Origin of the sequence: Bacillus velezensis (assembly GCF_001461825.1) — a bacterium.
Classification (GTDB): Bacteria; Bacillota; Bacilli; order Bacillales; family Bacillaceae; genus Bacillus; species Bacillus velezensis.
On sequence record NZ_LLZC01000001.1, the window covers coordinates 1 to 115343 of the forward strand.

Sequence of the window (115343 nt, forward strand, 5' to 3'; positions counted from 1 at the left end):
TAGGACGCCGCCAAGCTATCTTAACCCAGTTTATGATGAACTGGGTTTTTTATATGGAAGATCACATAGATATATAAAGCTAATGCCTTTGAAAGGCATTAGCTTTTTTGTTTACATTGATTTTGCTTTGCTGTTATGATTTTGAAGATTGTTTGATTTTATTGTCTCGAGCATTCTTAAACTGAACACAATCAGCAGCATAAGGAGCATCAGTGCAGTAAACAGCCAGAATGCAGTTTGTGCGGGATATTCATCTAAGCTCCAGCCGACGGCGATCGGAAGGAGTGAACCTCCTAATCCGTTTGAAGCGAGCAGAATACTGGTAGTTGTTTCTGTCTTTCCGGGATAAAAATGATTCGTGATGATTAGGGCTATTGCAAACATGCCTGCCATGAACAGTCCTAAAAAGAAGCAAAGGGCAAAACCGAACCATACGTTTTTACTTAATGCTAATACGGTAAGTGCTGCCAGACCGCCAATGCTTATGAGACGGAGATAACGGTGATATGTCAGCTTTTCTGATACCGGGCCTGTTAATAACCTTCCGATGATCATACCCGTCCAATACACTGTAACTGTTATTGTTGCCAAAGAGTTGGGGATATCCCATTTCTCAGCGAAGATGGAGGGGATAAAATGTACAATGGAAACTTCACTGCCGCCGTAAAAGAAGAAGTAAGCACCCGCCAAGGCAATAAACAGCAATCCTTGTGACCGATAACCGGTACTTTCTTTTTGAGTGTCAGCAGAAGAGACCTCTTTGCGGATGAGAAGCTGATCAATACTGCCGAAACTCATCTGCTTCCATGCGATTAAAAGTGCAAAACTGGATAACCCTAATACTAAAAAAGCAATTGTCCACATGTGGTTGTTGATAAGAAAGCCTGAGAGCAGAGGCATGAACAGCGCACCTAATCCGTAGGCCACTTCCATCTTGCTCATGGCCACAGCCTGTCTTTCTTTAATAGCGGTGAGGATGATCGTGCCTACGCAGGATTCCACCAGTCCGGCGCCAAGCCCTGCGATGCTGACGAGAAGAAAGAGCAGCGGCCAGGGCGGCAGGAAGGTGATGAACATTTCACAGCTGATGAGCGCCAGGCCAAAGATAACGACGTTTTTGCGCCCAAGCTTTTTCACCATGTATGGCATTCCGATGACACCGATGAGAAAGCCCATGAACTGAGAGAATACCAATACTCCGCCATTACTGTAGCTTTGTGAATAATGTGTGAGTAACTCAGGCAGTACGGCTCCCAGAATAACAAGTGTAAAAGCAATCGATCCATAAGAAAAACAGCTTATCCACAGCAGACGAGTTTTCATCATTTTATCTCCTTATTGGTAAAATAATATTTCTCTCTACTCGTATGACCATGATGTTTTTACAAAAAATCCAAGTATTGTTACTATATCACATAACTTTTTGTCGTACATCCCTTATGGTAACGTTAACAAATTGTTAACATTTTTTACAAGAAAGATCGTTGACATTATTTTCAATAATTTATACGATAAAAAGCGAAATTCTAATAATTTCATAGGGGTGGTATTTGTGGGAACGAAGGAAATCACGAATCCAGACAGCTTGTATTACAGTGTTGACGATGTAGTAATGGAGCGCGGAGAAGGGATTTACCTGTACGATCAAGAGGGAAATGAGTACATTGATTGCGCTTCTGCCACATTTAACTTGAATTTAGGATACGGTAACAAAGAAGTCATTGATACGGTTAAAGAACAAGCCGATAAGCTGATCCATGTGACATCATCCTTTCAAACAGACGCCGTAAATAAACTGGCAGAAAAACTAGTAGAAATCGCCCCCGATAATCTCACAAAAGTACACCCTAAAGTCAGCAGCGGTTCCGGTGCAAATGAAGGAGCTATTAAAATGGCTCAGTATTACTCCGGAAAAACCGATGTCATCTCCTTATTTCGAAGCCACCTCGGACAAACGTATATGACTTCCGCTTTGTCCGGCAACTCATTCAGAAAAGAACCTTTCCCGCCGCAAATTTCTTTTGGCCTGCAAGTCCCCGATCCGTATTGCAGCCGCTGTTTTTATAATCAGAAACCTGATTCATGCGGTATGCTGTGCGTAGAAAGAATTAATGATTTTATTGAGTATGCGAGCAATGGAAAAATTGCCGCCATGATTATTGAACCGATATCCGGAAACGGTGGAAACGTCGTTCCGCCTAAAGAGTATTTTAAACAGCTGAGAAAGCTTTGTGATGAACATGATATCGCCCTGATTTTTGATGAAATTCAGACCGGGTTCGGACGGACGGGCAAAATGTTTGCCGCGGACCACTTCGATGTGAAACCTAATATGATGACGGTAGCAAAAGGGCTCGGGGGCACAGGCTTCCAAGTCGCCGCCACTCTGACGGAGGACAAGTATACCGGGCTTCCGGGGTATACGCACTCCTTCACGTACGGCTCAAATGTGATGGCCGCCGCTGCCGCGTGTAAAACCATAGATATTATGCAGCGCCCGGGATTTTTGGAAAATGTAACGACGGTCGGTCATTATATTATGGATCGCTTAGAAACGATGAAAGAGGATTTCGCTTTTATTTCTGAGGTAAGAGGCGTCGGTCTTATGATCGGTGTGGAGATTGTTAAAGAGAACAATGAACCGGATGTGGAGCTGACCAATTATATTGCTAAACGGGCAATGGATTACGGGCTGATTCTCCGGACATCCCGTTACGGATTCGGAAATGTATTTAAAATCCGTCCGCCTTTAACCATTACACTTAGTGAAGCCGAAGTGCTCTGCTACAGACTTCGCAAGCTATTGGAGGAAATCAAGTGAGAGATTATATCATTGGGCTTGGACAATTTGTTTATCAAAAGGTGAAAAATCAAAAAGGCACGCTGAAAAACCGGCTCGTAAACGGCTATTCTCCGGGAGGCGACGCCCAATTTAACATAGACGCCGCTGCTGAGGAGGCGGTGCTGGATTATATTCAAGAAAAGGGCCATCCGGTTGCTTTTTACACGGAGGATGGCGGCCTGAAGCTGATTGGAGAAGATCCGCAATATATTTTAATTGTAGATCCGATAGACGGAACGCGCCCGGCCGCCGCGGGACTTGAAATGTCGTGTATTTCGATTGCGCTTGCTTCGTATAAGCCAAACGCAAAGATTAAGGATATCGAATTTGCTTTTTTACTTGAATTGAAATCAGGCGCTTATATGTACGGTGATATATACAGCGATGCGATTCATTTTGAAGGGTATCATGGAGAATTGCCGAATTTGAGCGGAGTGCGGGATATTAAAAATATGTTTTGGAGCCTTGAATTTAACGGGCATCCGGCGCAGCTGATGACGGACGCATACGGACATCTGATTGACCAGTCGGCCAATAATGGCGGGGTTTTTGTTTTCAACAGCGCTTCTTATTCGATTTCGCGAATTATCACGGGGCAGATGGATGCTTATGTGGATATCGGTAATCGTCTGCTGAAAGATGATCCGAAGCTGCTTTCAGATTTTCAGCAGGTCGGGAACGGGCAGGTGCTGCATTTGTTTCCTTATGATATTGCCGCAAGCGTCTTTTTGGCGAAGAAGGCGGGAGTGGTCATTACGGATGCATACGGCCGGTCTTTGGACGAAACGCTTCTGACAGATTTAAGTTATCAGAATCAGCAATCATGTATTGCGGCATCAACGAAGGAGCTTCATCAAACATTGTTAGACCAAATCCGCTGGGGCAGAAAGGAAGAGAAATATGAAGGCGTTGGTCTGGACTCCTAATGATAAGCTTGAATATCAAGAGGTGGACGAGCCTCAAATTCGGAAATCCAATGATGTGAAAGTGAAAATTTTCGGAACCGGTATCTGCGGAACGGACTTAAATGTGCTGAAAGGAAAAATGAATGCAACCCATCATATGATTATGGGGCATGAATCGGTGGGAGCGGTCGTGGAAATCGGACCGGACGTGACAAATGTAAAAGTCGGAGACCGCGTCGTGATAGATCCTACGCAGTTTTGCGGGAAATGTCATTATTGCCGGAGAGGGCTGACGTGTTATTGCGAAACCTTCGAGGATTGGCAGCTCGGAATCGGGGCGCACGGAACGTTTGCGGAATATTACGTGGGGGAAGACAGGTTCATGTACAGAATTCCGGATTCAATGGAATGGGAGCGGGCCACATTGGTTGAGCCTCTCTCTTGTGTGCTGAATGTTGTGGACAAGGCTTCGATTCAGCCGGAGGACTCGGTCTTGGTTTTGGGGTCGGGACCAATCGGATTGCTTGTGCAAATGATGGTGAAAAAACTGGCGCGATTGACGGTTGCGACTGAAATAGGCAGTTTCCGAAGCGAGGCGGCGAGCCGGATATCGGATTATGTCTACCACCCTGAAGCATTAACCGTGGATGAAGTGAAACGGATTAATCAAGGAAGAAAATTTGATGTGATTTTTGACGCGATCGGCAACCAGCTTGATTGGGCTTATCCTTTTATTGAAAAGGGAGGCAGAATCGTGCCGATGGGCTTTGATGATACGTATGAGATGACGGTCAGGCCGTACCAGCTGCTGTCAAACGGCGTGACGATTGTGGGCACAGGTGAAGCCCGCCAGATCATGGAGGCCGCGTTAGCATGCGCGTCCGACCTTCCGCAGCTCTATGATTTTATTACGGAAAAGACGGAACTGAAGAATTATGAAGAAGCCATTGATCATCTCATGGGCATCGACCCGGTGACAAAAGAAAGAAAGGATATCAGCGCAATAAAAACGATTCTTGTGTCTGATCCGGAACTTTTATAAAAGCGGAAACGGCTCCAGTGAGAGTCGTTTTCTTTTCTTATTTATACGGTCTTGCACATTTCTTTAAAGTTTAATATGATACTCTTTGTTAACAATTCCTTTCCTCAATGACATTATACTCTGAGCGTGTCCTCTTTTTCCCCGTAAGCTTGCCTCATATTCCCCAGATGAAAATCAATGTTTCCAACTGATAGGGTGCGGATATTTACAGTGAAAAGGAGTCGTTATCATTTGAAAGATTATACGTTACAGCAGCAATGGTTCGGGAATGTACGTAAAGACATTCTGGCCGGTATTCTGGTTGCTCTCGCTCTGATCCCTGAGGCGATCGGATTTTCAATTATTGCAGGTGTCGATCCGATGGTCGGCCTTTATGCATCATTTTGTATCGCGATTATTATTTCTATCTTCGGCGGCAGACCGGGAATGATTTCAGCCGCTACGGGTTCAATGGCGGTTGTCATGGTGACATTGGTGGCTGATTACGGGCTGCAGTATTTGTTTGCGGCAACCATTTTGACAGGTATTATTCAATTTATTCTTGGTGTCAGTAAGATAGCGAAATTGATGAAATTTATTCCGCGTTCGGTCATGATCGGATTTGTGAATGCTTTGGCGATCTTGATTTTTTCTGCGCAGCTGCCGCAGTTCAAAGGAGCTTCATGGGTCATGTACGCCATGCTTGCCGGATCACTGGCTATCATATATCTATTGCCGAAGGTTACGACGGCTGTGCCGTCTCCGCTGGTGGCGATTATTGTCATGACGATCATTGCGGTGGTCTTCCATGCGGATGTCCGCACGGTCGGTGATATGGGCGGGATTACAAGTTCACTTCCGCATTTCTTGATACCGGATGTTCCGTGGACGTTTGAGACATTGCGGATTATTTTCCCGTATTCACTGGCGCTTGCATTCGTCGGATTGCTCGAGTCATTGCTGACAGCCCAGATCATTGATGAAATGACGGATACGGATAGTGATAAGAACAAAGAAAGCCGCGGACAAGGCATCGCCAATATTGTGAACGGATTTTTCGGAGGCATGGCCGGATGCGCCATGATCGGCCAGTCTGTCATTAATACGAAAGCCGGCGGACGCGGCCGGTTATCGGCTTTTACGGCCGGCGCGTTTTTAATGTTTTTAATTGCCGTATTAAGCGGTATCGTCGTGAAAATTCCGATGGCTGCACTGGTGGCCGTGATGGTTATGGTGTCCATCGGCACGTTCGACTGGTCATCGATTAAAGGTTTACGGAAAGCGCCCCTTACTGATTCGATCGTTATGGTTATTACCGTCGTGACGGTCGTCCTGACAAATGATTTATCAAAGGGTGTCTTCGCGGGTGTGCTGCTAAGCGCGATCTTTTTTACGGCTAAAATTTCTAAGCTGAAGATTGTGTCACATTCCGAACAGAAAGATGTCAGAACATATAAGGTAACGGGACAAATCTTTTTTGCTTCCGTGTCTGAACTGATGAATGCCATCGTTTATGATGAAGACGTGAAACGAATTGTCATTGATTTGACCGATGCCCACGTGTGGGATGATTCGGGAGCGGCGGCTCTTGAGAAAATTGTCGCCAAATGTAAAGAATACGGAATTGAGGCTGAATTAAAGGGATTAAATCAGAAAAGCCGAGATTTAATGAAACAAATGGCATAGAATTTGTGAAGTCCGGATGAATATATCCGGGCTTTTTTTCGGTTAAATTTGTGGGTTTGCATTGTTATAATGAATGAGATTTGAAAACCGTATATAGGAGACTTGCATATGATGTGGCTACAGAAGTTGAACCAAGTGTTGGGGAGAATCATGCCGCTTTTGACTCCGTCAAGTGTGGCGGCGGGTGTGCTGTTATCTCAGCATATCAGCTGGATGGCCGGCGCTGTGCCGTGGATATTTGCATTTATTACATTTACGGGCAGTCTGAGTGCCAATTTTCAATCGCTGAAGCGCAGTATCGAGAAGCCGCTCCCGATGATCATGGCATTGTTTGTTCTGCATATTTTCATGCCTGTTTTTGCATGGGGAAGCGGCCATCTGATTTTCAGCGGTGACCCTTTAACTGTGACGGGGCTGATTATGGGTGTGGTGATTCCGACCGGAATTACGAGTTTGATTTGGGCTGCGATGTATAAGGGAAATGTCGGATTGACGCTGTCTATTATCCTGGTTGATACCGTGCTTTCTCCTTTTATCGTACCGTTAAGCCTGTCTGTCCTGGCCGGGGCGAATGTTCAGATGGATGTGTGGGGAATGATGAAAGGGCTGGCGGAGATGGTGGTGATTCCATCCATCGCAGGGATGATGGTCAACCAGTTTTCCCCGCCGGTAAGGACTCAGGCAATAAGCCGGTCGCTGTCTCCTTTTTCAAAAATCTGTCTGATGATTGTCATTGCCATTAACAGTTCGGAAATCGCGCCGTATGTCACGCACGTGGATATCAAATTTGCGGGCATTGCAGGCATGGTATTTTTTATTGCCATGACGGGTTATGCCGTGGCTTGGCTGATCGGAAGACTGATGAAGCGGAGCCAGGATGAAATCGTGTCCCTGATTTATACAGGGGGCATGCGCAATATCAGCGCCGGAGCCGTTCTCGCCGTGTCTTTCTTTCCGTCTCAAGTGGCGGTTCCGGTCGTCATCGGGATGCTCTTTCAGCAAATCCTTGCCGCTTTGTTCGGCTATTTGCTGAGACGCTTTGAACTTAAGCCGGTCGTGATGAAGTATGAAAAAAACCGCTCAGCTACGTGAGCGGTTTTTTCCGTACAGCCAGCTTAGTGCTGCATTGAATTGTCGTTTGAATGCTTCTTGATGGTGCACGGCGCCTTCTTCAACAGTGAAAGAGAGCTGAGATTGAGAAAAGCCTTTTTGCCTCAGGCTTTCATGCACGTCTTTATTTTGTCGGATCATGGTGTTTTGGATGTTGTTTTTATGCTCAGCTTCGCGGCTGCCGACAGACATATAGATACGCCGCCGTGCCGGACGCAAAGATGCGGAGCGGACATAATCTGCTGATTTTTCATACCAGAAGGAACCGGAAATACAGCCGATTCTGCCGAATATTTCAGGCTTTTGTAGCATCGCGTATATCGAAAACAGTCCGCCTAATGACGCGCCGATCAGTCCTCTTGTTTCCGGATGTGCAGAAATGTGATACATATCTTCTACAGTTGGAATGATGGCATCTGTCAGCTCCTCGAGAAAGAGCCTCCCTTTGCCGCCGAAATCATGAAACGCAGGGCTCAGGGAAGGCGCGGGCCACGGCGTGTACTCATCGAGCCTGTCAGCCGGTTTGATGCCGGCAAAAATCAATTCGGGAAGTGTTCCGTTCGCAAATTGGGATTCAAGCTTATCCATCTGTTCTAAAAACAAAGACCCCCCGTCAAGTACGTACACACAGGGTAAAGCCCCTGTTTGAACCGAATAGGAGGGAGGAAGATACACAGTGCATTCCTTTCCGTTTATCCGGTGTTCTGTAAGGGTGCCCCTCATGCATCCAGCCCCTTCTTCTGCTTAAACAGAAGAAAAAAGAAATAAGGAACGCCGAGAATCGCAAGAATAATTCCCGCCGGCACTTCTGAAGGCTGAAAGAACAATTTGCCCGCAAAGTCGGCGGATATGACGAGGAGCATACCGACCAATCCGCTGACCGGTAATGAGTATCTGTGCTCAATCCCGGCGAGCCTGCGGGAAATATGGGGCGCGATCAGCCCGACAAATGCCATGCTGCCCGCTGCGGTTACACATGCGCTGATCAAAGCGATGCAGGCAATGAGTAAAATCGTTTTTTCTTTATTGGTTGAAACACCGAGACTTTTCACCGTGTCCTCATCGAAACGAATGGTATCCAGCAATGACGTTTTCGCCATAAGAAGAGGAATGAACAAGATCAGCCACGGAAGGATCGCCGTAATGGTCATCCAGTTTGCCGACCAGATGCTGCCGTTTTTCCAAACCATCGCCATCTCATAATCCTGCGGGTCCATTTTTAATGAAAGAAATAAAGACAGCGCGCTGAATCCTGAATTCATGGCGATCCCGACGAGAATAATTCTGCCCGATTCCAGATGCCCCCGGTGCCAGGCGAAAATATAGATCAGCACGGCCGCCATCAATCCTCCGATGAGGCCGAAGACAGGCATACCCATCGCAGAGGCAAGTGCCGTCGCTTCAGATTGTCCCTGAAACAGAAGCATAAACGCGACGATTCCGGCTCCGGCTCCGGCATTAATGCCCAAAATACCGGGATCGGCAAGCCCGTTTTTGGTAATGGCCTGAATAACGGCTCCGGCTATCCCCAATCCGAGCCCGATGGCAGCAGCCATGACAATGCGAGGCAGCCTCAGCTGAAACAGCAAAATGTCATATTGCGGATTCGGATGGATGCGGAAAAGCGTACTGAGCAGTTCACCCGGCTTTGCGGAAAAAGAACCGCTTGTCATGCTGAAATAGCTTACGAACAATATGAGAGCAATCAGAATGATATAAATTCCGGCCATTTTACGCACCACGCTGATCCCCTCCTTTTCTTTTAATCAAATAAAGAAAGAAAGGAACACCGATGATAGAAGTGACAACTTCAATAGGCGTCTCAAACGGATAATTGATGAATCGGCTGGCAAGGTCGCAAAGGGTCAGGAAGACGCCGCCGATGATGCACGCGCATGGGATCAGCCTGCTGTAGTCCGATCCGACGAGAAAACGTGTGATGTGCGGAACGACCAAACCGACAAAGGCAATTTTTCCGGCGAGTGCCACCGAGCTTCCGGTCAATATGACAACGGCCGCCATCGCCATGAGTTTGATGGTTCTTTTCTGCTGTCCCAGACTTTTTGAAATGTCGTCTCCTAATGATACGGCAGTGACCTTTTTGCTGAGAATCATGGCCGTGATGATTCCGATCGCAAAAAACGGGACGGCCAGTTTCAAAAAATCAGGGTTCATTTGATGCAGTCTCGCACTGTACCAAAAACTGAGATCCTGCGAAATTTGAAAATAAATCGAAAGCGCAGCCGACAGACTGCTGAGAAGCATACTGGTCACCGTTCCGATAATGGCAAGCTGCACCGGGGTAAAACCGCCGGGAAGAATGGAGGCCAGCCCGAAAACAAGAGCGGCGCCGAATGCGGAACCGATAAACGAGTATATGATCATTTCAATGGATGTCGATTGAGGGAGCAATACCATGCAAAGGGTGATGATAAAAGCGGAGCCGTCCGACACACCCATGATCGAAGGCGAGGCCAGATAGTTCCGTGTGATTCCCTGCATGAGCGCTCCGGAAACAGCAAGGGCGGCGCCGATAAACATAGCGCCGGCAGCCCTCGGGATTCTTGAATGCCATATGATCTGATGGTCGGTATTCTCCGGATTAAAGTGCAGCAATGCGGAGAACACGGTATGGAAGTCAAGCTGCTTTGCGCCGTATAAAACGGAAAGCAGCAGTGACAGAACAATGGCAATCGGTGAAGCAATGATAATAATGTGTGTCCGCCGTTTTGCATACATGTGAAAAACCTACTCTTTATTAGTCTTGAGTCAATTTGTCAGCCGCAACCTGTAAGAAGCTGATTTTACTCCATGCGGTTCCGCCTTGGGCTAATGGATCAATCGTATTGACGTATACATGGTCTTTTTTGACTGCCTTCAGGCTCTTCCAGATCGGATTTTTCTCTAAGTCTTTCAAAGCGTCCGGCTTATCTGCGTTTTCGTCATCAGAGAATTGTACGAAGATATGGTCAGGGTTCATTTCGCTTAATTTTTCAAGAGAAATCAGTTCCTGCGCTTTCGCCGCTTTGACTTCGTCCGGCGCCTTCAGGCCTAAATCACCGTAAAGCGTGGAGTTGAAATATACTTGTTCAGGATAAATATAAATATTGCCTTGTCTGATTCTGATGACCAGCGCGTTTGACTGTTTCGCTTTGCTGTTGATCTTTGTTTTTGTCTTTTTCAGGTCCTGTTCGTAATCTGCGATGATTTTTTTCGCTTTTTTCTCTTTATCTGTAAGCTGGGCGAGCAGCATCATGTTTTCTTTCCAGTTTGATGAGATATGAGAGACAGGGATCGTTTCAGCGGTGCCGCTCAATTTTTTCAACGTTTTTTCCGGGAATTTGGTTGATGCCAGAATGACGTCCGGCTGCAGCTCAAGAATTTTTTCCATGTTCGGCTGCATTTTTTCTCCCGTTGATACGGATTTATCTGTAATATCTTTAAACAGTTCCGGGAATTTGCCGGAGAAAGAAATTGCTCCTGCCGGATGAACGTCAAGCAATTTGGCGTCTTCCATTGATTCTACGCTGCCTGTAATGGCGATTTTGTCAGTCGGCGCTTTTACTTCATATGTTTTTCCTAGATATTCGATTTTCTTTTTATCTGAAGAAGCGTCCTTTCCTTTACTTGCTGTATCGGATGTTTCTGAGCTTCCGCAAGCCGCGGCCGTGAAAGCCAAAAGCAAAATCATGAAAGCGAATGCCAATTTCTTCATCTATTGTTCCTCCTGTTCAATTGATAACTATTATCAATTGGAATTATAGAGAAGGAACAGGGATAAGACCATGGATAATTTCCGGTATTATCATGGACGATCTTCGGAAAAAATGGAAACGCTTTGTTCGATCATCCGCTGATGTCCGCTTGGAGAATATTCAATCCACGGGTCAGATGAAATGGGAAACACGCGTTTATTGCTGACGGCTCTAAGGTTCTGCCATATCCCGTTCTGCTGAATCCGCTGAAAATAACGAAGCGTTTCCGGTTCTTTACAAGTGAAAAGCATGATGCAGTCAGCTTGGCAATCCGCCAGCATTTCCAAGGAAATCTTTTCGTCAGGAGCAAAAGATTCCGGTTTTGCGGAGGCAAAGCCTAAATCACCGAAGAAGACATCCTCAATACTGTTGTTATGGGCGATGTACATATTTTCTTTATATACACGAACAAATAAGAACCGCTGATGCCGCACGTGTTTAAGAGCATCTTTCGCTGAATGGGCGAGACTTTGATAAGCTTTAAGCCAGTGCCGCGCTTCCTGCTCTTCATTCAAATATGCGGCTGTGCGAAGAAACTGGTCTCTCCAATTCTCTTGAGCCGGAAGGTAAAAAACGTCAGTGATGTCATTCAGGCGCTGTTTTTCTTCTTCACTGACAGAATCAAGACTGAAAATGATGTCCGGGGCAGCTTGGGACAGCGTTTGCAGGTTCTCTTCCCAATTTGCATTATAACGGTAAGCACTCAGGTGAACCGGAATATCGGAAGAGAATTGTTTGTAATAATAGGCCGTCCATTTCGGGTGCAGCGCCGCAGCGTAAGGCACGTGATGCAGAGGAATCAGATGTCCCATCGTTTCTTTTCCGTACGCGGCCATTTTTATGCGCCTTTTTTTCATATAGCTTGTAGGTGAGCTGCCGGTATGTTTTTTAAAGATGCGGCTGAAATAAAATTCGTCCTGGTAGCCGATTTGATGAGCGATATCCCGCAGTTTGCAGTTTGCCTTGGCCATCAGTTTTTTCGCATTGGTTATGCGGATGTCTGTGATATATTCAGTTACGCTCTGCCCGTATAGTTTTTTAAAGGTTTCACTGTAGTGCTTGGGACTGATTCCCGCCATATGAGCGAGCTGGGTGAGCGTGATTTTTGTGTCGGACTGAGCATGTATGAATTGTTTTGTCTGTTCGATCGCCGCTTTCGTATTATTTTGATGGCATACTTTTGCGGCATAAAGGTCGTACATCAGCTGCTGAAAGTCGGCTGTATATTTCATTTTCTGCAATGCATCCGCCGATCGCACGTTTTCAGAAAGTGACTGAAGCCGGCTTGTCAAATGATCAATCGTTTGTAAATTCATTTGCTGAAGTCCGTGGAAGATGTCTTCCCCGTTATCCGGAAGCATCGCTTCATCATCTGATGAGTAGGAGAAAACACGGAGTCTGACGATATACAAATGGATGCCGCCTGACGATATAGGGGCAATATTGAATGTCTCATCACAAGGACAGATGTAGAGCGTTTCCTTCTGCAGCGGAAAGCTGTCTGTTCCGATATCAATTTGTCCCTCGCCTTTCACATGAAAGATCAATACGGGAGAATCAGTGAGCTGATGCTCTGACAGAAGGTCGGCTGTTTTTTTTACGGAGATGATATCAATGGGCTGAAAGAATAATGTGTTTTTCATGAGAAACCACCTTTTAGGAAACATTCATTTAAATGATAACTGTTATCAATGAAATTGTACCAAATAAATGAATGTTTTCCTATAAAAAGCGGAAATGTGAAATGCGTCAAAATGTTACACGTGTAACACGAATTTTGTCAGTATATGAGGTATTGTTTTCTTAGAGTTTTGAATTGGTCCAGCCGGCGTTGATATGTGCCGGTGATGTCTTCAATGGAAGCGCCTTTTTCTATTTTTTTGCGTACCCAGCCGTTACCGATCAGCTTGTCAAAAGAGCCTGTCGGCAAGAACGAAAAGTCATTCGGATATAAGTCATGCATGGTTTTCAGAATGGAGAGCCCTGTTTTTGCCGCTTCAAATGTGTTTCTGTTTGTTACGTAGACTTGTACGCCGTGGCACAGCTTGCCCTGGTGCTTGGAGAAGCTGGGGATAAATGATGCGGCTCTGAAGGTGACGCCCGGAAGCTTGAGACTGTTCAGGCGTTCTTCGAGCTCGGTGCTTTTCATATAAGGCGCGCCGATCAGTTCAAACGGCTTTGTCGTGCCCCTTCCTTCGGATACGTTTGTGCCTTCGATTAGTCCTGTCGCCGAATATGCGAATATGCTGTCCGGGGTCGGGATATTAGGCGAAGGGAGGACGAACGGCAGGCCGGTATCTTCAATCGTCATCGTCCGCTTCCAGCGCTTCATTTTTACGACGGTGAGGTCGGCGCCAATATGAAACTCTTTATTGAATAAAAGAGCAAGCTCACCGATCGTCATGCCGTGCTTCAGCGGGATCGGATACAGTCCGACAAATGAAGCGTAATCCGGTTCAAGAACCGGGCCGTCCGGATTTCGTCCGCCTTGCGGATTCGGCCGGTCCAAGACATAAAAAGGAATGCCTTTTTCTTTGGCCGCTTCCATGGCATAGGCCATTGTATAAATGTAGGTGTAGTATCGCGTTCCGACATCCTGAATATCGAAAATCAGCACATCTGTATCTTTCAGCATGTCAGGCGTCGGTTTCCTCGTTTCCCCGTACAGGCTGTAGACGGGAAGCCCTGTTTTTTCGTCTATATAGGATGTGACTTTGTCTCCGGCCTGAGCATCGCCGCGGACACCGTGCTCCGGTCCGAATAATGCCGTCAATTGGATGTCTGGTGCCTCATACAGCACGTCAACGCTGCTTTTCAATGAATTGTTCACACCGGTCGGGTTGGTGATCAGCCCGACCCTTTTTCCCTTCAGTTCCTGTTTATAATCTATCAGCAGGCGGTCGATGCCTGTTTGGATGCTTGGTTTCTTGGCGGTATGAAGGTTTCTGTCAGAAGCCGCCGAGACTGCCGTCATGGCACTGATGACGACTAATCCGGCAAGAAGCGCAGCCGTTTGTTTTTTCATGATCAGTCCTCCTGTTTAAAGCGGTTTTCCGGTCTTCAGATTGATACCGAAACCATAAGGATAGAGTGTCGTTCCCGGATGAGTGACGGAAGGAATGTCAGCGGGCAGCCTGCCTTGCGGTTTTGTCTGTCCGAATATCGCTTCAATGCCTGCCGGAATGTTTGGCTGGAGAAATTGTCCATCTGTATATCCTTTAAAGCCGTAGACTGCGATAAGGGCTTCAGCTTCTTCAAAGTTCGCAGCGTCATATGGATTACGCAGGCTCATCAGCACAAAGGGTTTTTGGTTTGATTGTGCGGCTTTCATGACGGCCCGCGGAAATGCAGTCGTCCACTTGCCGGGATCTGTGACGGAATCATCAATCACGCCGTCGTTTACGACAGGGTCATTTTTCACGACATAGGAGCCTGTAATCACGTAATCCGCGTCGGATACCAGCTTTTTGTGCTCATCATGAAATGTGCGCTCGGCGAAGTTCATTTTACTGATGGTTACCGGCCGGATTTTTTTCTTCTTGATGAGCTGCCGAATGGTTTGTTCCATTGACGCTGTTTGATCTTCATAAGGAGCGGTAATGAGAACGCGGCTGTTCTTTTTCGGTTTGAATGGGAGCGTGCGGTTTTTGTTTTGTAAGACGGTGACGGACCTTGCCGCGATTTGTTTTTCAGCTTTCAGGTGATTTTTGCTGCCGACGGTTTTCTTTGCTTTTGCAATCTTCTTTTTCAGATTTGTCTCTTTCGGTGCGGGATATATCCCTCTTTTTATTTTCAGGGAAATGATGCGTTTCACCGATTTGTTAATTTGCTGAAGCGGAATTTCCCCTTTTTGTACCGCCTTTTTTAAAGCGGAATGAACCCGGGCAAAGCGGTTTTCCGTTTGCAACGATGTCACTTGGGCCGGCATCAGGGCAATATCGACTCCTGCTTTTACTGCCATGACGACCGCCTCTTCCTGGCCGAAATGATCGGCAATGGCTTTCATATTTAATGCATCCGTAACGATGACGCCGTTAAATCCCATTTCCTCACGGAGAAGATGAGTCATCACTTTTTTCGAGAGTGTGGCGGGTACGAGGATGTCTGAACCGTCCAGCTTGCTTTTATAGGTTGTATCGTCAAAAGCGGGAAATTGCACATGGGCTGTCATGATCATATCAGCTCCGGCCTGAATGGCCTTCCGGAACGGATAAAGTTCAATTTGACGCAGCCTTTCTTGATTGTGGGTGACAAGCGGAAGGCCGTAGTGGCTGTCGACATCCGTGTCGCCGTGTCCCGGGAAATGTTTGACGGCGGCAGCGACATCCTGCTTTTGCTGAGCCTTCATTGAGGCAAGGCCGAGTGAAGCTGTCAGATCTCGGTCTGAACTGAACGACCTGACGCCGATGACAGGGTTTCCGGGATTATTATTGATATCGAGAACGGGAGCGAAATTCGTATTAATGCCCAGTGCTTTCAGTTCTTTCCCGATAATGGCGCCGGTCTGGGACGCGTAGGCTGTTTTTCTAGCGGCTCCGAGCGCCATATTGCCTGGGAAATGAGTGCCTTCACCAAGTCTAGTTACGATGCCGCCCTCCTGATCAATGCTTAATAATAGCGGAATGTCAGGGCTCGCCTTTTGAAAGGCATCTGTCAGGCGTACCGTTTGCTCAGTGTTTTTTACATTTTCTGCAAATAAGATAACGCCGCCGAAACGGTACTTTTGAATAAGCCCTGCGACTTCGTCATTCATTTGGGTAAGAGCCTCAGGTGATGGCTGCCCCTTTTTTTGCCAATTGCGAAAATCAGGCATGAGCATCTGCCCTAATTTTTCATCTAATGTCATACGGGATACCGCTTGTTCCGCCTGTGACGGAATGTCCGGTTTTGTCGATGCATGATGCGTGCCGAAAACAATGAACAACAGTAATACAGCTGAGATGACAAGTTTCATGATGGTGCCCTCCTGCCGTCATAGTTTGGACAAAAGACATGGGTTATCATTCAATGGCTTCATAAATCGTTTTTATGACGCTGCCGTAGCTTCCGGTCGGGAAATGATCCCCTTCAAAAACATTCGGGTTTTCACCGGGACTGACGACGGGGGAATGCTTTTTATTGGTCAAAAGTGCGATCCCCAGCTTATAAGCGGGATCAATAATCGTGACGGTGCCGGTCCATCCCGTATGGCCGTATGCCTGCCTGCTTGCATAAGGGCCGAACATCCACTCCATATCCGGGCTGCCGTTTTTCCGCCAGCCGAGAGCAAAAGTCGGATCAGAGGATGCCGCCGTTGTGAACAAATCGGCCGTTCTTTTATTGAAGAGAGAAACGTGTTTATAACTGCCGCCGTTCAGCATGACTTGAAGAAGGACGGCCATATCATCAGCTCTGGAAAACAGCCCGGCGTGACCGGACACCCCTCCCATGGAGTAAAATGCTTTTTCATCGTGAACTTCCCCCTGCAGCGTATATGTCCTGATGTGAGGGAAATGGATGACTCCGTCACGTGTGTTGCCTAAACGTTCAGTAGCTGCGAATGCTTTTTCTTTAAAGCCTTTTTGCAGCGGATTGAACAGTGTGTGCGTCAGTTTCAGCGGTTTGTACAGTTCTTGTTCCGCATAGGCATCAAGGGTTTTTCCGGTTATGTTTTCAATGATGCAGCCGAGAAGCATGTAACCGATATCGCTGTATACGTGTTTTGTTCCAGGTTTGTATTCAAGCGGGATTTGGGTGAGAAAACGGATCGTTTTATCCCGTTCTTGTGAATACAAAGGGCCTGCGGTGTCCGGCTGATAGAAATAAAAGCTTGCCGGCAGACCGGATTGGTGCTGGAGCACATCGATGACGCGAATGCGGTCTTTTTCTTGAATCGGATCGCCTTTTCTGTCTTTGAAATCAGGAAGGTAAGCCGAGACTTTTTGATACACATCAAGCTTTCCCTGGCTGACGAGTCGCTGTAATGCAAAATTGGCCGCGTACATTTTTGTATTGGAAGCTAGATCAAACATGGTTGATGTTTTCATTTTTTTCGGACGGGATAAAAGGGTGTTCCCGTCATATTTTTTGCTGTAGCCGTATGCTTTCTTTTTGATCACCCGTCCGTCCTTTACGACGACAAGGACGGCTCCGGGGAATCCTGCTGCGATGTCTTTTTCAATCATTTGATCAACCTTTCTGAGCTTTGCTGCGTCGTATAATTTGGCTTGGGCTTCGGCTTTGTGCTGCGGCAGAAAAGAGAGGCTGATGACCATTGTGAGTATGGCGGCTGTCAGTGTTTTCATATTCTGATCCCTCCCGGTTTAGTCAAATTCAGCAGCCATGTCATCCTTAAATCCAAACGCATAAGTAAAAACAAAGCCCGCCGCGTAAGAGATGAAGAGACCGATGATATACAAAACGATTTGAGCCGGCTGTACGAGAAACGAGAGCGGAAGGCCGGAGACACCGATTGAAAAAGTAGCCACCTGAAAATGGGCTTGAAAGGCGCCGCCGATTCCCGCCCCTAAACCCGCCGTCAAAAACGGCCGGCCGAGCGGGAGCGTGACGCCGAAGATGAGCGGCTCTCCGATTCCGAGCAGACCGGATGGAAGTCCGCCGCCGATCGCTCTTTTCAATGAGGCTTTTTTTGTTTTCATAAAGATGGCGAAGGCTGCCCCTACTTGACCCGCGCCTCCCATCGCGAGAATCGGAAGAAGCGGGTCATCTCCGATTGATCGGATTAATTCCAAATGTACGGGAGTCAAGCCCTGATGCAGGCCGGTGACGACAAGCGGCAGGAAGGCGGCTCCCAGTACAAACCCTGAGAGCACTCCCCCGACATTCAGCAGCGACAATAAACCAGATGTAATGAGATCAGAAATAAAACCGCCTGCAGGGATAAACACGACATATGTCACCAGCCCGGTGATAAGTAAAGACAATGTAGGCGTGACGATAATGTCGATGGATTGATGGACGTACTTTCTGATAAACCGTTCGGTATAAGCGATAAAAACCGCAGCGAAAAGAACGCCGATTAATCCTCCCCTGCCAGGGAGCAGATTCTCTCCGAACAAACTGATATTGGCGATCTCAGGGTTAAGGATCAATATGCCCGCAAGGCCGCCCATCGCGGGTGTCCCGCCGAATTCCTTCGCCGCATTGATGCCGACAAGGACGCCGAGGTAAGTGAACAAGCCTGAACCGATAACCGTTAAAATAAGTGCGATTTGGGATTCTTTCGGGAGCCAGCCGGCCTGAATGACGGCTTTCGTAATACCGGTGATTAAACCTGATGCAATGAGTGCGGGAATAAGGGGGATGAAGATGCTTGATATTTTTCTCAGAAACCGTGTGATGGGTGTGGTGTTTTTTCTGTTGAGATCGGCTTTTTTCCGTGAGGCGGCTTCTTTTAAATCAATGTTTTTTCCGGATGACATAAGTTTTGCGAAAGCGTCGGCGACATGATTGACGACACCCGTGCCAAGGATGATCTGCAGTGTTTCGGCTTCGACGACGCCTATTACCCCGTCAAGCTGTTTCAGCGCTTCAATATCCGTTTTGTCCTGATCTAAAGGTGTAATCCTCAGGCGTGTCATACAGTGGGTAAAGCCTGAAATATTCGATGAACCGCCGCAATTGTCCAGGATATCTTTGGCCAGTGACTGATAAAATGCCTCTTTGCTCATGGAGATCCTCCTTTGTCCGTGCGATTTTTCCCGGGGAGCTGTGCCTGAAACGCGTCCTAAAAGCGCCTGCGCCGATTATGAAAACGGCGCGGGCTCGTAAAAACACATTATTTCTCACCAAAGAACGATCAGCGTTCTTTTTCTTTTGAAACGTGCTGTTCAATGGCTTTGTCAATGAAGCCGTCTGATTCTTTGAGAAGTGCCTTCGCGTGTGTTTCGTCCGAATTCGTCTTCAGCATGACGATTGCCGTTTTGACATGGCTGCCTGCGGCCTCAAGCGTTTCTTTTGCCTTGTCGTACGGAACGCCCGTGATGCTTTGGATAATGCCGATTGCGCGTTCTTTCAATTTTTCGTTGCTGACATGAACGTCCACCATTAAATTTTCGTACACTTTGCCGCTTTTGATCATCACGGCCGTGGAAATCATGTTCAGAATCATTTTATGTGCCGTCGCCGCTTTCATTCGTGTTGACCCTGTAATCACTTCGGGGCCGACGACGACTTCGATGCTGTGATCGGCATAAGTGCTGATCAATGAGTGTTTATTGCATGTGAGCGTGACGGTTTTGGCGCCGATTGTTTTTGCGTATTTCAGCGCACCGGCCGCATACGGCGTGCGCCCGCTTGCCGCGATGGCGATCACGGTGTCTTCTGAGGTAAGCCCGATCGTTTTGAGATCGAGAGCGCCGGTTTCCTCGCTGTCTTCTATACCTTCAGCCGCTTGCAAAAAGGCGTCTGCCCCTCCGGCCATCAGACCGATGACGGTGTCGGGACTTACGCTGTATGTAGGCGGGCATTCAACCGCATCCAGTACACCGAGCCTGCCGCTTGTGCCCGCTCCCGCATAAATCAGCCTGCCGTTTCGCCGTAAGGACTGATGGGCGAATTGAACGGCAATCTGAATATCGGGCAGCACCTGCTGAACGGCTTCAGCCACTTTGAAATCCTCTTCGTTAATGATGCGGAGAATTTCCATCGTGTCTGCTTGATGGATTGAAGCGGTCTGCGGATTTCTGGTTTCTGTGGTCAATCTGTGAATGTTAAGCCGGTCTGTCATGATTGTACCCTCCCAAGTCGTTAATACTTGAAGTATATGGGCTTCTGAATAGATGTTTCAAGAAAAATCGGCAGGGATGAGATGAATAATCAAGCGCTTTCACAAAAAATGATGCAGAATATGCTGTTCACCGATCGGGCCGATCCTGCGCCGCCCTTTATCAATAAAACCGGAAGACCGGTACAGGTTCTTTGCGCGATGATTGCGATGGTTTACAGCAAGCACGATTTCATCACACCAAGGAAAGTAATTTGCGACAAAAGCGGGGAGCTGCAGCATTGCTTGTTTGGCATAACCTTTTCCCTGATGCGGCGCATGTAAGGACAGCGCACTCAACAAAATGGCAGATACATTGTTCGAATACGGGGCAATGGTTTCTTTTGAGGTATGTAAAATAAAAAAACCGACGGGGCGGTCTTCTTTTAAAATGACTGTCGGGTAGCGATCCCGGATGACAAGAGCCTGCGGCAGTACATCTATCGGCAGAGCTGTGAACTTTTTATCTTCTTCACTCAGCACAAACCCGTTAAGCCCGTCTGCATGCTCCGGTTTATAAAAGGACAGGGCTACATCCATGATATCTACTCTCCTTTTTTATAATTGATCCAATTCATCTTCTGATAGAACACGGCAGCCTGCCCGTTTTAAAAGAGCGGAAGTGATGCCGTCTCCGAGTATTTTTTTTCCTGAGAAAGTGCCGTCATAGATAAAGCTGCTGCCGCAGGACGGGCTGTTTTCTTTAAGGATGACCGTGGCGGCGCCTATTTCTTTTGCGTATGCTAATGTTTTTTCCGCGCCGTCCATATATAAAGCCGTAACGTCTTCGCCTGATGCTGTTACGATTTTTGCCGTTCCGTTCAGCACGTCTTCGCCCGTGCCGCCGATGATTTCCGCCGGTTCGCGGGGAGTGGTGAAGCCGCCCAAAAGTTCGGGGCAGACCATAACAGCTTTCTTTTCTTCTACGAGTCTGCGGATTTTTTCCGAAGCGGCGTGAGAGCCGTTATACCTGCATTCGATACCGCCGAGACAAGAGCTGACTAAGATCATCTGTGTCCATTCCCTTCAATATTTTGATACTTTCATCATAAATGAAATAAGAGAGGAGGGATGAGTTTTTCAGTTAAAAAACGGGTAAAAAAGTTTGAAAATAAAAAAAATAATTTTTCTCTTTACAAATGGGGTACAACCTGTATATAATAACTTTTGTCAGCTCGACGCGGACACAACGGCCCGTTGGTCAAGCGGTTAAGACACCGCCCTTTCACGGCGGTAACACGGGTTCGAATCCCGTACGGGTCATATGGAGGATTAGCTCAGCTGGGAGAGCATCTGCCTTACAAGCAGAGGGTCGGCGGTTCGAGCCCGTCATCCTCCACCATATTTGCCGGCCTAGCTCAATTGGTAGAGCAACTGACTTGTAATCAGTAGGTTGGGGGTTCAAGTCCTCTGGCCGGCACTGTTTTTCAAAAAAATACGGAGGGGTAGCGAAGTGGCTAAACGCGGCGGACTGTAAATCCGCTCCCTCAGGGTTCGGCAGTTCGAATCTGCCCCCCTCCACCATTTTTGGGCTATAGCCAAGCGGTAAGGCAACGGACTTTGACTCCGTCATGCGTTGGTTCGAATCCAGCTAGCCCAGTATCAGACACCTTTTGCATAAAGGTGTCTTTTTTTATCAGCATTTTGTTTCGATTTCTGATTGTTCATCAGATATACTATTTTTAAGCTGCTGTTAAGGCAGTATATTCTGTATTTTCCATCTACACCCTGCCTGAAATTTGGTAAAATAAATGTAATAAAAAAATGAAACCTTTTAAAACAATCAACGTATAGATACAGACCGGTGAAGGGCAGAGGTAAGATAAAACATGGAAAACCTGATTAAAAAAAGAATCAAGCAAGTCAAAAAAGGCGATCAAAATGCGTTTGCAGAAATCGTTGACCTTTATAAAGATAAGATTTACCAGCTTTGCTACCGCATGCTCGGCAATGTTCACGAAGCGGAAGATATTGCGCAGGAAGCTTTTATCAGAGCGTATGTCAATATCGACAGTTTCGATATCAACAGAAAGTTTTCAACGTGGCTTTACAGAATTGCGACCAACCTGACCATTGACCGCATCCGCAAGAAAAAGCCTGATTACTATCTGGACGCAGAAGTAGCGGGAGCAGAAGGGCTGACGATGTATTCGCAGATCGCCGCGGACGGGGTTCTCCCTGAAGACGCCGTATTGTCATTGGAGCTGTCGGACACAATTCAGAAAAAGATTTTAAAGCTGCCTGACAAGTACAGAACGGTTATTGTATTAAAGTATATTGACGAACTCTCTTTAATTGAAATCGGGGAGATTCTGAATATCCCTGTCGGCACCGTCAAGACAAGGATACACAGAGGCAGAGAGGCTCTTAGAAAACAATTGAGGGATCTTTAAGTGGGGTGATGAAATGAGCTGTCCTGAACAGATCGTGCAGCTTATGCATAAGCATCTTGATGGAGATATCCTTCCTGAAGATGAAAACGTATTAAAACAACATTTGCAGTCATGCGGGAATTGCAAACGGCATTTTCATGAAATGGAGAAATCCGTAGCACTCGTCCGAAGCACATCGCATGTCACGGCCCCTGCTGATTTTACTGCCAAAGTTATGGCGAATCTTCCAAAAGAGAAAAAACGCGCTTCTGTAAAACGATGGATCAAAACTCATCCGATGATTGCAGCCGCAGCGGTTTTTGTGATTTTAATGGGCGGCGGTTTTTTCAACAGCTGGCATAATGACCACAATTTCAGTGTGTCCAAACAGCCGAACCTTGTCGTGCAGAATCACACGGTCACCGTCCCTGAAGGCGAGACCGTAAAGGGCGATGTCACAGTAAAAAACGGCAAGCTGTTCATTGAAGGAAAAGTCGACGGCAATGTGACCGTCGTCAACGGAGAAAAATACATGGCCTCAGCCGGACAAGTCACCGGGCAGATTGAAGAGATTAACCAATTGTTTGACTGGGTCTGGTACGAACTGAAATCGGCGGGCCAGGGCGTCGTGAGCGCTTTGGACCCGAATGAAGATGAGTAAAGCGTATAATCGCTTTACTCTTTTTTGTGCATCGCCGCGCTGGCTCATTTCACTTGAGAAATCAAAATGTGGTATAATGAGCACGCTATATGATGTACATATTGCTCATGCAGCACAATTCATAACAGAAAAACGAAATGACTGAATTCTTGGAGGACGAGGAAATGGCTTTTGAGGACATCCCATTTTTGCAATACCTCGGCAATGCCGTTGATATTCTCCTTGTTTGGTATGTGATATATAAATTAATCATGGTCATACGCGGGACGAAGGCGGTTCAGCTTTTAAAAGGAATCGTCGTCATCGTATTGGTCCGGATGGCCAGTTCATATTTGGGACTCAGCACGCTTCAGTGGCTGATGGACCAAGCGATAACATGGGGATTTTTAGCGATCATCATTATATTCCAGCCTGAGCTGAGACGGGCGCTTGAACAGCTCGGACGGGGCCGGTTCTTTTCCAGGAGCGGAACCCCCGTGGAGGAAGCGCAGCATAAGACAATTGAAGCGATTACAAAATCGATCAGCTACATGGCAAAACGCCGTATCGGCGCACTCATCGCGATTGAGCGCGATACGGGAATGGGCGATTATATTGAGACGGGCATCCCGCTTAATTCGCAGGTCAGCTCGGAGCTTTTGATTAATATCTTCATCCCGAATACACCGCTGCATGATGGAGCGGTCATTATGAAAAATAACGAGATTGCGGCGGCTGCCTGTTATCTGCCGCTTTCTGAAAGCCCGTTTATTTCAAAGGAGCTGGGGACGCGTCACAGAGCGGCTGTCGGCATCAGTGAAGTGACGGACAGCTTAACCATTATTGTATCTGAAGAGACGGGCGCCATCAGTGTGGCCAAAAACGGAGACCTTCACAGAGAATTGACGGAAGAAGCACTGAAAGAAATGCTTGAAGCCGAGTTTAAGAAGAACGCCAGAGATACTTCTTCTAACCGCTGGTACTGGAGGGGCAAGAAAAATGGATAAATTCTTAAACAACCGCTGGGCTGTAAAGATCATTGCATTGCTCTTTGCGCTGCTGCTTTACGTTGCGGTTAACAACAACCAGGCGCCGACTCCGAAAAAGCCGGGGGAATCCTTTTTTCCGACATCAACGACTGACGAGGCTACGCTTACTGATATTCCTGTAAAAGCATACTATGATGAAGCGAACTATGTCGTCACCGGCGTGCCCCAGACCGTAAATGTCACGATTAAAGGCTCGACAAGCGCGGTGAAAAAGGCGAGACAGACGAAGAATTTTGAGATATACGCCGATATGAATAAGCTGAAGACCGGGACTCATAAGGTCGAATTGAAAGCGAAAAACGTATCGGACGGACTGACGATCTCCATTAACCCGTCAGTCACGACGGTTACGATTCAGGAAAAAACGGCTGAGAGTTTTCCCGTGGAAGTTGAATACTACAATAAAAGCAAAATGAAAAAGGGATACACCCCTCAGCAGCCGATTATCAGCCCGAAAAACGTGCAGATTACAGGTTCGAAAAATGTGATTGATAACATTTCACTTGTCAAAGCATCCGTGAACCTTGAAAATGCAAATGAGACCATTGAAAAGGAAGTGAAGGTGACCGTCTATGACAAAGACGGCAACGCACTTCCTGTTGATGTTGAACCGTCAGTCATTAAAGTGACGGTTCCCGTAGCCAGTCCGAGCAAAAAGCTTCCTTTCAAAATCGAAAGGAAGGGAAGTCTTCCGGACGGGGTGAGCGTTGCGAGCATTGACTCGAATCCGAGTGAGGTGACGGTTTACGGCCCGCAGGATGTGCTGGATTCACTTGAATTTATTGACGGCGTATCTCTTGATTTAGGCAAAATTGATAAAGATACCGATATCAATGCCGATATCCCGCTTCCTAAGGGTGTCACTAAGGTATCACCGGAAAAAATCACGCTTCATGTTAAAGTGGACAGTGAAGACAAAAAGGATTTTGACAATGTCGGAATCAAGACGGTCGGACTGGGAGGCTCACAGCAGATTGAGTTTCTCGATCCTGAATCGCAGGCGATAAATATTACGGCCAAAGGCTCTCCCGCCAACATTAAGGCGCTGAAAAAGTCGGACATTGAACTGTATGCCAATGTCTCGGACTTTGATGACGGAGAGCACTCTGTAAAGCTTGAAGTAAACGGCCCGCAAAACGTCACATGGTCCCTGTCAAAAGACACGGTTAAGATCAAGCTGACTTCTAAGAAAAACACAAGTTCAAATAAAAATAACGGCGGTTCCGCTGATTCCGGCAATAAGAACGGCACAAGCGGAGACGCAGACAAAGACAAGAACAAGAACCGGGAAGACGACACTGACAGCGATCAGAATAAAAGTCAAAACCAGGATCAAAATCAAGACCAGGATGAAGACGGATCAAGCGCTGATTCTTCTTCAACAGAATGAAAAAGGAGCGATACAAAATGGGCAAGTATTTTGGAACAGATGGTGTAAGAGGTGTTGCCAACAGCGAGCTTACGCCAGAGCTGGCCTTTAAAGTTGGGCGTTTTGGCGGTTATGTCCTGACCAAAGATAAGCAGCGCCCGAAAGTGCTGATCGGCCGTGATACACGTATCTCCGGACATATGCTGGAGGGAGCCCTTGTCGCCGGACTTTTATCGATCGGAGCTGAGGTGATGCGCCTCGGCGTTATTTCTACGCCGGGGGTATCCTATTTAACGAAAGCCATGGATGCTGAGGCGGGCGTCATGATCTCCGCTTCTCACAACCCCGTACAGGATAACGGAATTAAATTTTTCGGAGGGGACGGCTTTAAGCTTTCTGATGAGCAGGAGGCCGAGATTGAACGTCTCATGGATGAACCGGAAGATAAGCTGCCGAGACCGACAGGCGCGGACCTCGGGCTTGTAAACGATTATTTTGAAGGCGTTCAAAAGTATCTGCAATTTTTAAAGCAGACGGCGGACGAAGATTTCACAGGCATTCATGTAGCGCTTGACTGCGCCCATGGTGCGACCTCTTCCATTGCGACGCACCTTTTTGCCGATCTCGATGCTGACGTATCTACAATGGGGACGTCTCCGAACGGATTAAACATTAATGATGGCGTCGGTTCTACACACCCGGAAGCGCTGAGTGCTTTCGTCAAAGAAAAAAACGCCGATATCGGCCTTGCGTTTGACGGAGACGGCGACCGCCTCATTGCCGTTGATGAAAAAGGAAACATCGTCGACGGTGATCAAATCATGTACATATGCGCGAAGTATTTGAAATCAGAGGGCCGTCTGAAGGATGATACCGTCGTATCGACCGTGATGAGCAACCTCGGTTTCTACAAAGCGCTTGAAAAAGAAGAAATCAAAAGCGTTCAAACGGCAGTCGGCGACCGCTATGTCGTAGAAGCGATGAAAAAAGACGGCTATAATGTCGGCGGCGAGCAGTCAGGGCACCTTATTTTCCTTGATTACAACACTACCGGCGACGGTCTTTTGTCTGCGATCATGCTTGTGAATACGCTGAAGGCGTCCGGCAAAACCCTTTCAGAACTTGCGGATGAAATGAAAAAATTCCCGCAGCTCTTAGTGAATGTGAAAGTGACGGATAAATATAAGGTAGAAGAAAACGCTAAGGTGAAGGCCGTTATTTCTGAAGTGGAAAAAGAAATGAACGGAGACGGCCGGATTTTAGTGCGCCCGTCAGGCACCGAACCGCTCGTCCGCGTGATGGCCGAAGCGAGAACAAAAGAGCTTTGTGACGAATATGTCACAAAAATCGTGGATGTCGTGCGGACAGAAATGGGAGCGGAGTAGCGAAGTTTATAAACAGAGAGCGAACAAAACAAGTGCGATCAGCATAAAATGATAGTAAACATGATGCCGGGGCGGCAAAAAATAATTGACCGTCCTTGGCACATGCTGTAAAATCAAGCTTGTTCAGCCTTTGTTTTTCACTTGCAGGAAAGGCGGGATTGTTTGCATCTTTTATAATTACAGCGCCCGAACTAAGCGCCCGAAAAACGGCTTAGTTGACGAGGATGGAGGTTATCGAATTTTCGGCGGATGCCTCCCGGCTGATTCATTTAGATCACAGCCGTAAGGATTTCTTCAAACCGGAGGGGCGACTCTCCGAACAAAGAGAAATCACATGATCTTCCAAAAAAACATGTGGGAGGGGACGATTGAAAGTCCCCTTGTAATTTGACTTTCTTCGTCTCCTTTTGCACCTTTAGGAGGAAGAAAATATGTGTGGAATTGTAGGTTACATCGGTCAGCTTGATGCGAAAGAGATTTTGTTAAAAGGATTAGAGAAGCTTGAGTACCGCGGTTATGACTCTGCCGGTATCGCTGTGGCGAATGAGCAGGGCGTGCATGTGTACAAAGAAAAAGGCCGCATCGCCGACCTTCGTGAAGTGGTGGATCACACGGTTGAATCTCAAGCGGGAATCGGCCATACACGCTGGGCGACTCACGGCGAACCAAGCTTTCTGAACGCTCACCCGCATCAAAGCGCACTCGGCCGCTTTACACTTGTTCACAACGGTGTGATCGAGAACTATGTTCAGCTGAAGCGCGAATATCTTGAAAACGTTGAACTGAAAAGCGACACGGACACTGAAGTAGTCGTTCAAATGATCGAGCAATTTGTGGCGGGAGGACTTAGCACAGAAGAAGCGTTCCGCAAAACACTGACTCTGTTAAAAGGCTCTTACGCAATTGCATTATTTGACGGTGAAAACACAGACACCATTTACGTTGCAAAAAACAAAAGCCCTCTGTTAATCGGCCTTGGAGATACGTTTAACGTCGTGGCATCTGACGCGATGGCTATGCTTCAAGTAACGAATGAATACGTTGAGCTTTTGGACAAAGAAATGGTGATCGTGACAAAAGACGAAGCCGTGATTAAAAACCTTGACGGTGAAGTCATGACACGTGCATCTTATATCGCTGAGCTTGACGCCAGTGATATCGAAAAAGGCACATACCCTCACTACATGTTAAAAGAAACGGATGAGCAGCCGCTTGTTATGCGCAAAATCATCCAAACGTATCAGGACGAAAACGGCAGACTGGCCGTGGCCGGCGATGTCGCTGACGCCGTGGCGGAAGCGGACCGCATTTATATCGTGGCTTGCGGAACGAGCTACCATGCCGGTCTTGTCGGGAAACAATATATTGAAATGTGGGCAAACGTACCGGTTGAAGTGCATGTAGCGAGTGAATTCTCTTACAACATGCCGCTTCTGTCTAAGAAGCCGCTCTTTATCTTCCTTTCTCAAAGCGGAGAAACAGCGGACAGCCGCGCCGTGCTTGTTCAAGTCAAAGCGCTGGGTCACAAAGCGCTGACGATTACAAACGTTCCGGGATCAACGCTTTCCCGTGAAGCGGATTACACATTGCTTCTGCACGCAGGCCCTGAGATCGCGGTTGCATCAACAAAAGCGTATACGGCTCAGATTGCCGTCCTCGCGATCCTTGCGTCCGTTGCAGCAGAACGCAACGGCGTTGATATCGGTTTTGATTTGGTCAAAGAATTAGGTATCGCGGCAAACGCCATGGAAGCCCTCTGCGACCAGAAGGACGAAATGGAAATGATTGCGCGTGAGTACCTGACTGTTTCAAGAAACGCTTTCTTCATCGGCCGCGGCCTTGACTACTTCGTGTGTGTCGAAGGCGCCCTGAAGCTGAAAGAGATTTCTTACATCCAGGCGGAAGGCTTCGCCGGCGGCGAGCTGAAGCACGGAACAATCGCTCTGATTGAAGAAGGAACACCGGTCTTTGCACTGGCGACACAAGAACACGTCAACCTGAGCATCCGCGGAAATGTGAAGGAAGTCGCAGCCCGCGGCGCCAACACTTGCATCATCTCGCTGAAAGGCTTAGAAGACGCAGACGACAGATTCATCCTGCCGGAAGTCAACCCTGCACTTGCTCCGCTGGTTTCTGTTGTGCCATTGCAGCTGATCGCTTACTACGCTGCACTGCACCGCGGCTGTGACGTTGATAAACCGCGCAACCTTGCGAAGAGTGTGACTGTGGAGTAGGGATAAATAATTCACGGTAAACAGCTTTAGCGGATAATATAGTTGTTTAAATATTTGAATGATTTACATCCGTTCGCTTATAATTAGAATAAGCGAACGGATGTTTTTGTTTATGAGAATATAATCGGGAATTGAATATAACAATTATGCCAATAGTTACGTATTATAGATGTGAGTCCTATATATAGGTCTATTCAAATTTTTAGTGCTAATAAGCTTGCGCTAATAAAGGAGCTATAACTGTAGGTTTAACCCTAAAAGCAAATCTTAATCTAAGTACAGTACTTTTAGAGTGGGAAATATCTACTATGCTTACTTTAATAGTAAAAGCTTCCCTTTCACTATTAAAAATGCTAATGATTTGGAGATGAGTTATAAGGTAACAGTAGCTTGCTTATAAGAATGGTTTTGTTCATATAAATATGCGAGAATTGTGTAATGTCGAAAAAACTGGTAATGATTGCTGTTTCAAGATTTGGAGATTTAAAGAACCCTGACCTTTGGGGAATAGTCACAGTACTGGACAATCCTATTTGGGCCAATAAGGAAAGAAAATATGAAAAATTGCTGAAAGAATGGTCAGTGCCTTGAATTAACTGAAAAAGTAGATTCATATCAATCGTATTAATTTGAAAGAACCGAGGTCATTACTTTCCGGTTATGTAGACATTTAATTTTAAAACTTAAAATATGTAGATCAAGATTCATATGAAAGGAAAGTTAGATTAGAATCGAATTTTAAGTTTAGGAGGAAGATAAATTGAGTGACTATTTTTTAGATACGAGTATAACAAAAATCCAAGAGGCAAGCGAAAACAATAAACTAGTGGTATTCGTAGGTGCGGGGGTTTCAGCAAATTCAGGAATTCCAACTTGGAATGAATTAATTAAAGAATTTGCACAAGATTTGGGAGAATTTGATGTAGACAGATCTCCAGATTTATATATGAAAATTCCTCAATATTATTTTAATGAAAGAGGAGAAAAAGAATATTTTGAAAAAATGAATGAAGTTTTTTCAAAAAAGAAATATAAACCAAATCCTATACATAAGGAGATTTTTAAACTTAAACCAACTCATATTATTACAACTAACTATGATACTTTGCTGGAAGAAGCAGCTATTGAAGAAGGACAGTTTTTTCATACTGTAAAACACGATTTAGATCTTCCATATGATAATTTTAATAAAACTATTATTAAAATGCATGGCGATTTTGAAAACAGAAACATTGTACTAAAGGAAGATGACTATTTGAATTATTCTTCTAATTTCACGTTGATTGAAAGTTATATTAAAGCTTTGATTGCCACAAATACAGTTTTATTTATAGGATATTCGATAAATGATTCAAATTTCAATTTGATTTTTCAATGGGTTAAAAATATTTTAAGAAATCATTTTCAACCAGCATATCTAATTGAGAGTAGTAAGAAGTACTCACGGATGGAACATGCGTACTATAAAAATCGCGGAATTAACATTTTATATTATGATGAAATAAGTAATATGCCGAATAATAATATTTTTGATATATCTAATTGGAGAGGTAATAGATTATTTGATGTATTAAGTTATTTTAATTCTTTTGATAAAATGACGAAAATGAGTGACTTAGAAATTATCTATAATAAAATTAGTTGTTTTGAAAAGTTAAATTTTATAATGCCTGAGCAAATTGTAAAGAACTTAGGGTTAAAATCTGTAGGATATGATTTATTTGGTGATAGAACTTTAACTATTCTAAATGGAGAGAATGGTTTATCAAGGGTATTTTCTAACCATGACACATATAAAGATAATTGGATTTTTCAGAAAATCATAATGATATTTAAAAAAGCAAATATACAGGGCGTGTCTAGGGAAAAACAAATAATATTCAGTATTGATAATCAAGATAATTACCTAGCTAATCTAAGGGCTAGAATAATAGATCAAGATAGTTTAATAGATCCTATAGATATAAATAGTTTTACAAGCCTTATAGAGGGAGAAGATTATTTTCTCATGTTAAAACAGGCATTTGCTTATTGTGAATGTGATAAGTTTTACGATGCCTATAAATATTATAAGACGATTTCATTGAAAGCTTTTCAAGATAAGGAGTTTTTGATTTATTATATTTCGGAATTTAACAGGAAGCATGTTGGGAAGTTTTTAGTAAATGGATATTATAATGTGAATAACAATATTGAAATGGAACTTAAAGAACTAGATCTTGAAAATATTTATGCAAATCTCCCCAATAGAGAAAGAAAGAGCATAGAATTTTTAAAAGAGCTTCAAGATTTTAATTTAATATATAAAGTACAAAATAAATTGAATAAAGAAGTGGACACATTAAAGGAAACAAAACGTACTGTGGAAAATGGAGGATTTTCTTTTAATAGCTCACTCAATAAAAATTTTCATATGATTAGCAATATTTGGCTTTTCGTAGAAGCGAATTATCTATGTATAAATAAATACAAAGAGATTCAAAGCCTGTATTTAAGTTTTGTAGAAGGCATTTTTGCGAGCTACAGTACCCAATCAAATAATTCGAAGAGTTTTTTTAACAAAGTATCCTTAAATAAAATAGAAAAATTAGATCTATATGAAGTATATATAATAATAACAAAATTAAAAACTAGTGACTTTGAAAATGTTTTGGTAGAGTATAATCTTAGAGAATTAAAACTTGAAAATTCAGCTTTTGAGTATATTATGAAGGTTTTGGACAAAGTGATTGATAATATTCTAAATAATCGCAATAAGAAAAAAAGTGAGCATTATTTTTACAATATAATAGTATTAACTTCAAAAACAAATCTAGACTTTGAACAGGCGAATCTTATTGCAGGTAAGTTGTTATTACTCCTCAACGAAAGTATAAATTTAAATGAATTTAAATATATAAATAAATTTATAGTGGCAGTAGCAAACAAAGAAATTTTAGCACAAAGTACAGTATTGGATTATTTAGAAAAGTATTTAGAAATATACATGCGAAATAGCAGGATAATTGAATTTGATAACAATGGACTGTATAAAAATTTAACTAATATATATGTAAATTACAATGAGTATCCTATAAATAAGGATATAACCTCTAGTTATGTAATTTTAATAAAGAAATCCTATGAAGAAAAAGAATATGATATTTTATATACTGTTTTTGAAAATTTAATAGTTCCGATACTAAAGGCTATATCTGAAGAATACAAGAATATAATAATTAAAGTAATTGAAAGTTTAGTAGAAAAAATTAAAAGCAAAGAAGGATTATTGCAATTTAATGAGTTGAATTTTTATTATATAATTTCAATTAACGATGTTATTACTGAGGACAAAGAAATTAATAAAAAAATTATAGAAGATACAGTTGTTAAAATAAAGAATGAAAATAAAGCTGTTAAAGTACATCCGGATCCTATTGAAAGAAACCTGAATATATTAACAGATTTATATAGGAGAAATAAGCTTAAAAAAGAGGAATTGGAAGAGTTTGTGGATGTTTTTGGTGGTTACTCAGAGTATTTTGATTTAGTTTTTAATACGAAGAATCTTAAATTAACTGATATAGATTTACTTTCATATCTAAAGGAAGAAGAGATAGAATCTTTAATGAATAATAAAGGAATGAAAGAATGTATTTATAGCTTATTTGAAAAAAAACTAAGGTATCTGCCATTTGAAAAATACGAAGATATCTTTGGTAAGCTTTATGCAAAGAAGTTTTAAATGATTTATAATACAACAAATTTATTTTAAGTGGGAAAATTAGCCCCTCTGAGATAAACCAGAGGGGTTTTTTATGAAAGTTAGAAGTGCACACCTTTTCGATTGACCGGAAGATTTTTATATTTGTAAAGAAATCCCCTTTTATATATTGAAAAGGATTAACACCTGCCTTATAATACGAGATGCATTCCAGTTAATATCCATAAATGTAATCATTGGTAAATCGTTTTTGTGCATGCCTCATCGGAAAGTAATCACCTCCAGCAATTTTCATCATGAATATTCCATTATATAACCGTAATCAATCGATTACACATCCAAATTATGATTAAAAAAGACCTTAAAATCCCTGTTGTATTTGCCGACTCCTGATCCATTATGAATACCTCGACTAGATATGAAAATAACAACATTTTTTCAATAATCCGGTTCAATTCTTAAAAAAGTCCTGACAACAATGATAGGAGTGGAATGATGTCAAACCTTTTAGAAATCAGAAACATCAGCAAATCTTTTGGTCATAAAGTTGTTTTAAAGGATGTTACATTCAATGTGCCTGCCGGATCAATTGTCGGTTTTATCGGTGATAACGGCGCAGGCAAGTCAACAACATTTAAAACGATATTAGGGTTAATCTCTCAGGATAGAGGTAAAGTGAAAATCTTTGGTAAAGAGAATCTGGATAAACATATAAAGTTCAAAGAAGATATAGGGGTCGTATTTGATGCGATGAATCTGCCCGCGCATCTTACGATAAAACAGCTGAATCATGTATTTAAAAAACTATTCGGTGCTTGGGACCAAGACAATTTTTATCGGTTGGTTCATTCTTTCTCTTTACCTATGGACAAAAAAGTGAATACATTCTCGCGCGGCATGTCAATGAAGTTATCAGTAGCTGTTGCTTTGTCGCATAATGCAAAATTATTACTCCTGGATGAAGCAACGGGAGGGCTTGATCCCTCTTCAAGAGATGCTCTGTTAAATGAATTAAAAAGCTTTGTGAGTAAAAGCAACGGCGGTATTTTACTTTCATCGCACATTATGACTGATGTCGAGAAGATAGCCAGCCATATCATTATGATGAAAGATGGCGAAATTTTATTAAATGAAGAGAAAGACAAGGTTCTTGAAAGCTATACTGTTATAGACGTTGATGAAGGCCGATTGGCTGAGCTTGACGAAGATATCGTTCTAGCAAAAAGGAATCATGGATCTTATTGGAGTGTGCTTGTATCGGATCAACAGAAATTGCCGAATGGCGTAACGGCCAACACCATTTCCATAGAAGAAATCAGCGTCTTTTTAACGAGGAGTGAAAACATTGAGAGGTCTGTTACTGACTAACTATTACTTGGTTTATCGGAGTTTCTTTGCATACACGGGGTTGGCCATATTGGTATCAGCAGTCATTTTTTATTTTGGGGATGCTTCAATGCATCGTTTTGTTGCTATGCTGATTATTTTGTTTGTCGTCATGCCCGCACTTGAGGTTATAAAGTATGAGAGCAAGTCTGGCTATGACAGGTATGTCCTGACTTTACCGGTCAGCAGAACAAATATTGTTCAAAGTCACTATGTCTTTTATCTTTTGATTGTTGTGATCGGAGCTGTAATATCTTATGGTATTTTCCTTGTATACAGCCTGGGTTCTGATGAACCAATTGACGGCATATTGAATATTGTCTCTTTTGGAACGTTCATCGTTCTCTTTGCCGGTGCAATCGTTTATCCTCTTCTCTACATGATAGGCCCGGAAAAATCCGATGCTATCGTGATTGGAGGTGCAATGGGGGGACTTTTTGCTACCTTTGGATTGCAAAGTGTCGTTGGGTATGCAGCAGAACAAGTACCGCTGTCATTTTTGCACATAAATCCTTCTTTATATGTCCCGATTATATATCTCATGATCGGCGTTATCTTATATATCATTTCATTTTTCATTGCTGCGGCTATCTATCATAAAAAAGAATTTACAACAGGATAAGGCAAGGAACGGGCTCATAAATTCACTTAAACTTCAAGCAGACAGCCGCCCGCCCAATGGGCGGCTGTTCTTCTAATTAAAACTGCGTTGTCACATCGTACTCATAATCAATCTTCAATTTCACATTTTTCATAGTCGATTTTGCTGTTGCGAGTGTGTTGTATTTAAAATTCCAGATGCTTGAGACTGAGAGGTTATCATCCAGTGTGATATCGTAATTTCCTTGAGTGGAGCTGTTTGCGAGTGCGCGGTGCCACACTTTATTTTCTTCAGACATTATGCAGTGTCTTGTGTTTCCTTGGCTTGGTGTTTGAGTCGCGGCGGTACTGATTCTTTTCACTATGGCGTCTTTTGGAATGCTTGTTTGTTTGGTTAAGTCGAGCCTGAGAACAGTTGAATCTGCTCCATTCGGACTGAGGTTTGTATTTCCTTTATTTTCAGCCGTGCCGCTGAATGAGAAGGTCTCGCTTCCGGTTTTGATTCGATCGTAAATGGAGAGTGTAAAGTATATATCGTCAGTGTATGAGCCGCGGGACACTTTCACGTAGAACGTCTCGTTGTTTTCTTTCGCATCTGTAATGGCATAGATAAAAGGAAGCGGCGTATCAGGGTTTATCACTTCTGTGCCTTTAGCACTTTGTTTTTATTATAAATTTCAATGCTCATTCCCTTGTATTCACTTCTTGTTGAGCTCCTGACATAGAGTCTTTCTCCCTTATTTGCCGTGAAAGTGAAGTACGATTCTTTTTCCCCTTCCGGCAATATGGCAGTATCAATATTTTTATATTTCCAGTAGTCTACTGGATTGGCAGTTTCAAATGAGTGATTTCCTGTAATAGTGCTTACTTGAAACGCAGAGGCTGAGGCTGAAGGTGCAATCAATACGCCTGATAATACGATTGCACTGACAAATAGCATAGATACATACTTTTTCATGGAAAAATCCCCCTTTTTGACTACATCATACATAAAAACCCTCATGATGTAAACATTTGTTATTTTAGGTTAAAATCAACTGGAAAACAGCCGATACAAACACTAGAACATCATCTCAAGCGGAGGTTAAAAACATGCGCCTAAACGCTCGTTATATAAAAAATCAAATAATGGCTCAGCAAGTGCTTCAGCGGTATTCTTCCAAAACAAATGGGAAAGATGCGGCAAAAGGGCCGGACAGCTTATTGATTCAGGCAAGCGGGACCCGCGATCTGAGCCAGATGAATTATTCAAGGAGCGGTGTCACTGAGAAAGGGAGCAGCCTGTCCCGTTTATATCAATCTGCAAATCAGAAAACGATTACGGATAATGGGAATGAGACGGTAATAGACGCTGATAATCCGTATGAGTCTGAGAGTGATATTGCGAGCAGGATTCTTGATGAGAAATACAGCCGTATCAATGAAATCAATAAACGAAAATCAGATCCTTTGCGTTATATTAAGGACAAATACCAGCGTGCCGATTCACCTTATTTCAGGAGTGATTTATCAGAATCAGAGCGTCAGGCCGCTTATCATAACGAAACGGAATGGCTGTTTAAGGGGAAAGCCCAGAGCTATGATTTCCGTGATGCGGCGTTTCGGGGTGAAACGCTCAACGGAGAGATTCAAGTCGAAAATGAAAGGGTGTTTCAGCGGGCGCAGGTGAATCAGCAGATAGATATGCTTTTTCATCGGAATCATATTCAGATGCCGGAGGGTGCGAATCTTACATTTACGATATCACCGATTGATTATCTGTTAAAAGTGAGCGGGACTGACGATAAAGAGCTCACTCAGCAGATTGAAGCCGTCTTAAACTCCGGGGAAAACAGCAAAGAGCTGTTTGCGCACATCATTCGCAGCCGGAGTGATGACTCCTCGCAGTTTACGCCGGAAGCATATGAGAAATATCAAGTCATTCGGGAAATGTATGAGGTGACCGGCTATCATCTGAAAGACTTGCAGATCGTGGACGGAAAGTACGTCACAGAAGACGGCCGTGACCTTTTAGACGTCTATAAGGAAGCGCTGCAGCTCGATCCTTTGTTGAAACATACGGCGGCAGAAGCGGCCGCCCATTACGGACAGGCGCTCACGAAGCTTGCGAGAACGGGTTATGATGCCATTCCTGATTTGGTGCTGTCCATTGAGTATAAAAACGGATCTCTGCGTGATGTCGGCCAAAGCAGGCAATACGGATCTGGAGATACAGGTTGGCTTTCTGAATGGAAACGGGAGCTGGGTGTGCGTATATAAATTGAGAAAAAAGCTGACAAATGATGCCGTCAGCTTTTCTTTATGTCTTTTCTTAAAACTCCTCATACTCCGCCGGGTCTTGGCCGTTTATGCGTCCGTCGGGGCGGGTAAGCGAGTCGATGATGTTCATGTCGTTTTCATCAAGAGAGAAATCAAAAACGGAGATGTTTTCAAGCTGGCGCTCGGGCGATGCTGATTTTGGAATCGGGATGGCGCCCAGCTGGATATGCCAGCGTAAAATGACCTGAGAAATGGTTTTGCCGTATTTGTCCGCAATCTGTCCGAGTTTTTGATCGTTCAATACTTCACCGGCGCGGGATAACGGACTCCATGATTCTGTCACGATGCCCTGTTCTTCGTGCCATTGGCGCTGCTGCTGCTGATTAAAAGCGGGATGCAGTTCAATTTGGTTGATGCCTGGCTTTACGCCGGTTTCACGTTCGAGCCGTTCGATATGCTCAGGCAGGAAATTGCAGACGCCGATGGATCGGATCAGGCCCCATTTTTTCGCATCAATCAGTGCCTGCCATGCTTCCGTGTAGCGGTCTTGTTTCGGATTCGGCCAATGGACGAGATACAGGTCATAGTAGTCCAGACCGGCGCGGTATAAAGATTCTTGGATGGTTTGTACAGCTTTGTCATAGTCATGGTAGCGTCCGGGCAGCTTGGACGTCACGTATAGCTGTTCTCTCGGAACAGAGCTTCTGCGGATGGCTTCTCCGACCGTCCCTTCATTTTCATAGTTATAAGCGGTGTCAATCAGACGGTAGCCGATATCAATGGCGCTGGTAATGGCATGAACGCCATTGTTTCCATTAAGAGCGTATGTACCGAAGCCGATCGCGGGAATGCTTGTCCCATCCAGCAGTTTCTTTTGCGGAATTGTCCCAGTCATCATTAAATCCCTCCTTGTTTTCTACTTTACCATTATTCTTACAAATGAAACATAATAATGGAAGGAAATGAGATGATCCGCACATGAAAAAAGCTGACGGAGAACCGTCAGCTTTAAATTTGAAACATCCATGCTACGACGGGGCCGAAGACCGACCCTAACACGGCGCAGAGCGTCATGGAAACAGAACTCATGGAGACCGTTAATTCTCCGTACTCCATTGCTTTTGAGGTGCCGAGCGCATGGGAAGCGCTCCCGAATGCAATTCCTTTCCCGAGTGAGCTGCGGATGCGGATCCACTTGAGAAGCAGCGGTCCTAAGATAACGCCGGAAAACCCTGCGATCATCACGAACACGACTGTCATGGAAGGGACACCGCCGATACCGGACGCAATCTGTATGGCGACAGGCGTCGTAATTGATTTTGGGATAATTGACAAAATCAAACTCCGGCTGATGCCGAACAGCTCTGCAAATAGCAAGCCGCTGACCATTCCGGAGAATAAACCGGCCAACACGCCGCCGATGATCGGAAACATATACTTGATTAACACCCGGCGCTGCTTATAAAGCGGGTATGCCAAAGCCACCACGGCGGGGCCGAGCAGTGAATTGATCCATTGGCCGCCGATCATATAGTCTTTATACGAAATATGAAAAACAAGCAGCACGGCGATAATGAAAATCGTAGTCGTCAAAACCGGTATGAGAAAGGGATATGGAAAGCGCACATATAATTTCACCATAGCCAGATAGGCGGCGGCCGTGAACAAAATTATAAGGATTGCGATACATGTTTGCTGCACTTCTTTTTCTCCTTTCTCTGATTGGCTTTGTGCTCTAACAGCTGGCTGGCGTACCCTGCGGCGATCATTGTGACGATGGTGCTCAGCACGATGATCAGAAACAGAGCAGCCCCGCTGGCGGAAAACAGTGACGGGTAATTGATGACGCCCGTCATGGCCGGAATGAATAACAGCGGAAGAAAAGACAGCAAAAATCCGGCTCCGTCTTCAATCATTTTGACGGGAATGATCTTAACCGATAAACACATGATCAGCAGGATCAAACCGATGATACTTCCGGGAATGGGCAGGTGAAAGAACTGCTGAACGGCTCCCCCGATAAAGGAAAATGCGAATAAAATAATGATTTGCAAGATGATGCGTATGACTTTCACGACAATGCTGTTCTTTGGAGAAGAGCAGCTTCCCCCTTTCTTGATGCTTCGATATGTTTCTTTACTTTTTGCGCATATATTTGTACTATACAAATATATGTATGCAAAATCTTTCTATATGTTTTCTGAGTAAATGTGCATATGTTTGTATTATACAACTAATATTGCTGTTGTCAATTGTAAGGAGTGAGGCTGTTGTCAAAACAAGATCCGATTGAATTAATTGAATATGAGCTCACCACTTTTATCAGGAGAGCTGTTTATCTTGATAACTCCGACCGTAAAATCGGACATCTGGAAAGGGCTGCGTATTTGTTATTACGGCAGCTGGATGAATTCGGACCGGCGCGTGTAAAGGAATTAGCCGAATCTTTTAAGCTGGATATTTCCACATTGTCTCGCCAGGCCGCGGCCTTGGAGTCGAAAGAGCTGATCCAGCGTTTTTCCGATCCTTCTGACGGGCGGGTCAGTCTGTTTGCGATTACGAAGCTTGGCAAACAGAGGTTAAAAGCTGATAAAAAGATGCGTCTTGATCGATACCGACATATGCTTGACGATTGGTCAGGCGATGAAAAAGAAATGTTCAGCCGGCTTTTGCTGCGGCTGAATGAGGCATTTATCGATTAATGCATGATTTTTGCCGGGTTAAGCAGGATTATGGCGTATACAAGGGAGAATGGAAGAGAGTAAGACTTTACGCCATTCTGCTTAGCAAAAATAATATTGAATAGGGGGCGGAACATGTTTCTCCAGGGACATCCTGTTTCTCGGAGGCTGCGGCATTTATTATCTCAATATTCATAATTCAATAAAAATGAGAGCGCTTTATTTTTAGTCTGTTGGTTTAGGGTGCAAGGTGTTTACCTGAAAAAAACAATTGTATTTTCCACAGAAATTTATTATGATGGAATAAGGAAATTGGAGATTATATAACAATAGAAAGCTAGAATATTTCTAATATTGCGGGAAATGAAGAGTGAGTTAGGTTCAACAGGTGCACCTTCTGCTTCATTATTTCACATATATCAGAGCTGTTAAGAGGAGGAAGCGAAGTGGCAAACAAAGAATTAAAGAGAGGCTTAGGCGCGCGTCATATACAGATGATTGCGCTGGGCGGCACGATCGGTGTCGGTTTATTCATGGGGTCATCCAGCACGATCGGATGGACCGGGCCGTCTGTCCTGCTGGCTTATGCGATCTCAGGTATCTTTATCTTTTTTATCATGCGTGCGATGGGCGAAATGCTCTATGTAGAGCCGAGTACAGGGTCGTTTGCGACGTTCGGCCATAAGTATATACATCCGTTAGCCGGCTATATGACGGCGTGGAGCAACTGGTTTCAATGGGTGATCGTCGGGATGTCTGAAATTATCGCCGTCGGTTCGTATATGAAATATTGGTTTCCTGATCTGCCGGCATGGATTCCCGGCATTATCGCCATGGCCATTCTCGGTGCGGCGAATTTAATTTCGGTAAAATCTTTCGGTGAGTTTGAATTTTGGTTTGCCATGATCAAAATCGTCACCATTATTCTGATGATTGTGGCCGGAATCGGAATTATTTTCTTCGGTTTCGGTAACGGAGGGCATGCGATCGGATTATCTAATTTATGGTCGCACGGCGGTTTCTTTACAAATGGTTTTTCAGGATTTTTCTTTGCTTTGTCTTTGGTTGTTGCGGCCTATCAAGGGGTCGAGCTGATAGGGATTACGGCAGGAGAAGCGAAGGACCCGCAAAAAACGCTGCGAAGCGCGATTCAGAGTATTATTTGGCGGATTTTAATTTTCTACATCGGTGCGATTTTCGTCATCGTTACCGTGTATCCGTGGAATGAGCTTCACTCACTCGGCAGTCCGTTTGTTTCGACATTTGCGAAAGTCGGGATTACGGCGGCGGCCGGTTTGATTAACTTTGTTGTGATTACCGCTGCGATGTCCGGATGCAACAGCGGGATTTTCAGTGCGGGACGCATGCTTTATACATTGGGCGTGAACGGACAGGCCCCGAAATTCTTTAAGAAAGTTTCTTCGAGCGGTGTGCCGATATTCGGTACGCTTGCGGTATTAATCGGACTTGTGATCGGTGTCGTGCTGAACTACATCGCGCCTCCGAAAGTTTTTGTCTATGTGTACAGCGCGAGTGTGCTGCCGGGAATGATTCCGTGGTTCGTCATTTTAATCAGCCATCTCGGTTTCAGAAGAGCGAAGGGCGCTGAGCTTGATAAGCATCCGTTTAAGATGCCTTTTGCGCCGTTTACAAACTATTTGACGATCGCTTTCTTACTCATGGTATTGATCGGCATGTGGTTTAACAAAGATACGCGGATTTCTTTGGTTGTCGGGGTGATTTTCCTGGCGATTGTGACGGTCAGCTATTATGCGTTCGGTATCGGCAAGCGCATGCCTGGTGAAAAATCGAAAATAGAAGACGCTGTATAATTCAAAAAGACACCTCTCTTACAGGGGTGTCTTTTTCGGCTTGTCCGCGAGTGGTATACTGGTTAAAAAAGCAGAACCGGGGGAAACATCGATGAGTCATTACCGTACGTTATTATTTGATATAGACAATACGCTGCTGGATTTTACCGCTTCAGAAACCGATGCTCTTCAAAAATTGTTTCAAGGTTCAAAGCTGGAGCTGACGGCAGAGGTGGAAGCCCGTTATAAAGCGTTAAATCAGGGGCTGTGGAAAGCGTTTGAAGAGGGGGAAATGACCCGCGATGAAGTGGTGAATACACGGTTTGCCCTTTTGTTTAAAGAATACGGCCTCGAAGCCGACGGCGTGCTGTTGAATCAGGCGTACCGCCAATACTTAGAAGAAGGGCACCAGATGATAGACGGAGCTTATGAGCTGATTGAACGGCTGAGTCCTTTATTTGATTTATACATCGTGACGAACGGCGTCTCAAGATCACAATATAAGCGGCTGGGCGACTCCGGTCTGTATCCGTTCTTTAAAGATGTGTTTGTATCTGAGGACACGGGTTTTCAAAAGCCGATGAAGGAATACTTTGATTACGTGTTTGCGAGAATTCCCGGTTTTTCTGCCGAGGGCGGACTTATTATCGGCGATTCACTGAGCGCGGACATAAAAGGCGGTCAGATGGCGGGAATTGATACGTGCTGGTTTAATCCTGGAAAGAAAGCAAATGAGTCCGGAATCATCCCGACATACGAGATTCATTCGCTTGATGAGCTGTATGATGTGCTGAACGTGGAGCGGAAAGCCGCCGCTCATTTGTAAGGAGAATACGATGAAGATTGCACATACGAAGTTACTGATCAGGGGTTTTGCATTACTATCAATCTTTCATGCGATTCTTCAGCTTCCTCCCGGCCGGGGGGAGCTGAAGGTTTTTTTGTCTGTGCTCGTGATGATGCTGACGGCTAATGACTGCCTGCGGCCGCTGTATATGAAGAGAAGACCGGCTATATATCAAGGCTCTTTTCTCCTGAGCAGCGTTATCGCGGGAGTTCTTTTGTACAATGTCTATAGTGTGGGGACACAGGCCGTAATGGTGCTTTTATTGGCGGAGGTGCTTATTACTGATAAGCAGATTTCGGCTGTTTTGTTAACGATGAATGCCGCCGCATTTGCCGCAGCTTTATACGCCGGCGGAGCGGGTGTCAGTGATATCGTGCCGCCATACTTCATCATGTTTGCGGTGATTTATTTATATAGGAAAAACCTGCAGGAGAAGTCGAAGGTTGAATTGCTGAACCGAGAGCTGAAGATCGCTAATGATACACTGAAGGAATATTCAGACCGGATTGAGGAACTGGCCGTTACGAAAGAAAGAACAAGAATTGCGCAGGAGCTGCATGATTCTCTCGGTCATTATCTGGCTGCTCTGAAAATGAATTTGGAATTTGCCGGGAAGACAGCCGGGCATCAGCCGGACAAAGTGAAGCAGATCATTCATAAGGCGCATGATCTTACGAAAGAATCCATTTTAAAGCTTCGCCAGGCCGTTATGCTGCTGCAGGGCTCTTTGCCGGGGCGGGGATTTGAGCAAGAGCTTCGTGACATTTTCAGCCATTTTCAAGAGGCGGGAGGCATACGCTTCGAGCTGGAGATGGATGCGGCCATAGAAGCGGAACAGCCGGATGTGAAGCATTGTCTTTATCAATCCGTTCAGGAAACGATTACGAATGCGATAAAGCATGGACATGCTTCATATGTTTCTGTCCGGATTCAAAAAAACCGAAACATGATATTGGCGCATATTCATAATAACGGCTCAGCCTGCGGAACGATCATAAAATCAAATGGTCTGAAAGGAATTGAGAAAAGAGCAGCCGCACTTGGCGGAGAGGCTGTTTTCTCGTCTGGGAAGGAAACGGGTTTTGACGTGAAAATAAGGTTTCCGTGCAAGGAGGATTAATCAAGTGAATGTCATGATTGCAGACGACCAGTCCATTGTGAGAGAGGGGCTGAAAATGATTCTGAGTCTTCACGAAGGAATTCAAATATCGGGAGAGGCTTCTTGCGGCGAAGAGGTTCTCCGGCTGCTTTCTCAAACCGAAACTGATGTGATTTTGATGGATATCAGAATGCCCGGTATGGACGGAATCGAAACGACAAAAGCGGTAAAAGCGCGATATCCGTCCGTAAAAGTCATCATTCTGACAACGTTTGAAGATGATCACTATATTTTTGCCGGGCTGAAAAGCGGAGCCGACGGCTATCTCTTGAAGGATGCTGATTCAGATGAAATTATCGCCTCCCTTCAAGCCGTTTATGAAGGGAAGATGATGCTGAATCCCAAAATCACGGTTTCCGTCGTAAAAGCGCTGAACAATATGGAGATCCCTGCGGTGCAGGAAGAGCCGCAGTCAAAGCTGACGGAGATTCTCACGCCGAGAGAGCTTGATGTGGCGAAACACATTATGGAAGGCAAAAGCAATAAACGCATTGCCGCAGACTTATTTCTGACTGAAGGCACTGTGAAAAACTATGTATCCAGAATCCTCGATAAACTTGAAGTGTCAAACAGAACCGAGCTTACTTTATATTTGCAAAAATTGGTATAACCCCGCTTCACCCTCCTCTCTTCCTTTTTATCACTAAACATATGACGAAAGTAATATCCATATCGAGTACGAAAGTGAATAGAAAACAAGGATTGCCGAGAGTAGAATAAGTGCAGACATGACACAAGGAGTGCTGCACGAATGCTCGAATTAACGGATTTGACAAAGAAGTACGGCGATTTTACCGCTGTCAATCATATATCACTGCGCGTCGAAAAAGGAGAGATATTCGGTCTGCTGGGACCAAACGGCGCCGGTAAATCAACAACGGTGTCGATGATCAGCACTGTGCTCCCGCCGACGGGCGGAACAATCTGCATTGACGGAACTTCATTACACGAACAGCCTGCGGCCATAAAAAAAGTGATGGGAGTCGTCCCGCAGGAAATCGCTTTATATCAAGCGTTAAGCGCAAAGGATAATTTGGCTTTTTTCGGGAGTCTGTACGGACTGTCCGGTAAGGAACTTTGTAAACGGGTTGATGAAGTGCTGGACATCATCCAATTAAAGGAACAGCGAAACCAAAGGGTATCTGAATTTTCAGGCGGCATGAAAAGACGGGTGAATATCGGTGCCGCGCTAATGAATGAACCGAAACTATTCATTTTAGATGAACCGACCGTCGGAATTGATCCGCAATCCAGACATCATATTCTTGAAACCGTGAAGACGTTAAATCAAGAAAAAGGGATGACCGTCATCTACACGAGTCATTACATGGAAGAGGTCGAATACCTCTGTGAAAAAGCGGCGATCATGGATCACGGCTCAATCATTGCCTGCGGGACGAAAGACGAATTGAAGCAGTCAGCCAAAGCCTCTGATACCTTGATCGTGAATGCAGAGGGGCTGAATGATGATGCCGTTAAAAAAATCCGCCGCATTCCCGGTGTTGCCGAGGCTGCTGTCAGCCAGCAGACCATTACGATGCTCGTCTCTGCGGCAGATCGCAATATCCTTGATATTGCGGATGATATCAGGAAAACCGGTATCACCATTAAGGGCATTCATTTCGAGGAAGCCAATCTGGAAAGTATTTTCCTCCGGTTCACCGGCAAAACGCTGCGGGATTCATAGGGGGCGTCATGAAAATATTATTCAGGCTGATCTTATTAGATTTTCGGTTATTGGCCGGAGCAAAGTCTTTCTATATAAAACTGATTCTGTTTCCGGCGCTGATGATTTTTATTTTAGGAACGGTTTTTCACGGTGATTCGAAAGTGAAGCCATTTCAGACCGCGTTTTATAATGCGGATCACGCGGAGAGTTCTTTAGGCGACGTATTAAAAAATGACGTGCTGAAACAAACTGATCTCATCCGGGTAAAAGACATAGGCAGTTACCAAGAAGGGAAACAGCTTGTCGAAAGCGGCAAAGTCTCCGTTTTTGTATACGTGCCGAAAGGCTTTGCAAAAGCGGCAGAACATAATGAGAAAACAAGTATCAAAGTCATCTCGGACCAACAAGGCTCTGTAAACGGAGACATTGTGGAAATGATGGCTGATTCGTTTGTCACCAGAGTAAAAGCGGAGATCAGTGAAGAAAAAGCGGTGCTGAAGAAGTCGGGACATCTGTCAAAGGGAGATGCCAGCAAAATCATCAGCGGCCTTTCGGGTGAACGTGAACAGGCTGTCACCATTCCGAAACAGTCGGCCGGCAATCACGCGGCTCCGATTGATGCGATGCAGTATTATTCAATCGCAATGGTCGTCATGTTCTCCATTATGACCGCGTTTGCGCTCATTCACGGGATAGTGGAAGAGAGACAGCAGCACACGTTATTCAGAATCAAATCAATGCCTGTTTTACGTATCCAGTATGTGGCGGGTAAGCTTTTGGGAATCATGCTTGCCATCCTTATGCAAATGGCTGCCGTCATCATCGCAAGCAGCATCTTGTATCAGGTAAAATGGGGCAATTTGTTTGAAATATTGCTGGTTACGATTGTTTATTCATTTGCGATCGGCAGTATCGTGCTTCTTTGGGGGGTTGCTGCAAAAAACCACGAGACCGTCTCAAGCATGGCGGCTCCCATTTTATACGGATTCAGTTTTTTAGGCGGAAGCTTTATCGCAAAAGACAGCTTGCCTGACAGTTTGAAAATCGTGCAGGAGCTGATACCGAACGGCAAAGCGATCAACAGCTATGTCAGTGTCACGCAGCATGCCGGTCTGAGCGGTATTTCGACGGATTTGGCAGAGCTTGCCGCCATCGGCGCCGTGTTTTTATGTTTGACCATCTGGGTGTTTAAACGGAAGGAGGCTGTTTCATGACGCAGCTGTTATTCATGATCAGACATCAGCTGAAACTGATGCTGCAAAATCGGGCTGCCATCTTTGCGACGATTTCCGCCCCGCTCCTTCTCACATATTTCTTTTCCTTTTCTGCGGAAGGCAGTCAGCAGAAGGAAGTATATGTAGCTGATGAGGATCAGAGCGCCTATTCAGCGCAATTTATGAAAATGATTCAGACAGCCGGCCATATAAAAATCACGAAGGTCACGGAGGACGTATTAAAAACAAAGGTTAATCATCAGGATATTTCCTTCGGATTGCTGATCGGCTCTCATTTTGAAGAAAAATTATTTTCCGGAGATGAATTGAACGTTTCATTTATTCAGAATGAAGAAAAGGGTGATGCTGTTTTGACAGAGCAGCTGATTGCGCAGCAGGCGGGCGCGCTGAAAAAAATAGTCCGCGATGCAAAAGTGATATCCCGCACGCTGCACACCGACGGGAAGCAGGCGGCAGCTGATCTCTTGAAGGATATTCAGGGTCATTCCACCGTCTATGTTGACCGCCATCACGTTTATGAAGGCGGACAGGCAGCCGACAGACTTATCGGATTTTTAGTGATGTTTATCTGGTTCGTTGCAGTCCAAAGCCTGCGATCATTTATAGATGAACAAGAAAATCATACATATGACAGATTGCTGAGCACGCCCGTTTCCTATACGGCATATGCAATCTCTAAGTTTGCGGCGGCGTATCTTTTCGGACTTCTCCATATTATCGTGATCCTCGCTGCCGGAACATTCATGCTGCATATCCGTTTTGCTGATCATGTTTTTGCTGCGGGAGCGGTGCTTGCGGCCTGCTCGTTTGCGCTGACTGCTGTAACGATGGCTGTGATACCGTTCATGAAGAGCCAGAAGCAATTCACGTCGCTTGCTTCCGTTTTTATAGCTGTCACGGGTTTATTGGGAGGGGCTTTCTTCACTTTAGACGCGGCTCCGGAGTACATGCGGATGCTGTCGTTGTTTACTCCTGAAAAATGGGCGATCGGCTCATTTCAAAACAATGGCGGAGGCAGCATGCAGATCGTGCCGCTGAGCCTGTTTCTTGCTGCCGGTGCAGCGTCATTAGTCTTATCACTTTATATGATAAACCGTCATATGAAAAAAAACGGTTAGAAGGGTGGCTGCTTTGTATATGGCAGAAATGATCGGAATCATAGAATTGCTCGCGGGAGCCGCAATGAACGTATGGATCGGGAGGCTCGGAAAAAACTTCTTCGGTAAAGATGACAGAAGTTCGAGAGTCGTGTTAAGAATCTGCGGCATCTTTCTCATGATCAACGGCGTTTCAAGAGCGTTTCATATCTAGTTCACAAAGTGTTCCGGACTCTTTTATAAAATGTAATCTTTTTCCTTGTAAATCGTGTAAAATAGTATAGGATTCTACGAAAAGAATAAGAGGGGGAAGAAACATGAAAAAGAGACTCGTTATGCTATTTGCGGCGGCCGCCGCTGTTTTGTTGCTTGTGAGCGGGTTGTGGGCTCCATCAGCGTCTGCGGCGCCGGCTCCTGCTTTAACACAAATCCGTATTATCGGTGTGACGTCTGACGGTCAGAGTTACCAATGGGAAAATATCGGGCCGAACCAAATCAGCGCATCAAAACCGATGAAGGGTACAACGGGTTATTTAGCCGTATATTTCCAAGGGTATCCGAACAATAACACGATCCAGGCGTTTAACAACGGAACGAATATTACAAATCTTACGTCAAAAGCGCTGGAAGATGAATATACGAAAAACGGCAATATCGTTACAGGCTATATTAAATATTACAGTGTTCCTCTTTCTTATGTCAGTTCAGGAACGTTCTCTTTCTCCGCAACGGGGCTGAACGGGCCGTACACACCGTTAAGCAGCGGATTTTTCTCCATTCAGGTACAGAGTTAAAACAGCCGCCCGGTGCTTTCATGTATAGTTTTTCTCTCTTTCCGGGAAGCTATTCCTAAAGAAAAGGGAGGGCTTACATGATGGACAGGACACTCGGATATTTGCGCGAGTCGCTTTCGAACCACTTGGAGCATGATGTGTGCCGAAGGATTTATAAAAAGCTTCAGGTGAAGCATTATGAAAATGAGGGCGAGTTTGTGAAAGATCTAAATGATTTGGAAATGGATGCGCTGAATCAGGTGCTTGAAAAGGAAATCAAATATGCTGAGAACGAGCAGGATGAGAAGCGCACGATGGAATTGAATGAAGTATATGAGCTCCTGTTTTAAAAAGCCTCCCGGCGGTCGGGAGGCTTTTTATTGTTTCGGAAACAGTTTACAGAATCATCCAACTCTTTGTATAATGGATAGTTGTGAAAAAAACAGACGGAGGAGAAACATGAACGAAATAAAAAAACAGACGGTTCTTGAGTTATCATCGGTTGAAAAAGCTTTAGTTTTTCTGGTGCCGCCATTATTGGGGCTGGTCATCGGATGGTTTCTGCCGGTCATTGCGAAATGGGCCGTAACATTGGATTGGCTGCCTGTTATCGGGCCGCTGGAAATGATCGCTTCTTTTCACGGATGGAAGGCTGCGGCTGTCATCGCCGTTATCGGCTTAATCGGGGGAATGTGGCTGACGCGGACTGTTTTTAAAGAATGTCTTACGGCGGTCGTGACGGACAGCGAGGTGTCCTTAACCATATATAATGAAGAAAGCGTGTTTTCGAAAGACAGCATTTCCGGTGTGTTTACGGATGAGAAGCATCTTGTCTTATTAGGCACTGAAGGACAGGAGCTTTTTCGGGAGAAGCTTGAGCCGGCGGTTGAAAAAGCGGCTGATGCGTTTCGCGCGCATGGATATGTCTGGCTGGGGACGGAAGATCCTTTTAAAGAAGAATACAAACGGTGGGTGCCGGACACGCCGGATTTGGAGCCGGGGGCAAATGCTCTTTTAAAAGCGAGAGAAAAGGCGCTGAAAGAGGAGGAAAAGGCTGATGCGAAAGAGCTGAAAGCGGAAATATCCAAACTGGGCATTACTGTGCGGGAGAAAGGATCGCGCCAATATTGGCGGACCTATAAAACGCCGTCTGCATAAAAAAGCTGCCGCCGTTTGATACGGCCGGGCAGCCCGGGAACAGATTATTTCTTCTTGTCATCATAATATTGAACCGGGTACATGGAGCCTTCGGATACCATTTTGTTATCTTCAATATCTTCGGGATGCGGGTTGCCTGCTTTGTTGACGGGGAATGATTCAATATCCTGCTTCCCGGAGAGCGATGTTTTCATATTGCGGATAAAGTTCATCACCTTTTGGCGGTTTGATTTATCTTTGAGCAGGTAGGAAGTCACTCCGACAGTCGACACGGCAAGTCCTGAAATGAGCAGTTTTTGTTTCACGATAAAAACTCCTTTCTATTTCTGGCTTGCAGTAGTTATTCCCGCTTAACGGCTGTTTAAACATCTGAAGGGTAATTTTGGCTTTCCGCTTTAATGCGATAAAGATTGACAAATCTATTTTCAGAATAATATTATAAATATATGATAGCGCTGGAGTCATATTTTAATTGAAAGGTGTTAACTTTATGAATCAATTACATCGCAGAATGGGAACGTTTGCACTCATGATGGTCGGACTTGGGTCGATGATTGGCTCCGGCTGGTTATTCGGGGCGTGGCGGGCGGCTCAGATTGCGGGACCTGCCGCAATTATTTCCTGGATTATCGGTATGATCGTTATTTTGTTTATCGCACTTTCTTACAGTGAATTGGGTTCAATGTTCCCGGAAGCCGGGGGAATGGTAAAATATACTCAATATTCTCACGGATCATTTATTGGATTTATCGCAGGATGGGCAAACTGGATTGCGATTGTTTCCGTTATTCCGGTGGAAGCGGTTGCGTCTGTTCAATATATGAGCTCATGGCCGTGGGAATGGGCAAAATGGACAAGCAATCTCGTTCACAACGGCACTCTTACGGGAGAGGGGCTCGGCTTCGCATCCGTATTACTGATTATTTACTTTTTACTGAATTTTTGGACAGTTAACTTATTTTCAAAAGCGAATTCATTGATTACCATATTTAAAATCATTATTCCGGGGCTGACAATCGGAGCGCTGCTGTTTACCGGTTTTCACGGCGGAAACTTCACATCCGGTTCAAGCATTGCGCCGAACGGCTGGGCAAGCGTGCTGACGGCGGTGGCCACATCAGGTATCGTATTTGCGTTTAACGGGTTTCAAAGCCCGATTAACATGGCCGGCGAAGCAAAAAATCCCGGCAAATCGATTCCGATTGCGGTTGTCGGTTCGCTGCTGGTCGCAACCGTCATTTACGTCCTATTGCAAATCGCATTTATCGGGGCGGTTGAACCTTCCATGATCGTTCACGGCTGGAGTCACCTGAACTTCAACTCTCCATTTGCCGATTTGGCGATCGCATTGAATATCAACTGGCTTGTCATTATTCTTTATGCGGACGCGTTCGTATCTCCGTCAGGAACGGGTATCACTTATACCGCTACGACGTCCCGCATGATTTACGGCATGGAAAAAAATAAATATATGCCGAGCATTTTCGGAAAGCTTCATCCGCTGTACGGCGTGCCGCGCCAAGCGATGATTTTCAATCTGATCGTATCGTTTATCTTTTTGTTTTTATTCAGAGGATGGGGCGTGCTTGCTGAAATCATTTCCGTTGCGACGCTGATTTCTTATATCACGGGTCCCGTGACGGTGATGACGCTGCGGCGGACGGCGGCGGATTTGTACCGGCCTCTCCGTCTGAAAGGCCTGAGCGTGGTTGCACCGCTCGGCTTCGTGTTCGCGTCTCTCGTGCTGTATTGGGCGCGCTGGCCGTTAACAGGGCAGGTGCTGTTTATCATTTTGATCGGCCTTCCGATTTATTTCTACTACCAAGCGAAAGCGAAGTGGAAAGGATTCCGCAGAAACTTTAAAGGCGGCGTCTGGATGGTTGTCTATCTGCTCAGCATGATGGTCATTTCATGGCTCGGAAGTGAAAAATTCGGCGGTCTGAACATCATTCCGTACGGCTGGGATATGGGGCTGATCGCAATCGTTGCCCTTGCCTTCTATGCGTGGGCGCTGAAGAGCGGATTCAAGACTGAGTATTTGAAAGACGCCAAAGCAATCAACGATCAATTAAAAGGCGGACAGGCGGAAGCCGCTGCCGGAAAAGAGTAGTGATTGATAAAAACCTTGCGGTAACGTCCCCGCAAGGTTTTTTGATCGGACGAAAAAACATGGGTTCGATACAGACGTGACGATGAATGAGCAAGCCTAACGACAGAACAACCAAGGCCAGTATTCTTTTTTTCTCATGATTTCTCCGCCTTATCAATAACTGTCTTCCATATTAAACAATGAATGTAAAAGATATGTTGGGCAACTATTAATCTTTTATGTGTTTCTTTCTTCTCCGTAACTTCATCCGTTTTCCTGTACTTCAAGTCAAAGTTTTAGAGACAAAACAAATAATTAACCATAGAGAAAATACAGTACGTAAGTCGTGTTTGAAATAATTGTATAATAAATTAAAATATAGAAAAATAAACAAATAGTTGGAGGTAATAAGTGTGGAAATGCGGAAATTTTTTGCAACATTATGCATCGTTACTCCCTTAGTATTTGGAGGTTTTACGAGTGTTAAGGCTGTGGACTCGTATAATTCAGAAACAGTAAACTACATATTGAAAATGAATCCGAATCTGTCGAAAAAAGAATTGATTGACTCCGTTAATAATCTAGTTAAACAAGATAATAAAACATCTAATGAGATTTTAGAGGAAATTAAAACTGAATTAAAAAAGCAAGAAAAGCTAGATAAAGAAGAAGATAAAAGCAATAGAATGAGCACAATGGGCAAGAATAGCGGATCAAAAATTATAGGATCCAGCTCCAAAGGTAATGTTTACTATACACCTGCATCTACTTTTGGGCTTCCGCATGGACATGTCGGTATGTACTATAAGGGAAATCAAATTGTCGAATCGGTTCCTAAAAAAGGTGTTCGTGCAATAGCTTCCTCGAAACGTAAGGTCGAAAAAAACGCTGTAATTCAAAATGTAAAAGTTTCTAGTTCTAAAAAAAATAATTCAGTAAATTGGGGTTACAGCAGGGTTGGGAAGGATAGTTATTCATACAATTTTGCAACAAATAGAAAATCGAGCCATTATGGTGATAAAAACTGTTCAAAACTATTATGGTCAGCTTTTAAGCTAAAGGCTGGTATAGATATGGATAAAGATAAAGGTATGGGCGTCTATCCAAGAGACATCAGAGATTCCGGTTATACAAAAACTATTAAAACAATTAGATGAATTATTTTCACTCCCTAAGTTTATTTAGGGAGTCATTATTATTTTAAGGAGTGAGATTATATTTGAACAAAATTAAGTGGCTTATTATAATTGCGGTCATAGTATTAATAGGTATATTTATATGTATTGGAACTTTTAAATATACTAATTCAGTTTCTAATGTTAAACAAACTGAAACAGAAAAGGAAAAGTATTTCTTGAAGGATAAAATTGCAGCTATATATTATTCAGCTACAATAGATTACCCTAAAGATGGGAGTTATACTGTATATATTGATGAAAAAGGAAAAGCAACAGCTGTAAAAGGAGATGCTATTGAAGTTGGAACCATTGCACAAGATGAAAAAAACATAGTTAGACAGGACAAAAAAGAAGTTTATATGATAGGCGATAACTTCAAAAAATTCCCGATGCAACATCAAGTACATACAAGTTATGGGCAGTCATCGGGTCATTTAATAAAAGGGAATATCTTTTATTTTTTGAATAATCAAGAAGTCGGTAAAAACCATTATAATAGCTTAATCAGATGGGGTAACAGCAATGGATTTCATGAAAAAATTATTCCGGGTTTCTATACAAGTACCGGTAATGACGGTGAATATATTTACGTGATAAATGAAGATTCTTCAATCAAAACACCGACTTTCCAGGATGTTAAAATAGATAAAGACAAAGTTACAGTAGGGAAAGGAACAACAATTCCTATATTGAATGAAGAAAATTGGAGTGTTTATTCACAGATAATAGTTAAAAAAAGCTCAGCCTTCTTTATACTATATAACCAAACGGATAAATCAAACAAAGTACAATTCAAAGTAGCAGAAATAGATTTAAAGCATAATAAGTTTAAAGGGGCATATCCTTTAGGCAGTTATAATATCCCTGATGAAATTTCTCAACTGGCAATTCCTCTTTCCACTAATAACTTTTTTGTAAAAAATGACACTTTATATCATTTGGCAGCTAATTCAATACTTTATACTTTTGATCTGAAAAGTATGAAGCCGAAGAAAAAACTCCCATTACATAGATCAACAAAATTTGAAAACCAAGCAAAATTCACTTATTTTGATGAGTCTGAAATTTTCTTGTTAGAAATAAGCAAGGGTGGGAAATATGTGATTAATTCTTACTCTTATAAAAACGGAAAAAAATTAAAATCTACTCCTATCAGAGGACTTGAAAAAATTATTAACAATACCCATGTTTCTGAATATGACTTTTTTATGATTAAGAAAAACAAAGAAGTATGGGGTAATTAATATAATGGCTAGACAGCTGAGTGAGTATACTTAAGGGGAAATTAAATTCACAAAGGAGAATAATAATGGATGAGCTAGATCTTGCTTTTGGTATTTTACCACTTTCTATTATCGTCTTATCGATCATATTCACTTATATTTTCAAAAAAGTGTATATAATGCCGCTTGTCAGTATAGTTGTTTCTGTCATACTAATGTTTACTGTTTTTAATCTATCTTTCTGGGGATGGGTTGTTGTCTATGGTTTAGTATCACTTGTATTATCGTCTATTACAAATAGTATAAGAAAGAAAATAGATAATAGAAATAAATAATTATATCCTTTTGTTTGTAAGGTATCATAGGTAATTCACAATTACAGTGATACCTTTAATTAATATAAAGGTGAATGTAAGCTTGAATAATATGCTCCGCCCGCTACATAACCCATGCTGGCGTTTGCATTATCGGGCGAAAAAACATGGGTTCGGCATCATCTCCGAACCCATGCTGGCTTTATGATTTGTATTCTTTTTTAACCTTTTGGAATATATCCGCATAGTTGGTAAACACACCGGTTACGCCCCAATTCAGCAGACGGCGCATGTCCGCCTCGCTGTTCACGGTATAAGGGTGAAGCAGAAGGCCGTGGCTGCGAATGTTTCGGACATTTTGAGCGTTCAGCGCTTTGTAATCCGGTCCGATTCCGACGGCATATGTTTTAATGTCCGTTAAATCTGTGTCAGTCATTGACGTCATCTGTTCCGCTTCAAGCAATTGGACGGCGGGAAGTTTCGGATCGAGCTGTTTGATTTTCAGAAGGCTGTCCCTGCTGAAAGACTGAATGATAACTTGTCCAAGTTTCGCATGCTTACCTGCCAATTTGTATTTTTTCAGTGAAGCGATCAGTTTTTCTTCCATACCCGGATATGTTTCGGGCGCCTTTGTTTCAATATAATAGTTTGCATGTCTGCCGAACCGTTTTAACACGTCATCAAGTGTGGGAACGCGAAGTCCGGCGTATTGCGGTTTTGCTTTTTCCGGATAGGCCTTATTGAACCAAGAGCCGGCGTCGAGCTTTTGAATCTCGGCTAATGTATGATCCTTCACCCAGCCTTGTCCGTTTGTGGTGCGGTCCAATTTTTCATCATGCATGACGATCAGCTTGCCGTCTTTTGTCATTTGTAAATCCAGCTCAATATAGTCAGCCTTCATTTTTTGCGCAGTTTCATAAGAAAGGATCGTGTGCTCCGGGACATACCCCGAAGCACCGCGATGGGCAATGGTCAAAATTCTGTCAGGAGACAAGAGGTTTCCTTTTCCCGCCGCCGATACAGGCGTGACGATGAATGACAATAAACCGAATGAAAGCAATACCAAAGCAAACAATTTATGTTTCCGCATGTTTTCTTCCCCCTTAAAAATCAATATCTGTCTCTAGTGTAGAAAATCGTTGTAAATGCTGTACTGCAAAAATATTAATCTTTTATGTTGTTTTCTTACACATGCACCGCCCGCTTGCCCGTATTCCACGTCATAGCCAAGAAGACGATGGACAGCACGCATGAGGAGATAAGCATGATAAAGCCGCCGTTCCAGTCAAAGCGGTCTACGACATAACCCATGATGGCGTTGGCGAAAGCAGAGCCTCCGATGTAGCCGAAAAACCCGGTTAAGCCGGCTGCCGTTCCCGCCGCTTTTTTAGGCGCAAGGTCAATGGCCTGAAGCCCGATCAGCATGACAGGTCCATAGATTAAGAAGCCGATGCTGATCAGCGCGATATTATCGATGAGCGGATGACCGGCAGGGTTAAGCCAGTAGACCAATACAGCGATAAATACGCCGGCCATGAACAGTACGCCTGCCGGCGCGCGGCGGCTTTTGAAAAACCGGTCGCTGATCCAGCCGCACAAAATCGTTCCCGGAATTCCCGCATATTCATAAAGGAAATAAGACCATCTGGAATCTTCAGGAGAGAATCCTTTCGCTTCCGTCAAATAAGTCGGCGCCCAGTCAACGACACCGTACCGAACGAAATAAACAAAGACATTGGCAAATGCGATATACCACAGAAATTTATTATTCAGCACGTATTTGAAAAGAATTTCTTTGGTCGTCATCTCTTTTTCCTGGTCTTTGAACGCATGTTTCGGATAGTCATTCCGGTATTCTTCAATCGGCGGAAGCCCGCAGGATTGCGGCGTGTCCCGAACGAGAAGAACAATCACAAATGAAATGACGATGGCGATAATCGCCGGAAAGAAAAACACGCTTTTCCAAGTAACAAACATGGCGATGCCGAGAGTCACGAGCGGGGCGAGAATACCTCCGCCTATGTTATGGGCGACATTCCATATCGACATTTTCGTGCCGCGTTCACTGATGGAAAACCAATGAGCCATCGTTCGTCCGCAAGGCGGCCAGCCCATTCCTTGAAACCATCCGTTAATAAACATAAAAATGAACATAATCGTCACGCTTGACGTGACCCATGGCATGGAAACAAATAAAATGTTTACGACACCTGACAAAAACAGACCTGTCGCAAGGAAATACCTCGGGTTGCAGCGGTCAGACACCATCCCCATAATAAATTTACTGAAGCCGTAAGCGATTGATACGGCCGCAAGCACCAAGCCGAGTTCCCCTTTTGAAAACCCTTGTTCCTGAAAATAAGGAATAGCGAAGGCAAAGTTTTTGCGAAGCAAATAATACCCGGCATACCCGATGAAAATCCCCAAAAATACTTGCAGCCTGAGCCGTTTATAGGCCGCATCCGTCTTTGAATCATCCAATCTCTCAATATGCGGAGCCGGCTTGAACAATTGAAACATCATATCCTCCCCTTTGCTGAACGTCTATCATGATGTATGTATGACTCCTTTCCTTGAAAATGACAAAAAGAACCAGAAATCACCCTTGTGAAAGGGCGGGGTTTCCTGGTTCTCCTCATCTCCATCCAAAAATCATTAACTTGTGTATGATAACGCTTTCTTAAATTATCACAGTCTGACGTGAATGTAAACGCTTTAAGGAAAGTTTTCATTTTTTTGAATAAATAACCGGAGGGAATATCAGCCGGAGCGCGAAAGATTTGAAGTACTCGATTTTGTACTCAGGCATAAGATGTGTTAGGCCGAACTAAGAAAAGCGAAGGGAGTGCATCTGTTGATTGATGAATTGGATTTTGCGTTCGGTGTTCTGCCGCTTTGTATCATCATCTTGTCAGTCGCCGGAACGTATTTGTTTAAAAACGCGTTCATTATGCCGGCTGCCGCTTTAGCCGTTTGCCTTATATGCACATTTACCGTATTGAATTTCTCGTTTATCGGGTGGGCCGTTGTGTACACGCTTGTCTCTTTCGCGTTATCGCATATTACGATGGTGGTGATCAGCCAAAATAAAAAATAGGATCGGCGGCAGCCGATCCAGCTATCAAAAGCAGAGATGCGCTCTCTGCTTTGTTTTATTTATGAATGTGCAGGAATTCCTTGATGACCGCGGTCTGTTCTTCTTTCGGATAGCTTCTGTACAGATGGCTGGTTAAGCGGACGGGGTCACCGAAGAAGTACCGCTCATATTGTGTCTGTCTTGTTCCGAAGGGGCTCATGGTCAAATCCCATGCGAGGCGGAACACTTTTACCCGGTCTTCAGCGTTCAATTCGGCCGCCTGCAAATATTGGTCAAGGTCTCCTCTGATGTCAGAACGGAACGCTTTTTCAGTCGGCAAAGTCACCATTCCGCTTGCCCCGATCAGCTGAATGATTTCCGTGAAGCGCGGGTAGATGTCGGGAAAAACCGCGCTGACCACACGAAGCGGAGTGACACTCGGGCGCATATAACCCCATTCATCTGTTTCCGCATCATTCTCCGACTTTTCCAGAAGGGCTTTCATCGTTTCCAGACCGGTGATGATTTCAGCCATCTTAGCCTGAATATGCTGATATTCGCCCACATCTATCGCTTCGACAAGCGTTTGGGCGAGGCCCAGGAGAAACTCCGTCTTTACAATTTGTCTCGTGATAACTTGATGAAATGCGAAGGCGTTAAAAGAACTTTTCATATTAAAATCAAAAGCCGCCTCGTAATTATTATAAAAAAATACGCGTTCCCAAGGGACCAAAACGTGATCAAATACAACGATAGAATCCATTTCTTCATATCTTGAGCTGAGCGGATAATCAAACGATGATTTTCCGAGTACGAAAGATTCCCTGCAGATGAATTTTACTCCCTTTGTATTGGAAGGGATTGAAAAAGCGAACGCTTCATCCGATTCAAAATACATTTTAGGCAGAGAAACCACGAGCACTTCATCCGTCAGGCCGCCTTGTGTGGCTAAAATCCGGGCGCCGTGTATGATGAGGCCTTTTTCATTTTTATCGACGACTTTTGCCGAGATAGGTGTCGGCGATACGTTTACACCCATTTGTGAACGATTCACCTGAGGGGTGATAAACGTGTGCGTAAAAGAAAGATCCTGTGCAGCAGCGCGTTCGTACAGCGCTTGAACATGTTCCGGAAAACAATGATCGCGGTCTTTCAAAAGCGCGGCGGAGGAGGCGAAGCTCATCAGCACGGTATTCATATAATCCGGGCTTCGTCCCATCATTCCGTGCGTGTGTCTGGCCCAATGTTCGAACATGTTTCTTCTTCTTTTTACGTCTTCTTTCGTTTTCGGCTGCAGGTATGAAAGCCCGGCCCGTTCTTTTTTACCGGGAAGACTGTAAGTCATTTGATCTTTCATGTCCGGTTTCGTTTGCAAATCATAAAGAGAGCGCTTCGTTTCCAGAAGGCCCTTAAATGCGGGATGTTCAGAAATCTGTCCCTCGATCTTTTCACCATCGAGCCAAATCTCATTTCCAAGCTGATTTAATCGGTCAATGAACATTTTGCCATTAATGATACCCATCATGTCGCCCTTCTTTCTTTGCAGATCCACTACCTCATTATATTGAAAACGAAATTGGGTGTTCCGGTTATTTCCAAAGAGGAAGAGCCTTTTTTGATAAGAGGGGTGAAGGAATTGCATAATAAAAAACCCCTTAAGCAGAGGGGTTTTTAACTGATCATGTCTTTGTATCGTTGTTCGAGGACAAAGTCTATCATTCCGGTGATACGGGTGTTTTCAGCGTTCTTTGTAAAGTGAGGAATGGAGTGCAAAGGCCCTTTTTGGTATAGTTTCAGCAGTTTTATTAGATATATTAAGCCTCTGGCGAATAAAACAAGCAGGAGATACGGAAGCAGGCGGGGAACATGAACATAGCTGACTTGACCTGAGAAAAGTGCAGTCAGAAACATAGCAATAACGCTTCCGGTAAAAATCCATTTCATAAAATCAAATAATGAGGAGTCAGGTTTGGAAAACTGATTTTTCAGCTTGAATAACTTCTCAGTATCTTGTTCTTCAAGACATTTCATCAGTTCTTCATCATTTTTACAAGAGCTAATCTGCTTCATGCTTTCTTCGAGTGTATCATCACTTTGTTTACCGCCCGCTAAAGAAGCCAGTGTACGATATTTCTTTTCCAGATTTGTATTTATCATATTTATAACCCGGAAGGAGTAAGTGTTTCTTCTTAAGCGGCTGTCAGGTAACCGGTCTTTCTTTTCGCGCGAAAAAAACATATAAAACGCGACAATACATCCGATTGTAAACAGTGAAAACACTGCCGGCAACAGATCAGATAAAATGGGAACAGGTATGAGTGTTTTGACTTGAATAAACAAGAATGAAGTGAAGATCAACGCCATCACTATACAGCAAAAAGCAATCTTCATGAGCATTTGAAAAGGAAGAGCCGGAGCAGAGTAATAGTACTTTAAAAGACTGAGCGTATGTACATCCTGTTCAGCTAAAAAGTCCATCATTTCTTGTTCATTCTTACATTTTAACAATCTTTGTGCAGTTTGCTTTGCTGTGTTAAATGCGGATTGATTTTCATTCAATGAGTGAAACCTCCAAAAAAATAATAGGAATAAAACTGCATGAATGAGATATTCATGCAGTTTTTCTTTGATTAGTAGAGATCAGTCATATAAGCGTAAAGGGCTAGTAAAACTGCGGCGAATTCAGTTACCGCTTCTACTGTTTTATTCTCGGTCGGTTTTTCAACAGTAAGGATCTTAGAGGAGAAATAGAAAGCAGACACCCCTGCAACAATAACGAGGCCTGAAGGGAGAAGATCCCAGTCCTTCGCTAATTCACTTTCTGCAGCTGAAACCGGTACACCTTTATACGTTTTAATTCTAAACGTAAACATGGTCGTAAGTCCAGTTGTGGACCCATCGGCAACTGGAATGTCAGGTGTATAGATTTTAATTGAAACATCTAATGATTGAGCAGATGGGGTCACTGCCATTTCCAGATAACCGTTTCTTACAGATAGGCTCAGATTGTCTAATAAATTTTGATAAGAACGGATGTCTGAAGCCGTAAGTATTGTTTGTGTATCTCCCAGTAAACCAGTAACATAAGCGCCGGGCTTTCCATTCGTTATTGTCATTGTATTAGCAGACCCCTCACTTGGGATCGTATACAGAATTGAAGTAGACAATAAGATATCTAAAGTTGGAGAGGCTAAAATGGTTTCGGTTGTACCGAATTCGAACATCATATTGGCAAGACCGGATGCATTCTCTAAATCTGGAATTGTTGACAGGATATTGGTTAATGTGTTTAATCTTGCATCATACACAGGATCAGAAGGCGGATGGACGCTGCTTGCACCCGAGTCTTTTCCGGAGTATCCGTCTTTGTCAATGGCGACTTTTCCCGCTCCGCTTCCGATCGTTCCTTCATAAAATTGATCAAAAGCCCAGTTTTTCGGCATCGGGTACCCGAGGTTGCCGCTGAAACCGGTCGACATGTTAGCCGTAAAGCTATATTTGGTCAGACCTGCTTCTGACGTCCGGATACAAATGTTTCTCGGTCCGTATACCCCGATTTCATATTTCGGCGCAGTTGAGAAAGCCTGCATTTTCATAAAAGCTGACTTGATTTCTTGAAAGTAAGGGATGATTTTATCTGTGACTTCATAATCATACGCATCGAAATCGACGGCAAAGTAAATGGTCGTTCCTGACGGAAAGCCTAATCTTCGGGCGGCTGATGCAGCGCTGTACGCATCTCTCGTTCCTTGGTCTTTTACAAAATAAGAAGATTCATAGCCGCCGTCCTGATAAATCGGAAACACGCTTAAGCCGGCATTGAAAATCGTGGAAAGTTCTTTTGACGTTAACGCTTTCGATGTCAGTCCGCTGCTTGTCCGCACATTCCCGGTCAGATATCTTCCCACGATCTTATAGCCATTCTCACGCAAAGTTTTAGCCGTATCTGCCGTCAAAATGGCAGCGGTGTCACAAGCTGAAGCAGCACGGGTTGTGTCGCCTGAGCTTGATAATAAAGCTTTAATCGTCGGCATGTCCGCATAACCAGTCTGCGGCAGGCACATAAACTTTTGGAAAGCTTTCACTGCCGATACAACTCCGACGCCGTATTTCCCGTCGAATTCACCGGGATCAAACGCTTCCCCATTACAGTAAAGCGCGTATTGAACAATCAAAACAAAGCCTGTCCGTGAATCGCCGGGAGTCAAGGTAGGGCATAAGCTGGTCGTTCCGTTTCCGAAAAATCCATTGGCGACGCTTGTGCTCATGCCTTCTTCTTTTTGCAGAGCATAAATGAGAGCCTTGTTTGTACCGCGGGCATATAAGCCGTCACAAGGCATCAAGCCGATGTAGTCATTGTAATCCCGGTTCAGGTTCTGCTGGATTTGGCGGATTCTTTTGTCGCCTCCCTCTACTAACCGAAAAGCGCTCATATCCAGCAAGGCTTTCATAATGAGTGCCGTGACGATGCCGTCTTGCTTAGTGAGCCCGGCCGCTTTTTGAAACTCTTTTACAGCGCTTTCGGTATTTTCATAGAAAACGCCTGAAAATCCGCCGGGGTTAAAACCTTTACACCACAGCGCCCCTTGCAGAATGTAATTCATGTTTGTCGGCTTAGAATCGGGAGCCTGCTTTTTCAACGGTTTAAACAATCTTTGTGTCGTCGGTCCGAAGTTATCGGCAGGTTCTGAAATACCAAGCTCAATTTGAAGCGCCCGTGTCAGACCGTAAATGGTATCCCAGCCCGTTTTTCCGTTTTCCGGCACTTTGTTGTACCCGTGTCTGCCTTTGTACGTCTCATTCAGCCATTGTTGTGTTTCCAGGACCATTTCGTCCATTGTAATCCCTCCATTGCGTGTAGTGTGCGTTCATTCATAGGTGGCAAACGTATGACAGCTTGTCATGGGTTTATGAGTTTGTTCAAGCAGTGACAGCCCCATCATACAGCCGCAGCACAAACGCCGAAAGAGGCATTGATAGGAAAAGACCTCGCTATGACAATTGATACAAAAACAACAAAATGAATAGCGTCTTAAAGTAACTTTATCACTTAATCAAAAATAACAAGAATCATAAGTAGTAGTCATATAGTCATTTCAAGGGCTGTTCACATCTCTTCCTGCGGTCAAAATGGTTAGTTGGACGGATTTATGATTGGCTATATTGTCATTAACATAAATAGGGTAAATAGTTACAGGAAGGAAGGATTTTCTCGATGAAAAGCAAAAAGATTTTTAAGTCGCTCATCATTATTTTTACTCTTTTAATCAGCGGAATTGGTTTTATGGCTTTTTCTTCTCCGCAAAAAGCAGAGGCTAAAGACTGGCTTCATACTTATAAAAGCGGGTATTTCACTAACTATGTGATCAATACATATCACCCTAAATTCACTAAGACGACAAAAAAGTACAGCTTGAGAGCCGTGACTTTTAAATCCAACAGTAAAGGGAAGGGCACGTATAAAATATCCGTCCAAAAGCAAGTCAACGGCAAAGGTGCCTGGAAAACAATCAAAACCGCCAATGCAAAGAAAAATGGAACGACTTATTTTGAAACACCTTCGTTAAAAAAAGGAGATTCATACAGATTTAAATTGGTCAATCAGGGTTCGAAAAAACGTGTCAATTATAGTGCAAGATGGATTGTATTCGCTTCATAATGCCGATTTTCCGGTCTATAAAGTTTTAGCTGCTGCAGCTGCGGCAGCTTTTTATTTTCTCCGGAGCTCAACCGCCAGGGAGCCCGCACCTGTCTCTTCGGGCGTACGTTTGTATTCACCGCATCATTCTGGATTATGCGGAAAGGTACATCGCTTCAATGATAAGCCAATCCCGGGTTCTTTTGATTCGTTTGAAAATGTTCTGATATAAAAAAGGCGTGCCGCGGTGTAAAATGGCTATATTGATAAATATGGAGGTTGAGATGGATCAAGATTATATGACTGAGCTTGTCTCAGTCCAGCTGAAGAAAATCCGGTCGGAGAGAGGCTACACACAGGAGAAAATGGCGGATGTGATCGGCCTTTCTAAAAAGTCGCTGGTGCAGATTGAGAAAGGGCGGGCGCTTGCGGAATGGCCGCACGTTGTGGCGGTTTGCGCGCTTTTCAGATCAAGTGAAACACTGCAATCCGTATTAGGAGATGATCCGCTGGAGGTCATTGAAACGGTTGCTCACCGCACAATTGACAGGCCGAAGGGGAAGACGATGGGCGGCAAGGTGTGGTGGAAAGCCATCGAGAAAAAAGGCGAGTTCCGCTTGCAGCAGCATTTGATTTCCCACCATTACCGCATCCTTGATTCCTATGATGATCTGTGGTTCAGCAGTTTTGAAAAGGCAGCGGCTTTGGAGCGGCTTGATGAGCTGTTCTTGGAGGCGGAAGAAGCGAAGCGCTGACGCACCTCCGGTTGATGTATTTTCTGACAAGTGGGAAAATATATATAAATTCCAGCCAAAGGAGAGATTCGAATGAAGCCTGAAGATATCGTCCGAAGCGGCCCGAATCAGTACATATGCAAGGAAGGAATCGCAAAAGAGCTTCCGGGGCTGCTGGAGACATTCAGAAAACCCGTTATTGTGACCGGAATCAAATCCTATCAGGCGTTCTCCGATTACGGCGGCGGTTCTTCCTGGGATGTGATTCAGCATAAAGGATACTGTTCACCTGAGGCGGTGCGTAAGGTCTGTGAGCAGGCGGAAGATGCGGATGTGATCATCGGTATCGGAGGCGGCACGATTTTGGATTTGGCAAAAGCGGCGGCAGACCGGCTTGATATAGAGGCTGTGATGGTTCCTTCCATTGCGGGGACGTGTGCGGCAAGTACGCCGTTAAGTGTCATGTATGATGAGAGCGGCAATTTTATCAGAGTGGATTATCATAAGCGTTCAAGCTATTTGACGCTTGTTGATCCGCTGTTTTTACTTTCCTCTCCCATTGAATATATGAAAAGCGGGATCGGTGATACGCTGGCGAAATGGTATGAGGCTGAGGCGGTCATCAGAAATACGGAGGAGGCGGCGCCGCTGATGGCGCAGGCGGGGCTGAGACAGGCGGAATATATCCGTAATCTGTTATTGCGTTACAGTGAAGCGGCCGTCGGAAGCATGGAGAAAGGCGAGCTGTCCGTGCCGTTCATCCATACGGCGGAAACGATCATTATGCTTGCGGGAACGGTCGGCGGGTATGGCGGCCGTTTGTGCAGGATGGCAGGGGCGCATGCGGTCCACAACGGACTCAGTTTTCTCCAGGAGACACATCAGGTGCTGCATGGCCAGAAGGTTGCTTACGGCATATTGGTGCAGCTCGCGCTCGAGAATCGGAGACCTGAGATTGAAGAGCTGCTTCCGTTTTACCGCCGGCTCGGTTTCCCTGTCAGCCTCTGTGATCTCGGCATCCTTGACAACCATGAGGAAGCCAAGCGCCGTATTGCTTCTCACGCCTGCCGGGCGGAAGAATCGTTATGTTTAATGGGGCAATATCGCGAGAAGGACGTGTCAGCTGCGATTGAATCGCTCGAATCAGCGCAAAAGACAGGATAGAGCTTGTCATCTATCTTGTCTTTATTTTTTGAATATTTCCGTTATAATGAGTGGGGTATAGAAAGGGAGGGGCCAAAGGACATGTATCAGGCGAAGAAGATGTTGTTATTAGGATCAGGCGAGCTGGGGAAAGAAGTCGTCATTGAAGCGCAGCGGCTCGGGGTTGTCACTGTAGCCGTTGACAGCTATGAGCATGCTCCCGCCATGCAGGCCGCGCACAAAAGCTATGTGATTGATATGCTTGATAAAGCGCAGGTCAGAGAAGTCATTGAGAAAGAAAAACCGGACTTGATCGTGCCGGAAGTGGAAGCCATTGCGACGGATGAGCTGCTGCAGCTTGAGGAAGAAGGTTTTCACGTCATTCCGAATGCGCGTGCGGCAAAGCTGACGATGGACCGTGAAGGCATCAGACGGCTTGCGGCAGAGACGCTTCATCTTCCGACTGCCGGCTATGAATTCGCGAATACATATGAAGAATTTAAAGAAGCGGCGGAAACAATCGGCTTTCCGTGCGTGGTAAAGCCGCTGATGAGCTCTTCCGGAAAAGGGCAAAGCGTGTGCCGCTCGGCTTCCGGGCTGAAAAGCTGCTGGGACATGGCGATGGAAGGCGGCCGGGTGAAAAACGGCCGGGTCATCGTTGAGGAATTCATTCCGTTTGAATCAGAAATCACTCTTCTGACAGTGCGCGCGGCGAACGGTACGTCCTTTTGCGCGCCGATCGGACATGAACAAAAAGACGGTGACTATATTGAATCATGGCAGCCTCATCATATGACGGAACAGCAGATTGAAGAGGCGAAACACATTGCGAAAAGCATTACGGACGAGCTCGGCGGATACGGTTTGTTCGGGGTGGAGCTTTTCCTTACTGAAGATAAAGTATATTTCAGCGAGGTGTCTCCCCGTCCGCATGATACGGGACTCGTTACGCTTGTGACGCAAAATTTGTCGGAGTTTGCGCTGCATGTCCGCGCGGTATTGGGATTCCCGATTCCGGAAATCACTCAGCTGTCGCCGGGGGCAAGCCGTCCGCTGAAGGCGCCAAAAGAGCTTGCTGATTATGCGGTTGAAGGTTTGGAGAAGGCTTTGGCGGTAAAAAGCACTCAGGTCCGCGTATTCGGTAAACCCGTCACGAAAGTTGGACGCCGTATGGCGGTTGCGCTTTCTGCAGCCGGGACCGTTGAAGAGGCCAGAGAAAGAGCGGCCGAAGCACTCAGTCATTTATCAATTACATAAAATGATCTTAAAAGGCGTTTTTACCGTAATGGTAAGGCGCCTTTTTTGTTTGGACAGACTATATACTGGAAAACGGGGTTGTGAGATAATGTATGGGCCGCTTTGTATCAGTCAGACTTTTCAACTCTTGAAACTTTTTATGTCCGCAATCGTTATATGTAATGTTCTCATTTCACTGAGAAGGAAATAACAATACATCATACGGCTTTTCATTCATCAAGAACGGACAATCCGGATCGCGGCATGGAATATTTAAGCAGGGTAATCCGGAATAGAGGAAACCATGATTGCTTACCTTAATATGAACGGCGAAAAAACAAAAAACACCAGATTAGATTGTTCAAATAACACCAAATGCTGTATAATAAAAGAATTTGAATGATAGCATTGAAAGAGTTTCATTTTATGTTTCCGTAAAATGGAGTCTTTATGCATACGCAGTCCGATTTGATATGGTTTTAATTGGAGGTTTGTGTAAACTGTGAATTATATACCTAGTATGATTACAATTGGAAATTTTATTTGCGGGCTCTTATCGATTCATTCCCTTTTGTATCATAATATACACTCTGCGGTGATCTTTATTTTCACCGGGATGTTTCTTGATTTCTTTGACGGTTTGGCCGCCCGTAAGCTGAACGCGGTATCGGAGATGGGAAGAGAGCTTGACTCCTTTGCTGATCTCGTGACGTTCGGCGTAGCGCCGTCCATGCTCGCTTACAGTGTTTCACTATATACGATTCCGTTCATCGGAATTTTAATCGCGCTTTCCTACAGCATCTGCGGGATGATCCGTCTTTCCAGATTTAATATTGAACAAAGCAAGCTGCCGACGTTTATCGGGATGCCTATTCCGTTTGCGGGTATGTGTCTTGTCATTTTGAGCTTTATCAATAACGCTTTTCTTCTGGGGGCGGGAACGATCGCGCTCGGTTATTTAATGGTCAGCAACATTAAATTTCCGCACTTTAAAAAACAGGCGCCTGAAAACCTGGAGAGCAGAAGATGGAATTAGTTCAGCAATTAATATCCGATTACGGATATATCGCAATTTTTCTTATGCTGACACTCGGAATTATCGGATTGCCTATTCCGGATGAAGTCATGATGACGCTTGTGGGCTACTTCGCTCATTTAAACGTGCTGAATTACGGGCTCTCCATTCTGGTCAGCTTTATCGGAGCGCTCCTTGGGATGATTATCAGCTACTTCATCGGCAGAAAAGCCGGCCGGCCGTTTATTAATAAGTTCGGGAAATGGGTCGGCCTGAAGGAAAAGAGGATGGAGAAAGTAGACAGGTGGATGAAGAAGTACGGGCCGTACACCATTATTTTAGGTTATTTCATCCCCGGCATCAGACACGTGACCTGCTACTTTTCCGGAATCGGCAGAATGGAATTCAAAACCTACTTATGCTTCGCCGCCATCGGAGCGTTTTTATGGTGTTTTATTTTTATTACTATAGGAAAATTCATAGGAGTAATCAATGTTTAATACTGCCGCTAAAGTTCTTTACCGTTCATTGATTGAACTGACTAATAATCGATTGACGTCTTATCTCATTAAAAACTTCTGTGAATCGAAACTGAGCAAGCCGGTGATTCCGCTGTTTTCCAGACACTATCGCATCAATTGGAATGAAACGGAACGCACGGCTTCTGACTTTGATTCACTGGCGTCATTTTTCATTCGTGATATTAATTTGAATCTCCGCCCCGTGGCAAAAGAGAAGAACGCCATCGTCAGCCCGGTGGACGGCGTCGTTCAGACGGTGGGCATGATTAATCCCAATCAAACTTTCATGGTAAAAGGGAAGGATTACTCGTTCGCCGAACTGACGGGGTTTAAAAGCGCCGATCACAAGTATAACGGCGGGTGTTTTGCCGTGCTTTACCTTAGCCCGAGACATTACCACCGCTTCCATTCTCCCGTCAGCTGCACGTATCAGAAGCTGGCCGAGCTGGGGAAACGCTCCTATCCCGTTAATACGATGGGGTTAAAGTACGGGAAAGATGTGCTCTCAAAAAATTACCGTTATGTGTACGAGCTGACCCGTGCTGATCAGCAGATGCTCATGATTCCGGTAGGTGCGATGAATATTAACTCGATCGTTCAGACAAACACCGGAAACAGGCTTGAGACGGGGGAAGAGCTGGGCTATTTTTCATTTGGATCGACCGTTATTTTAGTATTCGAGAAAGATATGTTTACCCCTTCGGATAACCTGACTGAAGGCCGTGAATTACAGGTCGGCCAGATCATCGGTTATGCGGAGTCACAGGAGGAGGCGTCCGCTTTATAAAAGCTGCTCCTCTTTTTTATATGGTGTAAGGAAGTGAACATTATGGAAGAAAAGGATTTGGCAAAGCTGATAGAACAGTACCGGCATACAGGCGATCAGCAAATTCTTGAAGCCGTGCGGGACGCATGCCGGCCTGTCGTTGAGGCGCTCATCTCAGAACTGGCTGAAGACAGCGCCGATCTTCTGCGGACAAAAGGCCGTGAACGTTTTCCGTTTATTATCGGCAAGTATCAGACCGCGGCCGGCCTTTCGCTTGAGACCTTTTTGCGCAATACGTATCGGTTTTATTTTCAGCAGGTTTTAAAAGGCGAAGCGTGACTGGAAGAAAGAGTACGGACGGAAATGTTCATCTTTCGCCCGTTTTCCTGTATGATATAGTAGAGTGTGCGATCATTAATATAATTGAACAGGGTGTATAAATCATGGAAAAACAATATAGAGTTTTACTTTATTATAAATATGTAAAGATTGATGAGCCTGAGGAGTTCACGGCTCAGCATTTGAAGTTTTGTAAGGAGCTCGGTCTGTTAGGCCGTATTTTGATTTCTGAGGAAGGCATTAACGGTACGGTGTCCGGAACGGTTGAACAGACGGAACAATACATGAATGCGCTGAAAGCTGATCCGCGCTTTGCCGACATGCCGATCAAAATTGACGAGGCTGACGGACATGCATTCCGCAAAATGTTTGTGCGCCATAAAAAAGAATTGGTGACGCTTCGTCTCGAAGATGATGTTGATCCGAATGTCACGACGGGCAAGCATTTGAAACCGAAAGACTTTTATGAGCAAATGCAGGACCCTGACACGATCGTGATCGACGCCAGAAACGACTATGAGTATGATCTCGGTCATTTCCGCGGAGCGGTCAGACCTGATATTGAGGCGTTCCGTGAGCTGCCGGACTGGATTGAAGAGCACAAAGACATGCTTGAAGGCAAAAAAATCCTCACGTACTGCACAGGCGGCGTACGCTGTGAGAAATTTTCCGGCTGGCTGCTGAAGAAGGGCTTTGAAGACGTGTCCCAGCTTGACGGCGGTATCGTCACTTACGGTAAAGATCCTGAAGTGCAAGGGCAGCTGTGGGACGGACAGTGCTACGTGTTTGACGAAAGAATCAGCGTACCGGTCAACCGCGTAGAGCACGTTATCATCGGAAAAGATTATTTCACGGGTGAGCCGTGCGAGCGTTATGTGAACTGCGCAAATCCGGCATGTAATAAAAAAATGATCTGCACACCTGAGAATGAATACAAATACATGCGCAGCTGCAGTCACGAATGCCGTACGAACGAACGCAACATGTATGTGAAAGAGCACGAAATGACTCAGGAAGAAATCAATGAACGCCTTGCTTTGATTGAAAAAGAGGATCATGCGGCGATTGATTAATAGAAAAGACCACCAATGAGGTGGTCTTTTTTGTGTTTACATACTTTCTGTCCGGGCGGTCTGGTCTGCCGTGACGGGTCCTTTATATTTGAATGCTTTTTCCCACTTGGACACGACGATGCAGGCGACCGCATGGCCGGGCACGTTGACGCCGGTTCTCGCCATGTCCATGACGCGGTCGACACCGGCAATGATGGCGACGCCTTCCGCGGGGAGACCGACGGCATTCGCTGTCGCCAGAAGCACGACGAGTGAGCCTGACGGGACGGCGGCAATGCCTTTGCTTGTCATCACGAGGACAAGCATCATCAGAAGCTGCTGAGAAAGCGGCATCTCCACATGAAACGCCTGCGCCAGGAAAATACAGGACACCGATAAATAGAGGCTTGAGCCGTCACAGTTCAGCGATAAACCTGACGGAACCACAAAGGAGACGACCCGCTTCGGACAGCCGTATTTCTCCATCCGATCCATCAGCTGAGGCAGAATGGTTTCTGTGCTTGTCGTGGAGAAAGCGATCAAAAACAGATCCCAAATCATTTTCAGCACTTCAAAGTACTTGATTTTAAAGATAAGCCCCACGATCGGAAACAGAACGAAGAGTATCAGGAACAGCCCAAGGAACACAGTGCCGATCAGCTTCAGCATCGGAAGCAAAAGCGCGATTCCGAATTGCCCGACGGAGGCGGCCATCAGGGCGAGAACGCCGATCGGAGCGGTGACCATCACCATCTGCGTCAGTTTGAACATAATATTTGCCGTGGATTCGAAGAAACTCATGACAGGTGCGGAGGCTTTGCCGATGCCGGCTGCGGCAACACCGAATAAAATCGCGAAAAAAATGACGGCGAGAAGATCGTTTTTCGCCATGACGTCAATGATGTTAACGGGGATAATATCAAGAAGCATTTGTTTCAGGTCGACTACTTTTTCCGTATAGCCGGAAAGCTCGTGAATATCTTTTTTAGCAAGATGAGAGAGGTTAAGTCCGACTCCCGGCTTCAGCACGTTCGCCAATAACAGACCGAGCGCCAGAACAAGCGTCGTAATCACTTCGAACCAAATAATCGTTTTGATGCCGAGACTGCCCATTTTTTTCATACTGCCGCTGCCGGCGGCTCCGATGACAATGGTCGAAAACACGATCGGCACGACAATCATTTTAATCAGGCGGATAAATCCGTCTCCGACGGGCCGCAGCGCCATCCCGAAATCCGGGAAGAAATGGCCGATCAATGCTCCGATGGCTAAAGCGATCAAAATCTGGAATGCGATAAATTTTTTCAAGCGAATCCCCCTTTTACTTGCGCATTTCATACGTAATTCGTGAAGCAGGCGGCAACCACCTTCCTATCCGCCATAAATTTGTCACATTATTGACTGTGCGAAAGAAAGGATTGCTTTACATTATGTAAGCGCAATCATTTAATATGACAGAAAGTCCGCATTGAAAAAAATGAAGGAGAATAAAATAAAGTTAGATTTTCGCTTGAAAATATCAAAAATTGTGATAATTATCCTCTTATAAGTGGTATATTTGATATGATACGGTCAACTGCATTCTCATATATCTGTGCATACAAGATTCGGGACAGAGAAAACAGGCAGCTTATAAAAGACTGAAAATTTAAACAATTACAAGAAAGGTGTGCTTTTGTTGAATCAACTGATTGAAAGACGTAAGGTCACAGCAAGAAAAGAAAAACCGGATTCCGCTTCATTGGGATTTGGCAAGTACTTCACAGATTACATGTTTGTCATGGATTACGAAGAGGAGAGAGGGTGGCATGATCCGAGAATCACACCTTATGAACCGGTCCATCTGGATCCTTCCGCATCGGTTTTCCATTACGGGCAGGCCGTATTTGAAGGGCTGAAGGCTTACAGGTCAGAAGACGGCCGGGTGTTGATGTTCCGTCCTGACCAAAATATAAAACGGCTGAATAAATCGTTACGGCGAATGAGCATGCCGCCTCTTGACGAGAAGCTGGCGCTGGAGGCATTGATACAATTGGTGGAGCTGGAGCAGGAATGGATACCGATAGAAAAAGGAACCTCTTTATATATCCGTCCGTTTGTGATTGCGACTGAGCCTTCTTTAGGCGTCCGGCCTTCAAAGCGTTACAAGTTCATGGTTGTTTTGACGCCTGTCGGTTCGTACTACGGCGATCAGCTGAAACCGATCCGGATTTATGTGGAGGATGAGTATGTGCGTGCCGTCACCGGCGGAGTGGGCGACGTCAAAACGTCCGGAAATTATGCGGCCAGCTTACAGGCTCAGCGGAAAGCCGAAGAACTGGGGTATGATCAGGTGCTTTGGCTCGACGGGGTGGAAAAGAAATATGCCGAAGAGGTAGGAAGTATGAATATCTTTTTCATCATAAACGGAGAGGCCGTAACGCCGTCATTAAACGGAAGCATTCTCGGGGGCATCACACGCGCATCTGTGATAGAGCTGTTAAAAAGCTGGGGCATCCGTGTCAGGGAAGAACAGGTCGCCATTGATGACATCTATGAGGCTGCGATGAGAGGCGAGGTGTCAGAGGTATTCGGTACGGGAACCGCGGCCGTCATCTCGCCGGTCGGCGCGCTGCACATTCACGGAGAAACGATTGAGCTGAATAACGGTTTGATCGGTGAAGTGTCAGAAAGGCTCTATGAAACGATTGCCGGCATCCAAGTCGGGAAGGTGCGGGATTCGTTCAGATGGGTGGTTGAAGTATAAATGAAAAAAGAACCCTTGCGCTGCAGGGTTCTTTTTTCGGTTATTGGGATTTTACGGCTTGCACGCGGGCTCTGCTTTTCCGGTTTTTCAAGTAATAAGCGCTGTAGCAAACGGCCATAAATGCAATCCCGCAATAAAGGGCGATGGCCTGGTTCGGATCAAAAGCGATGCCGATACAGGAGGCGAGGCACAGGAGAAAGGCCGCTATCGGTACGGCCGGATATCCCGGCGTCCTGTATTTCAAGTCTGAAAGCTGGTGCCCTTCTGTAAGAAACCGTCTTCTGAACAAAAATTGCGATGCGGCGATGCTCATCCACACAGCCACTACCGCAAATCCTGAGACGGAGACGAGAACAAGATAGACTGTATCCGCTGCAACCACGCTTGACAACAACGACAGAATGCCGCCGATCATACTGAAGATCAGAGCGTTAAAAGGAATGCCTCTAGAAGTCAGTCTGGCAAAGGCGGGATGAAGCTCCCCTTCTTTAGACAGGGACCACAGCATACGTGATGACGCGTACAGCCCTGAATTGGCCGCAGACAGAAGCGCTGTTAAAATGACGAAATTCATCAGATCGGCCGCATAAGGCACGCCGACTCTGTCAAATACCGTGACGAACGGGCTTTCAATCACACCGGCTTCCTTGATGGAGATCATCCCTGACAGCACAAAAATCGTTCCGATAAAGAAAAGCGCCAGCCGCCAGACTGTGGTTTTAATGGCGCGCGGAACGGTTTTTTCCGGATCGGCGCTTTCCCCTGCGGCGATTCCGATCAATTCCGTCCCTGAAAAAGCGAAGTTTACTGAAAGCATTGTCATCAGTATCGGGAAAAAGCCATTTGGAAAAAGGCTGCCGCCATCCGTAAAGTTCGACAGCATAGGTGCGGCCTCACCGCTTTTCATCGGGACGATGCCGAACATCGCCGCTCCGCCCAATAAAATAAACAGTAAGATGGCTAAGACTTTAATGCTTGAGAACCAAAACTCCGATTCAGCAAAAAATTTCACGGAGAAGGCGTTTAATAAAAAGATGAGAAGAGCGAATACCGCACTCCACATCCAAACTGAAGTATGCGGGAACCAGCGCTGCATGAAAAGCCCGGCCGCCGTGAATTCAGAGCCCAGCGCCACCGCCCACGTCAGCCAGTACAGCCATGCGACCGTAAAGCCCGTCGCCGGCCCAATATAGGTTTTCGCATAAGTATGGAATGCGCCCGTCACGGGCATAGCTACTGACAGTTCACCAAGGCAAAGCATGACAAGATAGACGATGCCCGCGCCCAAAAGGTAAGCGAAAATGGTGCCCGCCGGACCCGCCTGATGAATGGTATACCCAGAGCTTAAAAACAGCCCCGTTCCGATCACACCTCCGAGTGATAGCATAAAGAGGTGTCTGCTTTTCATACTTCTCTGAAAATTCGTCTCGTTCTTGTTGTTCATTGTTTTCCAACTTTCTGCGAGGGCCGTTCTAATAAAAAATCTCATGCCGGCGAACGGCACGAGATTCCGGCGAACCGGCTTTTTGAATAGAATATACAAACTATTCCGATTAGTCAAGTTGTTTTTAAGGTCTTGGCCCAATCGGCAATGGCCTGAATGTCCGCAGGTTTCGTCCGGCAGCAGCCTCCGATCAGGCTCACGCCGTTTTCGTACCAGCTTTGCGCGCTTTTTCCGAAATGGTTTTCGCACGCTGCGCCTTTCCAGGTTTTTGTCACTGGGTCATATTGTTCGCCGGAGTTCGGATAGGCGATAATCGGTTTGGATGCTGACCGTTTGATTTCTTCTATCAGCGGCGGAATATGTTCAATCGGTGTGCAGTTGATGCCGATCGCTGCGATTTGGCTGCAGGAGTCAAGCAGGGCCGCGCATTCGGAAATAGGCGTGCCTTCGCTGATATGCCGTCCGTCTTTGGCGCTGAAGCTGATCCATGCATAAGTGCCGGGGAATTCCTCCAGCAGCCTTGTGATCGCTTTTGCTTCTGACAGGCACGGAATGGTCTCGCAGGCCAAAAGATCGGCGCCGGATTCTATGAGAGCTTTCATCCGGGGGCGGTGAAAGCTGATCAGCTCATCCTCCGTCAGTCCGTAATGCCCGCGATATTCTGAGCCGTCAGCGAGGCTCGCGCCGTAAGGTCCGATAGAAGCGGCGACCAAAGGTTTGGGCCGGTGTAAACGGTTTTCTTCATGCGCCCAAAATTCATCGCGTGCATGTGCGGCAAGTTCAACAGATGTCTGAATGAGACGTATCGCATCGGCTTCAGGGATGCCGCGCGCTGCAAATCCTTCGATTGTCGATTGATAACTGGCGGTGATCGCGCAATCAGCGCCGGCGGCAAAATATTCTGCATGCACCTGTTTGATCAGTTCTGGTCTCTCCAAAAGAATTTTGGCCGACCACAGATCGTCATGTAAATCACAGCCCATCCGCTCAAGCTCGGTTGCCATCGCGCCGTCTATGATCATTACCGGGTATTCATTTAATATTTGTGTAATGGGATTCATAGGCCTTCCTTTCTGACTTTACTGAAAATATATAAAAAGGGTAATGGACGCTTTTCTCTTTGTCAATGAACCGGCAGAAAAAAGGTGTTCAGGACGCTGCCCGAACACCTTTTGTTTAGGAAATGTGTTTGCCTTTCGCACTTTTCGCGATGTCTGAATACTCCCAGCATTCGATCCCGTCATCATCAGGGAGCACATCTCTGTAAAAGACGGGGTCCTTTCCGGCTTTCTTTTGCCGGACATAATCGCTCAAAGCGGCAAACGCTTTTTTCGACAGAAGGAAAATCGCGATTAAGTTCACGACCACCATTAAGCCCATGAACAAGTCAGCCATATCCCACACAAGCTGGACTTTGGAAATACAGCCGAACAGTACCATTCCGAGCACGCAGATGCGGTAAATGAACAGCCATTTTTTGTTCTGGCTTAAAAATCCGATATTGGTTTCTCCGTAATAATAGTTGCCCATCAGAGCGCTGAAGCCGAACAAAAGCATTAAGACGGCAAGGAAACCTGACGCCCACGCGCCGACATGGTCGCTCAAGGCGGCCTGAGAAAGCGCGATGCCGCTCAGGCCCGGCTGCTGATAAGCGTCTGAAAATAAAATGATAAGCGCCGTGCTTGTACAAATGACAAGCGTATCCGTCAGGACGCCGAATGCCTGAATGAGCCCCTGTTTCACCGGGTGGCTCGTCGTAGCTGTCGCCGCCGCGTTCGGAGCGCTTCCCATACCCGCTTCATTTGAGAAAATCCCGCGTCTTACACCTTGCATCAAGGCCGCACCTAAAGCGCCGCCCGCTGCCTGATCAATGCCGAACGCATTTTTTACGATTAGCGACAGAACGCCGGGCAATTGGGTGATGTTCGTCAGAATGACAAAGAAAGCGACACCGATATATAAAACGGCCAAAACGACTACGATGTATTCCGCCATTTTCGCAATTCGTTTGACGCCGCCGAAAATCACGCCGCCGAAAACCAAGATTAACATAATGCCCAATGTAAGCCGGCTGGTGCCGAACGCGTTTTGAAAGGCGACGCTGATCGTATTGGATTGAACGGAATTAAAAACAACTCCGAATGACAGTGTGATTAATACGGCGAACAGCGCGCCCATCCAGCGTTTCTTCAGGCCCTTTTCCATGTAATAGGCCGGGCCCCCGCGGAATCCGTTTTGATCTTTTACTTTATAAATTTGGGCCAGCGTGCTTTCAACAAAGCTTGAAGCCGAACCGATGACTGCGATAATCCACATCCAGAAAATAGCGCCCGGACCGCCGAGTGCGATCGCAATGGCGATTCCGGTAATATTCCCGGTTCCGACACGCGCCGCCATACTGATGCAAAATGCCTGAAACGGGGAAATGCTGTTTTTTGTCCGGGCGGCCGCGCCTTCCTTCAAAACCCGGATCATTTCCTTCAGCATGCGGACTTGCAGACCCTTTGATCTGAACGTAAAAAACAGTCCCAGAGAAAGAAGCAGTACGATTAACAGTTTTGACCATAAAAAATCATTTGCCGAGCCGATTACATTTTCAAGGAATTCCTGCATCCAATCACCTCTTGGTTCGTTTGATTAAAAAATACTGAGCTCCCACTCCTGTGCGATATGTTTCAGCAGCATGCCGCCGGTCAGGCTGTTGCCGTATTCATCAATGGCCGGACCGTAAATGCCGATGCCGCAGCCGTTATGAAAAGGCTGTTCTCTTCTGGCGCTTGGGGGAACCAATGCCATAATGCCGCCGGATACCCCGCTTTTGGCCGGGACGCCGACGAAAGCCGCATATTTGCCTGACGCATTGTACATCCCGCACGTCAGCATCAGGGCTTTGGCGAGTTTCGCGACATCTTTCGGAATGACCTGTTCCCGTCGGATCGGATGGTAGCCGTCATGCGCAAGTATCAATCCGATTAAAGCGATGTCCTCGGTTGTACCCTCCATGGCGCACTGCTTTAAATACACTTCAAGCGTTTCTTCCACATCCGCCTCGAGAAAGTTCGTTTCTTTTAAATAGTAGGCGAGCGCTCTGTTCCGATGCGCGGTCTGCCATTCAGAACGGAAGACCTCCTCGTGAATGTGAGGGCGTTTTCCTATTAATTTTTCAAAAACGGAAAATAGATATTCTAATTTATCATGCGCCGTTTCACCCGGAAGCAGCGAGGCGACGGTAATGGCGCCGGCATTGATCATCGGGTTGAAGGGCTTCCCGGGTTTATGGATTTCAAGCCGAATGATAGAATTAAACGCATCACCCGTCGGTTCCACGTCCACACGATCCAGCACGTAAGAAATGCCTCTGTTCATGCAGGCGGCAATAAAGCTGATGACTTTTGAGATGCTCTGCAATGTGAACGGGACATTCCATTCACCGGCATGAATCATTGAGCCATCCGGCTCTAATATGCAAATGCCCAGCTGAGAGTCGTTGATTTCTCCGAGGGCGGGTATATAATTTGCGCTTTTTCCATTGACGGAAAACGGTCGGTAATGCTCGACCCAATCTTGTAAAAGTGAAGCCAGTTCCTCTTTTTCAAGGCGCTCTCTGACCATATCTTTCATAACATTCCTCCTCTATTGCAAGCCTGTCCGAAGCGGAAACCGGTCTTGGAAAACGTTTTCAAAAATAGCGTGTTCCATGTTAATGTATAATGACATCTACAGAATCATACAAAATACGACAAAATCATTCTTAAAATAAGCCGATAGATTTATAAATCAGCCGGAGTGTCCCGCCATTCGGGTCTAAAGAAATTTGCGGACTGTATCGGTCTTGTTCAAAATAGACAGAAGAAGGAAGTGATTATGATCAGGCTCGACTATTTACTGAAAAAAGACGGCTATCTTTTCGCCCTTATGCTGATCACCGTGCCGCTGGCGGGGGAACTGAAATTTTACCCCCTGAATGAGGTATATCGGATCAGCTTCGGCGCCCCGGCTTTTTTCTTTTTTCTGCTGCTGCTTCGGCATGTGCCGGCAGTATTGTCAGGGCTGTTGACAGGTGCAGCCGTTGTGGCATTCCGGATCGGCCTGGCGTGCTGGGGAGGAGAGCATGCCGGCTTTACGGAGGCTTTTTTCAGCCAATATCCCAGTTTCTTTTTTTACTTTACATATGCCTGCTTGTTTTATGTGCTGAAGGTCAGGCTTTTTTGGGATCGGCCGCTGATGATCGGGTTTCTCGGTTTTCTCATTGAAATTGCGTCCGATGCCGTTGAAATGACGGTTCAGTTTTCCGGCGGCCGGCAGATTATGATGCCGGACAAGCTGGCGGATATTGCGGTTATCGCTGTTTCTCACACATTTATTGTGCTGAGTTTTTTCAACGTGATGAAGCTGCACGAATCTCAGGTCAGGGAAAAACAAACGAGAAAGCAGCATGAGCACATGCTGATGATTGTGTCTAACTTATATGAAGAAACGATTCATTTGAAAAAAACGCTGAAAACGACGGAGCATGTGACGAAAGAATCCTATCAGCTATATCGGGAAATGAGCGGGAACGACCGGGAGCTCGGGAGCCGAATGCTGCGCCTTGCGGGAGAAATTCATGAAGTGAAAAAAGACAATCAGCGAATATTCGCCGGCCTGTCGAAGCTGATTTCCAATGAGAGATTCCGGGATTACATGAATGCCGCCGCTCTGGTCGGCATCGTCATCCGAATCAATGAAAAATACGCCGAATCTTTAGGCAAGGACATTCAATTCCGGAGCGTGATTGAAGGAGAGCATCCCGATTATCACGTCTTTACCGTCTTGTCGATCTTAAATAATCTGACCGCCAATGCCGTCGAAGCCATGGGTGACAGGGGTGAGATCCGCCTCGCGCTGCGCAGGGCGGAGAGGGAGATGGCCGAATTTGAGGCGGAAGATGACGGTCCCGGCATTCCGGAAAAAATCGGAGAGGTCGTTTATGATCCCGGATTTACGTCCAAATACGATGAATTCGGCACACCTTCAACGGGCATCGGGCTTACTTACGTGAAGGAAATCGTAACTGAACTTGACGGAGACATTTCCTTTCATAACAAGCCAAAAGGCGTCATATTTACGATTAAACTGCCGGTGAAGCATTTGATTGCAGAAAGGATGAACTCATAATATGCGTTTTTTTATAGCTGATGATGACCGGGCGATCCGTTCCATTTTAAAACAGATGATCGAGGATGAGGACTTAGGCGAAGTCGTCGGTGAGGCAGAGGACGGAAGCCAGATTGAAGGGCATTATCTCCATTTTAAACAAGTCGATATTTTATTAATTGATCTGCTGATGCCGGGTCGGGACGGGATTGAGACGATCCGGCATCTTCAGGGATCGTACAACGGAAAAGCGGTGATGATATCGCAGGTGGAGGCAAAGGAAATGGTGGGAGAAGCTTATTCTCTCGGCATCGAATACTTTATCCACAAACCGATCAACAAAATCGAGATCGTCACCGTTTTGCGAAAAGTAAAAGAGCGGATTGAACTGGAAACCTCGATCGGCGATATCCAACACTCGTTAAGCCGTCTTATTCAGCGGAATGAGCCGAAAAAAAGCGGGCCGGGGGGGATGCACGAGAAATCAATCAAAGAAACAGGAAAATTTCTTTTATCGGAATTAGGCATCGTGGGAGAAAGCGGGGCGCATGACCTCATGACCGTCCTTCACTATTTATTTGAGGATGAACAGGCGGAAAGAAACATCCCGTCTTTAAAGCAGATGTTTACAAACGTCGCCATCCGGAAGCTGGGGCCTGCGGCGGCACAAGCCGAGGTTAACAGAGAAATCAAAGCCTCGGAACAGCGGATCAGAAGGGCCGTCATTCATTCGTTAAACCATTTCGCTTCATTGGGCACAACTGATTTTTCAAACCCCAAATTTGAATATTACGCCTCGAAATTCTTTGATTTCCCCGCTGTCAGCAAGAGAATGAAAGAAATGCAGGCTAAGGAAACCGTGCCGCTTTCTCCGGTTAAAGTGAATATGAAAAAATTCATTCACGTCTTCTTTTTGGAGGCGAAAGATTTACGCGAAGGATCAAAATTTGTCAGCGGAGGCATCCGGTAAGCTGATAAATAAGGTTTACATATATAAGGTTTTTGTGTAAAATAATGTTAACTAAGAAAGAACGGAGGGGTCCTGATGGCAAGTCAAAATCCGGTTTTCGCACTAATAAAATAGTGTCAATGTCTCTGCCTTGAGCGCGGAGGAAACCGGGATTGTCTGCCTGAATAAAGGAACCTGAAGTAATAATGAGGGGGCGGCGATTATGCCGCCCTCTTTTTGGCGTCTTCACATATCTCTTTCTCCTCCGCCTCAGGCGAAGCTCTGTGTCAGTAAATAAGGGAAATGGGGAAACGAAGTGACAAAACAAAGGGAAATAGAAACCGTTCTGAACATCGCAAAGGAAAATGGCTTACGGTTAAAATATGAAGGGGCGGACATAAATGAAACGGGTATGGACTTCCAAGTCGTATTTGCTGAAGATGACAGCGGCATGACATGGGTGCTCCGAAAGCCGCGCCGTCCCGATGTTATCGAAAGAGCGGCTGCAGAAAGCGGCGTTCTCGCGTTTCTCCGCAGCCATGCCGCGGTAGCAGTGCCCGATTGGCGGATTCATACACCGGAACTGATCGCTTATCCGAAACTGGACGGAATACCAGCTGCCGCAATTGATCTGGATAAGAAACAGTATGTCTGGAATATGGAACACGAGCCGCCTTCAGACGGTTTTGTCGGCTCGCTTGCCGCGGCATTAGCCGAGCTGCACGGGGCAGACCCGGATGCGGCCTTCAGATCCGGAATTGAAATCATAAAACCGGATGACGTCAGGCAAAGGGCGGCGGAATCAATGGATCATATAAAAAAAGAAATCGGGGTCTCAGAGCCGCTTTGGAAAAGATGGCAAACGTGGATAAATGACAGTTCGTACTGGCCTGATTTTTCCGCGCTGATCCATGGCGACTTGCATCCTCCGCATATTTTGATCGGCGAAAATCAGCGTGTGACGGGTCTCCTCGATTGGACGGAGGCAAAGGTTGCCGATCCGGCCAAGGATTTTGTCCTTTATCAAGTGATATTAGGAGAAAAAGAAACAAAACGGCTGATGAAGAGCTACGAAGCTGAAGGCGGGCGCGTCTGGCCGAAAATGCAGGAGCATGTGACAGAATGGCAGGCCGCTTATCCCGTGGAAACGGCGAAGTTCGCGCTTCAGACGGGGCAAGAGGAGCATATGCAAATGGCGCGGGACATGCTCGGCCTGTCCGATCCGAAAGGTTATTGACTTCCGCCGGATGACAGCGTATGATACATTTTAAAATAAAAGAACGGATGAACAATGCTGAGGAAGAGTAAGTACGCATCAGCGCGCGGGGTTCAGAGAGTCGGTGGCCGCTGTGAACCGATCCCCGTCCGGTGCCGAATGGGCTTCTGAATTGCTGCGCTGAAATGACAGTAGGCGGTGCCGGGATTCTTTCCCCGTTATCAAGAAAGGAGTATTGAAACCGTGTGTTTCTGTACTTTTTGAGAGAATGGCTCTTCAGCCGTTAATAAAGGTGGCACCGCGAAAACCTCGTCCTTTGATGGACGGGGTTTTTTTGTATTGTTAAGGAGGTGATGGCCATGGAAAGTGACTGGAGACGGACAGACAATCAAAAAAGGAGGGATATTCATGGTGATCGCAACCGACGATCTTGAGCTCACGTGTCCGCATTGTGAAGGAACCGGCCAGGAGCAGGAAGGGACGCCCTGTCCGAAGTGCGGCGCGAAGGGCGTCATATTGACCGCTCAAGGAAACACGCTGCTGCATTTTATCAGAAAGCATATTGATCAGTGAAATCAAACGAAAAAGGCCGTTATCCGGCCTTTTTTACGTTATTCGGATCGGGGTTCTAAAAAACGGGACCCGCCCAAGTCTTTTCTCATCAGATAAATATGGAAAAAATATTCTCCGACGGCGATGATGACGGCGGAAATAAGAGCGGCAAACGCCAGTCTTCCCCCGGAAATGCCCATGGACAGCGGCATTCCCATCAGCCAGACAACAAGAAACGCGATTCCGAAATCAGCGGACGCCGCCGTAATATTATTCCATCTCGGAAGCACGTACAGGTCGCCCGTAAAGTAGGAAACGGCTCCCAGCACAATGGTCATCAGCAGCACGTCGCCGAATGTAAAGCGAAAACCTAAGCCGAGTATCAGATACAGAATAATGATGGTCATAATGCCTTTAATGGCAAGCGCTTTAATGTGTTCCATGCGAATTCCTCCTTATGGAAATCATGTTAGTATGTTTCCTCATAACGTGAAATATAAACCCTTTTTTCGTGAACATTTGTTTTCTGGCTTTTGGCTGTCATCACTGGGCCGCTGCTGAATATGATGAAAGGAGAAAATACGGGAGGTGTCATGATGGCAGTCGTAAAAGCGTCGAGCGCCGATGTCGATCTAATGGCAAGGCTGCTCAGGGCGGAAGCGGAAGGCGAAGGGAAGCAGGGAATGCTTTTGGTCGGCAATGTGGGAATCAATAGGGTGCGGGCGAATTGTTCTGATTTTAAAGGCCTGCGCACCATCAGGCAGATGGTGTTTCAGCCGCACGCGTTTGAAGCGGTGACTCACGGATACTTTTACCAGAGACCGCGTGAATCCGAGCGGAGGCTTGCCCGCAGGAACATTAATGGAGAACGGTTTTGGCCGGCTAAATTCAGCCTGTGGTATTTTAAGCCGCCGGGCAACTGCCCGCAGACTTGGTATGGCCAGCCGTTTGTCGCCAGATTCAGATCCCACTGCTTCTATCAGCCGACAGGTGAGACGTGCGAAAACGTGTACAATACATTTTAATCCCGGGCGCACCGTTCTTAGAATGAACGGTGTTTTTTTAATTTTTTGTGAAGAAAAATAGGAAAAAAGTGCGCTTGACGGATGACAAGCCAAAAAGAAACAGAGGGGGTTTTCTCCCGGCGGGGCAAGGTTTGTCGAAACAATGTGAAAAATGTCTCCCGCCGTCCATTTTTCAGCCTTACAAACCCTTCACACTTCTTCATAGCGGTTTAACATTTCTTTTTTATAATAAGGGCGATCAATGAGACGAAAGGGGAACTGACATGACACATGACGGCCGTTTAGATGAATGGATCAAGGAATTGGAGAACAAAAGCTTTCAGAACAATACGTTTGACCGCCGCGCATTTATACAAGGCGCCGGGAAAATCGCCGGTCTTTCCCTCGGGTTAGCGATCGCGCAATCCATCGGCGCGTTTGAAGTGAATGCCGCTCCGAAATTTTCAAACTATCCGTTCACCCTCGGCGTAGCCTCCGGCGACCCGCTGTCTGACAGCGTCATTCTCTGGACGCGTCTTGCCCCGGACCCGCTGAATGGGGGCGGCATGCCGAAGCAGGCCGTGCCGGTAAAATGGGAAATCGCTACTGATGAACATTTCCGTCACATCGTCAAACGCGGAACGGAAATGGCCAAGCCGAATCTCGGACACTCCGTCCATGTCGAGGCGGACGGGCTCAAGCCCAATAAAGTGTACTATTACCGGTTTAAAAGCGGGCATGAGCTCAGTCCCGTCGGCCGGACGAAAACGCTGCCCGCTCCCGGCGCTGACGTATCCGCCATGACGTTTGCGTTTGCCTCATGCCAGCAGTATGAACACGGCTATTATACGGCGTATAAACATATGGCGAAGGAAAAGCTTGATCTCGTGTTCCATCTCGGAGATTACATTTATGAATACGGACCGAACGAATATGTGTCAAAAACGGGAAATGTCAGGACGCACAGCAGCGCTGAAGTGTATACACTGTCAGATTACCGCAACCGTCATGCCCAATACCGCTCTGATGCCAATCTGAAAGCCGCCCACGCCGCATTTCCGTGGGTCGTGACGTGGGACGATCATGAGGTGGAAAACAATTATGCCAATGTTATCCCTGAAAAAGGCCAATCCGTTGAAGCGTTTGTGCTCAGGAGGGCCGCAGCTTATCAGGCTTATTATGAACACATGCCGCTCAGGCGCATGTCATTGCCGAACGGTCCTGATATGCGGCTGTACAGGCAATTTTCTTATGGCAATTTGGCATCGTTCAATGTGCTTGATACAAGACAGTATAGAGATGATCAGGCCAACGGCGACGGGAATAAGCCGCCTTCTGATGAGTGGAGAGACCCGAAGCGTACATTGATGGGGACAGAACAGGAGCAATGGCTCTTCGGAAATTTAGCCGCCTCAAAAGCGAAGTGGAATGTGCTGGCGCAGCAAATCTTTTTCGCGCAATGGAATTTCGGAACAACCGCCAATCCGATATACAGCATGGATTCATGGGACGGCTACCCGGCTCAGCGGGAGCGGGTCATCAATTTTATAAAAAGCAAAAATCTGAACAATGTCATCGTGCTGACAGGTGATGTTCACGCAAGCTGGGCGTCAAACCTGCATACCGATTTTAACCAAACGAATTCAAAGATTTTCGGAGCCGAATTCGTCGGGACTTCCATTACATCTGGAGGAAACGGGGCGGATAAACGGGCCGATACGGATCAGATCTTAAAACAAAACCCGCATATTAAGTTTTTCAACGATTACCGCGGCTATGTCCGCTGTACGGTGACCCCTGCCCAATGGAGAGCGGATTACAGAGTGGTGCCGTACGTGACGGAGCCGGGGGCTGAGGTATCCACGCGGGCTTCATTCATTTATCAGAAAGACCAGACGGGGATTCGGAAGGTCTCTCAAGCTGCGGTTGCAGGTGGTTTAAAGCAGTCGAACGAGGTGGAAGAGGATCGTTTCTTCGCCCATAACAATGCGCATGAAAAGCAAATGAGAAAGAAACGGGCCAAAATCTCACAATAAGGAGGCACACTCATGTTTTCAAATATCGGCATTCCCGGGTTGATCCTGATTTTCGTCATCGCTCTCATCATTTTCGGACCTTCAAAGCTTCCGGAAATCGGCCGTGCAGCCGGCCGCACGCTGCTTGAATTTAAAAGCGCCGCAAAAACACTGGTCTCAAATGAAGAGCCGGACAAGCAGACGGCTGAGAAAGACAAAACGGCAGGCTGAATCCTGACATGGGGGCAGACGAATCCGCTTCTGCCTCTTTCTCTATAAGGAGGATGTACGATTGGATAAAAAAGAAACCCACTTGATCGGGCATTTAGAGGAAGTCCGGCAGCGTCTCATTAAAACCGTTATCGCCTTTCTCGTGTGTTTTATCGGCGCCTGCTGGTTTGTGCAGGATATTTATGACTGGCTGATCAAGGATTTGGATGGCAGGCTGGCCGTTTTAGGGCCGAGCGAGATTTTATGGGTGTATATGATGATTGCGGGAATATGCGCCCTTACGGCAGCGATTCCGGTTGCGGCCTTTCAGCTCTGGCGTTTTACGGCGCCGGCTTTGACCCCGTTTGAACGCCGCGCCGCTTTGCTTTACATTCCGGGGCTTTCGGTTTTGTTTATCATCGGAATTTCCTTCGGGTATTTTGTGCTGTTTCCGATTGTGCTCGGATTTTTAACACAATTGTCCGCCGGCCATTTTGATATGGTATTTACGGCGGACAAGTATTTTACCTTTATGCTGAATCTTACATTGCCGTTCGGATTTTTATTTGAAATGCCTCTGGCCGTCATGTTTCTGACACGGCTCGGAATCGTGAATCCAACCCGGCTGGCAAAGGCGCGGAAGCTTTCGTATTTTGTGCTGATCGTCGTCTCGGTGCTGATTACGCCTCCGGATTTTATGTCTGACTTTCTCGTCATGATTCCGCTGCTTGTCCTCTATGAAATCAGTGTGACGCTGTCCCGCATCGTTTACCGGAAGAAATGGGCCGAGGCGGCGTCTGCAGCTTAGTGAAGTTCGCCTCCGCCGGTCTCAATATCGTCCTCATGCGCCGCGGCGGTCACCGCGGCGATTTTGAGCGCTTTTGTCACGAGATCCAGGCTGAGGCTCGGCGCAGACTTCTGCAAAGTTTGCTCCGGTATGTACGGGATGTGTATAAACCCGCCGCGGATGTGGGGATGATGGCAGGCGATTTCATCCATCAGGCCGTAAAAGAGATGATTGCATACAAACGTCCCCGCCGTGTAGGATACAGCCGCGGGAATGCCTTCCTTTTTGATTTCCTCAACGATCCGTTTGATCGGAAAGCCGGTCCAATAGGCCGCGGGACCGTCTTGAGAAATGTTTTCCCCGGCAGGCTGGTTTCCTTCGTTATCCGGTATGCGCGCCTCATTGAGATTGATCGCAACCCGTTCCGGCGTGATCTGCATTCTGCCGCCTGCCTGTCCGACACAGATGATAATGTCAGGCTGATGCTTTTTGATCGCCTCGCGCAGCACGGCAAGAGACTTATAAAAAACGGTCGGCACTTGTTCAGATACGATAGAGGCGGGGCCCTCAGCGGCACCGTCCAGCCGTTTGACCGCTTCCCATGAAGGATTGACCGTTTCCCCGCCAAAGGGGTCAAAGCCTGTCAGCAATACTTTTTTCTCCATATAAAACCCTCCTTTTCTTTTTACCATACTCTATAATGGACATATATTCCTGCCGAAGGGGGAAACATGTCTTGAATTCGCCTCTGATGCAATACCGATCTTTATTTCCGGCGCTCCGCACACATACGATGCTCGCCAGCTGCTCTCAAAGCGCTCTTGCCCTGCCGGTTTCAAAAGCGATCAATGACTACCAGGAAAGCCTGCTTCAGCATGGGGGAAACTGGGAAGAAGCCATTGGACGAACGGAGCAGGCAAGGTGTGAATTTGCGAAATTGATCGGCGCCCATCCTGAAGAAATCGCCGTTTTACCTTCAGTAACGGCTGCTGTCTCTGCCGTCGTTTCTGCTTTACCGGATAGCCGAAAGAAACAGGCGGTGTATACGGAATTGGATTTTCCGGCGATCGCCCACATTTTGAAGGCGCAGACTGAGATGGAGCTTTCAGTCGTGCCGTCTGAAGATGGAATGATCCCGTTAGAGCGGTATGAGACATACATATCGGAGCAGACGCTTTTCACCTGTGTGCCCCATGTGTCATATACGTCGGGTTTTGTCCAGGATATGAAGCGCATTGCCGAGATATCCGCAAAGAAGGGATCGCTTCTTTTTGTCGATGCTTATCAATCGGCGGGGCACATCCCGATTGATGTAAAAGAATGGGGAGTTGATATGCTGGCCGCGGGTGCGAGAAAGTATATGCTCGGCATACCGGGAACGGCGTTTCTTTATGTCAGAAAGGAACTTGCCGAACGGCTGAAGCCGAAAGTCACCGGGTGGTTCGGGCAGCAGCGGGCGGCGATGCTGGATTTAACCCGTTTTTCTTATGCGGACGGAGCCAAACGCTTTGAGACCGGAACCCCGGCATTTATCAGCATATATGCGGCACAGGCGGCTTTATCTCTAGTAAACGATGCCGGCACAGACCGCATTCACCAAGAAGTAAAAAAACTCAGCGCATTTGCGTATGAATACGCTTCTGAAAAAGGACTGAATCTCACAGGGCCGCCGTCTGCCGATGACAGACCCGGCATGATTTCCATACGGGATGAAAAAGCGGCGGAAACGGCTGCGCTGTTGAGGCGGAAAAACATCGTATGCGCACCCAGCGGACAAATCATCCGGCTGGCGCCTCATTTCTATAACACGGCCGATGATCTGATCTATGCGATTGATGAACTGGCTGAAGCGCGCGGTATATAAAAAACAGCAGACTCACGGGGAGCCTGCTGTTTTCTTATGAGTGATTCACTTTGACCCGTTTCATAAAGAAAGCGCTGATCAAGCCGATAACGGCGACAATCATCGCGAAGATAAAGGCGTGCTGGACGCCCGCAATCAGCGCGTGAGAGTATGCGGAAGGATCATTCGGGTTTTTCACGGTGCTCATATAATTCTTCTGCCCGGCTGCCATGATGCTGACCGCCACCGCAGTGCCGATTGCGCCGGCCATCTGCTGGAGCGTATTCATAATGGCCGTTCCGTCCGGATAAAATTCCGGCGGCAGCTGGTTTAAGCCATTCGTTTGCGCCGGCATCATGATCATGGAAATGCCGATCATCAGGCATGTGTGGAGCACGACGATGAGAATGGCCGTTGAAGCGCCGGTAATGTTTGAGAAAAACCAAAGTACGGCGGCCGTGATGACAAACCCGGGAATGACAAGCCACTTCGGTCCGTATTTATCAAACAGGCGCCCCGTCACCGGAGACATAAAGCCGTTTAAAATACCGCCCGGCAGCAGGATGAGCCCGGACGTAAACGCCGTCAGCATCAGTCCGCTTTGTAAATACATTGGCAATAGAAGCATTGTCGATAAAATAACCATCATACAGATAAATACAATCACGACACCGAGAATAAACATCGGATAGCGGAAAGCGCGCAGATTCATTATCGGCTGTTTCATTGTCAGCTGCCTGATGGAAAATAAGATGAGCGCGATCGCACCGACAGTGAGCGAACCGATAACCGTCGGGCTTGACCAGCCGTCTGATCCTTCGCCGGCATTGCTGAATCCGAATACGATGCCGCCAAACCCGATCGTAGACAGAATAATGGAAAGCACGTCAATTTTCGGTTTTGTAATGTCAGACACGTTCTGCATGTAGGCGATGCCGAATAAAAGAGCCAACACAAGAAACGGCAGGGAAATCCAGAAAATCCAATGCCAGTTCAAATGCTCTAACACAAGCCCTGAAAATGTCGGACCGATCGCAGGAGCGAACATGATGACCAGCCCGATCGTCCCCATCGCCGCTCCGCGCTTATGCGGCGGGAAGATGACGAGGATTGTATTAAACATCAGCGGCAGCAGCAGCCCGGTTCCTAAAGCCTGCACGATTCTTGCCGCCAAAAGAAACGGAAAGCTCGGCGCAAGCGCTGCAATCAGCGTGCCGATAATGGAAAAAGCGAGTGAAACGATAAACAGCTGTCTCGTCGTAAACCATTGCAAAAGCAGACCCGATACCGGGACAAGAATACCGAGAACGAGCAGATAGCCCGTCGTCAGCCACTGGACGGTCGCAGGAGTGATATGTAACTCCTTCATCAGGTCAGTCAGGGCGATATTCAGCGCCGTTTCACTGAACATGCCGATAAACCCTGCCGTCAGCAAAGAAATCATGATCGGCATGACTTTATATTGTTTGGAAGGCTGAGCGTTTTCCAAAATCATTCTCCTCTCTTTCTATACGTACATGTCTCTCGTATTTTATGTCTTCAGCAGGTTCGGGATTTGTTTAGAAATATGGAGGATCGGCATTTTGTCTTTTTTGGCTAAGGACACAATGATGCCGCCTTCTATCATGGCATTTAAAACAGTGCTGATTTCCGCCGCTTTCTCATCAGAAAAACCGGCTGATCTCAATTTGCCCGCGAACAGATTCTCCCATTCCTGATAAGCGCATTGACAGGCCTGCCGGAGCTTTTCGCTCTTTAAAGCCGTCTCGGCAGCCAGTAAACCGACAGGAAACCCTTCAAAGTTCTCCGGACATGTGAATTGGCTTGATAAGTCCTGTAAAAACGCTTGAATGCTTTCCGCAGGATCAGGATGGGCATCAAGGCTTTCTTTTATTTTCATACGGATATAATGGCTCATTTCATTGACAGCCTCAATGGCGAGCTGCTCTTTGCCGTCTGGAAAATGATAGTAAAGAGAACCTTTCGGCGCACCGCTTTCTTTAATAATCTGATTCAGCCCCGTGCCGTAATACCCCTGAAGCTGAAACAGCCTGGTTGCCGCGGCGAGGATTTTTTCACGAGAATCTCCATAGCTCATAATGTTCCCACCTTACTGATTTTTGACAAATTTAAAATATAGTGACTGGTCTATTATCTTGATTTCGCATGACGGTGTCAAGGTTTTTTAACGGTTATTTTCTTCGGAAGGTTGCCTGACAAGCGCGTTGACCGGTGAGAGGAAAATCTTCATAAATAAAGAAAAGGAGAGAAAAGAATGAAAAAACAATTCATGCCCTTCATTACATTTATCACGGCTCTATTCTTCATCGCGGCCGGCTGCTCCCAATCTCCTCAAGCGAAAGAAACACCGCCCCGGATGGCAGCCGCAGCCCCAGCGAAAAAAGACGGACTTCCGAATATTAAAATTCTTGCCGCCGGCGGCACAATTGCAGGCGCTGCTCCTTCAAAGACGTCCGCTACGGAGTACACGGCGGGGGCAATCGGAGTTGATGCCCTGATTCAGGCCGTTCCGGAGATAAAAGAGGTCGCGCATGTGAGCGGAGAACAGGTTGTGAATATCGGCAGCCAGAATATGAATAACGAGACACTGCTGAAACTTGCAAAACGGGTAAACAAGCTGCTCAAGTCTGATGATACAGACGGCATTGTCATTACACATGGAACAGACACACTTGAGGAAACCGCCTACTTTCTCAATCTGACGGTCAAAAGTGACAAGCCCGTTGTTGTCGCCGGGTCAATGAGGCCGTCCACGGCGCTCGGAGCGGACGGGCCGTCCAACTTATATAACGCTGTAAAAACAGCGGCTGCGCCTGATGCGAAAGGCAAGGGGACGCTTGTCGTATTAAATGACAGAATCGCTTCGGCGCGCTATGTGACAAAAACCAATACAACCGCGGCCGACACATTCAAATCGGAAGAAATGGGTTATATCGGAACAATTGCTGATGCCGTCTATTTTAATAACATCATGACCCGAAAGCATACGAAGGATACAGATTTCAAGATAGATAAACTTGATAAACTGCCGCAGGTCGATATTATATACGGCTATCAAAATGACGGAAGCTATCTCTTTGAAGCCGCCGTAAAATCAGGAGCGCAAGGCATTATTTTTGCAGGCCCGGGAAACGGCTCAATGTCTGATGAGGCCCAAAAAGGCGCCGTAAAGTCGGTCAAAAGCGGGCTGGCGGTCGTCCGCTCCACAAGGACGGGAAACGGAACGGTAACACCTAATCGAGAGTATGAAAAAGACCATTTGACAGCTTCAAACTCTCTCAACCCTCAAAAAGCGCGGATTCTTCTGATGCTTTCGCTGACAAAAACGCATGACCCTAAGCGGATTCAAACCTATTTCAATGAGTACTAGGAGTAGAGAACCGGGTGTTCTCTCCTTTTTTGGTATGCCGTATTAAAGCATAAGCGTGCTTTCGGGAAAGGGGCGTCTTTCTCATTTTTCCGCTCTTTTTTTAATTGTTGAAAACAGTAAAAAATACACTATTTTTTCCTTTTCTCCTCTAATAGAATGAAAACTGCAAAAATATTACATAGCAGGAGGAAAGTTCATGAAACATATAAAAAATAAAATCCTAGTCATCCTTACAGTTTGTATGCTGTCCGTCATTTCCGTATTTGCCTTCCAGCCGACCGTATCGAAAGCCTCCTCAGGGCATAACCCTGTTGTCATGGTCCACGGAATCGGCGGGGCGTCCTTTAACTTCGCGGGAATCAAAACATACTTGGCATCCCAAGGCTGGTCAAGAAAAGAGATGTACGCCATTGATTTCTTAGACAAAACCGGAAACAACAGACACAATGCGCCGAGACTGTCCAATTACGTGAAAAAAGTGCTCAGCGAAACAGGTGCGAGTAAAGTCGATATCGTCGCGCACAGCATGGGGGGCGCCAACACGCTCTATTACATTAAAAATCTTGACGGCGGAGACAAAATCGCAAACGTCGTCACACTCGGCGGAGCGAACGGCCTTGTGACCAACCGGGCGCTTCCGGGGACTGATCCGAACCAAAAGATTTTATATACATCGATTTACAGCTCAGCGGACTTAATCGTCATGAACCCGCTGTCACGGCTGATCGGCGGGAAAAACGTGCAGATTCACGGTGTCGGACACATCGGACTTTTGATGAACAGCCAAGTAAACGGGCTGATTAAAGAAGGTCTGAACGGCGGCGGACAAAATACAAATTAACAGTTTCAAAGCCCCGGAGAATGAGAATATCCCGGGGTCTTTTTTTTCTTCCATATTCTTTTTTCGCCGTAAACCAAGCCCTCTGAAGTTATTTTTGTTAAAATAATAAAGTTATATCAGAATTCGGAGGGTTTATTGTGGGAAAAGTGAAAAGAAATGCCCCTTGCCCATGCGGCAGCGGGAAGAAATATAAAAAATGCTGCGGAAGCAAAGAAGCTGCCATTCCGGCAGACATCGCGGCAAAAGAAGCGAAACAGATTCAGGAAAGCCTAATGGAGTACGCCTTTACAGCACATAGAGACGGCATATCATCATTTATTAACCAGCACGCGTTCATTACGGAGCTGGACAGGCAGACAAAAGACATCGGAGTCTTCAACCTCGGCATCTGGGGAATTTTCTTCCGTCCGCTGGCAGGCGGCAAGACGATTTTTGAAGAATATCTTCAGAAAAAAGCCGGCGGCATCAACCGCCCGAAAACACGGGAAATCGTTGAATCATGGACAAGCATGACACCTGCCGTTATGGTGCTTGAAGATGTGAAAGAAGGAATGATTCACTTTGAAGATGTGATGACGAAAAAACAATTCAAAGTGGAAATGGACGTCAGCCAGCAGGATCTTCCGCCGGCGGGAAGCCTGATTCTCGGCTATCCGATCCACGAAGCGGAAAAAGCGGAGTTCTTCATGCAATTTACGATCTTCCCTGTGAAGCGGACCGAAGCTCTAATCAGCAAAGTGAAAAAGGCGGCGGCCCCGGCCCTTGCGGAAGGAAAATCGCCTGAGCGCTTTATGCAGGAAAACTTCGACACTGTGCTGGCCGCTCTTTTAACAACTGCGGAAGAGTCTGAGCAGGCTGCTGAAGAAAAACAGACAGAGTGGGCCAACGACATGGAGAAGGAAACGGCAGACGCCATTGAAAAAGGCCTGAGCGGGGATGAATACCCGGCTGAGCTGGTTCCGGCCGTGATTGATCTGTGGAAAACGTTCTGTGTCAAAAAAACACCGACGATCAGAAAGCCTGAAGCTTTCGCAGCGGCGGTCGAATATTACGTGAACAGCATTTCTCTGAACGGCGCGTCCGTTTCTCAAGCCAAGCTGGCGAAGAAGTACGGCGTCAGCGCCTCAACGATTTCCAGCCGCTATAAGGAAATCGAGGGTGCTCTCACGGATGAAGCCGAACGCTTCGCCGCAACTCTGACATCTTAATACACAGCAAAAAACCTTGAAGGGCAAACGCTTTTCAAGGTTTTTTCTATAGATAGGCTCTCAGGCAGGATAATTCTTACCGGTTATCTAATACTAAACAGAGCGATAAAAGGAAGGGAGCCTGAGCCATGGATGAGACACGTACGCTGGGCAGGACGGATTTACGGGTAAAGCGTATCGGCTTTGGCGCTAATGCGGTCGGAGGACATAATCTGTTTCCGAATCTTAATGATGAAACGGGAAAAGAACTCATCCGCACAGCGCTGGACGGCGGCGTCAATTTTATTGATACGGCGTTTATATACGGTTTGGGGCGTTCCGAAGAGTTAATCGGTGAAGTTGTCGCAGAGCGCGGCGTGCGGGACAGCCTCGTGATTGCGTCAAAAGGCGCGCACAAAGAGGTCAACGGACAGATCGAGCTGGACAACAGCCGTGAATTTCTCCGGAGTGAGGCGGAAAACAGCCTGAAGCGGCTGAAAACAGACGTGATTGATTTGTATTACGTCCACTTCCCTGACGGCAAAACACCGCTCTCCGAAGTGGCGGGCACGCTAAAAGAACTGAAGGACGAAGGGAAAATCAGAGCAATCGGCGCCTCCAATCTCAGTTTCCGGCAATTGCAGGAGTTTAACGCGGACGGCTATTTAGAGGTTTTTCAATCGGAATATTCACTGATTCAGCGTGAGGCGGAGCATGATCTGCTGCCTTATTGTGAAAAGAACGGCATTTCCTTTATTCCTTATTTCCCGCTTGCTTCCGGCTTGCTGACGGGAAAGTTTACAAAAGACACAGTCTTTGAGGACAGCCGAAAGAACAGGCCGCCGTTTCAGGGAGAAGCTTTTCACCAAAATCTGGAGCGAGTGGATAAGCTTCGGGCCGTTGCGGAGGAAAAAGGGGCGCAGACAGCGCATATCGCACTCGCATGGCTTCTGTCGCAGCCGGCGGTGGATGCGATCATTCCCGGAGCCAAACGCCCCGACCAGCTGAAACACAATCTGGACGCGCTTCATGTGCAGTTAACCGAGGATGAGGTTCAATTTATCAGTGACATCTTTAAGTGAAAATAAAAAAAGGAAATAGCCTGCGCTATTTCCTTTCTTGTTGTCAGGACGTTTTCAAAAACGCTTCTGTCAATCCTTCCAGATCGGCGTCTGTATCCAGATACCACTGGCCGCGGGCGTTTTTCTTCATCTCGATTTCTCTTGTAACGGAAGAAGAAGCCGGTTTCAGGCGCATAAACTCTTCCGGATAGACAGAAAGAAGGTGGCTGACAATTTCGTTTTCATCAGCATCAGGGTGCTTTCCGGCATAGTCTTGCACGCGGTCTTGCAGCTGGCCCGCAAGCGGAGACATATCAAGCGGCGTCACTTTTGCTTCAAGGACGGCTTTTTTGCCTGACATGGATTTGGTATGCACCTTGAGCTCTGTGTTATCCCGAAGCGCTGATGACATGGCGTCAATAATAGCGGTAATGGCTTTTGAATCCGCCTGTTCTTGTGAAATGCCTGCAGAAGCGATAAAGCTGGCTTTCGCCGATTCCTGATATGCGGCGGCCGTCATTTTTTCATTTACACCGGTCAGGCGGGTGAAATCTTTATTGTGCTTGCCGTACAGCATCACATCAATGTATGCGGATAATGCGTCCGCCGGGTCAGGTTTTGCGTTTGAGGCTGTGCCTTTGACTTTCAGTTTATAAGATAAAGGCTTCGCGTCTTTTGCCTGCGGCTGATATACCAATTCATAGGATTTGCCTTCGTCAGCCGTGAAGTACAGATTGCCCGTCACTGTCTTACCCGCATGAAGCGTGCCGCTCTGCAACAAGTCTTCCTTATCGGCCTTGGCTGTTTTTGCGTCATCCTGATAAAGCGAGAAGTCGCTGCTTTTGACGGTAAGCGGGTCTTTGCCCGTATTTTTGACGGTGACCGTTACTTTCAGCGCGGCCGAATGTTCAGTATCGTCTGAAGCGGCCCATGCCGTATCTTTTATTTTCACTTTCGCCGTGCTGCTTTCCTGGCCGCCGCTCGTTTCGCTGCTGCATGCGGCGGTAAATGCCGTGAGAAGCAGAATGAAAAACAAGGCGCTCATTTTTTTGATGGACATCTGGTTTACCCCCTGTTGTTATTAATTCGATAGTCATGAAGACAGACAGGTTAATTATACTAGTTTTGTATAAAAGAGTCTTGGTAATCATCAATCTTTTTGGAAGAAAAGGAAGTGTTATGATGAAAAAAGAAGAGTTGAAACAGCTGGCTCTCCGAATCGGAAACGTACCTGCCCGCTATGAGAGTAATGTGGAAGAATACCAGGAAGATGAGGTTCTGTTTTGGTGGGAAGATAAGAATGATCCGGAAGCCGGCATCATGGTCGAATTAGACCGGGACGGAAAACTGAAATACTTATCCCGTCCGGCTTTCCGGACTGATCTGCCGCCTCTTTCGGAATCGGACATAGAAAAACGGATGCGGGCGTTTTTAGAAACCCATCGTCCTGGGGCACTGGCTGAGTTCGAGTTGGAAAACAGCGGCTCCGCCAATGATGGTGATGTGAGATATTCCTATGTTCAGATGGCTGACGGTCTGCCGCTCCCGCTGACCGGGTTTTACGTCGACCTGTCTTTGACAGGGGAAGTAACCGGCTTTTCTTACCATGGGAAGGCCGATGATCTTGTAAGACCCGGAACAATTGCGGACAAGCGGGAAGCATTGGCTCACTTTGTCAAACATATAGAAGCAGAACTGTTGTTCACCGTACTGCATCAGTCCGTCTATGTGCAGGGGGATGACAAGCCCCATCTCGTCTATGAAATTGTGTCTCCGACGCGGCCGATATCGGCCGACCTGAAGGAAGAGAATGCAGAAATAGACGAATATGAAGAGCTGGAAGACGACACGCTGCCGTATGTCCCGATTTCACGCCCTGCACCTGAAACGGAAAAGATGAGCATCAATGACATGATCGGGCTGCACGACGGTTTTTATAAAGAGAGGGAAAGCGATCTTGGAGAGGGCTGTATCGGCATTGCCTGGCGTCCTGAAAAAACAAAATCCGTACGGGAAGATAAAAGCTTTGAAAGTCTGTTTAAAGAACGGAATGAACACGTATTGAAAACAAGGTATGATAAAGAATCGGACCGGCTCACCGGGGTGATGTCATTTATAAAAGTTGAAGGCGAACCGGTGTTTTCCGAGGAAGAATGCCATCACATGGCCATCCGCTTTTTATTCGCCATGTTTCCGGAAGCGGATCAGTATTTCCGGGTTCAATATGATGAGCCGGATGATGAAGGAGAAAACGTGGGACTTACATATAAGGCTTGTTCGGGCGGCGTTGATTTGCGATTCGGAGAGGGGAGAATCTGTGTCAGCAAAAAGACGGGTCTTGTCACTTTTTATATGCCGCCGGAAATTGATCCGAAAGAGCTCCAGGAAATCGATCCCGTTCCTTCATTGACAATGGAAGAGGCGAAGGATGCGATCCGCCGGGCCATTAAAGCAGAGCTCGCTTGGGACCATTGTTACGATGACGACAGCTGCGGAAAAGTGTACAGGCTCGTATACAAGCCGGTTTTCCCGCGGTTTATTGAGGCTCATACGGGAGAAGCGATCACGAGTTTAATAGGCTGAAGGTCATGGGCGTTCGTCCCGGGTCTTTCACGGGGAATGTGACATTTGTATGAAAAAGAGCCGCTCTGAATACGGCTCTTTTCCCTCTTTGCTAAAAATAGACACATAAAAGGCACTTTCTTCCCTTTAAAAGGATAAGGACGTTTTTATATAATAAAAAACAGTTCTTTTTTATACACTCTTCTGAAAGGATGACCCCATTGCTGAAAGAACATCTGAGAAAAAAAGCGCTGGAAATCGGGAACATACCGCCGCACTATGAGCTTGAAATAGAAGATTATGATGAAAAACAAAAAACGAAAGCCTATTATATATGGAAAGATCGTAACCAGCCGGATAAAACGGTCACGATTGAGCTGGGCGACGACGGATCTTTGCTTACTTATTCACGCAACGACTGTCCAGGTTCAGACATGCAGCTGTCAGACGCCGAATTAAAGCTGACGGCTCTTCGGTTTGCGGCGAGACACCGCCCGCTTACTTTTATGAATTTCATCTTTCAGGCGAAGGAAGAACGCAATGGGTGCATCCGATTTATCTATACAAAAAAAGTGCTCGGCCGGCCGCTTCCCGATTCAGGTTTTTTCGTTGATGTAACCAGGAGCGGCTTCGTCGTGCAGTTTATCTATTACGGGGATAAGGGTGAAGCGTCCGTTCCGGAAACATTCGTCGATCGGGAAAAGGTCGTCTCGCATTATATGAGTGTGCTGACATTCAGTCTCGTCTATGATGTGGTCAATTTTGAGAAAATACCGCGTCTCGTCTATGAACCGATTCTGCCGGCTTACAGCTATCCGGCCGGTGAAGATGATATCGTGCCGGATCAGCAGCTTTGCGAAGACAGGAATGAGCCGGCAAAACCGCTTCCCGCGTTTGAACATAAACGGGAAATCAGCCTGGATGAATTAATGGGGTTTACCGCGGATATGGTTCAGACGCGCCGGCGTGATCTCGGGGATGAGATCGGAACGACATGGCGGAAAGGGTCGGTTCCGGAACGGAAAGATTTGAGTATCGAAAGCTATTTTGAAAGCAGCAACAAAAATACAATGAAGATGAAAACGGACAAAAAGACAGGGAAAATGACAGCCTTTAAATCTTTTATTGAGCATCAGGGCCCGGCCTTTTATTCTGCGGAAGAGTGTGAGGCCGTCGCGCTTCAATTTTTATACAAGCTTTATCCGAGAGCGGACGAGTTTTTTAAAATGAACCCGGTGAAAACGGACGGAAGGGGCAGGTTCCGCTTCCATTTTTCCATATGGCATCAGGATATTCCGCTGCGGTTCGGCGCTGCGAGAATACTTGTCAGTCCCGTAACGGGGCTTGTGGAAGCTTACATGGCGCCTGACATTGACCCGGAGCAGCTGGAGAAGATCAATCCGGTGCCGGCCGTTACTCCCGAAGAAGCAAAGGCCGCTTTTTTATCCGATTTCCATCTGCGGCTGGAGTGGCAGCGCGATTTTACGCCGTCCGGCAATGAAGGATATAAGCTTGTGTACAGGCCTGTCTATCCTCCGTACATTGATGCGCAAAAGCGAAAAAAGAAAAGGTTTTATTAGCCAGGGATCATTTGTAAATGAGGATAATCTTTAAAGCCTCTCCAATCGCCTCCCCAATCAAAACCGAGCTTTTTGGCAATCGATACGACCTCAAGCCAATCGGGCGTGCCGTTTCGGTTTCCGTCGTACGTCATATCCCAAATCAGGCTTCCATCCTTTTTTTGCAGGGCGAAGTCGATCGCAAGGCCGTAATTGTGGTAAGATTCCCCGCCTTTTGCGTAGGTGACGATATTTCCTTTTTTTGAACGTCCTTGACGGTACAATTCGTTTTGTTCCTCAATTGATCTGAAACCCTCTGTGATAACGACGGTGATGCCTTTTTTCAGAGCGGCCGTCTGCAATAGCTCCGCATTCTGTTTCACGAGCGGATGAAGAGCGCTTGGAATGGCTCTGTCTTGTAATGCCGTCTGCGGCCTCAATTCTTTCTGCACATAGGAAAAACATAGGTCTGCGGAAAAGAAGAGGATCAAAAGCAGCGCAATTCTGACTGATAGTTTCATGGTGAATTCTCTCTTTCTTTAATTGGTTAAAATCTTTGTTTGCTCACTGCCATAAATTTGCTATGATAAAATATAACATAATTAGTAGCCGGAGGAAGGAGGCAAATCTATGAAATCCAAGATTCCATCTGAAGAAGTGGCCGTAAAGATGAATGAATGGTATAAGCTGATCCGCGCGTTTGAAGCCGATAAAGCTGAAGCGCTGAAACGGGAGATTCAATTTGAACTCGAAGATATGGAAGAGAACCAGGATTTATTGTTGTATTTTTCATTGATGGAATTTCGGCACCGCATCATGCTGGATAAATTAAAACCCATGAAAGACGGCGACTGCCAGCCTCCGTTCTCTGAAATGCTCACTGAGATTGAGATGAACCAGCAAAAGCTGACCGGCTTACTGGAATATTATTTTTACTATTTCAGGGGAATGTATGAATTTAAGCAGAAAAACTTCATCTCAGCGATTTCTCATTATAAGCGGGCTGAGGAAAAGCTTGAATATGTGGAAGATGACATAGAGAAAGCCGAGTTTTTGTATAAAATTTCTGAGGTGTACTATCATATCAAGCAGACTTTCTTTTCGATGAATTACGCGGGACAGGCGCTTGATATTTACAAGAAATATGAATTATACGGAATGAGAAGGGTGCAGTGCAAATTTATCATTGCCGGAAATCTGATGGACGCCCAGCAGCATAAAAAAGCGTTGGAATACCTCGAATGCGCCTTGGAGCACGCGGAGCGGCTTGATGATCAATATATGATTGCTGCGGCCTATTATAATATCGGGCACTGTATGTACAGTCTGGGTGACTTTTGCAAAGCGGCGGAGGATTTTGAACGGGCGGCCGCCGGATTTGAAGCACACAGCTTCCGGCAGGTCATCCAGGCTGTTTTTTCACTCACGCATATCTACTTTAAAACGGAAAAATACAGTGAAGCCGCCGCCAGCTGCGCGCGGGGCATGAGAAGCGCGGCGGAATGGGAAGATGAGATCTATCTGACGAAATTCCGTCTGATTAAAGAGCTTTATCAGGGGGAAGGCGGACAGGATTCGCTCAAAGAGTATTTTGACATTCTGGAATCAAAAGAGCTGTTGGCTGACACAGAGGAACTGCTTCAGGACGCGGCTCATTTCTTTCATCAACGGGAGAACTACAAAGCGGCATCTTATTTTTTCAGCAGGCTTGTCGGCGTGCAAAAAAGGCTGCAAATGAACAACTACGCATAATGAAAAAAAGAACGAGGGAGCTTCGGTTTCATCGTTCTTTTTATGATCCCTTTTGTTTTCAGCCGATCAAAACCGGGTACATGCTCTGTATTAACATCAGGGAGGAAAAGAGACAATGTATCAGGATTTACAGGGAAAAACAGCAATCGTAACAGGTTCTTCGAAAGGAATCGGAAAGGCCATTGCCGAACGCTTCGGCAAGGAGCGGATGAATGTGGTTGTGAACTACCTCGGTGATTCCTCCGGAGCGGAAGAAGCGGCGGACATCATTGAGAAAGCGGGAGGCCGAGCCGTCACCGTAAAAGCCGATGTATCCTCAGAAGAAGGGATTCAGGCGCTGTTTCATGCCGCGCAGGAGCATTTCGGGGGCGTGGACGTGATGGTCAACAATTCCGGCTTTAACGGAGCCGAAGCGATGCCCCATGAAATGAGCCTGGAGGATTGGCAAAGGGTCATCGACGTCAACGTGACCGGCACCTTTTTGGGGGCGAAAGCGGCACTGAAACATATGCTCGAGCGCGGCAAAAAAGGAACGGTCTTAAACATATCGAGCGTTCATCAGCAAATACCGCGTCCTGAAAACGTGCAGTACTCGGCATCCAAAGGCGGGATCAAAATGATGACGGAAACGATGGCGCTCAATTACGCAGACAAAGGCATCCGGGTGAATGCCATCGCTCCCGGCACGATCGCCACGGAGTCCAATAAGGATCTGGAAGATGAAACACATAAACAGGCCCAGCTGAAAAAAATTCCGATGAACGCCTTCGGAAAACCGGAAGAAGTCGCAGCGGCCGCCGCATGGATGGTGTCGGAAGAAGCGAGTTACGTAACCGGAACGACACTTTTCGTCGACGGAGGCATGACGCTTTATCCGTCTCAGCTGGACAGATAAAAGAGGGGGGAAACCTTCTCTTTTTTGTTTAGGGAAGGATCATAAAGGAAATGGTTCTCTAAAAAACAGGAGGGCCGCAAGATGGCAAGTGACTGGTGGAAAGACGCCGTTGTCTATCAAATCTATCCGCGAAGCTTTCAAGATACGAACGGCGACGGCATAGGCGACCTGCGGGGGATTATCGCGCGTCTCGATTATATAAAAGAACTTGGCGCTGATGTGATATGGATCTGCCCGATTTACCCGTCGCCAAACGTTGATAACGGCTACGATGTGACGGATCATCAAGCGATTATGGAATCCTACGGAACGATGGAGGACTTTCACAATCTGCTTACAGAATGCCGCAACCGCGGATTAAAGCTTGTGATGGACTTCGTCTTAAATCATACATCCACGGAGCATCCTTGGTTCAAAGAGGCGGAAATGAATCCGGACAGCAAATACCGCGATTATTATATTTGGCGGCCGGGCACCGCGGACGGCCCGCCGACCGATTGGGTGTCGGATTACGGACAATCCGTCTGGCAGTACGAAGAACATACGGGCGAATATTACCTGCATATGAACGCCGTCAAACAAGCCGATCTGAATTGGGAAAATCCCGAGGTTCGGCAATCAGTATACGAGATGATGAGATTTTGGCTCGATAAAGGCGTGGACGGATTGCGAATAGACCAGCTTCATCTTCTGTCAAAAAAAGAATATTTGCCGCCATATGAAGATTACATCGCCCGCCGGGCCGATCCGAAGCCTTTCCGGCCAAACGGGGCACGGATACATGATTACTTAAAAGAAATGACGAAAGAGGTATTTTCCAAATATGACGTGATGTCAGTCGGCGAGGCCGGATCAGTGACGCCTGAGGAAGGGCTCGTCTACACGGGAACCGATGAGCATGAACTGAATATGATTTTTCATTTTCAGCATATGGAGCTTGATCAAAAGCCGGGCCAAGAGCATTGGGATGTAAAACCGCTTGAGCTGTCCGATTTAAAGAAAGTGCTCACAGACTGGCAGGAAAAACTGGAACATCAAGGCTGGAATACGCTGTATTGGTGCAATCATGACCAGCCCCGGATCGTATCCCGTTTCGGAGACGAAAGCACATACCGCAAAGCATCCGCCAAAATGCTTGCCGCCCTGCTTTATTTCATGAAAGGCACGCCGTACATTTACCAGGGAGAAGAAATCGGCATGACAAACGCTCCGTTTGACAGAATAGAGGATTATCAAGATATTCAGACCGTCAATATGTATCATAAAAGGGTATTTGAAATGGGCCGCAACAGAGAAGAAGTCATGGCGTCCATTATGGCGAAAAGCCGGGACCATGCCCGTACACCGATGCAGTGGGACGGCAGCAAGAATGCCGGATTTACGGAGGGCGAACCGTGGCTGAAGGTCAATCCCAATTACAAAACCGTCAATGCGGCCGAGGCTCAGGATGATCCCGATTCTATATTGAACTTTTACAAAAAACTGATCCGCCTGAGAAAACAGTATGCTGATATCATAAAAGGCAGCTACACGCTGCTGCTTCCTGATGACCCGCAGCTGTTTGTATATGAAAGACAGGCAAACGGACAAAAACTCATGTCCATCAGCAACGTATCGAAAGAAGAAGCCGCCTTTTATTGGCCGGACGGCTCCGAACCTGAAAGGGCCGAGCTGCTTCTCAGCAACTATGAAAATGACGGCGGCACGGAATCCCGCATCACATTCCGCCCATACGAAACAAGAGTTTATCTGCTTGCCTGATATGTGATACGACGCCCCCGTCCATACATGGCGGGGGCTTTTTAGGTAAATCGGATATCAATTTAGAAAAAAATATCTTGCAAAACGTAATTACTTCGTTTTATTATGGTATAGGTAACAAATGAACGAGAAAGTACGCTTTGGAAATCGTCATCATTCTGATTTACAGAACAGGGGGAAACGGCTTGTTTAAAAAATGGAGCGGAATCATTGTCATTGCGGCATGCTTTTTAATCGCGGCGGGCTGCGGCAATTCATCTTCAAAAGGTTCGTCAGGTTCTTCGAAAAGCGGCAAACTGCACGTCGTGACGACCTTTTATCCTATGTATGAATTCACGAAACAAATTGTCAAAGACAAAGGCGATGTAGACATTCTCATCCCGTCTTCGGTCGAACCCCATGATTGGGAGCCGACGCCGAAGGATATCGCCGGCATTCAAAACGCCGATCTTTTCGTATACAACAGCGAATATATGGAGACATGGGTTCCTTCAGCGGAAAAAAGCATGAGCTCTGATCATGCGAAGTTTGTAAAGGCGTCAAAAGGAATTGACTTACTCGAAGGTTCGGATGAAGAGGAAGAGGAACATGGACACGGCGGTCATGACCACAGCCACAGCATGGACCCTCACGTGTGGCTCAGCCCGGTTCTTGCGCAAAAAGAGGTCAAAACCATTACGGCGCAGATCGTAAAACAGGACCCGAAGAATAAAGCATACTATGAGAAAAATAGTAAAGAATATATTGCAAAACTGCAGGATCTTGATAAACTATACCGTACAACATTAAATAAAGCGGCGAAAAAAGAATTGATCACACAGCACGCGGCATTCAGCTATCTCGCCAAAGAATACGGCTTAAAACAAGTCGCGATTGCAGGCCTTTCTCCTGAAGAAGAGCCAAGTGCGGCCAAACTGGCGGATCTCAAAACGTTTGCCAAAAAGCATGATGTGAAGATCATCTACTTTGAAGAAGTTGCATCGCCTAAAGTTGCAGATACACTTGCCGGTGAAATCGGCGCGAAAACGGAAGTGCTCAATACACTGGAAGGTTTAAGCCAAAAAGAACGGGATAAAGGCATCGGTTATATCGACATTATGGAGAAAAACCTTGATGCACTGAAAGATTCGCTATTGGTTAAATAACATAGTGTGCGCCGCGGGGTGCACACTATTTCTATGCGGGAAAGGAAGGTCAGCATGAATCTCGTTACATTACAAGATATCGTTTTTGGTTATTCGCATACACCGGTGCTTGACGGCGTGTCGCTGGAAATCAAAAGCGGCGAATTCGTCGGCATTACAGGACCGAACGGCGCGTCAAAATCGACGCTCATGAAAGTCATGCTTGGCATGCTCAGACCTTGGGAAGGAACGGCCGAGATCAGTAAAAAAAACGCTGCCGGAAAACGCCTGACAATCGGCTATGTTCCGCAGCAGATTTCTTCATTTAACGCAGGATTCCCAAGCACAGTTCTGGAGCTTGTGCAATCAGGCCGTTATACGAAAGGAAAATGGTTTAAACGATTGAACGAAACGGATCACCACGAGGTGGAAAACGCGTTGAAGATGGTGGAAATGTGGGATTTCCGCCACCGGAAAATCGGCGATTTATCCGGCGGACAGAAGCAGAAAATCTGCATTGCGAGAATGCTTGCAAGCAATCCGGATCTGCTGATGCTTGATGAGCCGACAACCGCGGTTGATTATGAAAGCAGACAGGGTTTCTACGAATTTATGCACCATCAGGTGAAAAATCACAACCGCACCGTCGTCATGGTGACACACGAACAAAACGAAGTACAGCAGTATCTGGATAAAGTCATACGGCTTGAGAGGGGGGAAAAAGGCGGATGGAAATGTTTGACTTGGAATTCATGCGACGAGCTTTTCTAGCGGGAAGCATGATCGGAATTATGGCGCCGATATTAGGCGTATATCTCGTGCTGAGAAGACAGGCGCTGATGGCGGATACGCTGTCTCATATTTCATTGTCGGGCGTGGCCATCGGTTTTTTTCTCAGTACCAATATTACGGCGGCGAGCATCGTTGTCGTCACGATCGGAGCGATCGGCATTGAATACATGCGGCGGGCGTACCGTACATATTCAGAGGTATCTATCGCAATCTTAATGGCGGCCGGGCTGTCGTTTGCGATGTTTCTGATCAGCCTGTCAAAAGGCGGCGCGTCGATGAGCATCGATCAATATTTATTTGGATCGCTTGTCACGGTCAGCCAGCAGCAGGTCTATATTATCGGAGGCATTACCCTGCTGATTCTGCTTTATTTTATTATACTAAACAGACCGCTCTACCTGCTTACCTTTGACGAGGCGACGGCTAAGACATCAGGCATTAACACAAACCTCCTGTCAATGTCATTCAGCATCGTGACGGGGCTGGCGATTTCGGTCATTATTCCGATTATCGGCGTGCTGCTCGTTTCCGCGCTCCTCGTACTGCCCGCGGCTTTTGCAATCCGTATTGCCAAAGGGTTTAAATGGGTGTTTGCGGCGGCCATTATTATTTCTCTTTTCAGTGTGTTCATGGGGCTGACGTCTTCGTACCAGCTCGGAACGCCTCCGGGGCCGTCAATCACTTTACTGTTAATCATTCTGCTTCTGCTCGGGTTTACGCTGCAGGGGATTTGGAATGCGTTTAAAAAAGGAAAAGAACGAAAAAACCGCCGTTAAGCGGTGCAGCAGTCTCATCTGCTGCTCCGTTTGACGGCTTTTTTTACAGAAATATATCAGCAAGACGCTCATATGACTCTTTTTTTGCTTCGAAATCAAAGACGTTGCACAGCACCATTATCTCTTTTGTCTGATACCGCTCGGAAAGTTCAAGCAGACGGCGTTTCACTGCGGCAGGAGAGCCGACCACCATCCGCTTCCTGTTTTCTTCTATCTGTTTACGATCCTCCGGCGAATACGGATAAGCCTTCGCTTCTTCCACACTCGGCACGCGGCTGTCGGCGCCTTTTCCGACACGAAGAAGCCATAAATCCTGGCTTAAGGCGAGTTCTTCCGCTTTCTCATCCGTAGCCGCGCATATGACGAAAATGGCACAGAGCGAGGCGGGAGCGGAAAAATGGGCGGAGGCCCGGAAATGGTCCCGATAGATCTGAAAAGCTTTTTCCCCGCGTTCCGGATTAATGAAATGGCCGAAGACATAGCCCGCACCTTGAAGAGCGGCGCGTCTGGCGCTGTTTTCCCCGAGTCCGAGCACCCAAAGCTGCGGAGCTGTTTCAATCAAAGGCGCTGTTTTTATTCCTGCATAAGCATGGTTCGAGGGAATCGAATCTGTCAGAAAGGATGATAAATCCTCAAGCTGCCTGTTGAATTCGGTCATGCTTTTCTTTACCCCGTCTGTGAGGGCGAGCCGGATTTTCGTTGTGCCGCCCGGTGAGCGTCCGACCCCGAGGTCAATCCGGTTCGGATGCAGCGCCTCAAGCTGACGGAAAGTTTCCGCGACTTTATAGGGGCTGTACTGCGGCAGCAGCACGCCGCCTGATCCGACACGGATGGACGTTGTGGCTGCGGCGGTATGAGCGATCATAATTTCCGGCGAAACGCTTGCGAGCCCTCTTGTGCCGTGATGCTCGGCAAACCAGTACCGCTTATAGCCCCATCCTTCACTGAGGCGGGCGAGCTCCGCTGAACGGCGGAGCGTCTCGTGCGGCCCGTTTCCTTTGGATACGGGCGCCTGATCAAGTATGCTTAAATCAATCACTCGTCTGCCCCTTTCCTGACATGTATTGATACAAGGATAGGAAAAATGTTCAGTCCCCGTCAATTTCTTTGTTTTCTCTATTCTCTCCGGAACGAAGGAGAATATAGGAAGTGATTTTTCGCCGTTTTTCGCCAAAAATTCTTATGTTTTATGAAACTTTGATATAATAAAAGACGTATATCTTAATAAACACCGGGATTCTTGTCCTGGAATTTAGTAAAAATGCGCACTTGCGGCGTGCTTAGCGGCACCCTTACAGAATAGGAGTGAATCATATGGCGATCTCTTTACAAAAAGGACAGCGGATTGATTTAACAAAAGGAAAAGCCGGCCTGTCAAAACTGCTGGTCGGACTCGGCTGGGACCCTGTATCATCCGGGGGCTTTTTCGGAAAGCTGTTCGGCGGAGGCGGTGCCAATATCGACTGTGACGCTTCCGTACTGATGCTTGAAAATGATAAAATGACAGACAGCAAAAACGTCATCTATTTCGGCAATCTGAAAAGCCGGTGCGGCGGTGTCGTACATACGGGTGACAACCTGACGGGTGAAGGCGACGGCGATGATGAACAAATTCTCATCGATTTAGCGAAAGTGCCCGCTCAGATTAATAAACTTGTGTTTGTCGTCAATATTTACGACTGCGTCAGACGAAAACAGGACTTCGGCCTGATTCAAAACGCGTTCATCCGCGTTGTTGATCAGGCTAATCGCGAAGAACTGGTGACTTACAATTTAAGAGATAACTATTCAGGCAGAACGAGCCTGATCGCGGCTGAAATCTACCGCCAGGACGGCGAGTGGAAATTCGCCGCAGTAGGAGAAGGCACAAACGATACAAAAATCGGCGATATCGTTAACCGATACGCCTAAACGATAAAAAGGAGAGTGCACTCATGGCAATTTCATTGGCAAAAGGACAAAAAGTAGATTTGACTAAAACAAATCCGGGTCTTTCTAAAGTCGTTGTCGGCCTTGGCTGGGATACAAACAAATACGACGGCGGACATGACTTTGATTTAGATTCCAGCGTCTTTCTATTAAATGAAGCAGGAAGATGCGCGTCGCCCGATGATTTCATTTTCTATAATCAGCTTGAAGGCGGAAACGGCTCTGTCGCACATTCAGGCGACAACCTGACAGGCCAGGGCGAAGGCGATGACGAAAGCGTAAGGGTCAACCTGAGCGCGGTGCCTGCCGCTATTGACAAAATTTCATTCGTCATCACGATTCATGAAGCGGAAGCGCGCGGCCAAAACTTCGGACAAGTTTCCAACGCGTTCGTGCGCATTGTCAATGAAGAAACAAATGAAGAGCTGATCCGTTATGATCTGGCTGAAGATTTCTCAATTGAAACAGCCATTATCGCAGGGGAGCTTTACAGACATAACGGCGAATGGAAATTTTCCGCGATCGGCTCAGGCTACCAAGGCGGACTGGCCCGTATTGCGACAGATTACGGCCTGCAAATCGGCTGAACCATATCAAACACAGAAGGGAGAGACAGCACATGGCTATTCAATTGGCGAAAGGACAGCGTGTTGATCTGACAAAAACGAACCCCGGTCTTACAAAAGCGGTGATCGGCTTAGGCTGGGATACGAACAAGTACTCCGGAGGGCATGACTTTGACCTTGACGCGTCGGCTTTTCTTGTCGATGCCCATGACAACTGTGTAAATGATCTTGATTTTGTTTTCTACAATAACCTGGAACACCCGAGCGGGGGCGTCATCCATACGGGAGACAACCGGACGGGCGAGGGCGAGGGAGACGATGAACAAATTATCGTCGACTTCTCAAAAATACCCGCAAATATTGAAAAGATCGGCATCACCGTCACGATTCATGATGCGGAAGCGCGCGGCCAAAATTTCGGACAAGTGTCTAACGCGTTCGTGCGCGTCGTCGATGAAAACAGCCAGAATGAACTGCTTCGTTTCGATTTAGGGGAAGACTTCTCGATTGAAACGGCGGTTGTCGTTTGTGAGCTTTACCGCCATGGGGCTGAGTGGAAGTTTAACGCCATCGGCAGCGGGTTTTCCGGCGGTCTGGCATCACTTTGCCGGAATTACGGCTTGCAGGTGTAAGCAGGAAATTACCGTTTTACTAAATAGGAGGAAAAAACTTGGATTTTCTACATCATATTATGTCGACCTACGCTTCCTTTTTTGATTGGAAAATGTGGGGTGAGGTGCTGACTGACCCTGTATCATGGGGGCTGATCGGTTCCTTGGTTCTGCTGGAAGGGCTGCTGTCGGCCGACAATGCGTTAGTGCTTGCGGTTATGGTAAGGCATCTGCCTGAAAAACAGCGGAAGAAAGCATTAACATACGGATTGTTCGGGGCATATATTTTCCGTTTTATCTTTATCGGGATCGGAATGCTGCTCATTAAGTTCTGGTGGATCAAAGTGCTTGGCGCGCTGTACCTGGCTTGGCTCGTCATTAAGCATTTCTGGATCGGAGAAGGTGATGACGATACGGAAGGCATGAAGAAAAATTCATGGATGGTCCGTACGTTCGGAATTTTCTGGGCCACTGTCGTTTCAGTTGAGTTAATGGATCTGGCCTTCTCTGTTGACAGCATTCTGGCCGCGTTTGCGGTATCGGAAAAAGTGTGGGTGCTCTTGATCGGCGGTATGCTCGGCATTCTCATGATGCGTACAGTCGCAAAAGTATTCCTTGTTTTAATTGATAAAATCCCTGAGCTTGAAAACACGGCTTTCGTGCTGATCGGGATTATCGCCGTGAAAATGGCGGCGAGCGCCTTTGATTATGAAATGCCGCACGTTGTGTTCTTCGGAATCATCATCGCTGCGTTTGTGGTAACGTTTATTATCCACTATTTCAACAAACAAAAGCAGGTTCAGGAGCAAACGGCTGCATCTAAAGAAGAATAAAACAAAAAAGGAGGGAGAGTTCATTTCCTTCCTTTTTTGTACCGATAATCATGAAGAGAAAGGAGGAAGATGATGAGGCAGGAAGAATTGGTGATCCGAAAGGCCGAGCCGGAAAACGATGACTGGGAAACGTTTCTGATGCGGCCGCTGCCGGAACGTCCCGGTTACGAGCGGGAAAACGGGCTGGCGTTTACCCGGCTTGCCGTCCGGATTTTGGGCACTCCTTATGATGAGACGGAGTATTACAATAAGCTTTTCGAGCTGTCTTCTCATGAAAACATCCATGTGTTAAGCGAGACGCTGGATAAGACAATCGCGCCTGAAACGTTTCAGGCGCTCCAGCACATCCATTCGGTCAATCAAAAAGAGAAAGGGCTTTCGGTTTCCAGATTTGTCGCGTTTCTCGATGGGGGCAGGCTGCTTGCCAAACATGCTGATCCGCTTATGCACCGCCGGCTGAGAACCGCGTTTATGACGCTTTTGGAAACCTTTGCGGATCGGCATGAAAACGGGCTGAATCATCCCGATTTCCGGCGTGTGCTCTTGGATGTGTCAAAGTTTTCGCTGAACCACCTGAATCCATGGCTCGAACAAGCCGATATAGAGCGTGAGATGCCGAAGGTGGTGTGGTATGGAGACGCTGCCAAAAGCCAGCTCTATTTTCTCTATTATCTCATGCTGATCGGCTGTGACGTCCTATTGTTTCATCCGGCTGCGGAAGATCCGTTCAGCTTGATTGATCCGGATGAGGAACTCAGCTTTGTGATAAAGCTCCCCGCAACAGGCGGCCTTGAGCCATTCCCGAAAGAAAAGCCGGACAGAACGTCCACGACGGCCTACCGGTCAACGAAAGAAATTGAGCATGTGCTGAACCATGAGGAATCTATGATGTATAAGCCTTGGCAGTTCAGGGATCATACCCCGCAGTCCGTGACATTAAAAACGACGTATGATGAGTTATTTCTCATTGCGAAGGAGCGGGCGTTTATCCGGCCGCAATTTAAAGCGGACAGGGAGCGGGTGGCCGTTCCGAACCTTTTTGCGAAAGTGATGGGGGTTTCCAAAGATACGAAAGAATATTGGAACAGACTCCATACCGCCGCGGACTATCAGGAGACACATATGATCCGCAGTTTTCCGTTTACGGAAGAGCTGAAAGCCAACTACCAGTATCACTACAGTCAGGTTTTGAACGAAGAAGGAGCGATTAACGCGGAAAGGCTTAAAAGAAGCAACATCTGGCAGTACAAGCACCTCCCGTCAGGCGTGCAGAACGCCATCGCCAATGTGATTTCTGACATGTGCAGAAACCCAGGGCTGAAGGCTTTGCCCGGCGAGCAGGCAAGGGATGCCGCAATCTATTTGTTCCGCCAGGCGACGAACCTGCCCGCTTCGCTGCTGCAATTGATTCAGACGTTTGATTACGCCCAAACCGTTCCGAAACTCGTTTTATATCATACGGAACAAAATGGCGAACTCACACGTTCTGACGCCGCCGCTCTGTTGTTTTTAAATAAATTCGGCGTCGATATCATCTTGTATAATCCGCCGGGCCATCAGGACATTGAGCATTATATTGAAGAAAGCCAATTTGATGTCCATTGGCTGGAGGACATGGTGTTTCGGCAGGAATATAAGGAGCCGTCACTCGTAAGAAAGCTGTTTAGAACCATTACGCAAAAGCAGGGAGAGTAAATAAACATGACAGAAAATCAAAATCCGCTTGTTCTTGATAAAAATGAAGAGATTTCTGAACAAAAAGCAGATGACATCAGGGTGCAGCTGCGCCAAGACCCTGAGGTGCAGCGTATTTCGCAGCAGATTGATGTGAAAAACCAAATGGAGCTGCTGGAGTACGGAAAAGAACCGGCAGTTGAAATCTCGAAGTTCTCCGACCGCATCTTAAATATGATGAAAACAACAAGTGTCACGGATTCAGGCACAATGCTGACGCAGCTCGGAAAAATCATGGACCGTTTCGACAAAAATGATTTCGATGAACCAAAAGGATTTCTCGCTAAAATGTTCAAACGCGGCAACAGCATGATTGAAAAGATTTTTCAAAAGTACCGCACCCTGGGCGGAGAAATTGAAAAAATCCACGTCGAAATTTCAAAATACAAAGATGAAATGGCAAAGACGAACCATACGCTAGAAGAGATGTATGAAAACAACATTAACTACTACATGGAGCTTGAAAAGTATGTCGTTGCCGGGCAGATGAAGCTTGAGGAAATGCAGGCGCTCATTCCTTCTTATGAAGAAAAAGCGGCAGGCGGAAACCAGCTTGCGCAAATGCAGCTCGATACGCTTCGTGACGGGCTTCAGGCGCTTGAGGAACGTGTCTATGATTTAGATATGGCGCGGATGGTGGCGCTGCAAACGGCGCCGCAGATCCGCCTCCTTCAGCGCGGAAATACGAAGCTCATCGGGAAAATCAATTCCGCTTTCGTCATTACGATTCCGATTTTCAAAAACGGCATCATTCAGGCTGTCACAGTCAAACGGCAAAAGCTTGTGGCTGATTCAATGAGCGAGCTTGACCGCCGCACGAATGAAATGCTGAAGCGCAACGCTGAAAATATTTCAAACCAAAGCGTGGAGATTGCCCGTATGGCAGGCCGTCCGAGCATTGACATTGAGACGATTGAAACGTCTTGGAACACGATTGTCAGCGGTATGCAGGAAACGAAACAGATCGAAGAAGAGAACAGACGTATCAGAGAAGACGGCGCGAAACGGATTCAACAGCTTCAGGATAATATTAAAAACGCAGTCTTAAAGAATTAACACACACCCCGCTTGCTTACGGCAAGCGGGATTTTTTTGCGAAAAAAGATAATGACAATGTGTAAAGACAGGTGTAAACTTATACGGTAATCATTTTCGATTTGAGGTGCTGCTTATGAACAAACAACCTGCCGTCACTCCGCGAAAACTTCTGGCGATTGCCGGAATGGGCTGGCTGTTTGATGCGATGGATGTCGGAATTTTATCGTTTATTATCGCCGCGCTTCACACTGATTGGAATTTAACACCCGATCAAATGAAATGGATCGGAAGCGTCAATTCCATCGGTATGGCAGCGGGCGCCTTTGTATTCGGAATGCTGGCCGACAGGATCGGCCGGAAAAAAGTGTTTATGATCACGCTGTTATTCTTTTCTGTCGGAAGCGGCATATCCGCTTTCGCAACGGGATTGACGGTTTTTCTCATATTGCGTTTTCTGATCGGAATGGGGCTTGGCGGGGAACTGCCTGTCGCCTCGACGCTCGTGTCAGAAGCGTCCGCTCCCGAAAAGCGGGGACGGATCATCGTGCTGCTTGAGAGCTTTTGGGCCGCGGGCTGGCTTCTTGCGGCGGTGATTTCCTACTTTGTCATACCGTCATTCGGCTGGCAGGCCGCGCTGCTCTTAACGGCGCTGGCCGCGTTTTATGCGCTGTACTTGCGGAAAAGCCTTCCGGAATCACCGGCGCATCAGGCATTGCCGCAGAAAAAAAGCATACGCGGGCAGGCGGGAAGTGTCTGGACGAAACCGTATATCCGGCCGACGGTGCTGCTGTCTGTCGTTTGGTTCTGCGTTGTCTTTTCATATTACGGCATGTTTTTATGGCTGCCGAGCGTGATGCTGATGAAAGGCTACAGCATGATTGAGAGCTTCGAATACGTCCTTCTGATGACACTTGCTCAGCTTCCCGGATATTTCTCTGCGGCGTGGCTGATCGAAAAAGCGGGGCGGAAGACCATCTTAGTCATCTATTTGCTCGGAACGGCGGGCAGCGCTTATTTCTTCGGTGCCGCGGATTCATTGGCCATGCTGCTCACAGCGGGCATGCTGCTGTCCTTCTTCAATCTCGGCGCATGGGGCGTGCTTTACGCCTATACACCGGAGCAGTATCCTGCGGCGATCCGTGCGACCGGTTCCGGCACAACGGCGGCTGTCGGCAGAATCGGCGGCATTTTCGGTCCGCTTCTCGTCGGATCGCTTGCAGCCCGGAACGTTTCGTTTACAGCAATTTTCGCCGTCTTTTGTGCGGCCATCCTGGTTGCTGTCATCACCATTATTATTCTCGGAAAAGAAACGAAACAGACAGAGCTTGCGCAATGAGCACCCTTTTGAGGTGCTTTTTTTAGTGAGCTGTCTGTTGGCAGACCTATATTTTTCCTTAATATCCCTTATTTTTAGGAGGGGAAAACTTCTTTTTCCGGGACAATGTCGCAAAAAAATTCTTGTATTTGTAAAAAAAGGATAGGAAATCAGTTTGCAGCACATTCGATGGAAACGTTCTCAAGCCTGATAAAAGCCCGGTTTCCTTTATAATTTATCCTCAATAAGGAGGATTAGAGAGTATTTAGAAGCATACCAGAGGAAAATAAGACACAGGGATGTTTTTAAAGTAATGATACAAAATAAAAGGGATTATGATGTTTGTTTGACTTATTACAAACGTGTTACGGTATTAAAGATTGCTTATTATGGAGGGAAAATATGAATTTGGATGAGAAACCAATTAAGATAAAAGTCGAAAATGTATCTAAGGTTTTCGGAAAACAGACAAAAAAAGCCATTCAGATGCTGTCCAGCGGAAAAAACAAAAAAGAGATCCTGAAAGCGACCGGATCAACCGTTGGTGTCAATCAAGCAAACTTTGATGTATATGATGGGGAGATATTTGTCATCATGGGTCTATCGGGGAGCGGTAAATCAACTTTAGTTCGGCTGTTAAACCGGCTTATTGAACCGACTGCCGGGAATATTTATATTGATGGTGACATGATAACAAATATGTCAAAAGACCAGCTCCGGGAAGTGCGCCGGAAAAAAATCAGCATGGTCTTTCAAAAATTTGCGCTGTTTCCGCACAGAACAATTCTTGAAAATACGGAATACGGCCTGGAGCTTCAAGGCGTCGACAAAAAAGAGCGTGAGCAAAAAGCGCTTGATTCGCTTAAACTTGTCGGTCTTGAAGGCTTTGAACACCAATTTCCTGATCAGCTCAGCGGAGGAATGCAGCAGCGTGTCGGACTTGCCCGCGCATTGACGAATGATCCTGACATTCTTCTGATGGATGAAGCTTTCAGTGCGCTTGATCCGCTGATCCGCAAAGACATGCAGGATGAGCTTTTAGACCTTCATGACTCTGTCGGCAAGACGATCATCTTCATCACGCATGATCTTGATGAAGCATTGCGCATCGGCGACAGAATCGTGCTGATGAAAGACGGTAACATCGTTCAGATCGGGACGCCTGAAGAAATTCTGATGAGCCCGTCCAATGAATACGTTGAGAAATTCGTTGAGGACGTTGATTTATCCAAAGTTCTGACAGCGGGCCACATCATGAAGCGCGCTGAAACCGTGCGGATTGACAAAGGGCCTCGTGTAGCGCTGCAGCTCATGAAGAATCTCGGTATTTCTTCTATTTACGCCGTTGATAAACAGAAACAGCTTCTCGGCGTCATTCACGCGGCGGATGCGAAAAAAGCGGTGGAATCCGACTTATCGCTTCAGGATATTTTAAATACTGAATTTACGACTGTGCACGAAAGCACGTACTTGACGGAAATTTTCGATGTCGTGTCTGATGCGAATATTCCGATCGCCGTCACGGACGATAAGGACCGCATGAAAGGCATTGTCGTGAAAGGCGCATTAATCGGCGCGCTTTCAGGAAATAACGATTATATAAATGTTGAAGATTCTGCTGAACAAGCTCAGGATTCTTCTGTTCAGGGGGTGAAGTAAATGGACAGATTGCCTAGAATTCCGTTAGCAGATATCGTTGACCGGTTTGTTGACTGGCTTACCATGACGTTCGGAGGTTTCTTTGACGGAATCTCAAACGGTTTGGCCGCTTTCGTAAACGCGATTGTGAGCGGTTTGGGTTTCATCCCGTCTATTTTATTGACTGTTATTTTTGCAGCTCTCGCTTGGTGGATCAGTACGAGAGGAATTGCACTCTTTAC

General features: G+C 46.3%; 107 protein-coding genes, 5 tRNA genes, 1 pseudogene and 1 other annotated feature (1 of these 114 running past the window's edge). Of the genes and pseudogenes, 78 read left to right on the top strand and 35 right to left on the bottom strand.

Translation table 11 applies throughout. From position 1 onward, the window contains the following. Positions 1-111: 111 nt before the first annotated feature. On the bottom strand, positions 112-1323 hold the full coding sequence (locus AR442_RS00005; RefSeq protein ID WP_021495343.1) for an MFS transporter: 1212 nt from the start codon (positions 1321-1323) through the stop codon (positions 112-114). A 229-nt stretch (positions 1324-1552) separates the two neighbouring features. On the opposite strand from AR442_RS00005, the gene AR442_RS00010 reads away from it, so the two are divergent. The 5 genes from AR442_RS00010 (at position 1553) to AR442_RS00030 (ending at position 7546) form a co-directional block, all read left to right on the top strand. Continuing rightward, positions 1553-2821, top strand: a complete 1269-nt coding sequence (locus AR442_RS00010) for an aspartate aminotransferase family protein (RefSeq protein ID WP_007408029.1) — start codon at positions 1553-1555, stop codon at positions 2819-2821. Beyond that, positions 2818-3768 carry an inositol monophosphatase family protein gene (locus tag AR442_RS00015; RefSeq protein WP_014416764.1) on the top strand — a complete coding sequence of 317 codons (951 nt, stop codon included), beginning with the start codon at positions 2818-2820 and terminating at the stop codon, positions 3766-3768. The genes AR442_RS00010 and AR442_RS00015 overlap by 4 nt, the downstream gene beginning before the upstream one ends. Then, positions 3743-4789 carry a zinc-dependent alcohol dehydrogenase gene (locus tag AR442_RS00020; protein ID WP_003156784.1) on the top strand — a complete coding sequence of 349 codons (1047 nt, stop codon included), beginning with the start codon at positions 3743-3745 and terminating at the stop codon, positions 4787-4789. Before AR442_RS00015 ends, AR442_RS00020 begins: the two co-directional genes overlap by 26 nt. 231 nt (positions 4790-5020) lie before the next feature. After that, positions 5021-6454, top strand: coding sequence for a SulP family inorganic anion transporter (locus tag AR442_RS00025; RefSeq protein ID WP_014720647.1), 1434 nt, complete (start codon positions 5021-5023; stop codon positions 6452-6454). Between the two features lie 150 nt (positions 6455-6604). After that, positions 6605-7546: a bile acid:sodium symporter family protein gene (locus tag AR442_RS00030; protein WP_088056555.1), complete on the top strand. Its 942-nt coding sequence runs from the start codon at positions 6605-6607 to the stop codon at positions 7544-7546. Here the strand turns inward: AR442_RS00030 and AR442_RS00035 are convergent. The 12 genes from AR442_RS00035 to AR442_RS00090 form a co-directional block, all read right to left on the bottom strand. Then, positions 7535-8287, bottom strand: a complete 753-nt coding sequence (locus AR442_RS00035) for an alpha/beta hydrolase (RefSeq protein WP_014416767.1) — start codon at positions 8285-8287, stop codon at positions 7535-7537. The genes AR442_RS00030 and AR442_RS00035 overlap by 12 nt on opposite strands. Further along, positions 8284-9294: an iron ABC transporter permease FeuC gene (feuC, locus tag AR442_RS00040; protein ID WP_014720650.1), complete on the bottom strand. Its 1011-nt coding sequence runs from the start codon at positions 9292-9294 to the stop codon at positions 8284-8286. Before feuC ends, AR442_RS00035 begins: the two co-directional genes overlap by 4 nt. Position 9295: 1 nt before the next feature. After that, positions 9296-10303 (bottom strand): FecCD family ABC transporter permease, encoded by a 1008-nt coding sequence (locus AR442_RS00045; RefSeq protein ID WP_007609051.1) that lies wholly within the window; start codon positions 10301-10303, stop codon positions 9296-9298. A 19-nt stretch (positions 10304-10322) separates the two neighbouring features. After that, complete coding sequence (locus AR442_RS00050) at positions 10323-11279, bottom strand: ABC transporter substrate-binding protein (protein ID WP_003156778.1); 957 nt, start codon at positions 11277-11279, stop codon at positions 10323-10325. 90 nt (positions 11280-11369) lie between these two features. Continuing rightward, positions 11370-12962, bottom strand: coding sequence for a bacillibactin transport transcriptional regulator Btr (gene btr, locus AR442_RS00055; protein WP_053285468.1), 1593 nt, complete (start codon positions 12960-12962; stop codon positions 11370-11372). 137 nt (positions 12963-13099) lie between these two features. Beyond that, positions 13100-14344: an exo-beta-N-acetylmuramidase NamZ family protein gene (locus AR442_RS00060; RefSeq protein WP_053285467.1), complete on the bottom strand. Its 1245-nt coding sequence runs from the start codon at positions 14342-14344 to the stop codon at positions 13100-13102. Positions 14345-14359: 15 nt separating this feature from the next. Further along, positions 14360-16273 carry a glycoside hydrolase family 3 protein gene (locus AR442_RS00065; protein WP_053285466.1) on the bottom strand — a complete coding sequence of 638 codons (1914 nt, stop codon included), beginning with the start codon at positions 16271-16273 and terminating at the stop codon, positions 14360-14362. Between the two features lie 46 nt (positions 16274-16319). Continuing rightward, a complete protein-coding gene (pbp4b, locus tag AR442_RS00070) occupies positions 16320-17603 on the bottom strand; it encodes a penicillin binding protein PBP4B (RefSeq protein WP_053285465.1) in 1284 nt (427 codons plus the stop codon). Positions 17604-17621: 18 nt separating this feature from the next. Continuing rightward, positions 17622-18989, bottom strand: a complete 1368-nt coding sequence (locus AR442_RS00075) for a PTS transporter subunit EIIC (RefSeq protein WP_053285464.1) — start codon at positions 18987-18989, stop codon at positions 17622-17624. 128 nt (positions 18990-19117) lie between these two features. Next, positions 19118-20047 carry an N-acetylmuramic acid 6-phosphate etherase gene (murQ, locus tag AR442_RS00080; RefSeq protein ID WP_053285463.1) on the bottom strand — a complete coding sequence of 310 codons (930 nt, stop codon included), beginning with the start codon at positions 20045-20047 and terminating at the stop codon, positions 19118-19120. Positions 20048-20146: 99 nt separating this feature from the next. Beyond that, positions 20147-20623 carry a GNAT family N-acetyltransferase gene (locus AR442_RS00085; RefSeq protein WP_007408015.1) on the bottom strand — a complete coding sequence of 159 codons (477 nt, stop codon included), beginning with the start codon at positions 20621-20623 and terminating at the stop codon, positions 20147-20149. An 18-nt stretch (positions 20624-20641) separates the two neighbouring features. Continuing rightward, positions 20642-21094, bottom strand: coding sequence for a 2-thiouracil desulfurase family protein (locus AR442_RS00090; protein WP_014416775.1), 453 nt, complete (start codon positions 21092-21094; stop codon positions 20642-20644). A 180-nt stretch (positions 21095-21274) separates the two neighbouring features. Here AR442_RS00090 and AR442_RS00095 point away from each other — a divergent pair. The 15 genes from AR442_RS00095 (at position 21275) to AR442_RS00160 (ending at position 34843) form a co-directional block, all read left to right on the top strand. Beyond that, positions 21275-21346, top strand: a tRNA-Glu gene (locus AR442_RS00095). A 3-nt stretch (positions 21347-21349) separates the two neighbouring features. Next, positions 21350-21425, top strand: a tRNA-Val gene (locus tag AR442_RS00100). Positions 21426-21430: 5 nt separating this feature from the next. Beyond that, positions 21431-21503, top strand: a tRNA-Thr gene (locus AR442_RS00105). 19 nt (positions 21504-21522) lie between these two features. Continuing rightward, positions 21523-21607, top strand: a tRNA-Tyr gene (locus AR442_RS00110). Between the two features lie 4 nt (positions 21608-21611). After that, positions 21612-21683 (top strand) — tRNA-Gln (locus tag AR442_RS00115). A gap of 229 nt (positions 21684-21912) precedes the next feature. Beyond that, positions 21913-22476, top strand: coding sequence for an RNA polymerase sigma factor SigW (gene sigW, locus AR442_RS00120; RefSeq protein ID WP_003156766.1), 564 nt, complete (start codon positions 21913-21915; stop codon positions 22474-22476). Between the two features lie 13 nt (positions 22477-22489). Continuing rightward, positions 22490-23116: an anti-sigma-W factor RsiW gene (rsiW, locus tag AR442_RS00125; RefSeq protein ID WP_003156765.1), complete on the top strand. Its 627-nt coding sequence runs from the start codon at positions 22490-22492 to the stop codon at positions 23114-23116. Positions 23117-23280: 164 nt separating this feature from the next. Continuing rightward, positions 23281-24102, top strand: coding sequence for a diadenylate cyclase CdaA (cdaA, locus tag AR442_RS00130; RefSeq protein ID WP_014416776.1), 822 nt, complete (start codon positions 23281-23283; stop codon positions 24100-24102). After that, entirely contained in the window at positions 24095-25534 is a 1440-nt protein-coding gene (locus AR442_RS00135) for a CdaA regulatory protein CdaR (RefSeq protein ID WP_053285462.1), read from the top strand. Before cdaA ends, AR442_RS00135 begins: the two co-directional genes overlap by 8 nt. A 17-nt stretch (positions 25535-25551) precedes the next feature. Further along, positions 25552-26898, top strand: a complete 1347-nt coding sequence (gene glmM / locus AR442_RS00140; protein ID WP_007408011.1) for a phosphoglucosamine mutase — start codon at positions 25552-25554, stop codon at positions 26896-26898. A 431-nt stretch (positions 26899-27329) separates the two neighbouring features. Next, on the top strand, positions 27330-29132 hold the full coding sequence (glmS, locus tag AR442_RS00145) for a glutamine--fructose-6-phosphate transaminase (isomerizing) (RefSeq protein WP_003156758.1): 1803 nt from the start codon (positions 27330-27332) through the stop codon (positions 29130-29132). A 438-nt stretch (positions 29133-29570) separates the two neighbouring features. Beyond that, positions 29571-29723, top strand: a complete 153-nt coding sequence (locus AR442_RS20405) for a hypothetical protein (RefSeq protein ID WP_014720653.1) — start codon at positions 29571-29573, stop codon at positions 29721-29723. 169 nt (positions 29724-29892) lie between these two features. Then, positions 29893-32856, top strand: coding sequence for an SIR2 family protein (locus AR442_RS00150; RefSeq protein ID WP_014416779.1), 2964 nt, complete (start codon positions 29893-29895; stop codon positions 32854-32856). A 474-nt stretch (positions 32857-33330) separates the two neighbouring features. Beyond that, complete coding sequence (locus AR442_RS00155) at positions 33331-34203, top strand: ABC transporter ATP-binding protein (RefSeq protein WP_014720655.1); 873 nt, start codon at positions 33331-33333, stop codon at positions 34201-34203. Further along, positions 34181-34843, top strand: a complete 663-nt coding sequence (locus AR442_RS00160) for an ABC-2 transporter permease (protein ID WP_014416781.1) — start codon at positions 34181-34183, stop codon at positions 34841-34843. Before AR442_RS00155 ends, AR442_RS00160 begins: the two co-directional genes overlap by 23 nt. A 76-nt stretch (positions 34844-34919) precedes the next feature. Here the strand turns inward: AR442_RS00160 and AR442_RS00165 are convergent. Next, positions 34920-35779: pseudogene (locus AR442_RS00165) on the bottom strand (hypothetical protein). A gap of 134 nt (positions 35780-35913) precedes the next feature. Between AR442_RS00165 and AR442_RS00170 the strand changes: the two are divergent. After that, the gene (locus tag AR442_RS00170) at positions 35914-37080 is read left to right on the top strand and encodes a DUF4885 family protein (RefSeq protein ID WP_053285461.1); all 1167 of its coding nucleotides are present in this window, start codon (positions 35914-35916) and stop codon (positions 37078-37080) included. A gap of 52 nt (positions 37081-37132) precedes the next feature. Here AR442_RS00170 and AR442_RS00175 read toward each other — a convergent pair whose 3' ends face one another. From AR442_RS00175 to AR442_RS00185, 3 genes are all read right to left on the bottom strand, one after another. Further along, the gene (locus AR442_RS00175) at positions 37133-37978 is read right to left on the bottom strand and encodes an aldo/keto reductase (RefSeq protein WP_079890943.1); all 846 of its coding nucleotides are present in this window, start codon (positions 37976-37978) and stop codon (positions 37133-37135) included. A gap of 110 nt (positions 37979-38088) precedes the next feature. Continuing rightward, complete coding sequence (locus AR442_RS00180; RefSeq protein WP_029974786.1) at positions 38089-38781, bottom strand: LrgB family protein; 693 nt, start codon at positions 38779-38781, stop codon at positions 38089-38091. Next, on the bottom strand, positions 38751-39155 hold the full coding sequence (locus tag AR442_RS00185) for a CidA/LrgA family holin-like protein (RefSeq protein ID WP_038461162.1): 405 nt from the start codon (positions 39153-39155) through the stop codon (positions 38751-38753). The genes AR442_RS00180 and AR442_RS00185 overlap by 31 nt, the downstream gene beginning before the upstream one ends. A gap of 195 nt (positions 39156-39350) precedes the next feature. On the opposite strand from AR442_RS00185, the gene AR442_RS00190 reads away from it, so the two are divergent. From AR442_RS00190 to AR442_RS00245, 12 genes are all read left to right on the top strand, one after another. Beyond that, a complete protein-coding gene (locus AR442_RS00190) occupies positions 39351-39782 on the top strand; it encodes a MarR family winged helix-turn-helix transcriptional regulator (RefSeq protein WP_053285460.1) in 432 nt (143 codons plus the stop codon). Positions 39783-40207: 425 nt separating this feature from the next. Further along, a complete protein-coding gene (locus AR442_RS00195) occupies positions 40208-41593 on the top strand; it encodes an amino acid permease (RefSeq protein ID WP_022552512.1) in 1386 nt (461 codons plus the stop codon). 91 nt (positions 41594-41684) lie between these two features. Continuing rightward, complete coding sequence (locus AR442_RS00200) at positions 41685-42398, top strand: YjjG family noncanonical pyrimidine nucleotidase (protein ID WP_021495325.1); 714 nt, start codon at positions 41685-41687, stop codon at positions 42396-42398. Between the two features lie 10 nt (positions 42399-42408). Continuing rightward, positions 42409-43539, top strand: a complete 1131-nt coding sequence (locus AR442_RS00205; protein WP_053285459.1) for a sensor histidine kinase — start codon at positions 42409-42411, stop codon at positions 43537-43539. A gap of 4 nt (positions 43540-43543) precedes the next feature. Further along, positions 43544-44188: a response regulator gene (locus tag AR442_RS00210; RefSeq protein WP_053285458.1), complete on the top strand. Its 645-nt coding sequence runs from the start codon at positions 43544-43546 to the stop codon at positions 44186-44188. 141 nt (positions 44189-44329) lie between these two features. Beyond that, positions 44330-45265, top strand: a complete 936-nt coding sequence (locus AR442_RS00215) for an ABC transporter ATP-binding protein (protein WP_053285457.1) — start codon at positions 44330-44332, stop codon at positions 45263-45265. 8 nt (positions 45266-45273) lie between these two features. Next, on the top strand, positions 45274-46461 hold the full coding sequence (locus AR442_RS00220; RefSeq protein ID WP_053285456.1) for an ABC transporter permease: 1188 nt from the start codon (positions 45274-45276) through the stop codon (positions 46459-46461). After that, a complete protein-coding gene (locus AR442_RS00225; protein ID WP_053285455.1) occupies positions 46458-47600 on the top strand; it encodes an ABC transporter permease in 1143 nt (380 codons plus the stop codon). Before AR442_RS00220 ends, AR442_RS00225 begins: the two co-directional genes overlap by 4 nt. 13 nt (positions 47601-47613) lie before the next feature. Further along, positions 47614-47793 carry a hypothetical protein gene (locus tag AR442_RS00230; RefSeq protein ID WP_021495320.1) on the top strand — a complete coding sequence of 60 codons (180 nt, stop codon included), beginning with the start codon at positions 47614-47616 and terminating at the stop codon, positions 47791-47793. 103 nt (positions 47794-47896) lie between these two features. Then, positions 47897-48373 carry a DUF4879 domain-containing protein gene (locus AR442_RS00235; RefSeq protein WP_007408988.1) on the top strand — a complete coding sequence of 159 codons (477 nt, stop codon included), beginning with the start codon at positions 47897-47899 and terminating at the stop codon, positions 48371-48373. 80 nt (positions 48374-48453) lie between these two features. Beyond that, positions 48454-48702, top strand: a complete 249-nt coding sequence (locus AR442_RS00240) for a sigma-G-dependent sporulation-specific acid-soluble spore protein CsgA (protein ID WP_025650163.1) — start codon at positions 48454-48456, stop codon at positions 48700-48702. A gap of 109 nt (positions 48703-48811) precedes the next feature. Beyond that, entirely contained in the window at positions 48812-49510 is a 699-nt protein-coding gene (locus tag AR442_RS00245) for a YqeB family protein (RefSeq protein WP_053285454.1), read from the top strand. Positions 49511-49554: 44 nt separating this feature from the next. On the opposite strand, the gene AR442_RS00250 is transcribed toward AR442_RS00245, so the two are convergent. Then, positions 49555-49815: a hypothetical protein gene (locus AR442_RS00250; protein ID WP_003156732.1), complete on the bottom strand. Its 261-nt coding sequence runs from the start codon at positions 49813-49815 to the stop codon at positions 49555-49557. Between the two features lie 185 nt (positions 49816-50000). On the opposite strand from AR442_RS00250, the gene AR442_RS00255 reads away from it, so the two are divergent. The 4 genes from AR442_RS00255 (at position 50001) to AR442_RS00270 (ending at position 54335) form a co-directional block, all read left to right on the top strand. Then, a complete protein-coding gene (locus tag AR442_RS00255) occupies positions 50001-51620 on the top strand; it encodes a glutamate/serine transporter AimA (protein ID WP_014416799.1) in 1620 nt (539 codons plus the stop codon). Between the two features lie 398 nt (positions 51621-52018). Continuing rightward, positions 52019-52756, top strand: coding sequence for a hypothetical protein (locus AR442_RS00260; RefSeq protein ID WP_014720664.1), 738 nt, complete (start codon positions 52019-52021; stop codon positions 52754-52756). Positions 52757-52818: 62 nt separating this feature from the next. Continuing rightward, positions 52819-54021, top strand: coding sequence for a hypothetical protein (locus AR442_RS00265; protein ID WP_014416801.1), 1203 nt, complete (start codon positions 52819-52821; stop codon positions 54019-54021). A 65-nt stretch (positions 54022-54086) separates the two neighbouring features. Next, on the top strand, positions 54087-54335 hold the full coding sequence (locus AR442_RS00270; RefSeq protein WP_014720665.1) for a DUF2651 family protein: 249 nt from the start codon (positions 54087-54089) through the stop codon (positions 54333-54335). A 181-nt stretch (positions 54336-54516) separates the two neighbouring features. On the opposite strand, the gene AR442_RS00275 is transcribed toward AR442_RS00270, so the two are convergent. Both AR442_RS00275 and glpT read right to left on the bottom strand, forming a co-directional pair. Next, entirely contained in the window at positions 54517-55404 is an 888-nt protein-coding gene (locus AR442_RS00275) for a glycerophosphodiester phosphodiesterase (RefSeq protein ID WP_014416802.1), read from the bottom strand. 95 nt (positions 55405-55499) lie between these two features. Continuing rightward, on the bottom strand, positions 55500-56834 hold the full coding sequence (gene glpT / locus AR442_RS00280) for a glycerol-3-phosphate transporter (protein ID WP_014416803.1): 1335 nt from the start codon (positions 56832-56834) through the stop codon (positions 55500-55502). A 334-nt stretch (positions 56835-57168) separates the two neighbouring features. On the opposite strand from glpT, the gene AR442_RS00285 reads away from it, so the two are divergent. Continuing rightward, a complete protein-coding gene (locus AR442_RS00285; protein WP_007408994.1) occupies positions 57169-57411 on the top strand; it encodes a DUF2651 family protein in 243 nt (80 codons plus the stop codon). A gap of 55 nt (positions 57412-57466) precedes the next feature. Here the strand turns inward: AR442_RS00285 and hpaB are convergent, their stop codons facing one another. The 3 genes from hpaB to AR442_RS00300 all read right to left on the bottom strand — a co-directional run bounded on the left by hpaB (position 57467) and on the right by AR442_RS00300 (position 62228). Beyond that, positions 57467-58912 carry a 4-hydroxyphenylacetate 3-monooxygenase, oxygenase component gene (gene hpaB / locus AR442_RS00290; RefSeq protein ID WP_032863970.1) on the bottom strand — a complete coding sequence of 482 codons (1446 nt, stop codon included), beginning with the start codon at positions 58910-58912 and terminating at the stop codon, positions 57467-57469. A gap of 149 nt (positions 58913-59061) precedes the next feature. After that, positions 59062-59949, bottom strand: a complete 888-nt coding sequence (locus tag AR442_RS00295; RefSeq protein ID WP_053285453.1) for a hypothetical protein — start codon at positions 59947-59949, stop codon at positions 59062-59064. Between the two features lie 71 nt (positions 59950-60020). Next, a complete protein-coding gene (locus AR442_RS00300; protein ID WP_053285452.1) occupies positions 60021-62228 on the bottom strand; it encodes a glycoside hydrolase domain-containing protein in 2208 nt (735 codons plus the stop codon). 377 nt (positions 62229-62605) lie between these two features. On the opposite strand from AR442_RS00300, the gene AR442_RS00305 reads away from it, so the two are divergent. The 9 genes from AR442_RS00305 to trhO all read left to right on the top strand — a co-directional run bounded on the left by AR442_RS00305 (position 62606) and on the right by trhO (position 69855). After that, complete coding sequence (locus AR442_RS00305; RefSeq protein WP_053285451.1) at positions 62606-63049, top strand: hypothetical protein; 444 nt, start codon at positions 62606-62608, stop codon at positions 63047-63049. A gap of 263 nt (positions 63050-63312) precedes the next feature. Further along, on the top strand, positions 63313-63783 hold the full coding sequence (locus tag AR442_RS00310) for a helix-turn-helix transcriptional regulator (protein ID WP_015239077.1): 471 nt from the start codon (positions 63313-63315) through the stop codon (positions 63781-63783). A gap of 72 nt (positions 63784-63855) precedes the next feature. Beyond that, entirely contained in the window at positions 63856-64926 is a 1071-nt protein-coding gene (locus AR442_RS00315; RefSeq protein ID WP_021495309.1) for an iron-containing alcohol dehydrogenase family protein, read from the top strand. Positions 64927-65007: 81 nt separating this feature from the next. Then, positions 65008-66162: a phosphoribosylglycinamide formyltransferase 2 gene (purT, locus tag AR442_RS00320; protein ID WP_053285450.1), complete on the top strand. Its 1155-nt coding sequence runs from the start codon at positions 65008-65010 to the stop codon at positions 66160-66162. Positions 66163-66643: 481 nt separating this feature from the next. Continuing rightward, the gene (gene pssA / locus AR442_RS00325; RefSeq protein WP_007409002.1) at positions 66644-67177 is read left to right on the top strand and encodes a CDP-diacylglycerol--serine O-phosphatidyltransferase; all 534 of its coding nucleotides are present in this window, start codon (positions 66644-66646) and stop codon (positions 67175-67177) included. Continuing rightward, positions 67168-67656, top strand: a complete 489-nt coding sequence (locus tag AR442_RS00330; protein WP_021495307.1) for a DedA family protein — start codon at positions 67168-67170, stop codon at positions 67654-67656. Before pssA ends, AR442_RS00330 begins: the two co-directional genes overlap by 10 nt. Further along, positions 67649-68464 carry a phosphatidylserine decarboxylase gene (locus AR442_RS00335; protein ID WP_014416811.1) on the top strand — a complete coding sequence of 272 codons (816 nt, stop codon included), beginning with the start codon at positions 67649-67651 and terminating at the stop codon, positions 68462-68464. Before AR442_RS00330 ends, AR442_RS00335 begins: the two co-directional genes overlap by 8 nt. Positions 68465-68506: 42 nt before the next feature. Beyond that, a complete protein-coding gene (locus AR442_RS00340; protein WP_014416812.1) occupies positions 68507-68782 on the top strand; it encodes a hypothetical protein in 276 nt (91 codons plus the stop codon). A gap of 104 nt (positions 68783-68886) precedes the next feature. Next, a complete protein-coding gene (gene trhO / locus AR442_RS00345) occupies positions 68887-69855 on the top strand; it encodes an oxygen-dependent tRNA uridine(34) hydroxylase TrhO (RefSeq protein WP_014416813.1) in 969 nt (322 codons plus the stop codon). Between the two features lie 36 nt (positions 69856-69891). Here trhO and gltP read toward each other — a convergent pair whose 3' ends face one another. Beyond that, positions 69892-71142 (bottom strand): glutamate-aspartate/proton symporter GltP, encoded by a 1251-nt coding sequence (gene gltP / locus AR442_RS00350; RefSeq protein ID WP_007409006.1) that lies wholly within the window; start codon positions 71140-71142, stop codon positions 69892-69894. A 370-nt stretch (positions 71143-71512) separates the two neighbouring features. Between gltP and AR442_RS00355 the strand changes: the two genes are divergently transcribed. Beyond that, the gene (locus AR442_RS00355) at positions 71513-72580 is read left to right on the top strand and encodes a branched-chain amino acid aminotransferase (protein ID WP_029973949.1); all 1068 of its coding nucleotides are present in this window, start codon (positions 71513-71515) and stop codon (positions 72578-72580) included. Between the two features lie 40 nt (positions 72581-72620). On the opposite strand, the gene AR442_RS00360 is transcribed toward AR442_RS00355, so the two are convergent. From AR442_RS00360 to AR442_RS00375, 4 genes are all read right to left on the bottom strand, one after another. Then, positions 72621-74024: an amino acid permease gene (locus AR442_RS00360; protein ID WP_161512148.1), complete on the bottom strand. Its 1404-nt coding sequence runs from the start codon at positions 74022-74024 to the stop codon at positions 72621-72623. A gap of 113 nt (positions 74025-74137) precedes the next feature. Beyond that, a complete protein-coding gene (gene mmuM, locus AR442_RS00365) occupies positions 74138-75085 on the bottom strand; it encodes a homocysteine S-methyltransferase (protein WP_029973947.1) in 948 nt (315 codons plus the stop codon). A 115-nt stretch (positions 75086-75200) separates the two neighbouring features. Next, the gene (locus AR442_RS00370; RefSeq protein ID WP_053285449.1) at positions 75201-76637 is read right to left on the bottom strand and encodes an alanine/glycine:cation symporter family protein; all 1437 of its coding nucleotides are present in this window, start codon (positions 76635-76637) and stop codon (positions 75201-75203) included. Positions 76638-76661: 24 nt separating this feature from the next. Next, a complete protein-coding gene (locus AR442_RS00375) occupies positions 76662-77645 on the bottom strand; it encodes a glutaminase (protein ID WP_007409011.1) in 984 nt (327 codons plus the stop codon). Positions 77646-77888: 243 nt separating this feature from the next. On the opposite strand from AR442_RS00375, the gene glnK reads away from it, so the two are divergent. The 4 genes from glnK to AR442_RS00395 all read left to right on the top strand — a co-directional run bounded on the left by glnK (position 77889) and on the right by AR442_RS00395 (position 81898). Continuing rightward, on the top strand, positions 77889-79181 hold the full coding sequence (glnK, locus tag AR442_RS00380) for a two-component system sensor histidine kinase GlnK (RefSeq protein WP_022552528.1): 1293 nt from the start codon (positions 77889-77891) through the stop codon (positions 79179-79181). Between the two features lies 1 nt (position 79182). Continuing rightward, positions 79183-80130, top strand: coding sequence for a glutamine utilization two-component system response regulator GlnL (glnL, locus tag AR442_RS00385; protein WP_053285448.1), 948 nt, complete (start codon positions 79183-79185; stop codon positions 80128-80130). Positions 80131-80425: 295 nt separating this feature from the next. Next, positions 80426-81346: a macrolide 2'-phosphotransferase gene (locus AR442_RS00390; RefSeq protein WP_053285447.1), complete on the top strand. Its 921-nt coding sequence runs from the start codon at positions 80426-80428 to the stop codon at positions 81344-81346. Positions 81347-81394: 48 nt separating this feature from the next. Continuing rightward, positions 81395-81645: a binding site (T-box leader), on the top strand. Positions 81646-81733: 88 nt separating this feature from the next. Continuing rightward, positions 81734-81898 carry a tryptophan RNA-binding attenuator protein inhibitory protein gene (locus AR442_RS00395; protein ID WP_021495300.1) on the top strand — a complete coding sequence of 55 codons (165 nt, stop codon included), beginning with the start codon at positions 81734-81736 and terminating at the stop codon, positions 81896-81898. A 38-nt stretch (positions 81899-81936) separates the two neighbouring features. Here AR442_RS00395 and AR442_RS00400 read toward each other — a convergent pair whose 3' ends face one another. Continuing rightward, complete coding sequence (locus AR442_RS00400; protein ID WP_003156684.1) at positions 81937-82320, bottom strand: DUF2512 family protein; 384 nt, start codon at positions 82318-82320, stop codon at positions 81937-81939. 153 nt (positions 82321-82473) lie between these two features. On the opposite strand from AR442_RS00400, the gene AR442_RS00405 reads away from it, so the two are divergent. The 4 genes from AR442_RS00405 to tatC all read left to right on the top strand — a co-directional run bounded on the left by AR442_RS00405 (position 82474) and on the right by tatC (position 85914). After that, positions 82474-82902, top strand: coding sequence for a cell wall hydrolase (locus AR442_RS00405; protein ID WP_003156683.1), 429 nt, complete (start codon positions 82474-82476; stop codon positions 82900-82902). 263 nt (positions 82903-83165) lie between these two features. Then, positions 83166-84917, top strand: a complete 1752-nt coding sequence (locus AR442_RS00410) for an alkaline phosphatase D family protein (protein ID WP_014416824.1) — start codon at positions 83166-83168, stop codon at positions 84915-84917. 12 nt (positions 84918-84929) lie between these two features. Further along, the gene (locus AR442_RS00415; RefSeq protein ID WP_003156681.1) at positions 84930-85127 is read left to right on the top strand and encodes a twin-arginine translocase TatA/TatE family subunit; all 198 of its coding nucleotides are present in this window, start codon (positions 84930-84932) and stop codon (positions 85125-85127) included. 61 nt (positions 85128-85188) lie between these two features. Then, positions 85189-85914, top strand: coding sequence for a twin-arginine translocase subunit TatC (gene tatC / locus AR442_RS00420; protein WP_014416825.1), 726 nt, complete (start codon positions 85189-85191; stop codon positions 85912-85914). Here the strand turns inward: tatC and pcp are convergent. Beyond that, complete coding sequence (gene pcp / locus AR442_RS00425) at positions 85911-86558, bottom strand: pyroglutamyl-peptidase I (protein ID WP_014416826.1); 648 nt, start codon at positions 86556-86558, stop codon at positions 85911-85913. The two genes, tatC and pcp, sit on opposite strands and share 4 nt — an antisense overlap. Before the next feature lie 71 nt (positions 86559-86629). Between pcp and AR442_RS00430 the strand changes: the two genes are divergently transcribed. Next, a complete protein-coding gene (locus tag AR442_RS00430; protein ID WP_014416827.1) occupies positions 86630-87757 on the top strand; it encodes an aminotransferase class V-fold PLP-dependent enzyme in 1128 nt (375 codons plus the stop codon). Positions 87758-87791: 34 nt separating this feature from the next. Here AR442_RS00430 and lmr(B) read toward each other — a convergent pair whose 3' ends face one another. Beyond that, positions 87792-89231 carry a lincomycin efflux MFS transporter Lmr(B) gene (gene lmr(B), locus AR442_RS00435; protein WP_053285446.1) on the bottom strand — a complete coding sequence of 480 codons (1440 nt, stop codon included), beginning with the start codon at positions 89229-89231 and terminating at the stop codon, positions 87792-87794. 36 nt (positions 89232-89267) lie between these two features. Beyond that, on the bottom strand, positions 89268-89834 hold the full coding sequence (gene lmrA / locus AR442_RS00440; protein ID WP_014416828.1) for a transcriptional regulator LmrA: 567 nt from the start codon (positions 89832-89834) through the stop codon (positions 89268-89270). Positions 89835-90011: 177 nt separating this feature from the next. Here lmrA and AR442_RS00445 point away from each other — a divergent pair, with 177 nt between their 5' ends. From AR442_RS00445 to AR442_RS00460, 4 genes are all read left to right on the top strand, one after another. After that, positions 90012-91127: a type II asparaginase gene (locus AR442_RS00445; RefSeq protein ID WP_053285445.1), complete on the top strand. Its 1116-nt coding sequence runs from the start codon at positions 90012-90014 to the stop codon at positions 91125-91127. A gap of 196 nt (positions 91128-91323) precedes the next feature. Further along, complete coding sequence (gene estA, locus AR442_RS00450) at positions 91324-91968, top strand: lipase EstA (RefSeq protein ID WP_014416830.1); 645 nt, start codon at positions 91324-91326, stop codon at positions 91966-91968. Between the two features lie 137 nt (positions 91969-92105). Further along, on the top strand, positions 92106-93176 hold the full coding sequence (locus tag AR442_RS00455; protein ID WP_053285444.1) for a helix-turn-helix domain-containing protein: 1071 nt from the start codon (positions 92106-92108) through the stop codon (positions 93174-93176). Between the two features lie 128 nt (positions 93177-93304). After that, on the top strand, positions 93305-94237 hold the full coding sequence (locus AR442_RS00460; RefSeq protein WP_014416832.1) for an aldo/keto reductase: 933 nt from the start codon (positions 93305-93307) through the stop codon (positions 94235-94237). A 43-nt stretch (positions 94238-94280) separates the two neighbouring features. Here the strand turns inward: AR442_RS00460 and AR442_RS00465 are convergent, their stop codons facing one another. Beyond that, positions 94281-95276, bottom strand: a complete 996-nt coding sequence (locus tag AR442_RS00465) for a DUF5105 domain-containing protein (RefSeq protein ID WP_014416833.1) — start codon at positions 95274-95276, stop codon at positions 94281-94283. 122 nt (positions 95277-95398) lie between these two features. On the opposite strand from AR442_RS00465, the gene AR442_RS00470 reads away from it, so the two are divergent. Both AR442_RS00470 and AR442_RS00475 read left to right on the top strand, forming a co-directional pair. Next, positions 95399-96799, top strand: a complete 1401-nt coding sequence (locus tag AR442_RS00470) for a YcdB/YcdC domain-containing protein (protein ID WP_032863975.1) — start codon at positions 95399-95401, stop codon at positions 96797-96799. A 200-nt stretch (positions 96800-96999) separates the two neighbouring features. Beyond that, the gene (locus AR442_RS00475) at positions 97000-98358 is read left to right on the top strand and encodes a YcdB/YcdC domain-containing protein (RefSeq protein WP_014416835.1); all 1359 of its coding nucleotides are present in this window, start codon (positions 97000-97002) and stop codon (positions 98356-98358) included. Here the strand turns inward: AR442_RS00475 and AR442_RS00480 are convergent. Then, positions 98355-98858 carry a peptidoglycan L-alanyl-D-glutamate endopeptidase CwlK gene (locus AR442_RS00480; RefSeq protein ID WP_014416836.1) on the bottom strand — a complete coding sequence of 168 codons (504 nt, stop codon included), beginning with the start codon at positions 98856-98858 and terminating at the stop codon, positions 98355-98357. The two genes, AR442_RS00475 and AR442_RS00480, sit on opposite strands and share 4 nt — an antisense overlap. 109 nt (positions 98859-98967) lie before the next feature. Between AR442_RS00480 and AR442_RS00485 the strand changes: the two genes are divergently transcribed. From AR442_RS00485 to AR442_RS00510, 6 genes are all read left to right on the top strand, one after another. Then, entirely contained in the window at positions 98968-100089 is a 1122-nt protein-coding gene (locus AR442_RS00485) for a response regulator aspartate phosphatase (protein ID WP_014416837.1), read from the top strand. 115 nt (positions 100090-100204) lie between these two features. Next, on the top strand, positions 100205-100984 hold the full coding sequence (locus AR442_RS00490; protein WP_014416838.1) for a glucose 1-dehydrogenase: 780 nt from the start codon (positions 100205-100207) through the stop codon (positions 100982-100984). Between the two features lie 81 nt (positions 100985-101065). Beyond that, positions 101066-102745, top strand: coding sequence for a glycoside hydrolase family 13 protein (locus tag AR442_RS00495; protein ID WP_053285443.1), 1680 nt, complete (start codon positions 101066-101068; stop codon positions 102743-102745). Positions 102746-102930: 185 nt separating this feature from the next. Beyond that, the gene (locus AR442_RS00500; RefSeq protein ID WP_029973931.1) at positions 102931-103890 is read left to right on the top strand and encodes a metal ABC transporter substrate-binding protein; all 960 of its coding nucleotides are present in this window, start codon (positions 102931-102933) and stop codon (positions 103888-103890) included. A 54-nt stretch (positions 103891-103944) separates the two neighbouring features. After that, a complete protein-coding gene (locus AR442_RS00505; RefSeq protein WP_003156655.1) occupies positions 103945-104640 on the top strand; it encodes a metal ABC transporter ATP-binding protein in 696 nt (231 codons plus the stop codon). Beyond that, on the top strand, positions 104598-105437 hold the full coding sequence (locus AR442_RS00510) for a metal ABC transporter permease (RefSeq protein ID WP_007409044.1): 840 nt from the start codon (positions 104598-104600) through the stop codon (positions 105435-105437). The genes AR442_RS00505 and AR442_RS00510 overlap by 43 nt, the downstream gene beginning before the upstream one ends. Positions 105438-105480: 43 nt before the next feature. Here the strand turns inward: AR442_RS00510 and AR442_RS00515 are convergent, their stop codons facing one another. Beyond that, positions 105481-106476 (bottom strand): LLM class flavin-dependent oxidoreductase, encoded by a 996-nt coding sequence (locus AR442_RS00515; protein ID WP_014416842.1) that lies wholly within the window; start codon positions 106474-106476, stop codon positions 105481-105483. 275 nt (positions 106477-106751) lie between these two features. Between AR442_RS00515 and AR442_RS00520 the strand changes: the two genes are divergently transcribed. From AR442_RS00520 to opuAB, 9 genes are all read left to right on the top strand, one after another. Further along, positions 106752-107348 carry a TerD family protein gene (locus tag AR442_RS00520; protein ID WP_014416843.1) on the top strand — a complete coding sequence of 199 codons (597 nt, stop codon included), beginning with the start codon at positions 106752-106754 and terminating at the stop codon, positions 107346-107348. Positions 107349-107371: 23 nt separating this feature from the next. Then, positions 107372-107953 carry a TerD family protein gene (locus tag AR442_RS00525; protein WP_003156648.1) on the top strand — a complete coding sequence of 194 codons (582 nt, stop codon included), beginning with the start codon at positions 107372-107374 and terminating at the stop codon, positions 107951-107953. Between the two features lie 32 nt (positions 107954-107985). Next, positions 107986-108564, top strand: coding sequence for a TerD family protein (locus AR442_RS00530; RefSeq protein WP_003156645.1), 579 nt, complete (start codon positions 107986-107988; stop codon positions 108562-108564). A gap of 38 nt (positions 108565-108602) precedes the next feature. Then, positions 108603-109376 (top strand): TerC family protein, encoded by a 774-nt coding sequence (locus tag AR442_RS00535; RefSeq protein ID WP_003156644.1) that lies wholly within the window; start codon positions 108603-108605, stop codon positions 109374-109376. A 72-nt stretch (positions 109377-109448) separates the two neighbouring features. Next, on the top strand, positions 109449-111071 hold the full coding sequence (locus AR442_RS00540) for a YceG family protein (RefSeq protein WP_014416844.1): 1623 nt from the start codon (positions 109449-109451) through the stop codon (positions 111069-111071). 6 nt (positions 111072-111077) lie between these two features. Then, positions 111078-112166, top strand: coding sequence for a toxic anion resistance protein (locus AR442_RS00545; protein ID WP_007609246.1), 1089 nt, complete (start codon positions 111078-111080; stop codon positions 112164-112166). Positions 112167-112281: 115 nt separating this feature from the next. Continuing rightward, a complete protein-coding gene (locus tag AR442_RS00550) occupies positions 112282-113484 on the top strand; it encodes an MFS transporter (protein ID WP_014416845.1) in 1203 nt (400 codons plus the stop codon). Between the two features lie 381 nt (positions 113485-113865). Continuing rightward, on the top strand, positions 113866-115122 hold the full coding sequence (gene opuAA / locus AR442_RS00555) for a glycine/proline betaine ABC transporter ATP-binding protein OpuAA (protein ID WP_003156640.1): 1257 nt from the start codon (positions 113866-113868) through the stop codon (positions 115120-115122). After that, positions 115123-115343, top strand: partial view of a glycine/proline betaine ABC transporter permease subunit OpuAB gene (gene opuAB / locus AR442_RS00560; RefSeq protein WP_003156639.1) — the 5' portion only. 628 nt of this gene lie beyond the right edge of the window; only the first 221 of its 849 coding nucleotides appear in the window; its start codon is at positions 115123-115125; the stop codon falls past the right edge of the window.

Coding starts and splice junctions, on each gene's coding strand:
- AR442_RS00005 (WP_021495343.1), bottom strand. CDS start 1,323: ATGAAAACTCGTCTGCTGTGGATAAGCTGTTTTTCTTATGGATCGATT.
- AR442_RS00020 (WP_003156784.1), top strand. CDS start 3,743: ATGAAGGCGTTGGTCTGGACTCCTAATGATAAGCTTGAATATCAAGAG.
- AR442_RS00030 (WP_088056555.1), top strand. CDS start 6,605: ATGCCGCTTTTGACTCCGTCAAGTGTGGCGGCGGGTGTGCTGTTATCT.
- AR442_RS00035 (WP_014416767.1), bottom strand. CDS start 8,287: ATGAGGGGCACCCTTACAGAACACCGGATAAACGGAAAGGAATGCACT.
- feuC (WP_014720650.1), bottom strand. CDS start 9,294: ATGGCCGGAATTTATATCATTCTGATTGCTCTCATATTGTTCGTAAGC.
- AR442_RS00045 (WP_007609051.1), bottom strand. CDS start 10,303: ATGTATGCAAAACGGCGGACACACATTATTATCATTGCTTCACCGATT.
- AR442_RS00050 (WP_003156778.1), bottom strand. CDS start 11,279: ATGAAGAAATTGGCATTCGCTTTCATGATTTTGCTTTTGGCTTTCACG.
- btr (WP_053285468.1), bottom strand. CDS start 12,962: ATGAAAAACACATTATTCTTTCAGCCCATTGATATCATCTCCGTAAAA.
- AR442_RS00060 (WP_053285467.1), bottom strand. CDS start 14,344: ATGAAAAAACAAACGGCTGCGCTTCTTGCCGGATTAGTCGTCATCAGT.
- AR442_RS00065 (WP_053285466.1), bottom strand. CDS start 16,273: ATGAAACTTGTCATCTCAGCTGTATTACTGTTGTTCATTGTTTTCGGC.
- pbp4b (WP_053285465.1), bottom strand. CDS start 17,603: ATGAAAACACTGACAGCCGCCATACTCACAATGGTCATCAGCCTCTCT.
- AR442_RS00075 (WP_053285464.1), bottom strand. CDS start 18,989: ATGAGCAAAGAGGCATTTTATCAGTCACTGGCCAAAGATATCCTGGAC.
- murQ (WP_053285463.1), bottom strand. CDS start 20,047: ATGACAGACCGGCTTAACATTCACAGATTGACCACAGAAACCAGAAAT.
- AR442_RS00085 (WP_007408015.1), bottom strand. CDS start 20,623: ATGGATGTAGCCCTGTCCTTTTATAAACCGGAGCATGCAGACGGGCTT.
- AR442_RS00090 (WP_014416775.1), bottom strand. CDS start 21,094: ATGATCTTAGTCAGCTCTTGTCTCGGCGGTATCGAATGCAGGTATAAC.
- sigW (WP_003156766.1), top strand. CDS start 21,913: ATGGAAAACCTGATTAAAAAAAGAATCAAGCAAGTCAAAAAAGGCGAT.
- rsiW (WP_003156765.1), top strand. CDS start 22,490: ATGAGCTGTCCTGAACAGATCGTGCAGCTTATGCATAAGCATCTTGAT.
- cdaA (WP_014416776.1), top strand. CDS start 23,281: ATGGCTTTTGAGGACATCCCATTTTTGCAATACCTCGGCAATGCCGTT.
- AR442_RS00135 (WP_053285462.1), top strand. CDS start 24,095: ATGGATAAATTCTTAAACAACCGCTGGGCTGTAAAGATCATTGCATTG.
- glmM (WP_007408011.1), top strand. CDS start 25,552: ATGGGCAAGTATTTTGGAACAGATGGTGTAAGAGGTGTTGCCAACAGC.
- glmS (WP_003156758.1), top strand. CDS start 27,330: ATGTGTGGAATTGTAGGTTACATCGGTCAGCTTGATGCGAAAGAGATT.
- AR442_RS20405 (WP_014720653.1), top strand. CDS start 29,571: ATGTCGAAAAAACTGGTAATGATTGCTGTTTCAAGATTTGGAGATTTA.
- AR442_RS00155 (WP_014720655.1), top strand. CDS start 33,331: ATGTCAAACCTTTTAGAAATCAGAAACATCAGCAAATCTTTTGGTCAT.
- AR442_RS00170 (WP_053285461.1), top strand. CDS start 35,914: ATGCGCCTAAACGCTCGTTATATAAAAAATCAAATAATGGCTCAGCAA.
- AR442_RS00175 (WP_079890943.1), bottom strand. CDS start 37,978: ATGATGACTGGGACAATTCCGCAAAAGAAACTGCTGGATGGGACAAGC.
- AR442_RS00200 (WP_021495325.1), top strand. CDS start 41,685: ATGAGTCATTACCGTACGTTATTATTTGATATAGACAATACGCTGCTG.
- AR442_RS00205 (WP_053285459.1), top strand. CDS start 42,409: ATGAAGATTGCACATACGAAGTTACTGATCAGGGGTTTTGCATTACTA.
- AR442_RS00215 (WP_053285457.1), top strand. CDS start 44,330: ATGCTCGAATTAACGGATTTGACAAAGAAGTACGGCGATTTTACCGCT.
- AR442_RS00220 (WP_053285456.1), top strand. CDS start 45,274: ATGAAAATATTATTCAGGCTGATCTTATTAGATTTTCGGTTATTGGCC.
- AR442_RS00225 (WP_053285455.1), top strand. CDS start 46,458: ATGACGCAGCTGTTATTCATGATCAGACATCAGCTGAAACTGATGCTG.
- AR442_RS00235 (WP_007408988.1), top strand. CDS start 47,897: ATGAAAAAGAGACTCGTTATGCTATTTGCGGCGGCCGCCGCTGTTTTG.
- AR442_RS00240 (WP_025650163.1), top strand. CDS start 48,454: ATGGACAGGACACTCGGATATTTGCGCGAGTCGCTTTCGAACCACTTG.
- AR442_RS00245 (WP_053285454.1), top strand. CDS start 48,812: ATGAACGAAATAAAAAAACAGACGGTTCTTGAGTTATCATCGGTTGAA.
- AR442_RS00255 (WP_014416799.1), top strand. CDS start 50,001: ATGAATCAATTACATCGCAGAATGGGAACGTTTGCACTCATGATGGTC.
- AR442_RS00260 (WP_014720664.1), top strand. CDS start 52,019: ATGCGGAAATTTTTTGCAACATTATGCATCGTTACTCCCTTAGTATTT.
- AR442_RS00270 (WP_014720665.1), top strand. CDS start 54,087: ATGGATGAGCTAGATCTTGCTTTTGGTATTTTACCACTTTCTATTATC.
- AR442_RS00275 (WP_014416802.1), bottom strand. CDS start 55,404: ATGCGGAAACATAAATTGTTTGCTTTGGTATTGCTTTCATTCGGTTTA.
- glpT (WP_014416803.1), bottom strand. CDS start 56,834: ATGTTTCAATTGTTCAAGCCGGCTCCGCATATTGAGAGATTGGATGAT.
- hpaB (WP_032863970.1), bottom strand. CDS start 58,912: ATGGGTATCATTAATGGCAAAATGTTCATTGACCGATTAAATCAGCTT.
- AR442_RS00300 (WP_053285452.1), bottom strand. CDS start 62,228: ATGGACGAAATGGTCCTGGAAACACAACAATGGCTGAATGAGACGTAC.
- AR442_RS00305 (WP_053285451.1), top strand. CDS start 62,606: ATGAAAAGCAAAAAGATTTTTAAGTCGCTCATCATTATTTTTACTCTT.
- AR442_RS00310 (WP_015239077.1), top strand. CDS start 63,313: ATGGATCAAGATTATATGACTGAGCTTGTCTCAGTCCAGCTGAAGAAA.
- AR442_RS00315 (WP_021495309.1), top strand. CDS start 63,856: ATGAAGCCTGAAGATATCGTCCGAAGCGGCCCGAATCAGTACATATGC.
- purT (WP_053285450.1), top strand. CDS start 65,008: ATGTATCAGGCGAAGAAGATGTTGTTATTAGGATCAGGCGAGCTGGGG.
- AR442_RS00330 (WP_021495307.1), top strand. CDS start 67,168: ATGGAATTAGTTCAGCAATTAATATCCGATTACGGATATATCGCAATT.
- AR442_RS00335 (WP_014416811.1), top strand. CDS start 67,649: ATGTTTAATACTGCCGCTAAAGTTCTTTACCGTTCATTGATTGAACTG.
- AR442_RS00340 (WP_014416812.1), top strand. CDS start 68,507: ATGGAAGAAAAGGATTTGGCAAAGCTGATAGAACAGTACCGGCATACA.
- trhO (WP_014416813.1), top strand. CDS start 68,887: ATGGAAAAACAATATAGAGTTTTACTTTATTATAAATATGTAAAGATT.
- AR442_RS00360 (WP_161512148.1), bottom strand. CDS start 74,024: ATGAACAACAAGAACGAGACGAATTTTCAGAGAAGTATGAAAAGCAGA.
- mmuM (WP_029973947.1), bottom strand. CDS start 75,085: ATGAATCCCATTACACAAATATTAAATGAATACCCGGTAATGATCATA.
- AR442_RS00370 (WP_053285449.1), bottom strand. CDS start 76,637: ATGCAGGAATTCCTTGAAAATGTAATCGGCTCGGCAAATGATTTTTTA.
- AR442_RS00375 (WP_007409011.1), bottom strand. CDS start 77,645: ATGAAAGATATGGTCAGAGAGCGCCTTGAAAAAGAGGAACTGGCTTCA.
- glnK (WP_022552528.1), top strand. CDS start 77,889: ATGATCAGGCTCGACTATTTACTGAAAAAAGACGGCTATCTTTTCGCC.
- glnL (WP_053285448.1), top strand. CDS start 79,183: ATGCGTTTTTTTATAGCTGATGATGACCGGGCGATCCGTTCCATTTTA.
- AR442_RS00395 (WP_021495300.1), top strand. CDS start 81,734: ATGGTGATCGCAACCGACGATCTTGAGCTCACGTGTCCGCATTGTGAA.
- AR442_RS00400 (WP_003156684.1), bottom strand. CDS start 82,320: ATGGAACACATTAAAGCGCTTGCCATTAAAGGCATTATGACCATCATT.
- AR442_RS00405 (WP_003156683.1), top strand. CDS start 82,474: ATGGCAGTCGTAAAAGCGTCGAGCGCCGATGTCGATCTAATGGCAAGG.
- AR442_RS00410 (WP_014416824.1), top strand. CDS start 83,166: ATGACACATGACGGCCGTTTAGATGAATGGATCAAGGAATTGGAGAAC.
- AR442_RS00415 (WP_003156681.1), top strand. CDS start 84,930: ATGTTTTCAAATATCGGCATTCCCGGGTTGATCCTGATTTTCGTCATC.
- pcp (WP_014416826.1), bottom strand. CDS start 86,558: ATGGAGAAAAAAGTATTGCTGACAGGCTTTGACCCCTTTGGCGGGGAA.
- lmrA (WP_014416828.1), bottom strand. CDS start 89,834: ATGAGCTATGGAGATTCTCGTGAAAAAATCCTCGCCGCGGCAACCAGG.
- AR442_RS00445 (WP_053285445.1), top strand. CDS start 90,012: ATGAAAAAACAATTCATGCCCTTCATTACATTTATCACGGCTCTATTC.
- estA (WP_014416830.1), top strand. CDS start 91,324: ATGAAACATATAAAAAATAAAATCCTAGTCATCCTTACAGTTTGTATG.
- AR442_RS00460 (WP_014416832.1), top strand. CDS start 93,305: ATGGATGAGACACGTACGCTGGGCAGGACGGATTTACGGGTAAAGCGT.
- AR442_RS00465 (WP_014416833.1), bottom strand. CDS start 95,276: ATGTCCATCAAAAAAATGAGCGCCTTGTTTTTCATTCTGCTTCTCACG.
- AR442_RS00470 (WP_032863975.1), top strand. CDS start 95,399: ATGAAAAAAGAAGAGTTGAAACAGCTGGCTCTCCGAATCGGAAACGTA.
- AR442_RS00480 (WP_014416836.1), bottom strand. CDS start 98,858: ATGAAACTATCAGTCAGAATTGCGCTGCTTTTGATCCTCTTCTTTTCC.
- AR442_RS00485 (WP_014416837.1), top strand. CDS start 98,968: ATGAAATCCAAGATTCCATCTGAAGAAGTGGCCGTAAAGATGAATGAA.
- AR442_RS00490 (WP_014416838.1), top strand. CDS start 100,205: ATGTATCAGGATTTACAGGGAAAAACAGCAATCGTAACAGGTTCTTCG.
- AR442_RS00495 (WP_053285443.1), top strand. CDS start 101,066: ATGGCAAGTGACTGGTGGAAAGACGCCGTTGTCTATCAAATCTATCCG.
- AR442_RS00505 (WP_003156655.1), top strand. CDS start 103,945: ATGAATCTCGTTACATTACAAGATATCGTTTTTGGTTATTCGCATACA.
- AR442_RS00510 (WP_007409044.1), top strand. CDS start 104,598: ATGGAAATGTTTGACTTGGAATTCATGCGACGAGCTTTTCTAGCGGGA.
- AR442_RS00520 (WP_014416843.1), top strand. CDS start 106,752: ATGGCGATCTCTTTACAAAAAGGACAGCGGATTGATTTAACAAAAGGA.
- AR442_RS00525 (WP_003156648.1), top strand. CDS start 107,372: ATGGCAATTTCATTGGCAAAAGGACAAAAAGTAGATTTGACTAAAACA.
- AR442_RS00530 (WP_003156645.1), top strand. CDS start 107,986: ATGGCTATTCAATTGGCGAAAGGACAGCGTGTTGATCTGACAAAAACG.
- AR442_RS00540 (WP_014416844.1), top strand. CDS start 109,449: ATGAGGCAGGAAGAATTGGTGATCCGAAAGGCCGAGCCGGAAAACGAT.
- AR442_RS00545 (WP_007609246.1), top strand. CDS start 111,078: ATGACAGAAAATCAAAATCCGCTTGTTCTTGATAAAAATGAAGAGATT.
- AR442_RS00550 (WP_014416845.1), top strand. CDS start 112,282: ATGAACAAACAACCTGCCGTCACTCCGCGAAAACTTCTGGCGATTGCC.
- opuAA (WP_003156640.1), top strand. CDS start 113,866: ATGAATTTGGATGAGAAACCAATTAAGATAAAAGTCGAAAATGTATCT.